The organism is Streptomyces sp. NPDC051963, assembly GCF_044593495.1.
Classification (GTDB): domain Bacteria; phylum Actinomycetota; class Actinomycetes; order Streptomycetales; family Streptomycetaceae; genus Streptomyces.
Genome location: NZ_JBIUCC010000002.1, coordinates 941,130 through 1,053,952 on the forward strand (window position 1 = coordinate 941,130; position 112,823 = coordinate 1,053,952).

At 70.2% G+C, this 112,823-nt stretch carries 104 protein-coding genes and 1 tRNA gene (2 of these 105 cut by a window edge); 63 read left to right on the forward strand and 42 right to left on the reverse strand.

What is annotated here, in order from left to right:
* The 4 genes from ACIHFB_RS10670 to ACIHFB_RS10685 all read right to left on the reverse strand — a co-directional run.
* Positions 1-534, reverse strand: the 5' portion of a protein-coding gene (locus ACIHFB_RS10670; RefSeq protein WP_400126377.1) for an alkaline phosphatase D family protein. It extends 1,128 nt beyond the left edge of the window; only the first 534 of its 1,662 coding nucleotides appear in the window; it begins with the start codon at positions 532-534; its stop codon lies beyond the left edge, outside the window.
* 100 nt (positions 535-634) lie between these two features.
* Complete coding sequence (locus ACIHFB_RS10675; RefSeq protein ID WP_400126379.1) at positions 635-1,444, reverse strand: thioredoxin domain-containing protein; 810 nt, start codon at positions 1,442-1,444, stop codon at positions 635-637.
* An 86-nt stretch (positions 1,445-1,530) separates the two neighbouring features.
* Positions 1,531-2,223 carry a hypothetical protein gene (locus ACIHFB_RS10680; protein WP_365277522.1) on the reverse strand — a complete coding sequence of 231 codons (693 nt, stop codon included), beginning with the start codon at positions 2,221-2,223 and terminating at the stop codon, positions 1,531-1,533.
* A gap of 68 nt (positions 2,224-2,291) precedes the next feature.
* Positions 2,292-3,641: a DUF2252 domain-containing protein gene (locus ACIHFB_RS10685; RefSeq protein ID WP_365277525.1), complete on the reverse strand. Its 1,350-nt coding sequence runs from the start codon at positions 3,639-3,641 to the stop codon at positions 2,292-2,294.
* A 193-nt stretch (positions 3,642-3,834) separates the two neighbouring features.
* Between ACIHFB_RS10685 and dnaE the strand changes: the two genes are divergently transcribed.
* Entirely contained in the window at positions 3,835-7,377 is a 3,543-nt protein-coding gene (gene dnaE / locus ACIHFB_RS10690) for a DNA polymerase III subunit alpha (protein WP_365277528.1), read from the forward strand.
* A gap of 84 nt (positions 7,378-7,461) precedes the next feature.
* Here the strand turns inward: dnaE and ACIHFB_RS10695 are convergent, their stop codons facing one another.
* Entirely contained in the window at positions 7,462-7,626 is a 165-nt protein-coding gene (locus ACIHFB_RS10695; RefSeq protein ID WP_210587404.1) for a hypothetical protein, read from the reverse strand.
* A 224-nt stretch (positions 7,627-7,850) separates the two neighbouring features.
* On the opposite strand from ACIHFB_RS10695, the gene ACIHFB_RS10700 reads away from it, so the two are divergent.
* The 4 genes from ACIHFB_RS10700 to ACIHFB_RS10715 all read left to right on the forward strand — a co-directional run bounded on the left by ACIHFB_RS10700 (position 7,851) and on the right by ACIHFB_RS10715 (position 11,799).
* Entirely contained in the window at positions 7,851-9,068 is a 1,218-nt protein-coding gene (locus tag ACIHFB_RS10700) for an NYN domain-containing protein (protein ID WP_365277531.1), read from the forward strand.
* 68 nt (positions 9,069-9,136) lie between these two features.
* Positions 9,137-10,147: an ABC transporter ATP-binding protein gene (locus ACIHFB_RS10705; RefSeq protein ID WP_400126762.1), complete on the forward strand. Its 1,011-nt coding sequence runs from the start codon at positions 9,137-9,139 to the stop codon at positions 10,145-10,147.
* 73 nt (positions 10,148-10,220) lie between these two features.
* Positions 10,221-11,042: an ABC transporter permease gene (locus tag ACIHFB_RS10710; protein WP_365277533.1), complete on the forward strand. Its 822-nt coding sequence runs from the start codon at positions 10,221-10,223 to the stop codon at positions 11,040-11,042.
* A 34-nt stretch (positions 11,043-11,076) separates the two neighbouring features.
* Entirely contained in the window at positions 11,077-11,799 is a 723-nt protein-coding gene (locus ACIHFB_RS10715) for an AAA family ATPase (protein ID WP_400126382.1), read from the forward strand.
* A 158-nt stretch (positions 11,800-11,957) separates the two neighbouring features.
* Here ACIHFB_RS10715 and ybaK read toward each other — a convergent pair whose 3' ends face one another.
* The 3 genes from ybaK to ACIHFB_RS10730 all read right to left on the reverse strand — a co-directional run bounded on the left by ybaK (position 11,958) and on the right by ACIHFB_RS10730 (position 14,869).
* Positions 11,958-12,461 carry a Cys-tRNA(Pro) deacylase gene (ybaK, locus tag ACIHFB_RS10720; RefSeq protein ID WP_400126384.1) on the reverse strand — a complete coding sequence of 168 codons (504 nt, stop codon included), beginning with the start codon at positions 12,459-12,461 and terminating at the stop codon, positions 11,958-11,960.
* A gap of 16 nt (positions 12,462-12,477) precedes the next feature.
* On the reverse strand, positions 12,478-13,218 hold the full coding sequence (locus ACIHFB_RS10725; RefSeq protein WP_365277541.1) for an LON peptidase substrate-binding domain-containing protein: 741 nt from the start codon (positions 13,216-13,218) through the stop codon (positions 12,478-12,480).
* Positions 13,219-13,291: 73 nt separating this feature from the next.
* The gene (locus ACIHFB_RS10730) at positions 13,292-14,869 is read right to left on the reverse strand and encodes an oxidoreductase (protein ID WP_365277543.1); all 1,578 of its coding nucleotides are present in this window, start codon (positions 14,867-14,869) and stop codon (positions 13,292-13,294) included.
* Positions 14,870-15,027: 158 nt separating this feature from the next.
* Between ACIHFB_RS10730 and hisD the strand changes: the two genes are divergently transcribed.
* From hisD to ACIHFB_RS10780, 10 genes are all read left to right on the forward strand, one after another.
* A complete protein-coding gene (hisD, locus tag ACIHFB_RS10735) occupies positions 15,028-16,353 on the forward strand; it encodes a histidinol dehydrogenase (RefSeq protein ID WP_400126387.1) in 1,326 nt (441 codons plus the stop codon).
* Positions 16,350-17,456, forward strand: a complete 1,107-nt coding sequence (locus ACIHFB_RS10740; RefSeq protein ID WP_365277549.1) for a histidinol-phosphate transaminase — start codon at positions 16,350-16,352, stop codon at positions 17,454-17,456. Before hisD ends, ACIHFB_RS10740 begins: the two co-directional genes overlap by 4 nt.
* A complete protein-coding gene (gene hisB, locus ACIHFB_RS10745) occupies positions 17,453-18,046 on the forward strand; it encodes an imidazoleglycerol-phosphate dehydratase HisB (protein ID WP_365277552.1) in 594 nt (197 codons plus the stop codon). The genes ACIHFB_RS10740 and hisB overlap by 4 nt, the downstream gene beginning before the upstream one ends.
* A gap of 4 nt (positions 18,047-18,050) precedes the next feature.
* Positions 18,051-18,215: a hypothetical protein gene (locus ACIHFB_RS10750; protein WP_365277555.1), complete on the forward strand. Its 165-nt coding sequence runs from the start codon at positions 18,051-18,053 to the stop codon at positions 18,213-18,215.
* On the forward strand, positions 18,212-18,853 hold the full coding sequence (gene hisH, locus ACIHFB_RS10755; protein ID WP_400126389.1) for an imidazole glycerol phosphate synthase subunit HisH: 642 nt from the start codon (positions 18,212-18,214) through the stop codon (positions 18,851-18,853). The genes ACIHFB_RS10750 and hisH overlap by 4 nt, the downstream gene beginning before the upstream one ends.
* Positions 18,850-19,575, forward strand: a complete 726-nt coding sequence (gene priA / locus ACIHFB_RS10760) for a bifunctional 1-(5-phosphoribosyl)-5-((5-phosphoribosylamino)methylideneamino)imidazole-4-carboxamide isomerase/phosphoribosylanthranilate isomerase PriA (protein ID WP_400126391.1) — start codon at positions 18,850-18,852, stop codon at positions 19,573-19,575. Before hisH ends, priA begins: the two co-directional genes overlap by 4 nt.
* The gene (locus tag ACIHFB_RS10765; protein WP_365277563.1) at positions 19,572-19,970 is read left to right on the forward strand and encodes a RidA family protein; all 399 of its coding nucleotides are present in this window, start codon (positions 19,572-19,574) and stop codon (positions 19,968-19,970) included. Before priA ends, ACIHFB_RS10765 begins: the two co-directional genes overlap by 4 nt.
* Positions 19,967-20,722, forward strand: coding sequence for an imidazole glycerol phosphate synthase subunit HisF (gene hisF, locus ACIHFB_RS10770; RefSeq protein ID WP_365277566.1), 756 nt, complete (start codon positions 19,967-19,969; stop codon positions 20,720-20,722). Before ACIHFB_RS10765 ends, hisF begins: the two co-directional genes overlap by 4 nt.
* Positions 20,723-20,795: 73 nt before the next feature.
* Positions 20,796-21,383, forward strand: a complete 588-nt coding sequence (locus ACIHFB_RS10775) for an ArsR/SmtB family transcription factor (RefSeq protein ID WP_400126393.1) — start codon at positions 20,796-20,798, stop codon at positions 21,381-21,383.
* 13 nt (positions 21,384-21,396) lie between these two features.
* Positions 21,397-22,647, forward strand: coding sequence for an MFS transporter (locus ACIHFB_RS10780; protein WP_400126396.1), 1,251 nt, complete (start codon positions 21,397-21,399; stop codon positions 22,645-22,647).
* Between the two features lie 4 nt (positions 22,648-22,651).
* Here ACIHFB_RS10780 and ACIHFB_RS10785 read toward each other — a convergent pair whose 3' ends face one another.
* Positions 22,652-23,287 carry a TIGR03085 family metal-binding protein gene (locus ACIHFB_RS10785; protein WP_365277574.1) on the reverse strand — a complete coding sequence of 212 codons (636 nt, stop codon included), beginning with the start codon at positions 23,285-23,287 and terminating at the stop codon, positions 22,652-22,654.
* 140 nt (positions 23,288-23,427) lie between these two features.
* Here ACIHFB_RS10785 and hisI point away from each other — a divergent pair, with 140 nt between their 5' ends.
* From hisI to lgt, 11 genes are all read left to right on the forward strand, one after another.
* A complete protein-coding gene (gene hisI / locus ACIHFB_RS10790) occupies positions 23,428-23,826 on the forward strand; it encodes a phosphoribosyl-AMP cyclohydrolase (protein ID WP_365277576.1) in 399 nt (132 codons plus the stop codon).
* A gap of 11 nt (positions 23,827-23,837) precedes the next feature.
* Positions 23,838-25,316, forward strand: a complete 1,479-nt coding sequence (locus tag ACIHFB_RS10795; protein WP_365277578.1) for an anthranilate synthase component I — start codon at positions 23,838-23,840, stop codon at positions 25,314-25,316.
* A 52-nt stretch (positions 25,317-25,368) separates the two neighbouring features.
* Positions 25,369-26,010 carry a TIGR02234 family membrane protein gene (locus ACIHFB_RS10800; protein WP_365277581.1) on the forward strand — a complete coding sequence of 214 codons (642 nt, stop codon included), beginning with the start codon at positions 25,369-25,371 and terminating at the stop codon, positions 26,008-26,010.
* Between the two features lie 207 nt (positions 26,011-26,217).
* Entirely contained in the window at positions 26,218-26,472 is a 255-nt protein-coding gene (locus ACIHFB_RS10805) for an HGxxPAAW family protein (protein ID WP_365277583.1), read from the forward strand.
* An 80-nt stretch (positions 26,473-26,552) separates the two neighbouring features.
* A complete protein-coding gene (locus ACIHFB_RS10810) occupies positions 26,553-27,002 on the forward strand; it encodes a DUF2752 domain-containing protein (RefSeq protein WP_365277586.1) in 450 nt (149 codons plus the stop codon).
* A 168-nt stretch (positions 27,003-27,170) separates the two neighbouring features.
* Complete coding sequence (gene trpC / locus ACIHFB_RS10815) at positions 27,171-27,980, forward strand: indole-3-glycerol phosphate synthase TrpC (RefSeq protein ID WP_365277588.1); 810 nt, start codon at positions 27,171-27,173, stop codon at positions 27,978-27,980.
* 22 nt (positions 27,981-28,002) lie between these two features.
* Positions 28,003-28,170 carry a tryptophan biosynthesis modulator TrpM gene (trpM, locus tag ACIHFB_RS10820; protein WP_400126400.1) on the forward strand — a complete coding sequence of 56 codons (168 nt, stop codon included), beginning with the start codon at positions 28,003-28,005 and terminating at the stop codon, positions 28,168-28,170.
* Between the two features lie 107 nt (positions 28,171-28,277).
* Positions 28,278-29,564 (forward strand): tryptophan synthase subunit beta, encoded by a 1,287-nt coding sequence (trpB, locus tag ACIHFB_RS10825; protein ID WP_365277591.1) that lies wholly within the window; start codon positions 28,278-28,280, stop codon positions 29,562-29,564.
* Positions 29,561-30,379 carry a tryptophan synthase subunit alpha gene (gene trpA / locus ACIHFB_RS10830; RefSeq protein ID WP_400126402.1) on the forward strand — a complete coding sequence of 273 codons (819 nt, stop codon included), beginning with the start codon at positions 29,561-29,563 and terminating at the stop codon, positions 30,377-30,379. The genes trpB and trpA overlap by 4 nt, the downstream gene beginning before the upstream one ends.
* 77 nt (positions 30,380-30,456) lie before the next feature.
* Positions 30,457-31,230, forward strand: a complete 774-nt coding sequence (locus ACIHFB_RS10835) for a thioredoxin domain-containing protein (protein WP_365277597.1) — start codon at positions 30,457-30,459, stop codon at positions 31,228-31,230.
* Between the two features lie 82 nt (positions 31,231-31,312).
* Positions 31,313-32,278, forward strand: coding sequence for a prolipoprotein diacylglyceryl transferase (lgt, locus tag ACIHFB_RS10840; protein ID WP_400126405.1), 966 nt, complete (start codon positions 31,313-31,315; stop codon positions 32,276-32,278).
* A gap of 73 nt (positions 32,279-32,351) precedes the next feature.
* On the opposite strand, the gene ACIHFB_RS10845 is transcribed toward lgt, so the two are convergent.
* The 7 genes from ACIHFB_RS10845 to ACIHFB_RS10875 are packed head-to-tail and all read right to left on the reverse strand — an operon-like array spanning position 32,352 to position 40,034.
* A complete protein-coding gene (locus ACIHFB_RS10845) occupies positions 32,352-33,164 on the reverse strand; it encodes an HpcH/HpaI aldolase/citrate lyase family protein (RefSeq protein ID WP_400126406.1) in 813 nt (270 codons plus the stop codon).
* Positions 33,161-34,354 (reverse strand): CaiB/BaiF CoA transferase family protein, encoded by a 1,194-nt coding sequence (locus ACIHFB_RS10850; RefSeq protein WP_400126408.1) that lies wholly within the window; start codon positions 34,352-34,354, stop codon positions 33,161-33,163. Before ACIHFB_RS10850 ends, ACIHFB_RS10845 begins: the two co-directional genes overlap by 4 nt.
* Entirely contained in the window at positions 34,351-35,280 is a 930-nt protein-coding gene (locus tag ACIHFB_RS10855; RefSeq protein WP_400126410.1) for a ribokinase, read from the reverse strand. Before ACIHFB_RS10855 ends, ACIHFB_RS10850 begins: the two co-directional genes overlap by 4 nt.
* A complete protein-coding gene (locus ACIHFB_RS10860) occupies positions 35,277-36,641 on the reverse strand; it encodes an ADP-ribosylglycohydrolase family protein (RefSeq protein WP_400126412.1) in 1,365 nt (454 codons plus the stop codon). Before ACIHFB_RS10860 ends, ACIHFB_RS10855 begins: the two co-directional genes overlap by 4 nt.
* Positions 36,629-37,804 carry an ADP-ribosylglycohydrolase family protein gene (locus ACIHFB_RS10865; RefSeq protein ID WP_400126414.1) on the reverse strand — a complete coding sequence of 392 codons (1,176 nt, stop codon included), beginning with the start codon at positions 37,802-37,804 and terminating at the stop codon, positions 36,629-36,631. The genes ACIHFB_RS10860 and ACIHFB_RS10865 overlap by 13 nt, the downstream gene beginning before the upstream one ends.
* An 8-nt stretch (positions 37,805-37,812) precedes the next feature.
* Positions 37,813-38,928, reverse strand: a complete 1,116-nt coding sequence (locus ACIHFB_RS10870) for an ADP-ribosylglycohydrolase family protein (protein WP_400126416.1) — start codon at positions 38,926-38,928, stop codon at positions 37,813-37,815.
* Complete coding sequence (locus tag ACIHFB_RS10875) at positions 38,925-40,034, reverse strand: ADP-ribosylglycohydrolase family protein (protein ID WP_400126418.1); 1,110 nt, start codon at positions 40,032-40,034, stop codon at positions 38,925-38,927. The genes ACIHFB_RS10870 and ACIHFB_RS10875 overlap by 4 nt, the downstream gene beginning before the upstream one ends.
* 270 nt (positions 40,035-40,304) lie before the next feature.
* Here ACIHFB_RS10875 and ACIHFB_RS10880 point away from each other — a divergent pair, with 270 nt between their 5' ends.
* The 3 genes from ACIHFB_RS10880 (at position 40,305) to ACIHFB_RS10890 (ending at position 47,494) form a co-directional block, all read left to right on the forward strand.
* The gene (locus tag ACIHFB_RS10880) at positions 40,305-41,036 is read left to right on the forward strand and encodes a VIT1/CCC1 transporter family protein (protein ID WP_400126420.1); all 732 of its coding nucleotides are present in this window, start codon (positions 40,305-40,307) and stop codon (positions 41,034-41,036) included.
* A gap of 367 nt (positions 41,037-41,403) precedes the next feature.
* A complete protein-coding gene (gene gltB / locus ACIHFB_RS10885) occupies positions 41,404-46,038 on the forward strand; it encodes a glutamate synthase large subunit (protein ID WP_400126421.1) in 4,635 nt (1,544 codons plus the stop codon).
* The gene (locus tag ACIHFB_RS10890; protein ID WP_365277624.1) at positions 46,031-47,494 is read left to right on the forward strand and encodes a glutamate synthase subunit beta; all 1,464 of its coding nucleotides are present in this window, start codon (positions 46,031-46,033) and stop codon (positions 47,492-47,494) included. Before gltB ends, ACIHFB_RS10890 begins: the two co-directional genes overlap by 8 nt.
* Before the next feature lie 112 nt (positions 47,495-47,606).
* Here the strand turns inward: ACIHFB_RS10890 and ACIHFB_RS10895 are convergent, their stop codons facing one another.
* The gene (locus ACIHFB_RS10895) at positions 47,607-48,515 is read right to left on the reverse strand and encodes a rhomboid family intramembrane serine protease (protein ID WP_400126423.1); all 909 of its coding nucleotides are present in this window, start codon (positions 48,513-48,515) and stop codon (positions 47,607-47,609) included.
* A gap of 166 nt (positions 48,516-48,681) precedes the next feature.
* Between ACIHFB_RS10895 and ACIHFB_RS10900 the strand changes: the two genes are divergently transcribed.
* Together ACIHFB_RS10900 and ACIHFB_RS10905 are read left to right on the forward strand one after the other, a co-directional pair.
* The gene (locus ACIHFB_RS10900; protein WP_400126425.1) at positions 48,682-49,404 is read left to right on the forward strand and encodes a vWA domain-containing protein; all 723 of its coding nucleotides are present in this window, start codon (positions 48,682-48,684) and stop codon (positions 49,402-49,404) included.
* A gap of 105 nt (positions 49,405-49,509) precedes the next feature.
* Entirely contained in the window at positions 49,510-51,150 is a 1,641-nt protein-coding gene (locus tag ACIHFB_RS10905) for a cytochrome bc complex cytochrome b subunit (protein WP_365277633.1), read from the forward strand.
* Here ACIHFB_RS10905 and ACIHFB_RS10910 read toward each other — a convergent pair.
* Genes ACIHFB_RS10910 through ACIHFB_RS10920 form a run of 3 tightly spaced genes read right to left on the reverse strand, consistent with a single transcriptional unit; the run spans position 51,125 to position 53,354 of the window.
* On the reverse strand, positions 51,125-52,075 hold the full coding sequence (locus ACIHFB_RS10910) for an acyl-CoA dehydrogenase family protein (protein WP_400126427.1): 951 nt from the start codon (positions 52,073-52,075) through the stop codon (positions 51,125-51,127). The genes ACIHFB_RS10905 and ACIHFB_RS10910 overlap by 26 nt on opposite strands.
* On the reverse strand, positions 52,075-52,215 hold the full coding sequence (locus ACIHFB_RS10915; protein WP_400126429.1) for a hypothetical protein: 141 nt from the start codon (positions 52,213-52,215) through the stop codon (positions 52,075-52,077). The genes ACIHFB_RS10910 and ACIHFB_RS10915 overlap by 1 nt, the downstream gene beginning before the upstream one ends.
* Entirely contained in the window at positions 52,215-53,354 is a 1,140-nt protein-coding gene (locus tag ACIHFB_RS10920) for an acyl-CoA dehydrogenase family protein (RefSeq protein WP_400126430.1), read from the reverse strand. Before ACIHFB_RS10920 ends, ACIHFB_RS10915 begins: the two co-directional genes overlap by 1 nt.
* 74 nt (positions 53,355-53,428) lie before the next feature.
* On the opposite strand from ACIHFB_RS10920, the gene ACIHFB_RS10925 reads away from it, so the two are divergent.
* The 3 genes from ACIHFB_RS10925 to ACIHFB_RS10935 are packed head-to-tail and all read left to right on the forward strand — an operon-like array spanning position 53,429 to position 56,039.
* Complete coding sequence (locus tag ACIHFB_RS10925; RefSeq protein ID WP_365277644.1) at positions 53,429-54,217, forward strand: SDR family oxidoreductase; 789 nt, start codon at positions 53,429-53,431, stop codon at positions 54,215-54,217.
* Positions 54,218-54,242: 25 nt separating this feature from the next.
* Positions 54,243-54,857 carry a TetR/AcrR family transcriptional regulator gene (locus tag ACIHFB_RS10930; RefSeq protein ID WP_365277647.1) on the forward strand — a complete coding sequence of 205 codons (615 nt, stop codon included), beginning with the start codon at positions 54,243-54,245 and terminating at the stop codon, positions 54,855-54,857.
* 24 nt (positions 54,858-54,881) lie between these two features.
* Positions 54,882-56,039 carry an acetyl-CoA C-acetyltransferase gene (locus tag ACIHFB_RS10935; RefSeq protein ID WP_400126433.1) on the forward strand — a complete coding sequence of 386 codons (1,158 nt, stop codon included), beginning with the start codon at positions 54,882-54,884 and terminating at the stop codon, positions 56,037-56,039.
* A gap of 192 nt (positions 56,040-56,231) precedes the next feature.
* Here ACIHFB_RS10935 and ACIHFB_RS10940 read toward each other — a convergent pair whose 3' ends face one another.
* Genes ACIHFB_RS10940 through ACIHFB_RS10960 form a run of 5 tightly spaced genes read right to left on the reverse strand, consistent with a single transcriptional unit; the run spans position 56,232 to position 60,233 of the window.
* Entirely contained in the window at positions 56,232-56,873 is a 642-nt protein-coding gene (locus ACIHFB_RS10940) for an SIMPL domain-containing protein (RefSeq protein ID WP_400126435.1), read from the reverse strand.
* A complete protein-coding gene (locus ACIHFB_RS10945) occupies positions 56,870-57,934 on the reverse strand; it encodes a nitronate monooxygenase (RefSeq protein ID WP_365277655.1) in 1,065 nt (354 codons plus the stop codon). Before ACIHFB_RS10945 ends, ACIHFB_RS10940 begins: the two co-directional genes overlap by 4 nt.
* Positions 57,934-58,662 (reverse strand): CoA-transferase subunit beta, encoded by a 729-nt coding sequence (locus tag ACIHFB_RS10950; protein WP_400126437.1) that lies wholly within the window; start codon positions 58,660-58,662, stop codon positions 57,934-57,936. The genes ACIHFB_RS10945 and ACIHFB_RS10950 overlap by 1 nt, the downstream gene beginning before the upstream one ends.
* Entirely contained in the window at positions 58,659-59,474 is an 816-nt protein-coding gene (locus ACIHFB_RS10955) for a CoA transferase subunit A (RefSeq protein ID WP_400126439.1), read from the reverse strand. Before ACIHFB_RS10955 ends, ACIHFB_RS10950 begins: the two co-directional genes overlap by 4 nt.
* A complete protein-coding gene (locus ACIHFB_RS10960) occupies positions 59,475-60,233 on the reverse strand; it encodes an enoyl-CoA hydratase family protein (protein ID WP_400126441.1) in 759 nt (252 codons plus the stop codon).
* Between the two features lie 125 nt (positions 60,234-60,358).
* Between ACIHFB_RS10960 and ACIHFB_RS10965 the strand changes: the two genes are divergently transcribed.
* Both ACIHFB_RS10965 and ACIHFB_RS10970 read left to right on the forward strand, forming a co-directional pair.
* Positions 60,359-61,147 carry an SDR family oxidoreductase gene (locus ACIHFB_RS10965; RefSeq protein ID WP_400126763.1) on the forward strand — a complete coding sequence of 263 codons (789 nt, stop codon included), beginning with the start codon at positions 60,359-60,361 and terminating at the stop codon, positions 61,145-61,147.
* 228 nt (positions 61,148-61,375) lie between these two features.
* Positions 61,376-62,281 carry an SDR family oxidoreductase gene (locus ACIHFB_RS10970; protein WP_400126443.1) on the forward strand — a complete coding sequence of 302 codons (906 nt, stop codon included), beginning with the start codon at positions 61,376-61,378 and terminating at the stop codon, positions 62,279-62,281.
* A gap of 43 nt (positions 62,282-62,324) precedes the next feature.
* Here the strand turns inward: ACIHFB_RS10970 and ACIHFB_RS10975 are convergent, their stop codons facing one another.
* Together ACIHFB_RS10975 and ACIHFB_RS10980 are read right to left on the reverse strand one after the other, a co-directional pair.
* Complete coding sequence (locus tag ACIHFB_RS10975; RefSeq protein ID WP_365277669.1) at positions 62,325-63,206, reverse strand: hypothetical protein; 882 nt, start codon at positions 63,204-63,206, stop codon at positions 62,325-62,327.
* Between the two features lie 37 nt (positions 63,207-63,243).
* Positions 63,244-65,010 carry a beta-galactosidase family protein gene (locus tag ACIHFB_RS10980; protein ID WP_400126445.1) on the reverse strand — a complete coding sequence of 589 codons (1,767 nt, stop codon included), beginning with the start codon at positions 65,008-65,010 and terminating at the stop codon, positions 63,244-63,246.
* A gap of 91 nt (positions 65,011-65,101) precedes the next feature.
* On the opposite strand from ACIHFB_RS10980, the gene ACIHFB_RS10985 reads away from it, so the two are divergent.
* The 12 genes from ACIHFB_RS10985 (at position 65,102) to ACIHFB_RS11040 (ending at position 78,608) form a co-directional block, all read left to right on the forward strand.
* Positions 65,102-65,992: an AraC family transcriptional regulator gene (locus ACIHFB_RS10985; protein WP_365277674.1), complete on the forward strand. Its 891-nt coding sequence runs from the start codon at positions 65,102-65,104 to the stop codon at positions 65,990-65,992.
* A 67-nt stretch (positions 65,993-66,059) separates the two neighbouring features.
* A complete protein-coding gene (locus ACIHFB_RS10990; protein ID WP_365277677.1) occupies positions 66,060-66,410 on the forward strand; it encodes a chorismate mutase in 351 nt (116 codons plus the stop codon).
* Positions 66,411-66,549: 139 nt separating this feature from the next.
* Complete coding sequence (locus ACIHFB_RS10995) at positions 66,550-67,083, forward strand: response regulator (protein ID WP_365277680.1); 534 nt, start codon at positions 66,550-66,552, stop codon at positions 67,081-67,083.
* An 88-nt stretch (positions 67,084-67,171) separates the two neighbouring features.
* Entirely contained in the window at positions 67,172-69,697 is a 2,526-nt protein-coding gene (gene pepN / locus ACIHFB_RS11000; RefSeq protein ID WP_365277683.1) for an aminopeptidase N, read from the forward strand.
* Positions 69,698-69,889: 192 nt separating this feature from the next.
* Positions 69,890-71,353 carry a pyridoxal phosphate-dependent decarboxylase family protein gene (locus ACIHFB_RS11005; RefSeq protein ID WP_400126448.1) on the forward strand — a complete coding sequence of 488 codons (1,464 nt, stop codon included), beginning with the start codon at positions 69,890-69,892 and terminating at the stop codon, positions 71,351-71,353.
* A complete protein-coding gene (locus tag ACIHFB_RS11010) occupies positions 71,350-72,768 on the forward strand; it encodes a SidA/IucD/PvdA family monooxygenase (RefSeq protein ID WP_365277689.1) in 1,419 nt (472 codons plus the stop codon). The genes ACIHFB_RS11005 and ACIHFB_RS11010 overlap by 4 nt, the downstream gene beginning before the upstream one ends.
* Positions 72,769-73,147: 379 nt before the next feature.
* On the forward strand, positions 73,148-74,278 hold the full coding sequence (locus ACIHFB_RS11015) for a protein phosphatase 2C domain-containing protein (RefSeq protein ID WP_365277692.1): 1,131 nt from the start codon (positions 73,148-73,150) through the stop codon (positions 74,276-74,278).
* Complete coding sequence (locus ACIHFB_RS11020; protein WP_365277695.1) at positions 74,275-75,393, forward strand: hypothetical protein; 1,119 nt, start codon at positions 74,275-74,277, stop codon at positions 75,391-75,393. Before ACIHFB_RS11015 ends, ACIHFB_RS11020 begins: the two co-directional genes overlap by 4 nt.
* Positions 75,394-75,460: 67 nt before the next feature.
* On the forward strand, positions 75,461-76,189 hold the full coding sequence (locus ACIHFB_RS11025; protein ID WP_365277697.1) for a VWA domain-containing protein: 729 nt from the start codon (positions 75,461-75,463) through the stop codon (positions 76,187-76,189).
* A gap of 5 nt (positions 76,190-76,194) precedes the next feature.
* Complete coding sequence (locus ACIHFB_RS11030; RefSeq protein ID WP_365277700.1) at positions 76,195-76,437, forward strand: hypothetical protein; 243 nt, start codon at positions 76,195-76,197, stop codon at positions 76,435-76,437.
* Positions 76,438-76,546: 109 nt separating this feature from the next.
* Positions 76,547-78,217, forward strand: coding sequence for a TFIIB-type zinc ribbon-containing protein (locus ACIHFB_RS11035; protein ID WP_365277703.1), 1,671 nt, complete (start codon positions 76,547-76,549; stop codon positions 78,215-78,217).
* A 4-nt stretch (positions 78,218-78,221) separates the two neighbouring features.
* Complete coding sequence (locus tag ACIHFB_RS11040; protein WP_365277706.1) at positions 78,222-78,608, forward strand: hypothetical protein; 387 nt, start codon at positions 78,222-78,224, stop codon at positions 78,606-78,608.
* 100 nt (positions 78,609-78,708) lie between these two features.
* Here the strand turns inward: ACIHFB_RS11040 and ACIHFB_RS11045 are convergent, their stop codons facing one another.
* On the reverse strand, positions 78,709-80,514 hold the full coding sequence (locus tag ACIHFB_RS11045) for a 5'-nucleotidase C-terminal domain-containing protein (protein ID WP_365277708.1): 1,806 nt from the start codon (positions 80,512-80,514) through the stop codon (positions 78,709-78,711).
* 179 nt (positions 80,515-80,693) lie between these two features.
* Here ACIHFB_RS11045 and ACIHFB_RS11050 point away from each other — a divergent pair, with 179 nt between their 5' ends.
* Together ACIHFB_RS11050 and pyk are read left to right on the forward strand one after the other, a co-directional pair.
* Positions 80,694-81,404 carry an SIMPL domain-containing protein gene (locus ACIHFB_RS11050; RefSeq protein WP_365277711.1) on the forward strand — a complete coding sequence of 237 codons (711 nt, stop codon included), beginning with the start codon at positions 80,694-80,696 and terminating at the stop codon, positions 81,402-81,404.
* Positions 81,405-81,571: 167 nt separating this feature from the next.
* Positions 81,572-83,002: a pyruvate kinase gene (gene pyk / locus ACIHFB_RS11055; RefSeq protein ID WP_365277714.1), complete on the forward strand. Its 1,431-nt coding sequence runs from the start codon at positions 81,572-81,574 to the stop codon at positions 83,000-83,002.
* Between the two features lie 7 nt (positions 83,003-83,009).
* Here pyk and ACIHFB_RS11060 read toward each other — a convergent pair whose 3' ends face one another.
* The gene (locus ACIHFB_RS11060; RefSeq protein ID WP_365277717.1) at positions 83,010-83,798 is read right to left on the reverse strand and encodes a helix-turn-helix domain-containing protein; all 789 of its coding nucleotides are present in this window, start codon (positions 83,796-83,798) and stop codon (positions 83,010-83,012) included.
* 87 nt (positions 83,799-83,885) lie between these two features.
* Positions 83,886-83,969: transfer RNA gene (locus ACIHFB_RS11065), tRNA-Leu, on the reverse strand.
* A 105-nt stretch (positions 83,970-84,074) separates the two neighbouring features.
* Between ACIHFB_RS11065 and ACIHFB_RS11070 the strand changes: the two genes are divergently transcribed.
* Positions 84,075-84,734 (forward strand): response regulator, encoded by a 660-nt coding sequence (locus ACIHFB_RS11070; RefSeq protein ID WP_365277720.1) that lies wholly within the window; start codon positions 84,075-84,077, stop codon positions 84,732-84,734.
* A gap of 78 nt (positions 84,735-84,812) precedes the next feature.
* Here ACIHFB_RS11070 and ACIHFB_RS11075 read toward each other — a convergent pair whose 3' ends face one another.
* The 8 genes from ACIHFB_RS11075 to ACIHFB_RS11110 all read right to left on the reverse strand — a co-directional run bounded on the left by ACIHFB_RS11075 (position 84,813) and on the right by ACIHFB_RS11110 (position 94,324).
* Positions 84,813-85,529 carry an ABC transporter ATP-binding protein gene (locus ACIHFB_RS11075; protein WP_365277723.1) on the reverse strand — a complete coding sequence of 239 codons (717 nt, stop codon included), beginning with the start codon at positions 85,527-85,529 and terminating at the stop codon, positions 84,813-84,815.
* Entirely contained in the window at positions 85,526-86,386 is an 861-nt protein-coding gene (locus ACIHFB_RS11080; protein ID WP_365277726.1) for an ABC transporter ATP-binding protein, read from the reverse strand. The genes ACIHFB_RS11075 and ACIHFB_RS11080 overlap by 4 nt, the downstream gene beginning before the upstream one ends.
* Before the next feature lie 5 nt (positions 86,387-86,391).
* Positions 86,392-88,176 (reverse strand): branched-chain amino acid ABC transporter permease, encoded by a 1,785-nt coding sequence (locus ACIHFB_RS11085; protein WP_365278277.1) that lies wholly within the window; start codon positions 88,174-88,176, stop codon positions 86,392-86,394.
* Positions 88,177-88,181: 5 nt separating this feature from the next.
* Positions 88,182-89,111 (reverse strand): branched-chain amino acid ABC transporter permease, encoded by a 930-nt coding sequence (locus ACIHFB_RS11090; protein ID WP_365277729.1) that lies wholly within the window; start codon positions 89,109-89,111, stop codon positions 88,182-88,184.
* A gap of 135 nt (positions 89,112-89,246) precedes the next feature.
* Entirely contained in the window at positions 89,247-90,476 is a 1,230-nt protein-coding gene (locus ACIHFB_RS11095; RefSeq protein ID WP_365278280.1) for a branched-chain amino acid ABC transporter substrate-binding protein, read from the reverse strand.
* Between the two features lie 224 nt (positions 90,477-90,700).
* Positions 90,701-91,366 (reverse strand): hypothetical protein, encoded by a 666-nt coding sequence (locus ACIHFB_RS11100; protein WP_365277732.1) that lies wholly within the window; start codon positions 91,364-91,366, stop codon positions 90,701-90,703.
* 137 nt (positions 91,367-91,503) lie between these two features.
* Complete coding sequence (locus ACIHFB_RS11105; RefSeq protein WP_365277735.1) at positions 91,504-91,983, reverse strand: hotdog fold thioesterase; 480 nt, start codon at positions 91,981-91,983, stop codon at positions 91,504-91,506.
* Positions 91,984-92,044: 61 nt separating this feature from the next.
* Positions 92,045-94,324: an FdhF/YdeP family oxidoreductase gene (locus ACIHFB_RS11110; protein WP_400126457.1), complete on the reverse strand. Its 2,280-nt coding sequence runs from the start codon at positions 94,322-94,324 to the stop codon at positions 92,045-92,047.
* 210 nt (positions 94,325-94,534) lie between these two features.
* Here ACIHFB_RS11110 and polA point away from each other — a divergent pair, with 210 nt between their 5' ends.
* Entirely contained in the window at positions 94,535-97,261 is a 2,727-nt protein-coding gene (gene polA / locus ACIHFB_RS11115) for a DNA polymerase I (protein ID WP_365277741.1), read from the forward strand.
* A gap of 283 nt (positions 97,262-97,544) precedes the next feature.
* Complete coding sequence (locus ACIHFB_RS11120) at positions 97,545-97,946, forward strand: hypothetical protein (RefSeq protein ID WP_365277744.1); 402 nt, start codon at positions 97,545-97,547, stop codon at positions 97,944-97,946.
* Here the strand turns inward: ACIHFB_RS11120 and ACIHFB_RS11125 are convergent.
* The gene (locus ACIHFB_RS11125; protein ID WP_365278283.1) at positions 97,888-98,721 is read right to left on the reverse strand and encodes a DUF4184 family protein; all 834 of its coding nucleotides are present in this window, start codon (positions 98,719-98,721) and stop codon (positions 97,888-97,890) included. The two genes, ACIHFB_RS11120 and ACIHFB_RS11125, sit on opposite strands and share 59 nt — an antisense overlap.
* Before the next feature lie 319 nt (positions 98,722-99,040).
* On the opposite strand from ACIHFB_RS11125, the gene ACIHFB_RS11130 reads away from it, so the two are divergent.
* From ACIHFB_RS11130 to ACIHFB_RS11140, 3 genes are all read left to right on the forward strand, one after another.
* Positions 99,041-100,762, forward strand: a complete 1,722-nt coding sequence (locus ACIHFB_RS11130; protein ID WP_365277746.1) for a lytic murein transglycosylase — start codon at positions 99,041-99,043, stop codon at positions 100,760-100,762.
* A gap of 139 nt (positions 100,763-100,901) precedes the next feature.
* Positions 100,902-101,036, forward strand: a complete 135-nt coding sequence (locus tag ACIHFB_RS11135; RefSeq protein ID WP_365277749.1) for an SPW_0924 family protein — start codon at positions 100,902-100,904, stop codon at positions 101,034-101,036.
* A gap of 21 nt (positions 101,037-101,057) precedes the next feature.
* Positions 101,058-102,050, forward strand: coding sequence for a DUF3068 domain-containing protein (locus ACIHFB_RS11140; protein WP_365277752.1), 993 nt, complete (start codon positions 101,058-101,060; stop codon positions 102,048-102,050).
* On the opposite strand, the gene hrpB is transcribed toward ACIHFB_RS11140, so the two are convergent.
* Positions 102,040-104,526 (reverse strand): ATP-dependent helicase HrpB, encoded by a 2,487-nt coding sequence (gene hrpB, locus ACIHFB_RS11145; RefSeq protein WP_400126461.1) that lies wholly within the window; start codon positions 104,524-104,526, stop codon positions 102,040-102,042. The two genes, ACIHFB_RS11140 and hrpB, sit on opposite strands and share 11 nt — an antisense overlap.
* Positions 104,527-104,575: 49 nt before the next feature.
* Complete coding sequence (locus ACIHFB_RS11150; protein WP_400126463.1) at positions 104,576-105,628, reverse strand: class I SAM-dependent methyltransferase; 1,053 nt, start codon at positions 105,626-105,628, stop codon at positions 104,576-104,578.
* Positions 105,629-105,773: 145 nt separating this feature from the next.
* On the opposite strand from ACIHFB_RS11150, the gene rpsA reads away from it, so the two are divergent.
* The 6 genes from rpsA to ACIHFB_RS11180 all read left to right on the forward strand — a co-directional run bounded on the left by rpsA (position 105,774) and on the right by ACIHFB_RS11180 (position 111,746).
* Positions 105,774-107,279: a 30S ribosomal protein S1 gene (rpsA, locus tag ACIHFB_RS11155; protein ID WP_365277760.1), complete on the forward strand. Its 1,506-nt coding sequence runs from the start codon at positions 105,774-105,776 to the stop codon at positions 107,277-107,279.
* 327 nt (positions 107,280-107,606) lie between these two features.
* Positions 107,607-109,133 carry a flavin monoamine oxidase family protein gene (locus tag ACIHFB_RS11160; protein ID WP_400126764.1) on the forward strand — a complete coding sequence of 509 codons (1,527 nt, stop codon included), beginning with the start codon at positions 107,607-107,609 and terminating at the stop codon, positions 109,131-109,133.
* A 148-nt stretch (positions 109,134-109,281) separates the two neighbouring features.
* The gene (locus ACIHFB_RS11165) at positions 109,282-110,220 is read left to right on the forward strand and encodes a PAC2 family protein (protein WP_365277765.1); all 939 of its coding nucleotides are present in this window, start codon (positions 109,282-109,284) and stop codon (positions 110,218-110,220) included.
* 39 nt (positions 110,221-110,259) lie between these two features.
* Positions 110,260-110,865: a dephospho-CoA kinase gene (coaE, locus tag ACIHFB_RS11170; protein WP_365277768.1), complete on the forward strand. Its 606-nt coding sequence runs from the start codon at positions 110,260-110,262 to the stop codon at positions 110,863-110,865.
* A gap of 2 nt (positions 110,866-110,867) precedes the next feature.
* Positions 110,868-111,269, forward strand: a complete 402-nt coding sequence (locus tag ACIHFB_RS11175) for a DUF3592 domain-containing protein (protein ID WP_400126466.1) — start codon at positions 110,868-110,870, stop codon at positions 111,267-111,269.
* A 96-nt stretch (positions 111,270-111,365) separates the two neighbouring features.
* Positions 111,366-111,746 carry a tetratricopeptide repeat protein gene (locus ACIHFB_RS11180; protein ID WP_365277773.1) on the forward strand — a complete coding sequence of 127 codons (381 nt, stop codon included), beginning with the start codon at positions 111,366-111,368 and terminating at the stop codon, positions 111,744-111,746.
* 18 nt (positions 111,747-111,764) lie between these two features.
* Here ACIHFB_RS11180 and ACIHFB_RS11185 read toward each other — a convergent pair whose 3' ends face one another.
* Complete coding sequence (locus ACIHFB_RS11185; protein ID WP_365277776.1) at positions 111,765-112,085, reverse strand: DUF6343 family protein; 321 nt, start codon at positions 112,083-112,085, stop codon at positions 111,765-111,767.
* Between the two features lie 112 nt (positions 112,086-112,197).
* On the opposite strand from ACIHFB_RS11185, the gene ACIHFB_RS11190 reads away from it, so the two are divergent.
* Positions 112,198-112,823, forward strand: partial view of an acyltransferase domain-containing protein gene (locus ACIHFB_RS11190; RefSeq protein ID WP_365277779.1) — the 5' portion only. Its footprint extends 313 nt past the window's final position; 626 of the gene's 939 nt are visible here — the first part of the coding sequence; the start codon lies at positions 112,198-112,200; its stop codon lies beyond the right edge, outside the window.

Below are 112,823 nucleotides of genomic sequence, written 5' to 3' on the forward strand. Positions count from 1 at the left end.
GCGGTACGAAGCGAAGTAGCCGGCCTCCCAGTTGGCGCAGGAGACCACACCGAAACGGAGGCCCGCGACGGACGCGTCCGCCGCCGGCGCGGTGCGGGTGCGCGCCGGCGGGGAGTCCGTGCCGCCCGCCGAGAAGCGGAACCAGTAGTCGGTCGCGGGCGCCAGGCCCCGGATGTCCGCCTTGACCGTGTGATCGGTGGCGGCGGTCGCCTTGGTGGAGCCCTTGGCGACGACGTTCGTGAACGCCTTGTCCGTGGCGACGGTCCAGCTCACCTCGGTGTCCGGGCCGAGCCCGGAGCCCGGCGTCGCCTCGGTGGTGGGCGTCACCCGGGTCCACAGCAGGACGCCGTCGGGAAGCGGGTCGCCGGAGGCGACGCCGTGCAGGAACGCGGGGACGTCGGCGGCGGCTCGCGCGGGCAGCGCGGCGGCGAGCGGGCCGGCCAGAACGGCAGTGGCAGCCGCGGCCTTGACGACCGTACGGCGGCGCGGTGCAAGCGGGTTGGCGCTCTGTGAAGTTCTGTATCGACTGGTCACGAGCGATCAGGTTACTGACCGGTATGAACGAGAGCGGGCGAACTCGTAAAAGTTCGCCCGCTCTTCGGCTGAAGGTCAACCGGAAACCGTGATCCGAGGGTCAGGCCTTGAGGGCCGCGTCGATCGCCGTGTTGAAGTCGGCCACCGTCATGGGCACATTGCCGTCGGAGGCGGTCAGCGTCTTGCCGTCCATCTTCAACGTCGGGGTGCCGGTCACGCCGCTGTCGTCGAAGGTGGACGACATCTCCAGCGCCCACTTGTCGTAGGTGCCGTTGTTCACGGCGTTCTGGAACTCCTTGTTGTTCTTCAGGGCGTCCACCGTGTTCGCGATCTCGATCAGGTAGGCGTCGTCCTTGAACTTGTCGTCCGTCTCCTCCGGGTGCCACTTCGCCGAGTACATCGCGGTCTTGTACTCGAGGAACGCCTCGGGGCTGACGTTCAGTGCGGCGCCCAGGGCGCTGAGGGCGTTCCTGGAGCCCTCGCCGGGCGAGCCGTTGTCGATGAAGGTGGCGCCGACGTACTGGACCTTGAACTTGCCGTCGTCGATGTCCTTGTCGACGGTCGTGCCCACCGTCTGCTCGAACTGGGCGCAGATCGGGCAGCGCGGGTCCTCGTACATGACCAGCGTCTTCTTGGCGGTGGACTTGCCGATGACGACGGTGGTGCCGTTCTTGCCGGTGGTGTTGGCCGGCTTGACGAGCTTGTCGTCCTTCGCGGCCTCCCAGTAGCCGGGCTTGTTGCCCTGGACGACGGCGTAGCTGATGCCGCCGGCTATCGCGAGGACGCCGACGATCGAACAGGCGACGATGACCTGGCGCTTGACCTTGTCGCGCTTGGCCTGCCGTTCGCGTTCCTGGCGCAGCCGCTCGCGGGCGGCGCTCTTCGCGGCCTGGCTGTTCCGCTTGCTCATGGGGTTCTCCATTGGGGACGCGCACCTGTCGTGCGCGGGATACGTATGGGGGACTGCCGGTGCTCAGTTGCTGTTCGCGTGAAGGCTTATGCGAAGGCGGTCGGGCACGGCGGTCCGCGGCGTCCCAGGGAGTGCACGAGGATCCGGTCGCGGGTGGTGGCCGGACGGTGGGCGGAGCGCGGCAGGCGGCGGGCCGACGCGGCCGGGCGTACCGTCACCGCGGCGGCCGCGAGGAGCAGCGGCCGGAAGGTGGTGGCCGCCACAGCGCGCAGCAGCTGGGCCAGGGCCCGCTCGCCGCGGCGCAGATAGGCGGCGGCCAGGAGCCCGACGCCGATGTGTGCGCCCAGCAGCAGCCAGGCCGTCGCCGGGTCGGCGTGGGCCAGCAGGGCGGCGGCGCGGTCGGGGCCCGCTCCGGTGACCCGGGCGAGCGGGGCGCCGATGCCGGTGCCGTCGCCGCACAGGACGTCGAAGCCGACGGAGCGCAGCGGGCCGGCGACCGGGCCGCCCGCGGCGCCGTAGCAGACATGCTGGCCGGTGGTGAAGACGGTGTCGGCGGCCAGCTCCAGCGGGATCAGCAGGGCGGCGATCCGCCCGAACCCGCGCTCACGGCCCGCCAGCGCGAAGGCGATGACGAACACGGCGGCAGCGACCGCGGCCACCGTGTTCAACGGGAGCGGGACCCCGGACAGCAGCACGTGCGACGCGGTGCTGAGCGTCACGACGAGTGCCGTGAACAGCGCCGCGCGTACGGCTCTGAGCTGGGTCCCGGATATGTCCATAGCGGAGGAGAGTCTGTCACGCGGGCCTGTAAGGGACCCCTAAAGGAGTCCTGTGAGTGGCCCTTCCGTCACAGACCCGGAATCCGGCCGTTGCGGAACAGGTCCACGAAGACCTGGTGGTCGGCACGCGCGCGTGCGCCGTACTCGTGCGCGAAGTCGACCAGCAGGTCCGCGAAGCCGTCCTCGTCGGCGGCGATCGCCGCGTCGATGGCCCGCTCGGTGGAGAAGGGCACCAGGGACTCGCCGGACTGGTCGTCCGCCGCCCCGTGCATGCTGGCCGTCGCCCGGCCGAGGTCGGCGACGACCGCCGCGATCTCCTCCGGGTCGTCGATGTCGCCCCAGTCGAGGTCGACGGCGTACGGCGACACCTCGGCGACCAGCTGACCGGTGCCGCCCAGCTCGGTCCAGCCCAGCCACGGGTCGGCGTGTGCCTGGAGGGCGCGCTGCGAGATCACCGTGCGGTGGCCCTCGTGCTGGAAGTAGTCACGGATCGCCTGGTCGGTGATGTGGCGGGAGACGGCCGGGGTCTGGGCCTGCTTGATGTAGATCACCACGTCGTTCTCCAGGGCGTCGCTGTGGCCCTCCAGAAGGATGTTGTACGACGGCAGACCGGCCGACCCGATGCCGATGCCGCGGCGGCCGACCACGTCCTTCACCCGGTACGAGTCCGGGCGGGCCAGCGAGGTCTCCGGCAGCGTCTCCAGGTAGCCGTCGAAGGCGGCGAGCACCTTGTAGCGCGTGGCCGCGTCCAGCTCGATGGAGCCGCCGCCCGGCGCGAAGCGGCGCTCGAAGTCGCGGATCTCGGTCATCGAGTCGAGCAGCCCGAAGCGGGTCAGCGAGCGGGCGTCACGCAGCGCGTCGAGCAGCGGGCCCTGGGCGGTGTCCAGGGTGAAGGGCGGCACCTCGTCGCTCTTGGCGCCGGTCGCCAGGGCGTGCACCCGATCGCGGTAGGCCGCCGCGTAGATCGACACCAGCTCGCTGATCTGCTCGTCGCTGAGCGCCTTCGCGTACCCGATGAGGGCGATGGAGGCGGAGAAGCGCTTGAGGTCCCAGGTGAAGGGGCCGACGTACGCCTCGTCGAAGTCGTTGACGTTGAAGATCAGCCGGCCGTTGGCGTCCATGTACGTGCCGAAGTTCTCGGCGTGCAGGTCGCCGTGGATCCACACGCGCGAGGTGCGCTCGTCCAGGTACGGTCCACTGAATCCCCTCCCACCACCCCGCCCGGCGTTCTCCGCGTCGAGGTCGTGGTAGAAGAGGCACGCCGTGCCCCGGTAGAACGCGAACGCCGAAGCCGCCATCTTCCGGAACTTCACCCGGAACGCGGCCGGGTCGGCGGCCAGGAGCTCGCCGAAGGCGGTGTCGAAGACGGTGAGGATCTCCTCGCCGCGGTGCTCGGCGCTGAGCTGCGGGACCGACATTGCCTGGTGCCTCCTGGTGCGGGGTGGTGCGTGACATGTGGGGCGGATGTGACGTCCGTATGGACAGGCCCGTCCGTCCTCTTCCAACGCACGAAGGTACGTGGGAGTGCCCGCCGAGTGTCAGTCCTCCGGCATAGACTTCGACGCTGCCCCCCCCAGACTGTCGCCGAGCGTTTTCCTTGGAGGCCACGCCGTGTCAAAGCCGCCGTTCACGCACCTGCACGTTCACACCCAGTACTCGCTGCTGGACGGTGCCGCGCGGCTGAAGGACATGTTCAACGCGTGCAACGAGATGGGCATGACCCATATCGCCATGTCCGACCACGGCAACCTGCACGGGGCGTACGACTTCTTCCATTCCGCGAAGGGGGCCGGGGTCACCCCGATCATCGGGATCGAGGCCTATGTCGCCCCGGAGTCCCGGCGCAACAAGCGCAAGATCCAGTGGGGTCAGCCGCACCAGAAGCGGGACGACGTCTCCGGTTCCGGTGGTTACACCCACAAGACGATCTGGGCGGCGAACAAGACGGGCCTGCACAACCTCTTCAAGCTGTCCTCGGACGCGTACGCCGAGGGCTGGCTGCAGAAGTGGCCGCGGATGGACAAGGAGACCATCTCGCAGTGGAGCGAGGGCCTCATCGCGTCCACCGGCTGCCCTTCCGGCGAGCTCCAGACACGCCTTCGTCTCGGCCAGTTCGACGAGGCCTTGAAGGCCGCCTCGGAGTACCAGGACATCTTCGGCAAGGACCGCTACTTCCTGGAGCTGATGGACCACGGCATCGAGATCGAGCGCCGGGTCCGCGACGGGCTCCTCGACATCGGCCGGAAGCTCGGCATCCCGCCGCTGGTCACCAATGACTCGCACTACACGTACGCGCACGAGGCGACCGCGCACGACGCGCTGCTGTGCATCCAGACCGGCAAGAACCTCTCCGACCCGGACCGCTTCAAGTTCGACGGCACCGGCTACTACCTGAAGTCCACGGACGAGATGTACGCGGTCGACTCCTCGGACGCCTGGCAGGAGGGCTGCGCCAACACCCTCCTGGTCGCGGAGCAGATCGACACCACCGGCATGTTCGAGAAGCGCGACCTCATGCCGCGGTTCGACATCCCGGAGGAGGGCTACACCAACACCACCTGGTTCAAGGAGGAAGTGCGGCGCGGCATGCTCCGCCGCTATCCGAACGGTGTCCCCGAGGACCGGCAGAAGCAGGCCGAGTACGAGATGGACATCATCATCCAGATGGGGTTCCCGGGGTACTTCCTCGTCGTCGCCGACTTCATCATGTGGGCCAAGAACAACGGCATCGCGGTGGGCCCGGGCCGAGGCTCCGCGGCCGGTTCGATCGTCGCGTACGCCATGGGCATCACCGACCTCGACCCGATCGAGCACGGGCTGATCTTCGAGCGGTTCCTCAACCCCGAGCGTGTCTCCATGCCCGACGTCGACATCGACTTCGACGAGCGCAGGCGCGTCGAGGTGATCAGGTATGTGACCGAGAAGTACGGCGCCGACAAGGTCGCCATGATCGGCACCTACGGAAAGATCAAGGCCAAGAACGCGATCAAGGACTCCGCGCGCGTGCTCGGCTACCCGTACGCGATGGGCGACCGCCTCACCAAGGCCATGCCCGCCGACGTCCTCGGCAAGGGCATCGATCTCAACGGCATCACCGACCCCACGCACCCGCGCTACAGCGAGGCGGGCGAGATCCGCGGGATGTACGAGAACGAGCCGGACGTCAAGAAGGTCATCGACACCGCCAAGGGCGTCGAGGGCCTGGTCCGGCAGATGGGCGTGCACGCCGCCGGCGTGATCATGTCCAGCGAGCCGATCATCGAGCACGCCCCGATCTGGGTGCGGCACACCGACGGCGTGACCATCACGCAGTGGGACTACCCGCAGTGCGAGTCGCTCGGCCTGATCAAGATGGACTTCCTGGGCCTCAGGAACCTCACGATCATGGACGACGCCGTGAAGATGGTGCGGTCCAACAAGGGCATCGATCTGGAGATGCTCTCGCTCCCGCTGGACGACCCGAAGACCTTCGAACTGCTCTGCCGCGGTGACACGCTCGGTGTGTTCCAGTTCGACGGCGGCCCGATGCGCTCGCTGCTGCGCCAGATGCAGCCCGACAACTTCGAGGACATTTCCGCCGTCTCGGCCCTGTACCGGCCGGGCCCGATGGGCATGAACTCGCACACGAACTACGCCGAGCGCAAGAACGGCCGGCAGGAGATCACGCCGATCCACCCGGAGCTCGAAGAGCCCCTGAAGGAGACGCTCGGTCTGACCTACGGCCTCATCGTGTACCAGGAGCAGGTGCAGAAGGCCGCCCAGATCGTCGCCGGCTACTCGCTCGGCGAGGCCGACATCCTGCGCCGCGTGATGGGCAAGAAGAAGCCCGAGGAACTGGCGAAGAACTTCACCATCTTCCAGGAGGGCGCCCGGAAGAACGGCTTCTCGGACGCGGCCATCCAGGCCCTGTGGGACGTCCTGGTCCCGTTCGCCGGATACGCCTTCAACAAGGCGCACTCCTCCGCGTACGGCCTGGTCACCTACTGGACCGCCTATCTCAAGGCCAACTACCCGGCCGAGTACATGGCGGCGCTGCTCACCTCGGTCAAGGACGACAAGGACAAGTCGGCCGTCTATCTCAACGAGTGCCGTCGCATGGGCATCAAGGTGCTGCCGCCGAACGTCAACGAGTCGATGCACAACTTCGCCGCCCAGGGCGACGACGTGATCCTCTTCGGCCTGGAGGCCGTGCGCAACGTCGGCACGAACGTGGTCGACTCGATCATCCGGTCCCGCCAGGCCAAGGGGAAGTACGCGTCCTTCCCCGACTACCTGGACAAGGTCGAGGCCGCCGCCTGCAACAAGCGCACCACCGAATCACTGATCAAGGCCGGTGCGTTCGACAGCATGGGGCACACCCGCAAGGGCCTCACCGCGCACTTCGAGCCGATGATCGACAACGTGGTCGCGGTCAAGCGCAAGGAGGCCGAGGGGCAGTTCGACCTCTTCGGCGGGATGGGCGAGGAGGACACCAGCGAGCCCGGCTTCGGTCTCGACGTGGAGTTCACGACCGACGAGTGGGACAAGACGTATCTGCTCGCCCAGGAGCGGGAGATGCTCGGTCTCTATGTCTCCGACCACCCGCTGTTCGGCCTGGAGCATGTGCTGTCCGACAAGGCCGACGCGGGCATCGCCCAGCTCACCGGAGGTGAGCACGCGGACGGCGCGGTCGTCACCATCGGCGGCATCATCTCGGGCCTCCAGCGCAAGATGACCAAGCAGGGCAACGCCTGGGCGATCGCCACCGTCGAGGATCTCGCCGGTTCCATCGAGTGCATGTTCTTCCCGGCGACCTACCAGCTGGTGTCGACCCAACTCGTCGAGGACGCGGTGGTGTTCGTCAAGGGCCGCCTCGACAAGCGTGAGGACGTGCCACGCCTGGTGGCGATGGAGCTCCAGGTCCCCGACCTGTCGAACGCGGGCACCAACGCGCCCGTGATCCTCACCATCCCGGCCACCCGGATCACTCCGCCCATGGTCAGCCGCCTCGGGGAGATCCTCAGCCATCACCGGGGTGACAGCGAGGTGCGGATCAAGCTCCAGGGGCCGACGAAGACGACCGTACTGCGCCTGGACCGGCACCGGGTGAAGCCGGATCCCGCATTGTTCGGCGATCTGAAGGTGCTGCTCGGGCCGTCCTGTCTGGCCGGCTGAGCCGCAGTCGTGGATGAGGGGCGCACCTGTGCCGGGTGCGCCCCTCATCATGTGCCCGGGCTGCAACAGCCCGTTATGAAGATGTCAGTTGTGGCCGAAGCGCTTCTGCTTGCCCTTGCGCGCGACGTCGCCGGGAGTCACCTGGGACATGCGCTGCTCGGCCTGCGCCTCCATCGAGGACTGCTGGGCCTGCTGCTGCCCGCGCTCGGACTGCGGCTGCTTTCGGTCCTTGTTCTTGTTCTTGGCCATGGTGATCTGCCTCCTGAGGGGGATCTAGGGGCCAGGGCCGCGACCAGATTCACATAGGCTGACAAAGAACGCATTTCGGATAATTACCGTGTGTGACAGGGCTTATCAGGGAGCGATGCCTCGAAACGCCACGCCGAAGATCGAGTTCGGGCCGTTAACCCACGCGTGGTCGGGCAGACTCGAAGGAAGCCCGAAGCAAACCTCCCGGAAAGAGGGTGGATCGCGTGGACCGCTGCATCGTCCTGGTGGACGCCGGGTATCTGCTGGGGGCCGCCGCCTCTCTTCTCGCCGGAGAGCCCTCCCGCTCCCGCATCACCGTCGATCACACCGCCCTCATCCAGGGCCTGCGCGAACGCGCCGAGTCCGATACGGAACGGCCGTTGCTGCGCATCTACTGGTTCGACGGCGCCCCCGACCGCGTCCCGCAGCCCGAGCACCGCAGGCTGCGCGTCATGCCCCGGGTCACCGTCCGGCTCGGCGCCCTGACCCGCAGCGACGGACGTTGGGCCCAGAAGGGCGTCGACGCCGCGATGCACGCCGAGCTCACGGAGCTGGCCCGCAACCGCGCCTGCTCGGACATCGTCCTCGTCACCGGCGACGGCGATCTGCTGCCGGGCATGATGGCCGCCAAGGAGCACGGGGTCGCCGTACACCTGTGGGCCGTGCAGGCCGCCGACGGGGACTACAACCAATCCGAGGACCTGGTCGCCGAGGCCGACGAGCGGCGGGTGCTCGACCGCACCTGGATCACCAAGGCGGTACGGGCCAAGGACCTCGGCGGGATCTGTGCGCCGCCGCCGGCGCCGCGGCCCGAGATCGCCGCCATCCTCTCCGCGCCGCTGCCGGAGTCCGCGCTCACCTCGCCCGAGCGGCCCACCGAGGAGCGGGAGCACCCCGCGGCGGCCACCGCCTCCGAGAACGGCACGCAGGAGCGGGTGCCCGCACCCAAGGGCGTGCCCACCCCCAAGGACCTGGCCGCGCTGCGCGCCCCCGGCGCCCAGCCCGACCGGCAGCCCGCGAGCGCGACGCTGCGGTGGTCCTCCGACAAAGGGTGGGTCGACCGGCCCGGCGGGGCGGCCGAGCCGCCCGAGGTCGCCTCGATGCCGACGCTGGCGCAGCTGACCACGGCGGAGCAGCGGTGGGCCGACCGGGAGGAGGACATCACCACGGTCGGCGGCGATCCGTACGAGGTGGGGCAGGTGTTCGCGCGGCGGTGGATGGAGCGGCTCGGGGACCAGAGCCACTTGCAGAAGCTGTCGGGGATGTATCCGCGGGTTCCGCACCGGATCGACGGCGAGTTGCTGCGGTACGCCGCGCGGTTCGGACTGCTCGCCCACAAGGACGATCAGATCGACGAGCACGACCGCTATGCGATCCGGGCCGGGTTCTGGCGGGAGATCGATGTGCGGACGGCGGCGGAACACGCTCCCGCGGGGGAGTGAAACGGCACATACGCCGCCCCCAAGGGCGAGCAGAGGTCGCCGACCCCGTACTCTCGTCCCTTGTGAGTATGCGCGCGGGACAGGCACTTCGGCACGGTGGTGATGTCGTATGTGCGGTGCGCGGACTGACCAAGACCTATCCGGCGGTGCGCGGCCGGCGCGGGGTTCCCGCGACGCCCGAGGTCAGGGCCACGGACGAGGTACGGCTGGACATCCGGCGGGGTGAGATCTTCGGGCTGCTCGGGCCCAACGGCGCCGGGAAGACCACCCTCGTACGACAGCTCACCGGCCTGATGCGGCCGGACAGCGGCAGCGTGGAGATCCTCGGGCACGACATCGTGCGACACCCGGAGCGGGCCGCACGTATCCTCGCCTACCTCGGACAGGAGTCCACCGCCCTCGACGAACTCACCGTGTCGCTCGCCGCCGAGACCACCGGCCGGCTGCGCGGACTCGAACTGCGGCAGGCACGGGCCGAGCGGGACGACGTACTCGACGAGTTGGGCCTCACGCCGCTCGCCGGGCGTCCGCTGCGGAAGCTGTCCGGCGGGCAGCGGCGGCTGGCCTGCTTCGCGGCGGCGCTGGTGGGGGAGCGGCCGCTGCTGGTGCTCGACGAGCCGACCACCGGCATGGACCCGGTGGCCCGGCGGGCCGTCTGGTCCGCCGTCGACCGGCGCCGGGCCGAACGCGGCACCACCGTCCTGCTGGTCACCCACAACGTCATCGAGGCCGAGACCGTGCTCGACCGGGTCGCCGTCCTCGACCAGGGACGAGTGATCGCCTGCGACAGCCCCGCCGGGCTCAAGGAACAGGTCGCCGGGGAGGTCCGGGTCGAGCTGGTGTGGCGGGACCGGGCGCCGCTGGAGGTGCCCGAGGTCGCCGCGCTGCGGGAACGGGCCGTGGAGTCCGGGCGCCGCTGGACGCTGCGGCTCGCGCCCGAGGAGGCCCGGGTGGCCGTCGCCACGGTCACCGGCGGGGCCGCCTTCACGGCCCTGGACGACTTCACGCTGGCCACGCCGAGCCTGGAGGACGTGTATCTGGCCCTGGGCGGCAATCCGAAAGGGCTGGTGAAGGCATGAGTGCGTGGACCGTCGTATCCGTATGGGACGGTACGGGAGCCGGAGTGGGCCGTACGAAGGGGAGCAGCTCGACGTGACTGTCGTATCCGCCGATGTTCTGCCGGGCGGTGCCCTGGGCGTGGAGGACGCCGCCGACGGGGCGGCCGAGCTCGGGCCGCGGGCGCGGCTGTGGCCCTCCCTCGCCGCCGTGTACCGGGCGCAGCTGTCCCGGGCGCGGGTCGCGCGGATCCCGCTGCTGTTCGTGGCGACCTTCCAGTCGATCGGGATCATGATCCTGATGCGCGGGGTCGTGGACGGCGGGGACGAGGCCTGGTCCGTGGTGGCCGGGTCGTCGGTGCTGGTCGTGGCGTTCGTCGCGCTGAACCTGCTCGCCCAGTACTTCGGGCAACTGCGCGCCAGCGGAGGGCTCGACCACTACGCCACGCTGCCCGTGCCGCCCGCGGCGGTGGTGCTGGGGGCGGCGGGCGCGTACGCGTCGTTCACCGTGCCGGGGACCGTCGTGACGGCGGTCTTCGGGTGTGTGCTGTTCGGGCTGCCGCTGTCGAATCTGTGGGTGCTGCTGGCGGTGATCCCGCTCGCCGGTGCCGCGCTCGCCGGGCTCGGCGCCGCCCTCGGGCTGCTTGCGCCGCGGCCTGAACTGGCCACGGTACTGGGGCAGTTGGGGATGTCGGCGGCGCTGCTGCTGGGTGTGCTGCCGGCCGACCGGATGCCGGGGTTCGTGCAGTTCGCCCGCGATCTGTTGCCGTCGACGTACGGCGTCGAGGCCTTCGCGCGTACGTTCGGACCGAATCCGGACTGGGCCTTCGTGCTGCGTGATCTCGCCGTCTGCGGAGTCGTGGGGGTGGTGTCGCTGGCCGTCGCCACCTGGGCGTACCGCCGGGCTGCCGTCCGATGACGCGCCGCACAGGCGGGACTGGCACGATGTCAGGGTGACCGCACCGCTGACGCCTCCTCCGCCGCCACATGAACAGCCGTCCCACGGGGGGTGGCCGCCATCGCCTGCGGGGCCTTCGCCGGCCGCGCCGGGATACGGGGCCCCTGTGCCGCGTGACGTCGGGTACGGACAGGACGGGCCCGGGATGAAGACGGAATTGCGGGAAGGCGCGATCGTCACCGTCGCGGTGGCGCTGAGTGGGCTGCTGCTCGGGGTGCTGTGGGCGTGGCTGGCGCCGCGTGTGCCGCTGGTCGGCGACGTCGTCGACGAGAGCTGGGTCGTCTACCTCAAGGACACCGAGGGCGAGCAGGCGATCGGGGTCGACGGAACGTTCGTTCTGCTGGCGTTGGCCTTCGGCGTGGTGAGTGCGTTCGTCGTGTTCCTCGTCCGGCGGCGCGGGGGCGTGCCGCTGGTGGTGGGCCTGGCCGTCGGAGGGCTGCTCGGGTCGCTGCTCGCCTGGCGGGTCGGCATCTGGCTCGGGCCCGAGCAGGACGTGGTCGCCCACGCCAAGGATGTGGGCAAGGGCGTTGCGTTCTCCGCGCCCTTGGAGCTGGGGGCGAAGGGCGCGCTGCTGGCGTGGTCGCTGGCCGGGGCCGTGGTGCACCTGGGGCTCACGGCGCTGTTCGGGCCCCGGGACCCGGACCCGTATCAGCAGGGTCCGCAGGGTCCGCAGGGGCAGCAGGGCCCGCAGGATCCGTACGGGGCGCCGCAGACGTAGCTTTCGGGACGCCTGCGGCACCCGTCGTCGTCGTTCAGCGTGTTACGCCGGTCGCCTCCCGTGATTCGCTCGGCCCTTCTTGACGCGCCACTTGCGTTTCCGGGTCTTCTTCGACATGTCCCCTCTGCTTAACCGAGGAAGGGACCGGCGTCGAGAGGTCAGGCGCGGGCGACCGGGGCCAGGGTGGCGTCCGTGAGGTCGGTCAGGACCTTCGGGGACAGTTCGACCTCCAGGCCCCGGCGGCCCGCCGAGACGCAGATCGTGTCCAGGCCCGATGCCGAGGCGTCCAGCACGGTGCGCAGCTTCTTGCGCTGGCCCAGCGGGGAGATGCCGCCCCGGACGTAGCCCGTCGTGCGCTCCGCCAGGGTCGGGTCCGCCATCGTCGCGCGTTTGCCGCCCACCGCCGTCGCCAGGGCCTTGAGGTCCAGGGAGCCCGAGACCGGGACCACCGCCACCGTCAGCGCGCCGTCGACGTCCGCGACGAGGGTTTTGAAGACACGGTCCGGGGAGACGCCCATCGCCTCGGCGGCCTCCTCGCCGTACGAGGGGTGCGCGGGGTCGTGGTCGTAGGCGTGGACCGTGAAGTCCACGCCCGCCGCGGTCAGGGCCACGGTCGCCGGCGTTCCGCCGGGCTGTTGCTGCTTCTTCGACTTCTTCGCCATCCGGCCTGTTCCAGGTTCAGTTCTGACTCGTCGGGCCGCGCGTCAGGTCCGACGCCGGCAACGACGGCAGATTACGGATGATGGCCGTCTCGGAGCGAAGGAGTTTCAGTTCGTCACGCAGCCGGGACGCGGTGTCCGGGGACTGGAGCAGGCGCTGCTTCGCCGGTGTGTCCAGCATCATCGCGGCCGCCACCAGGTACGACACGACCGACGGCTCGTCCGGTAGTTCCGCGCCGGTCGTCAGCGACCGCTCCCGGGCGCCCGCCAGCCGCTTCTGGTACTGGCGGAAGGACCGCAGCACGCCCTGGGCCAGCGGTCCCGCCTCGTCGCCCGGCTCCTCCGGCAGTTCCTCGAGCTCGGCCGTCAGGAACGGGCCGGACGCGTCGACCGACAGCAGCCGCACCCGGGTCGTCCCCGTCGCCAGTACCTCGAACGTGCCGTCGGCCCGCTCCCGGATCGTCGCCGCGTCGGCCACACAGCCCACGCCGTGGAAGGCCTTGACGGGGTCGGCGCCGAAGCCGGCCGCGGGCCCGCGGTCGGGCAGGGCTGTCGGGTCCGGCATGCCGGGCGCGCTGGCGGCCACCTCGTGGCCGTCGCGGATCGCCACGACGGCGAACCGGCGCGATTCGTCCTCGGGGGACTTGAGGAGTTCGCGCATCATGGCGCGATAGCGCTCCTCGAAGACGTTCAGCGGGAGCACGAGTCCCGGGAACAACACCGAGTTCAGGGGGAAGAGCGGAAGCCGGACGGTGGTCACGGCGCAAAAGCCTAATGGCCGCGGGGGAACGCGCGTGCCCACCGCCCACCTGGTGGGCGGTGGGCACACCTCCTCAGCTCCGCCGCAGCAGCCGTGTGGCCCCCGCCGCGACCGTGGTCGCGAGGATCCAGCCGACCAGAATCATCGCCGCGGCCAGCCATTGCCAGCCGCCGCGCAGCTGCCAGAAACCCACCTGACCAAGGTCGATGACCGGCAGGAGCAGATCGAGGGCGAAGAGGGCAGGGTTCCAGGGCGGGTGCTCACCGGACTTGATCGGCGGATGGTCGGCGTGGACGAAGGCCACCGAACTCGCCGCCCACAACAACGCCATCCAGACTGCCGCCCGCCCGGGCCGGTAGCCGTACGCCACCGTCAGGTCCTGCACATACCCCCACAGCTTGGCCGCCGGCGGCAGGGTCTCGCGGCGCCGGCGCTGCTTGGCCAGCAGCACCTCACGGGCGTCCTCGTCCTCGCCGCCGGCCCGCAGCACGGCGGCCAGCCGCTCGTACGGCTCCGGGTTGTACTCGGCGGTCGCGGCGGCCACCCACTCCAGCCGCTCGGCGAGCGGGAACGGGCCGCGCGGCACGATGTTCTCGTAGGCGAAGCCGCCCATGTGCAGCCGCCCGGGGCCGGGCCAGCTGTCCGTCCGGTCCATCAGGTTGACGATCTTCGCCCCGGAGAGCACGACACGCCCACGCGCCGGCCGCTCCCCGAGGAAGCGCAACTCCGGCGTCTGCACCCGGCGCAGCGACAGCTCCTGCTCGTCGGTGAAGGTGAACCGGGCCCGCTCGAAGTCGACGGAGTCCCCGAACCGCCCGTCGTCCAGCCGCACCCCGCCCTCGCACTCGACCCGCTGGACCCGGGTACCGCGCGCGGGCGTGGTCCCGCTCAGCAGCACGCTCCCGACACCGGCCGGGGTCAGATACAGCGTCCGTCCGACGGTCAGCTGCGGCGCGTTCAGCGCGAACCGGGTGTACGGGTTGGCCAGCCGGGCACCCCGCAGGCTCAGCGACACGCCGACGTTGGCCCCGCGCAGCCGCAGCTCGCCGTGCGATTCCAGCAGCTCGGCCTGGAGGTCCTGCCCTACGGTGATGCCGTCGCCGGAGACGGAGCGCCCGCTGCGGTCGCGGTAGACGATGGCCTGGTTGAGCAGCAGATCCGTACCGATGTGCGCGTCGGTCAGCCGTACCCCGTTGTGGAAGCGGCAGCGCGGCAGATGCAGATCGCCCTCCGTCGCCACCCGGGCCGCCTCCAGGCGCGGCACCGAGCAGTCCACCAGCCGTACGGTCGTGAAGCGGGCTTCCGGCAGCAGGATCTCCCGCTCGAAGCGGCAGCCGCGCAGCTCGACGTACGGCGTGACCGTGCCGCCCGCGAGGTCCAGGGTGCCGCTGATCTGGACTCCGGTGAGCTTCAGCGACGACACCCGGCCCATGAGCGGGGGCGGTCCGTCCAGCAGCAGCCAGCACACGATCCGCGCGCGCACGGTCCGCTCGGGACCCCACGGGTGTCCGCCGTGCGGATCGTCGACGATCGCGTCGCCGCTGCTCAAGTCGTACACGCTGCCGTTGCGGAAGGCCTGCCACATGCCGGCCTCGGCGGCGGTCAGATCGTCCGGCAGGTCCCCGGCGCGGATGCCGGCCCCCTCGGTCACAGTCGTCCCTTCCTCCTGTTACTGATGGGTTTCGTACAACCGTTCATGCCCGCTGAGTGACGCCCCGAACGCTAAACGTGAAGCCGATCTTCCGGGTCATGTATCAGCCATTGATACGCGCGAACGACCGCCGACCGCCGTCTGCGAGAATTGAGCCCGTGATCTCCCGAATCGATCTGCGCGGCGACGCCCTTCCCGAGGGCCCCGCCCTGCGCGACCTGCTGCCCCGAGCCGACTTCGACGTTGCGGCCGCCCTGGAGAAGGTGCGTCCGATCTGCGAGGCCGTGCATCATCGGGGCGACGCGGCGCTGATCGACTTCGCGGAGAAGTTCGACGGGGTCAGGCTCGACCAGGTGCGGGTGCCGGCCGAGGCGCTCGAAAAGGCGCTCGAAGAACTCGACCCGGCCGTCCGTGCGGCCCTGGAGGAGTCCATCCGGCGCGCCCGGCTCGTCCACCGCGAGCAGCGCCGTACGACGCACACGACCCAGGTCGTGCCCGGCGGCTCCGTCACCGAGAAGTGGCTGCCGGTGGAGCGCGTGGGCCTCTACGCCCCCGGCGGCCGGTCCGTCTACCCGTCCTCCGTGATCATGAACGTCGTGCCCGCGCAGGAGGCCGGCGTCGAGTCCGTCGCGCTCGCCTCCCCGGCCCAGGCCGAGTTCGACGGGCTGCCGCACCCGACGATCCTCGCCGCGTGCGCGCTGCTCGGCGTCGACGAGGTGTACGCGGCCGGGGGCGCCACCGCTGTCGCGATGTTCGCGTACGGCACCGAGTCCTGCCCGCCGGCCAACATGGTCACCGGCCCCGGCAACATCTGGGTCGCCGCCGCCAAGCGCTACTTCACCGGCAAGATCGGCATCGACGCCGAGGCGGGCCCGACGGAGATCGCGGTCCTCGCGGACGACACGGCGGATCCGGTGCACGTCGCCGCCGACCTGATCAGCCAGGCCGAGCACGACCCGCTGGCGGCAGCCGTGCTCGTCACGGACTCCGTCGAGTTGGCGGACGCGGTCGAGAAGGAGCTGGAGCCGCAGGTCGCGGCCACCAAGCACATCGAGGACCGGATCCGCCCGGCTCTCGCCGGCCGGCAGTCCGCGATCGTGCTCGTCGACGGCATCGACGAAGGTCTGCGGGTGGTCGACGCGTACGGCGCCGAGCACCTGGAGATCCAGACGGCCGACGCCTCCGCGGTGGCCGACCGGGTCCGCAACGCGGGCGCGATCTTCATCGGCCCCTGGGCGCCGGTCTCGCTCGGCGACTACGCCGCCGGGTCCAACCACGTCCTGCCCACCGGAGGCTGCGCCTGCCACTCCTCGGGCCTGTCGGTCCAGTCCTTCCTGCGCGGCATCCACATCGTCGACTACACGAAGGACGCGCTGGCCGACGTGGCGCATCACGTGGTGACGCTGGCGGAGGCGGAGGATCTGCCCGCGCACGGCGCGGCGATCAAGGCGAGGTTCGACTGGAAGGTTCCCGAGGGCAAGTGACCGGTATCGACGATCTCCCCGTACGGGACGAGCTGCGCGGCAAGTCCCCCTATGGCGCGCCCCAGTTGGACGTCCCCGTACGGCTGAACACCAATGAGAACCCCTACCCGCTGCCCGAGCCCTTGGTCGAACGGATCGCCGAGCGGGTGCGCGAGGCGGCCCGGAACCTCAACCGCTACCCGGACCGGGACGCGGTCGAGCTGCGCACACGGCTCGCCGAGTACCTGACCGACACATCCGGCCACGAGGTCGGCCTGGCGAACGTCTGGGCGGCCAACGGCTCCAACGAGGTCATCCAGCAGCTGCTCCAGACCTTCGGCGGCCCCGGCCGTACCGCGATCGGCTTCGAGCCGTCGTACTCGATGCACGCGCTCATCGCGCGCGGCACGGGAACGGGATGGATCTCGGGCCCGCGGAGGGACGACTTCACGATCGATGTCGAGGCCGCCGAGAAGGCGATCGCCGAGAACCGGCCGGACGTCGTCTTCATCACCACCCCCAACAACCCCACGGGCAACGCCGTTCCGCCCGGGACGGTCCACGCGCTGTACGAGGCCGCGCAGGCGGCCAAGCCGTCGATGGTCGTGGTCGACGAGGCGTACATCGAGTTCAGCCACGGCGACTCACTGCTGCCGCTGCTCGAAGGTCGGCCGAATCTCGTCGTTTCGCGGACCATGTCGAAGGCGTTCGGCGCGGCCGGACTCCGCCTCGGCTACCTCGCCGCGCACCCGGCGGTCGTCGACGCCGTCCAGCTCGTACGGCTGCCCTACCACCTCTCGGCGATCACCCAGGCGACCGCACTCGCGGCCCTGGAGCACACCGACACGCTGCTGAAGTACGTCGAGCAGCTGAAGGCCGAGCGGGACCGGCTGGTGAGCGAGTTGCGGGCGGCGGGCTACGAAGTCGTCGAGTCCGACGCGAACTTCGTGCAGTTCGGCCGGTTCGAGGACTCGCACACGGCCTGGCAGCGCATCCTCGACCAGGGCGTCCTGGTCCGGGACAACGGCATCGCGGGGTGGCTGCGGGTCAGCGCCGGAACCCCACAGGAGAACGACGCGTTCCTCGACGCGGTACGTGAACTCAAGAAGGAGCAGAGCGGATGAGCCGCGTAGGACGCGTGGAACGGGTCACCAAGGAGACCTCGGTCCTCGTCGAGATCGACCTCGACGGCACCGGGAAGACGGAGATCTCCACGGGTGTCGGCTTCTACGACCACATGCTCGACCAGCTCGGCCGGCACGGTCTGTTCGACCTGACCGTGAAGACCGAGGGCGATCTGCACATCGACTCGCACCACACCATCGAGGACTCCGCCCTCGCGCTGGGCGCCGCCTTCAAGCAGGCGCTCGGCGACAAGGTGGGGATCTACCGGTTCGGCAACTGCACCGTCCCCCTGGACGAGTCCCTTGCCCAGGTGACGGTGGATCTCAGCGGCCGCCCGTACCTCGTGCACACCGAGCCCGAGAAGATGGCGCCGATGATCGGCGAGTACGACACGACGATGACCCGGCACATCCTGGAGTCCTTCGTCGCCCAGGCCCAGATCGCGCTGCACGTGCACGTGCCGTACGGGCGCAACGCACACCACATCGTGGAGTGCCAGTTCAAGGCGCTGGCGCGGGCGCTGCGGTACGCGAGCGAGAAGGACCCGCGCGCCGCCGGCATCCTGCCGTCCACGAAGGGTGCGCTGTAAAGCCATGAACGGTCTCTCCACGGTCCTGATCGTCGTCGGTCTCTTCCTGGTCGGCGGCATCATCTCCTTCGCCAAGCAGCAGATGCCGAAGAGCCTCATCGTGCTGCTCTCCATCGGCGCCGCGATGTGTCTGCTCGCCGGTGTCGTGAGGCTGGAGGTGTGGAATTGAGCGCCCCCAGCAGAGTGGTCGTCTTCGACTACGGCTTCGGCAACGTGAGGTCGGCCGAGCGTGCCCTCGCGCGCGTGGGGGCCGACGTCGAGATCACCCGTGACTACGACAGGGCCATGAACGCCGACGGGCTGCTGGTGCCCGGCGTCGGGGCCTTCGCGGCCTGCATGAAGGGTCTGACCGAGGCCCGCGGCGACTGGATCATCGACCGTCGCCTCGCCGGCGGCCGTCCCGTCATGGGCATCTGCGTCGGCATGCAGATCCTGTTCGCGCGCGGCATCGAGCACGGCGTGGAGACCGAGGGCCTCGACGAGTGGCCCGGTTCGGTCGAGCCGCTCCAGGCCGAGATCGTGCCCCACATGGGCTGGAACACCGTGGACGTCGCGTCCGGCTCCGAGCTGTTCGCCGGTCTCGACACGGACGCGCGCTTCTACTTCGTGCACTCGTACGCCGTCCACGACTGGCTCCTTCAGGTGCACAACCCGGCGATGGCCGCGCCCAAGGTCACCTGGTCGACGCACGGCAAGCCCTTCGTGGCCGCCGTGGAGAACGGCGCGTTGTGGGCGACGCAGTTCCACCCCGAGAAGTCCGGCGACGCCGGAGCCCAGCTCCTCACCAACTGGATCGGAACACTGTGAGCAAGCTCGAACTCCTTCCCGCCGTCGACGTCCGCGACGGCCAGGCCGTCCGCCTCGTGCACGGCGAGTCCGGAACCGAGACCTCGTACGGCTCCCCCCTGGAGGCCGCCCTCGCCTGGCAGCGCGCGGGCGCCGAGTGGCTGCACCTGGTCGACCTGGACGCCGCGTTCGGCACGGGCGACAACCGTGATCTGATCGGCGAGGTCACCGAGGCCATGGACATCAAGGTGGAGCTGTCCGGCGGCATCCGGGACGACGCCTCCCTGGCCGCCGCGCTGGCCACGGGCTGCACGCGCGTGAACCTCGGCACGGCCGCCCTGGAGACCCCCGAGTGGGTCGCCAAGGTCATCGCCGAGCACGGCGACAAGATCGCGGTCGGTCTCGACGTACGCGGCACGACGCTGCGCGGCCGCGGCTGGACCCGCGACGGCGGCGACCTCTACGAGACGCTGGAGCGCCTCAACAAGGAGGGCTGCGCGCGGTACGTGGTCACCGACATCGCGAAGGACGGCACGCTTCAGGGCCCGAACCTGGAACTGCTGAGGAACGTCTGCGCGGCGACGGACCGCCCGGTCGTGGCCTCCGGCGGGGTGTCCTCGCTGGACGACCTGCGGGCCATCGCCGAGCTCGTGCCGCTCGGCGTCGAGGGTTCGATCGTCGGGAAGGCCCTGTACGCGAAGGCGTTCACCTTGGAAGAGGCCTTGGAGGCGGTAGCCCGGTGAGCGATCTGCGACGCGTCACGACCGGTGCGCCCTGGGAGGATGCCTTCGGCTACTCCCGCGCGGTGGAGCTGCCGAACGGTCTGGTGCTGGTGTCCGGTTGCACGTCGATAGTGGACGGCGAGATCGCCGGGGGCGGCCCGTACGAGCAGGCGATCAACTCCTTCAAGGTCGCGTTCGCGGCGCTGGAGCAGCTGGGCCTCGGCCGGGACGACGTCGTGCGTACGCGCATGTACATCACCCATGCCCGGGACGTGGACGACGTCGGACGCGCTCACAAGGAGCTCTTCGACTCCGTCCGGCCCGCCGCATCCATGATCATCGTCTCCGGCTTCGTGGACCCCAGTCTGGTCGTCGAGGTCGAGGTGGAGGCGTTCCGAGGAGATACCGCAGCATGACCCTGGCCGTACGAGTCATCCCCTGCCTGGACGTGGACAACGGCCGGGTCGTCAAGGGCGTCAACTTCCAGAACCTGCGCGACGCGGGCGACCCCGTCGAGATGGCCAAGGTGTACGACGCCGAGGGCGCCGACGAGCTGACCTTCCTGGACATCACCGCCTCCTCGGGCGACCGCGAGACGACGTACGACGTGGTGCGCCGCACCGCCGAGCAGGTGTTCATCCCGCTCACGGTCGGCGGTGGCGTCCGTACGGCCGAGGACGTGGACAAGCTGCTGCGGGCGGGCGCGGACAAGGTGGGCGTCAACACCGCGGCCATCGCCCGTCCCGACCTGATCCGCGAGATCGCCGAGCGTTTCGGGCGGCAGGTGCTGGTCCTGTCGGTGGACGCGCGGCGGACTCCGTCCGGGAGCTTCGAGGTCACGACCCACGGCGGCCGCAAGGGCACCGGCATCGACGCCGTCGAGTGGGCGCATCGGGCCGCCGAGCTGGGCGCGGGCGAGATCCTGCTCAACTCGATGGACGCGGACGGCACGAAGGACGGCTACGACATCGAGATGATCGAGGCCGTCCGGGGGCATGTGACGGTGCCGCTGATCGCCTCCGGCGGGGCGGGCAGTCTGGCTCACTTCCCCCCGGCCATCGCCGCCGGCGCGGACGCGGTGCTCGCCGCCTCCGTCTTCCACTTCGGCGATCTGCGGATCGGTGAGGTGAAGGAGACGTTGCGGGGGGCGGGGAACCCGGTTCGCTGAGCACACCGAGATGCGAAAGAGAAGTTGCGCAAATCTTATTGTGCAACTTTTCTTTCGCATCTAGGGTCGGGTCATGGCAAGCAAGGAGAACCGCCGGATCACCGACCTGGGCACGCTCAAGGCCCTCGCCCATCCGCTGCGCCTGAAGCTGTACCGGCTGATGTTCGTCGCCGAGGTGGCGACCGCCTCGCAGCTTGCCGAGCAGGTCGACGAGGCCGTCTCGCTGGTCAGCTACCACCTGCGCAAGCTCGCCGAGCACGGCCTGATCGAGGAGGCCGAGCCGCGCAGCGGGGACGCCAGGGAGCGCTGGTGGCAGCGCGCCTCGGAGGGCGTCTCGATCCGCGACGAGGACTTCCGGGACGCGCCGGAGAAGGCCTCCGCACATGTGGCCGCGATCCGGCTCTTCCAGGACCAGCGCTCCGAGATGTACCGCACCTACCTCGACGAGCGCGAGCAGTGGGGACGTGAGTGGAACAGGGCCTCCCACGACGCGGAGAGCCTGCTGCGGCTGACGGCACCCGAACTGACCGAGTTCAAGGAGGAGTTGCAGAACCTGATCAAGAGGTACGACGAGCAGGGGCGCGCCCGTGAGGCCGCCGGTGAGGCCGAGGGGCGCGAGCACGTGGCCCTGCACGTGTACGGCTTTCCGTTCCGCCCCTGAGAGGACGAACCCGGTGACCGCCACGCTCATACCGTCGCCCCCCGTCGACGACCGCCCCGCCCACCGCGACCCCAACGTCCTGCGCTGGCTCGGTGCCTACACCTCGTCGATGATCGGCGACAGCGTCTACTACATCGCCCTGTCCTGGGCGGCCGTACAGTCCGGCACGCCTTCGCAGGCCGGGCTGGTCATGGCGGTCAGTGCGCTGCCGCGAGCCCTGCTGATGCTGGGCGGCGGAGTGATCGCCGACCGGCTCGGGCCGCGCAGGGTCGTCATCGGCAGCGACGCGGTGCGCTGCGCGGCCGTGCTGGCGGTGGCGGCACTGCTCTTCTTCACCAGCCCCGGCCTGTGGCCGCTGGCCGCCCTCGCGCTGGTCTTCGGCACCGTCGACGCCGTGTTCCTGCCCGCTGTCGGCGCGCTCCCCGCGCGCATGACGACGCGCGGGCAGCTCGCGCGCGTGCAGGGCATGCGGGGCCTGGCGATCCGGTTCGCGATCGTCGTGGGCGCACCCCTCGGCGGCTTCAGCGTGGCGGCGGGCGGAGCGGCGACCGCGTTCGCGCTGGCCGGGCTGCTGATCGCCGTGTCGGTGCCGCTGCTCGTGTCGGTACGGATGCGGGAGCTGCCGTCGGACGAGGAGGCCGACGTCAGGGACTCCACGGCCTGGAGCGACCTCGTGGCCGGCCTGCGCTACATCCGCCGCCACCGCGTCCTCGCCCCACTGGTACTGGCCATCGCCCTGGGCGACCTCGGCTTCGTCGGCCCCCTGAACGTCGGTCTGACCCTGCTGGCCGACGAACGTGGCTGGGGCGCCTCCGGGGTCGGCTGGATCCTCGCCGGGCTGGGTGTCGGCGCGGGCGCCGCCGCTCTGCTGCTCGCGGTGCGGGGCCGCATCCCGTACGCCGGACACGTCGCCGGCTGCTCCCTCCTCCTGGGCGCGGTGGCGATCGGTGCCCTCGCCTACGCGCCCGGCGTCACCGTGGCCGTCGGCACGGCCCTGCTCGTGGGGCTGCTGGCAGGCCTGAGCGGCGCGCTGTGCGGCGCCCTGCTCCAGACCCAGTCCGACCCCGCCTACCTGGGCCGCGTGACCGCGGTGGCCGGCCTGGTCAGCCTCGGTCTGGCCCCGCTGAGCATGCCGGTGTCGGCGGCGGCCATCGGGGTGTGGGGCCCCGGCCCGGTCTTCGTCGTCAGCGCGGCGGTCTGCGGGCTCGGCGGGGTCGTCGCCCTGTGCGCACGCGACCTGCGCCGCGCCGAGCTGCCGCGCTGACCCCTCAGATCCCCAGCTGCTTCGCCGAGTTCAACTTGGTGATCGCGTCCTCTTCGCCCTCCAGCTCCACCTTGGCGGCGCTCTTCCTGCCGTAGGCGAACAGCAGCAGTTCCGACGGCTCGCCGGTCACCGTCACCACCGGGGTGCCGCGGTGGGCGACCGCAGTCTGGCCGTCCGGGCGGCGCAGGACCAGACCGGTCGGGACGCCGCGGCCCATCAGACGGGCGGAGCGCTCCAGACGGGACCAGAGGGCGTCCTGGAAGACCGGGTCGAGCTCGCGCGGCGCCCAGTCGGGCTGGGCGCGGCGGACGTCCTCGGTGTGGACGTAGTACTCGATCGTGTTGGACATCTCGTCGAGCTGCTTGAGCTGGAAGGGCGAGAAGCGGGGTGGACCGGTACGGATCAGCTGGATCAGCTCCTCGTACGGCTTGGCGGCGAACTCCGCCATGACCCGGTCCAGGCGCGGAGCGAGCTGCTTGATCAGGATGCCGCCGGCGGCGTCGGGGCGGCGCTCGCGCACCACCACGTGTGCGGCGAGGTCACGGGTCCGCCAGCCTTCGCACAGGGTCGGGGCCTCCGGGCCCTCGGCCTCCAGCAGGTCGGCGAGGAGAAGTCGTTCACGCTTGGCGAAAGTCGACATGCAGTCAGCGTACGGCGACAGAACGGTCCCGCCCACTCGTCACCCGACCACCACCCCCCAACGAGGCGCTTCGCGCCACTCCTGCCCATCCAATGGACAGGGCACCGAGGTTGTCGGTACCGCGCGGCACAATGGTCGGCATGACCAGCACGCCCCCGCAGTCCAGCCGCCTCGACCCGGAGATCGCCGCGCGCCTCAAGCGCAGCGCGGACGGGCTCCTGCCCGCCATCGCCCAGCAGTACGACACCGGTGAGGTGCTGATGCTCGGCTGGATGGACGACGAGGCGCTGCATCGCACCCTGACCACCGGCCGCTGCACGTACTGGTCGCGCAGCCGCCGCGAGTACTGGGTCAAGGGCGACACCTCCGGCCACTTCCAGCACGTCAGGTCCGTCGCTCTGGACTGCGACGCCGACACCGTGCTGGTCAAGGTCGACCAGGTCGGCGCCGCCTGTCACACCGGCGCGCGCACCTGCTTCGACGCCGATGTGCTGCTCAAGGACGGCGCCGACTCCGGCCCGTCCGCCGCGGATCAGTAGGGTCAGCCGCCATGGACCTCGAGACGTTCCGCAAGCTGGCCACCGACCGCCGCGTCATCCCCGTCACCCGCAAGCTCCTCGCGGACGGCGACACCCCGGTCGCGCTCTACCGCAAGCTCGCCGCCGAGCGCCCCGGCACCTTCCTTCTGGAGTCCGCGGAGAACGGCCGCTCCTGGTCCCGCTACTCCTTCGTCGGAGTGCGTTCGGCGGCGACGCTCACCGCGAAGGACGGGCAGACCCACTGGCTCGGCACCCCGCCCGTCGGCGTCCCCGTCGACGGCGACCCGCTGACGGCCCTGCGCGCCACCATCGAGGCCCTGCACACCCCGCACCAGGAGGGCATGCCGCCCTTCACCGGCGGCATGGTCGGCTACCTCGGTTACGACATCGTGCGCCGCCTGGAGAAGATCGGCCCCGGCGAGCGCGACGACCTGAAGCTCCCCGAGCTGACGATGCTCCTCACCAGCGACCTCGCCGTCATGGACCACTGGGAGGGCTCGGTCCTGCTGATCGCCAACGCGATCAACCACAACGACCTCGACACGGGCGTCGACGAGGCCCACGCCGACGCGATCGCCCGCCTCGACGCCATGGAGGCGGACCTCGCGCGCGCGGTCGCCCAGCCGCCCGCCGTGCTCCCGCCCTCCGAGCTCCCCGAGTACACCGCACTGTGGGGCGGCCCCGACTTCCAGGAGGCCGTGGAGGACATCAAGGAGCGCATCCGGGCCGGCGAGGCGTTCCAGGTGGTCCCCTCCCAGCGCTTCGAAACGCCGTGCACGGCAAGCGCGTTGGACGTCTACCGAGTGCTGAGGGCGACCAATCCGTCGCCGTACATGTACCTGTTCCGCTTCGATGGCTTCGACGTCGTCGGGTCGTCCCCCGAAGCGCTCGTCAAGGTCGAGGACGGACAGGCGATGGTCCACCCCATCGCCGGCACCCGGCACCGCGGGGCCACCCCGCAGGAGGACCAGGCCCTCGCCGACGAACTGCTCGCCGACCCCAAGGAGCGGGCGGAGCACCTGATGCTCGTCGACCTCGGGCGCAACGACCTGGGACGGGTCTGCGAGCCGGGTTCCGTGGAGGTCGTGGACTTCATGTCCATCGAGCGCTACTCGCACGTGATGCACATCGTCTCGACGGTCACCGGCCGGATCGCGCCGGGCCGTACGGCCTTCGACGTGCTCACCGCCTGCTTCCCGGCGGGCACCCTCTCCGGCGCCCCCAAGCCCCGCGCGATGCAGATCATCGACGAACTCGAGCCGTCCAGGCGGGGGTTGTACGGCGGCTGTGTCGGCTACCTCGACTTCGCGGGCGACTCCGACACCGCCATCGCCATCCGTACGGCACTGCTGCGCCACGGCACGGCGTACGTCCAGGCCGGCGCCGGCATCGTCGCCGACTCCGACCCGGTCGCCGAGGACACCGAGTGCCGCAACAAGGCGGCGGCGGTCCTGCGCGCGGTGCACACGGCGAACCGGCTCGGAAAGTAGGACGGGTCTCACGTGAACCCCGGGTGACGGTTCGCCCGGTGTTGGAGCGATAGTGGAGTACGTGACTGCTGTTCCTGACCCCCGTTCCGAAGCCGCCGGACCCGCCCGGGCCGGCCGGCTCAGCCTCGCCGTGGCCCTGTTCGCCGGCGCGCTCGGCGCGGCCGTGGCGCTGCTGGCCACCCGCCAGCAGTGGTCGGAGGGCACCGCGACCGTGGCCGGCGGTTCCTTCCCGCTGACCGCGAGCGGCAGCGACGTCACGGGCGTGCCCGCGGCCCTCGCCATAGTGGGCCTCGCCGCGCTCGTCGCCGTCTTCGCCGTCCGCAAGGCCGGACGCCTGCTGGTCGCCGCCCTGCTCGCGCTGTCCGGCGCCGGGATCGTCGCGGCGGCCGTGTTCGGCGCCTCCGACAGCTCCGCGCTCGACGAGCAGGCCGCCAAGGCCACCGGCGACACCGCCGCCACCGTCGACGCGCTCAGCCACACCGCGTGGCCGTATGTCGCGGCGGTGGGCGGCGTCCTGATCCTGCTCGCCGGACTGCTCGCCCTGCGCTACGGCCGGCTGTGGCCCGCGATGTCCGGCCGCTACGAGCGCTCCGGAGCGCCCCGGCCGCGCCGCAAGGCCCCCGTCGTCGACCCCGACCGGCCCGAGGACCTCTGGAAGGCCCTGGACCGCGGCGAGGACCCGACCAGCGCGTGACGCTCCGCTGAGGGGGCGTGATGGGTCGTCGTTCGTCCGCGGGCCCGGTGGGGGCTGGTCGCGCAGTTCCCCGCGCCCCTGACGGGGCGCTGGATTGAAGGGGCGATGCTCTGGCGGGTGTACCCCCGAGCACGGCGCGTGGGTGCGTGCGGGACAATGTTGGCGAGCGTTCGGCTCACACAGGCACACAGCAACGAGGAGCAAGCAATGGCGGGCAGCAGCCACGGTCACACCCCGGCCGCCTGGACCGGTGTCACTATCGCCTTCATCGGTTTCTGCGTCTCGGGCGCCTTCATGGTGCTGGCCGACCCGGTGGGCTTCTGGGCGGGCATGGGGGTCGTGGTCATCGGCGGCATCGTCGGCTGGATCATGAAGGGCATGGGCCTCGGCCAGCCGAAGGATGCCCACGCGTCCTACCAGGCGCTCTCGGAGAAGTACGAGCCTGCGGGCGTCAAGGGCTGAAGTCCCGTACAGCGCAAGCACCGTGTGAGGGGCGGACCGGCGTGGCGCCGGGGCCGCCCCTCACGCGTGCGCGGGGCACAATGCAAGACGTGAACCTCGACAGCCGGAACGCCGCACCGTCCCCCGCCGGGGCCGTGCTCGGGCGGCTGGCCGTGCCCGTGGGGGTGCTGGCGGCCGTCGCCGGGGCCTTCGCCTACGTCGGGACGGTGGACCCGAACGAGCCCGGTCACTACCCGGCCTGTCCGCTGCTTCAGTACACCGGCGTCTACTGTCCCGGCTGCGGCGGCCTGCGCAGCGCGCACGCCGTCGTCCACGGGGACTTCCTGGCGGCGCTCCAGGACAACGCGGTCGCGGTGGTCGGCTACGCGCTCTTCGCCGTCGTATGGACCGTCTGGGTGGTACGCGCGGCGCGTGGCCGACGGCCGCTGCGGATCGAACTCGGGTCGGCGCACCTGTGGGCCGTGGGGGCATTGCTGCTGGTCTTCACGGTTGTCCGGAACTTGCCGTTCGGTGGCTGGCTCCACCCTTGATCAATTGGCGAACGTCCAGGTAGTGGGACCGGCGTCAACCGGATGCGAGGCCTACGCCTTCCTCCGGATACCATCACAAGTGACCATCGGTTTCGCCTGGTGAGGCCGGATCGGTGGAGGAGAGCCCAACAGCTTGAACAGTCAACCGTCTGGAAGGGGGCCGCTCGCGTGAGTGTGCTCGACGAGATCATCGACGGAGTCCGTGCCGACCTCGCGGAGCGGCAGGCGCGCGTCAGCCTCGACGAGCTCAAGGAGCGCGCGGCCAAGGCTCCCGCGGCCAAGGACGGTCTGGCCGCCCTGCGCGGGGACGGCGTCAAGGTCATCTGCGAGGTCAAGCGCTCCAGCCCCTCCAAGGGCGCGCTGGCCGCGATCGCCGACCCGGCCGGACTCGCCGCGGACTACGAGGCGGGCGGCGCGGCCGTCATCTCCGTCCTCACCGAACAGCGCCGCTTCGGCGGCTCGCTCGCCGACCTGGAAGCGGTCCGCGCCCGCGTGGACATCCCGGTCCTCCGCAAGGACTTCATCGTCACCTCGTACCAGCTGTGGGAGGCCCGGGCCTACGGCGCCGACGTCGTGCTGCTGATCGTCGCGGCCCTCGACCAGCCCGCCCTGGAGTCGCTCATCGAGCGCGCCGAGTCCATCGGGCTCACCCCGCTCGTCGAGGTCCACGACGAGGACGAGGTCGACCGCGCGGTCGACGCGGGCGCCAAGGTCATCGGTGTGAACGCCCGCAACCTCAAGACCCTCGAGGTCGACCGCGGCACCTTCGAGCGAGTGGCGCCGGAGATCCCCGAAGGCATCATCAAGATCGCCGAATCCGGTGTCCGCGGCCCCCACGACCTCATCGCCTACGCCAACGCCGGCGCCGACGCGGTCCTGGTCGGCGAGTCCCTCGTCACCGGCCGCGACCCGAAGTCCGCGGTGGCCGACCTGGTGGCAGCGGGCGAACACCCCGCACTGCGGCACGGCCGGGGCTGATCACCCGATAGGGTTGGCTGCGATGACGCTCACGACGACACTCACGGACAGGTACGCCCGCCTCGCGCGCGGCTGCCGCCCCCGTGGCTGCCGCGCGCCCGCGCGAAGGGTGCACGGACGCAGGGTGCGTTACGTCATCGGAGACGAGCCCGGGCAGGTAAACGGCCGCCGATGGCAGCGCGCCCCATAGGGGCGCGGGGAACTGCGCGAGCAACCACAACGGGCCCGCAGCCAAGAGAAACACCCCGCCCCCACGGCGATTAGTGTCTTTCACCAAACTCACCGTGAGGTTTCCGCATGCCCAGCGACTTCTTCATCCCCGACCCGGAGGGTCAGATCCCCAGCCCCGAAGGCTACTTCGGGGCGTTCGGCGGCAAGTTCATCCCGGAGGCCCTCGTCGCCGCCGTGGACGAGGTGGCCGTCGAGTACGACAAGGCCAAGCACGACCCCGAGTTCGCCCGCGAGCTCGACGACCTGCTGGTCAACTACACGGGCCGCCCGTCGGCGCTCACCGAGGTTCCCCGTTTCGCCGCGGAAGCGGGCGGCGCCCGTGTCTTCCTCAAGCGCGAGGACCTGAACCACACCGGCTCGCACAAGATCAACAACGTGCTCGGCCAGGCCCTGCTCACCAAGCGCATGGGCAAGACCCGTGTCATCGCCGAGACCGGCGCCGGCCAGCACGGCGTGGCGACGGCGACGGCCTGCGCGCTGTTCGGCCTCGAATGCACCATCTACATGGGTGAGATCGACACCCGGCGCCAAGCCCTGAACGTGGCCCGGATGCGCATGCTCGGCGCCGAGGTCATCGCCGTCAAGTCGGGGTCGCGCACCCTCAAGGACGCGATCAACGAGGCGTTCCGCGACTGGGTCGCCAACGTCGACCGCACCCACTACCTGTTCGGCACCGTCGCCGGTCCCCACCCCTTCCCCGCCATGGTGCGCGACTTCCACCGCGTCATCGGCGTCGAGACCCGGCGCCAGCTCCTGGAGCGCGCCGGACGGCTGCCCGACGCGGCCGTCGCCTGTGTCGGCGGCGGCTCCAACGCCATCGGCCTCTTCCACGCCTTCATCCCGGACCCGGACGTACGCCTCATCGGCTGCGAGCCCGCCGGGCACGGCGTCGAGACGGGCGAGCACGCGGCCACGCTGACCGCGGGCGAGCCCGGCATCCTGCACGGTTCCCGGAGCTACGTCCTCCAGGACGAGGAGGGCCAGATCACGGAGCCGTACTCGATCTCGGCCGGTCTGGACTACCCGGGCATCGGGCCCGAGCACTCCTTCCTCAAGGACAGCGGCCGCGCCGAGTACCGGGCGGTCACCGACGACGCCGCCATGCAGGCCCTGCGCCTGCTGTCGCAGACCGAGGGCATCATCCCGGCGATCGAGAGCGCGCACGCGCTCGCCGGTGCGCTCGAAGTCGGCCGGGAGCTGGGCAAGGACGGGCTGATCGTGGTCAACCTCTCCGGCCGCGGCGACAAGGACATGGACACCGCCGCCCGCTACTTCGGGTTGTACGACACCGACGCCGAAGTCGCCGCCGACGCCGGCAGCGAGACCGCCGAGATCGAGGGGGACGCCAAGTGAGCGGCAACATCCAGCTGTTGACGGACACCCTCGCCGGCGCGAAGGCCGAGGGCCGGTCCGCCCTGATCGCCTACCTCCCGGCCGGATTCCCGACCGTCGACGGCGGCATCGAGGCGATCAAGGCCGTCTTCGACGGCGGCGCCGACGTCGTCGAGGTCGGCCTGCCGCACAGCGACCCGGTCCTCGACGGACCCGTCATCCAGACCGCCGACGACATCGCCCTGCGCGGCGGCGTCAAGATCGCCGACGTCATGCGCACGGTCAAGGAGGCGTACGAGGCGACCGGCAAGCCGGTGCTCGTGATGACGTACTGGAACCCGATCGACCGCTACGGCGTCGAGCTCTTCACCGCCGAGCTGGCCGAGGCGGGCGGAGCGGGCTGCATCCTGCCCGATCTCCCCGTCCAGGAGTCGGCGCTGTGGAGGGAGCACGCGGAGAAGCACGGACTCGCCACGGTCTTCGTGGTCGCGCCCAGCAGCAAGGACGAGCGGCTCGCGCGGATCACCGGGGTGGGCAGCGGCTTCGTCTACGCCGCCTCGCTCATGGGCGTCACCGGCACCCGTGCGTCGGTGGGTGCGCAGGCCCAGGACCTGGTCCAGCGCACCCGGGCCACCCGCACCGACCTGCCGGTCTGCGTCGGACTCGGCGTCTCCGACGCGGCCCAGGCCGCCGAGGTCGCCGGCTTCGCGGACGGAGTGATCGTCGGGTCGGCCTTCGTGAAGCGGATGCTGGACGCGGCGGACGAGGCGGCCGGTGTCGAGGCCGTCCGCGCACTCGCCGGCGAGCTGGCGAAGGGTGTGCGCGGCCAGGCATAACGGAATATTCGGTCACTCGAACGGGTGGACCTGGGACCGGGGAGGCGCGGTGCGCCTCCCCGGTTCGTTCTGTGGGTGTGAGCGAGAAGAACCGTGAGGGAAAGCGCACCGCCCGCGAGCGGCTGGCGGTCGAGCGTGAGAAGCAGAAGTCCGCGGACAAGCGGCGACGGACCCTGATCGTGGGCGCGAGCGTCGTCTGCGTCCTGGGTCTCGCGGCGGTGATCGGCGTCGTCGCGGCGAATGCGGGCAAGGACGACAGCGAGAGCGCAGGACCGCTCGTGGCGCCCTCGGGGGCGAACGGCGAGGAGAACCTCGCCATCCCGGTCGGCGAGAACAGCGCCAAGTCCACGCTCACGGTCTGGGAGGACTTCCGCTGCCCGGCCTGCAAGGCCTTCGAGACGGCGTACCGGCCGACGATCCACGAACTGACGGACGCCGGGCAGCTCAGAGTCGAGTACCGCCTCGCGACGATCATCGACGGCAACATGGGCGGCACCGGCTCCCGCAACGCGGCGAACGCCGCGGCCTGCGCCCAGGACGCCGGAAAGTTCACCGCGTACCACGACGTGCTGTACGACAACCAGCCGCAGGAAACCGACGACGCCTTCGGCAAGAACAGCAAGCTCATCGAGCTGGCCGCCAAGGTCGACGGTCTCGACACCCCCGCCTTCCGCACCTGTGTCGAGAAGGGCACGTACAACACCTGGGTCGAGAAGTCCGCGGACGCCTTCCAAAAGGGAGGATTCTCCGGCACACCGACCGTGCTGCTCGACGGCAAGAACATCTCGCAGGACCAGGCGATGACGCCGGCGAAGCTGAAGCAGCTGGTACAGCAGGCGAACCAGGGCTGAGCCGGGGGCGCCCGCCCGTTATGGACCCGTAGCCGGGCTGCCTGCCGTGGGTGCGGCCCGGCAGGGTAGCGTCGACCTTGCCATGGAACTTGCCTACATTCCCAGCCCGTCGCGCGGGGTGATCCACCTCGGCCCCATTCCGCTGCGCGGCTATGCGTTCTGCATCATCATCGGCGTCTTCGTCGCCGTCTGGCTCGGCGGCAGGCGCTGGGTCGCCCGGGGCGGGCGGGCCGGCACGGTGGCCGACATCGCCGTCTGGGCGGTGCCCTTCGGCCTCGTCGGCGGTCGGCTCTACCACGTGATCACGGACTACGAGCTGTACTTCAGCGAGGGCCGCGACTGGGTGGACGCCTTCAAGATCTGGGAGGGCGGCCTCGGTATCTGGGGCGCGATCGCGCTGGGTGCGCTGGGTGCGTGGATCGGCTGCCGCCGCCGCGGTATCCCGCTGCCCGCCTACGCCGACGCCGTCGCGCCCGGCATCGCCCTCGCGCAGGCGATCGGACGCTGGGGCAACTGGTTCAACCAGGAGCTGTACGGCCGGGAGACCGACCTCCCCTGGGCCCTGCACATCACGTCCTCGGCGGACGGCCGGGTGCCCGGGTACTACCACCCGACGTTCCTGTACGAGTCGCTGTGGTGCATCGGCGTCGCGGTCCTCGTCATCTGGGCCGACCGTCGCTTCAAGCTCGGGCACGGACGGGCCTTCGCGCTGTACGTCGCCTCGTACTGTGTCGGCCGGTTCTGGATCGAGTACATGCGGGTCGACGAGGCCCACCACATCCTGGGCCTCCGCCTCAACAACTGGACCGCGCTGCTCGTGTTCCTGCTCGCGGTGGTGTACATCGTGGTGTCGGCGAAGAAGCGGCCGGGACGGGAAGAGATCGTCGAACCGGAGGCCTCCGACGGACCGGCCGACGGTGACGGCGACGCCGATGCCGACAAGGCCGAGGCGAAGGACGCGAACGAAGAGAACGACGAGAAGGAACAGAAGGACGAGGCCGAGTCGTCCGAGTCCGGGTCCGGGTCCGGGTCCGCGAAGAAGACCTGAGGACCGGTCGTACGTTCATGAGGGCGCCCGCTTCGACGCGGGCGCCCTCATTCTGTGTGGGGGCGGATCACCGTCAGTTTCTGCGGGCCAGTGACAGGGTTCGCTGCGCTGCCGCCACCACCGCCGCGTCGATGAAGGTGCCGTCCGGGAGGCCCTGGGCGCCCTGGTCGGCCGTGGCCGCCTTGATGATCGTCTCCGCGTGTTCCAGTTCCTCCTCCGTGGGGAGGTAGGCGCGTTCGATGACGGGGAGTTGGCGGGGATGGATGGCGGCGCGGCCCAGGAAGCCGAGGGTCCGGCCGTGGGCGCAGGACCGGGTCAGGCCGTCCAGGTCCCGGGTGTCCGGGTGGACCGACTGGGGCGGCGGCGGGAGGCCGGCCGCACGGGCGGCGACGATCACGCGGGAGCGGGACCAGTCCAGGCCCGCGTCGTCCCGTACGCCCAGGTCGGCCCGGAGGTCCGCCTCGCCCAGGGCGATGCCGTGGAGTGCCGGGTGGGCGGTCGCGATCGCATGGGCGTGTTCGATGGCGAGGGCTGTTTCCAGAAGGGCGTACAGGGGTGGGCCGGTGCGGAGTTCCGCGATGCGGACGACCTGTTCGGGGCTTGCCACCTTGGGGAGGCGCAGGCCCGATACGCCCGGGAGGGGGGCCAGCGTCCTGAGGTCGGCCGTCACGAACGGGCCGTCCAGGGCGTTGACGCGGACGTGGACCGGGAGCGGCTGGGGGTCGCGGAGGAGTTCGGCCGTCGCCGCGCGGGCGTACTCCTTGCGGTCCGGGGCGACCGCGTCCTCCAGGTCGATCACCACCACGTCGGCGCCCGCGGCGAGGGCCTTGGTGACGATGTGCGGGCGGTCGCCGGGGACGTAGAGCCAGGTCAGAGGGAAGGTCACCGTACGGCTCCTTCTTCGCGCAGTGCTTCCAACTCGGCGGTCGTCAGGCCGAGTTCGGTGAGGACCGGGTCCGTGTCCGCGCCGTGCGGGCGGCCCGTCCAGCGGATCGCGCCGGGGGTTTCGGAGAGACGGAAGAGGACGTTCTGCATGCGCAGGGGACCCAGTTCCGGGTCGTCGACGGTGGTGATCGTGTCGAGGGCCTGGTACTGCGGGTCGGTCATCACATCCCGTACGTCCTGGATCGGGGCCACCGCCGCCTCGGCCTTCTCGAAGGCCGCGAGGACCTCGGTGCGGGGGCGTTCGGCGATCCAGGTGCCGACCGCCTCGTCGAGGACGTCGGCGTGGCGGGCCCGGTCGGCGCCCGTCGCGAACCACGGTTCGCCGATCAGGTCCGGGCGGCCGACGAGACGCATGACGCGTTCCGCGACCGACTGGGCCGAGGTCGAGACGGCGACCCAACTGCCGTCCGCGGTGCGGTAGGTGTTGCGCGGGGCGTTGTTGGCGGACCGGTTGCCGGTGCGTTCCTGGACGTATCCGAGCTGGTCGTACCAGGTCGGCTGTGGGCCGAGCACCGTCAGGATCGGTTCGATGAGGGCCATGTCGACGACCTGGCCCGTGCCGGTGCGGTCGCGGGCGGCGAGGGCTGTCAGCACCGCGTACGAGGTGGCCAGGCCGGCGATCGAGTCGGCGAGGCCGAAGGGCGGCAGGGTCGGGGGTGCGTCCGGTTCGCCGGTGATCGCGGCGAAGCCGCTCATCGCCTCGGCGAGGGTGCCGAAGCCGGGGCGGTGGGCGTAGGGGCCGAACTGGCCGAAGCCGGTGATCCGGGTGAGGACCAGACGGGGGTTGGCGGCCGACAGCTCCGGCCAGCCGAGGTCCCACTTCTCCAGCGTGCCGGGGCGGAAGTTCTCGATGACGACGTCGGCGGTGGCGGCGAGGCGCAGGAGGGTCGCGCGGCCGCCGGGTTTGGAGAGGTCCAGGGTGATCGTGCGCTTGTTGCGGCCGAGCAGCTTCCACCACAGGCCGACTCCGTCCTTGGCCGGGCCGTGGCCTCGGGCGGGGTCCGGTTTCCTCGGGTGCTCGACCTTGATGACCTCGGCGCCGAAGTCGCCCAGGAAGGTGGCGGCGAGGGGACCGGCGAAGAGGGTGGCCAGGTCGAGGACGCGGAGGCCGGTGAGAGGGGACGCGGTCATGACGCGAACTGCGCTTCGATCTCCTGGCGGGTCGGCATCGACGCCGACGCCCCCGCCCGCTGTACGGACAGCGCGGCCGCCGCGGCGGCCCACGCCAGTGCCTCCGGCACGGGGCGGGTCTCGGCGAGCGCCACCGCGAGGGCCCCGACGAAGGTGTCGCCCGCGCCGGTCGAGTCCACGGCGGTGACCTGCGGCGCCGGTACGGTGATCGGCTCCTGACCGCGGGCCGCGTACAGGCTGCCGGCCGAGCCCAGCGTGATGACCACTTCCGGCACCTGGTCGAGCAGGACGTACGCGGCCGCGTGGGGGTCGGGGACACCGGTCAGGGTGGCCGCCTCGTGCTCGTTCGGCACCAACAGGTCGGTGGCGGCGAGGAGTTCGGGGGGCAGCGGCTGGGCCGGGGCGGGGGTGAGGATCGTACGGACGCCGTGGGCCCGTGCCGCCTCGGCGCCGGCGATCACCGCGGCGAGCGGGATCTCCAGTTGGAGGAGGAGTGCGTCGGCGGAGGCGATCAGGCCCTCGTCGCCCGGGGAGAGGTGGTCGACGGTGCCGTTGGCGCCGGGGATCACGACGATCGCGTTGCCGCCCTCGTCGTCGACCACGATGTGGGCGGTGCCGGACGGGCCCTCCGTGGTGCGCAGATGGTCGGTGTCCACGCCGATGGGGGTCCCCCCGCTCGAGCGAATTCGAGAGTGGGGGAGTTCGAGGGTGGAACGGAGGCGGCTGCCGAAGCCGTCGTTGCCGACCGCGCCCATCATCGAGACGGTGGCGCCCGCGCGTGCGGCGGCGATCGCCTGGTTGGCGCCCTTGCCACCGGGGATCGTACGGAACTCCCGTCCCGTCACCGTCTCTCCGCGGGCCGGTGCCTTCTCGACGTAGGCGACGAGGTCCATGTTCGTGCTGCCGAGCACGGCGATATGGGTCATGGGCGAGACGCCTCCAGGTGGGTGAGGTGGGCGAGGGTGTCGAAACCGGCGCCGTCGAAGTCGCCGACGGAGGTGGAGAGACGGTTCTTGAGGGGGGCCGTCCAGCGGTCGGGGAGTTCGGCGGGGGAGCCGGCCAGGAGAGCGGCGATGCTGCCCGTTGTCGCGCCATTGGAGTCGGTGTCCCAGCCGCCGGAGACGGCACGGCAGACGGAGGCGGTGAAGTCGCCGTTCGCGTGGGTGAGGGCGGCGGTGATGAGGGCGGTGTTGGGGATGGCGTGGACCCAGTGGTGGTCGGCGTAGGTGGTGTGGAGTTCGTCCACGACGGCTTCGAAGTGCCGGTGTTTCTGCGCGAGTTGGATGCCGGTGCGAACGGCTGCCGCCAGGCGGGACCGCGGGGGGACGACGGTCAGGCCCGTGCGCAGGCAGGTATGGATGTCGTGTGTGCCGGTGGCGGCCGTGGCGATGACGGCCGCCGTGAACATCGCCGCGTAGACGCCGTTCGCCGTGTGGGTGAGCGTGGCGTCTCGGTGGGCCTGTTCCGCCGCCGCTGCCGGGTTGCCGGGGTTCGTCCAGCCGTGGACGTCCGCGCGGATCAGGGCGCCGATCCATTCGCGGAAGGGGTTGCGGTGGCGGGCCGTGCGTGGGGGGTTGATGCCGCTGAGGAGGTTGCGGTACGCGACGCGTTCGGCCGTGAAGGTGCGGCCCGCGGGGAGTTCGTCCAGCCAGAGGGTGGCTACGTCTTCGGTGGTGAAGGTCCTGCCGTGGCGTTGCAGCAGGAGGACGTTGAGGAGGGGGTAGTTGAGGTCGTCGTCCTCGGGCATGCCGTCGATGTTCTCGGCGAGGGAGGTTGCTGCCGAACGGCGGTTCCAGGGGTAGCGGTGGGCGAGGTCCGCTGGGAGGCCCCGGGCCGTGAACCAGGTGTTCAGGGGCCAGTTGCCCGTGGCCTTGGCGAGTTGGCGGATGCCTTCGAGGGGGAGCTTCTCCACCGGTTTGCCCAGCAGGCACCCGGCTGCGCGGCCGAGCCACGCGGCTTCCAGGCGGAGTGGGTCAGGCACCGAGACCTGTGCGGGCTGCGGCCTCGGCCAATCGGCGCAGCCGGCCTTGATCCTCTCCAGGTCCGTGGGTTCGTCGTCCCGCAACCTGCTGGGCAGGTCGGCCAGTTCGTCCAGCAGGTCCTCGGCCAGTTGCCTCAGGTACCGCGATGCCGGATCCGGTGACGCCCCCGCCCGTGGCGGAGCCTCCTGCGCACCCGCCGCTCGCCATCGCGCCGCGATCGCCGAGGGCTCGCGTCCGTCCAGTGCCGCCTGTCGCAGTTCGTGGCCGAGGAGGTCCTCCGGCTGGACCCAGGTCAGTCGAAGCATTCCGGGACCCCCAGCTCGGTGCGTGCCCGCTCGTGGGCCCGGTGTCGTCGTACGTCCCGTTCGAAGATCTCCCGGGTCACCCGGGCCAGTGTCGTCGCCGGTTCCCAGAGGTCGAGGCGGCTGGCCTCCGAGACCGTCTTCGACCAGTCCTCCGGGACGGGGGAACCCAGGGCGCCGGCCAGGGCACCCGACATCGTGGCGATGGAGTCGCAGTCGCGGCCGTAGTTCACGGAGCCCAGGACCGTATGCCGGTAGTCCCCGCCGGACACCACCAACATGCCCAGTGCAACGGGGAGTTCCTCGATCGAGTGCAGGCGGGACGGGCGGCGGGCCGCCAGGGAAGGGGAGCGGTAGTCCGGACCCACCGTGTCGTACGGGGCGACCGCCTCCCTCAACGGAGTCAGCGCCGACTCGAAGTCCGAGTAGCCGGACGCCACTTCGCAGACCCGCTCGATCGCCGCCCTGGTGCCGTCCTTCGCCAGGGACAGACAGGTCGTCACGACCGAGTCCGGCGTTGCGCCCGGTGTGCAGGCCGCGGCGACCGCCGCCGCGAAGACGCCCGCCGCCTCGCGGCCGTACGACGACTGGTGGGCGCCCGCGATGTCCAGGGCCTCGGTGTACGCGCCCCTCGGGTCGGCCGCGTTGACCAGGCCGACCGGGGCCATGTACATCGCCGCACCGCAGTTGACGATGTTGCCGACGCCTGCCTCCCTTGGGTCGACATGGCCGTAGTGCAATCGCGTCACCAGCCACTTCTCCGCCAGGAAGACCCGGTGCAGCGGCAGCGCCTCAGTCTCCAGCTCCGGGATCCAGCGCGGGTTCGTCATCAGGTCCGGCACCAGGTGCTCGGCGATCGCGTAGGCGTCCAGGTGATCGCGGACCTGCGCGTACACCCGGACCAGCGCGTGGGTCAGCAAGGTGTCGTCGGTGATGCGGCCGTCGCCCTTGTGGTACGGCGCGATGGGGCGGGCCGTGCGCCAGGCGTCGCCGTGCCAGGGGCCGACGATGCCGTGGACGCGTCCGCCGTGGCGTTCGAGGATCTGCGCGGGGGAGTAGCCCTCGACGGGGCCGCCGAGGGCGTCGCCGACCGCCGCTCCGACGAGGGCGCCGGTGATTCGTTCGTTCAGAGCGACCGCTGCGCTTTCTTCTCCTTTGGGCGTCATGCCCCGAATCATCCTCCCGGTGGGGCCGGTTGTGCGGCTTCCAGGAGTTCGGCGAGTTCCACCAGGTCGGTGCCGGTCAGCCGGGGGAGGACACAGCCGGAGAGGGTGCGGCAGGTGTCCCGCCAGGTCGCCGGGATGGACTCGCCGCCGCAGAGTGCGCCGGTCAGGGCGCCCGCGAGCGCCGGGGCCGAGTCGGCGACCCGGGACAGACAGGCCGCCGCGGGCACCGCCTCGGCGATCCTGCCGTGCGCCGCGGTCGCCAGGGCCAGGGCGACGGGGACCGTTTCGGCGGCGGCGATGCCGTAGCTGTAGACGTGGTCGACGATCTGGTGCTCAAGGAGCGGGATCAGGGCGAAGGCGCTCTCGGCGTCGGCCGCCAGCTTCAGCGCATGGCGGGCGTTGCGGCCGACCTCGGTGGACTCGGGGAGTTCGGCGAGGGCCGCCCGGACGCAACGCTCGACATCCGCTCCGACCAGCGCCAGCGACACACCGGCCGCCATCGCCCGGGCGCCGTGCACCCCGTCGCCGTCCTGGGTGTAGCGGGCGTCGAACTCGGCGAGCGAGGCGGCGAGTTCGGGGTCGCCGGGGTGGGCGACGGCGAGTACGCAGGACCGTACGCAGGCCGCGTCGTCGAAGTAGTGCGGGTTGTCGTGGCCGGTGGCGGGCGGGCGCAGTCCGGTGGCCAGGTTGCCGAGACCCGCCCGGACCGAGATACGGGCGCGCAGCGGGAGTACCGCGGACTCGATCTCGGGTGCGCGCTCGGCCGCCGCCGCTACTTCGCTCGCGACCGCGTTCCAGGTCAGATCGATGGCGGCCCGCGTACGGCGCTCCCGGCTCAGGTCGCCCAGCGCGCTGTCGTCCCCGGCCCGCAGCACGGCCTCCGCCGCGAACGCCGCCCACTCCGCGTCATCCGACGGGCCGAGACGGAGCGGCTCCGGGGGCTGGTTCAGCGCGATCGGCACGGGCAGCGTGGTCGTCGCGTTCTGCTCCGCGAACGTGTCCAGTTCGCGTGTCAGGCGCCGAGTCCACTCCGGCATCCGGGCCGCCCGATGCCGGGCGGCGGGCCACCCGGCGGCATCTCCCGCGGCCAGCCCGAGCAGCAGCCCTTCCACCCGCCGGGTCACGGCCGCACCTCGTCCTCGTCGGCGGCGAGGACATAGAGGGCCACCGGGTCCGGTGCCGGCGGCCCGTCGTCTCGTACGGGATCGTCCTGCCGTACGGCACTCTCTGTGTCCTCTTCTCCCGTCAGCAGGTCCGCCACGTCCAGCACGTGGTGGCCGGCCATGGACGGCAGACAGCTGCCGCGGGCCGGGCCGATGGCTGCCGCCCAGTCGGCCGGGATGGCGGACGCGCCCTGGGTCGCACCCGCCAGCGCGCCGGCGACCGCGGCCGTGGTGTCGGCGTCGCGGCCCATGTTCACGGCGGTCAGTACGGCCTGGACGAAGTCGCCGTCGGCGGCGGCGTACGCGCCGAAGGCGAGGGCTACGGCCTCGGGGGCGAGGTCGGTCCAGGGGTAGCCGCCGATGACGACCGAGGAGCGGACGGCGCGTTCGCCGCGGTGGGCGACGGCGACGGCGCGGCGCAGGGAGCGGGCCGTCCAGGAGTCGTCCGGGACGACGGCGAGGGCGGATGCCACCACCGCGATCGTCGGGGCGCCCGCCATCGCCGCCGCGACCCCGGCCGCCACCGCCTGACCGCCGTAGATGCCCTCGCCGTCATGGCTGACCGAGCCGTCGATCGCCACCAGACGGGCCGCTTCGGCGGGGCGTCCGGCCGCGAAGACGCCGAAGGGGGCCGCGCGCATCGCGAGACCGTCGCTCCAGGCGTGGCGGTGCTGGGCGGAGATGGGGGCGGCGAGCCCGCGGCGGAGGTTCTCCAGCGTGCCGCGTTCGCTGAAGCCGGCGCCGCGGAAGGGGCCCTCGTCGCGGTCGGCGATCCACTTGTGCCAGGCCGTCTCCACATGGGCGGGGGTGAGGGCGCTGCCGTGGCGGGCCAGCAGCAGGCCGGAGAAGATCGCGTACTCGGTGTCGTCCGTGCCCGCCGGCTGCTCGGCGACATAGCCGGTGATGCGGCCCCAGCGGGCGCGGATCTGGGAGGGCTTCATGTTCTCGGCCGGGGCCCCGAGGGCGTCTCCGACGGCGAGGCCGAGCAGCGCGCCGCGCGCCCGGTCGCGGAGTTCGGCGGCGCGCCCGGGTACCGGGACCGGGGGAACGCAGGCGATCGATGCCATAGGGGGCCTCTCCTCCGGGGGCTCCTCCCAGGGCGCGGAACCCTTTGCGGATGTGTCCCACCGGAGGGGTTCTCCAGAGCCGTAGGGGCCCCAGCGTCACCCGGTCGACATATGTGCAGGCTTTTGATCGAATGAGCGCTCGAAGGTAAAACCGCAGGTTAGCCGAGCCTTTCCTTGCTGGCGAGGGTGGAATGAGGGGCGTATGTTTGGCGTTGTCAAATAATGGATTCCATCCAAACTTAGTCTCACCTTAGCTCTGGGGGCGCCGGCATGGCCATCATCGAAACCGAAGCGACGCTCCATGAGGCGCACCGCGACAACCACACCCACCGGGAGGTGAACGGCGGCTGGCTGCGCCCCGCCGTCTTCGGTGCGATGGACGGTCTGGTCTCCAACCTCGCCCTGATGACCGGTGTCGCGGGCGGCGCGGCCGGTCAGCGGACCATCGTCGTCGCCGGGCTCGCGGGCCTTGCCGCCGGCGCCTTCTCCATGGCCGCCGGTGAGTACACCTCCGTCGCCTCGCAGCGCGAGCTTGTCGAGGCGGAACTGGACGTGGAGCGGCGGGAGCTGCGTAAGCACCCCCAGGACGAGGAGGCCGAACTCGCGGCGCTCTATGAGGCCCGCGGGGTCGAGCCCCGGCTGGCGCGGGAAGTGGCCGGGCAGCTCTCGCGCGACCCCGAGCAGGCCCTGGAGATACACGCCCGCGAGGAGCTCGGCATCGACCCCGGTGATCTGCCGTCGCCGCTGGTCGCCGCCGTCTCGTCGTTCGGTGCCTTCGCGCTGGGCGCCCTGCTTCCCGTGCTGCCGTATCTGCTCGGCGCCGGCGTGCTGTGGCCCTCCGTGCTGCTCGCGCTGGTCGGGCTGTTCGCCTGCGGTGCCGTGGTGGCCAAGGTGACGGCACGGACCTGGTGGTTCAGCGGGTTCCGGCAGCTCGCGCTCGGCGGTGCGGCGGCCGGTGTGACGTACGCCCTGGGCAGCCTCCTCGGAACGGCCGTAGGATAAATCGACTCGCTCTTATGCGTTGGGCCGCATAAGTAGCCGTTACTCGCTGGTTTCGATTGCTTAACCACGGGGCATGAGCCGTAAGCGCTGTGGGCAATGAGGCCTGCCGCGCACCCCCGGGGTCAGCGACGACGCCGCCCCGCCCCTCGGGCTGACGGACATCGATCTGTCCGCATCGGTCCCCATTGCTTCCGCCGCCGTGCGCGGTACCCCCGCCGCGACCGCGGCGTCCGCATGTTGGAACGCGGTATCCGGTTCCCGAGATCCGCCCCATCATGTAACCTGCACGAAATTTTGCACTCACGCAGAGGGCCAGCGTCGTCCCTCGGCAACTGCATATGCCAAGTTGACGACGACGGGAGAGCCGATGCGTACGCCGCGCCAGCCGTCCCAGCACTCCACGAATGGCCAGAACTGGTCGTTCATGGATGCTCGCCCTGCTGCGCAGGGTATGTACGACCCCCGCAATGAGCACGACGCCTGTGGCGTCGGCTTCGTGGCCACCCTCACCGGTGAGGCGAGCCATGCGCTGGTCGAACAGGCGCTCACGGTTCTGCGCAACCTGGAGCACCGCGGAGCCACCGGCTCCGAGCCGGATTCGGGTGACGGCGCCGGCATTCTCTCCCAGGTTCCCGACGCCTTCTTCCGTGAGGTGGCCGGTTTTGAACTGCCGCCGGCCGGTGGATACGCCGTCGGTATCGCCTTCCTGCCCAATGCGGGCGCGGACGAGGTCGTCTCACGGATCGAGACGATCGCGGACGACGAAGGGCTGACGGTCCTCGGCTGGCGCGAGGTGCCGGTCGCACCCGAACTCCTCGGCGCCACCGCCCGTTCGACAATGCCGGCCTTCCGCCAGATCTTCGTCACTGGGGGCACCTCCCAGACGGAGTCTGGGGGAGGCTCCGCTGTGCCTTCTACGGGTATCGACCTCGACCGCAAGGCCTTCGTGCTGCGCAAGCGCGCCGAGCGCGAGGCCGGCGTCTACTTCCCGTCGCTGTCCGCGCGGACCATCGTCTACAAGGGCATGCTGACCACCGGCCAGCTGGAGCCCTTCTTCCCGGACCTGTCCGACCGCCGCTTCGCCTCCGCGATCGCGCTCGTGCACTCCCGGTTCTCCACGAACACCTTCCCGTCGTGGCCGCTCGCCCACCCGTACCGCTTCGTCGCGCACAACGGCGAGATCAACACGGTCAAGGGCAACCGCAACTGGATGCGGGCGCGTGAGTCGCAGCTGGTCTCCGACCTGTTCGGCTCCTCCGACAAGGACCTGGAGCGCATCTTCCCGGTCTGTACGCCGGACGCCTCCGACTCGGCCTCCTTCGACGAGGTCCTCGAACTCCTGCACCTGGGCGGCCGTTCACTGCCGCACTCCGTGCTGATGATGATCCCGGAGGCGTGGGAGAACCACGACTCCATGGACCCGGCCCGGCGCGCCTTCTACCAGTTCCACGCCACGATGATGGAGCCCTGGGACGGCCCGGCCTGCGTCACCTTCACCGACGGCACCCAGGTCGGCGCCGTGCTCGACCGCAACGGCCTGCGCCCCGGCCGCTACTGGGTCACCGACGACGGCCTCGTCGTCCTCGGCTCCGAGGTCGGCGTCCTCGACATCGACCCCGCCAAGGTCGTCCGCAAGGGCCGCCTCCAGCCCGGCCGTATGTTCCTCGTCGACACCGCCGAGCACCGCATCATCGAGGACGACGAGATCAAGGCCGAGCTCGCCTCCGAGATGCCCTACGGGGACTGGCTGGAGGCCGGCGAGATCGAGCTGTCCGACCTGCCCGAGCGCGAGCACATCGTGCACACGCACGCCTCGGTCACCCGCCGCCAGCAGACCTTCGGCTACACCGAGGAAGAGCTGCGCGTCATCCTGGCGCCGATGGCCAAGGCGGCTGCCGAGCCGATCGGCTCGATGGGCACGGACTCGCCGATCGCCGCGCTCTCCTCGCGCCCGCGGCTGCTGTTCGACTACTTCACCCAGCTGTTCGCGCAGGTCACCAACCCGCCGCTGGACGCGATCCGCGAGGAGCTGGTCACCTCGCTGCGCTCCTCGCTGGGCCCGGCGAGCAACCTCCTGGAGCCGACCGCCGCCTCGTGCCGCTCGGTCACCCTGCCGTTCCCGGTGATCGACAACGACGAGCTGGCCAAGCTCATCCACATCAACGCCGACGGCGACATGCCCGGCATGAAGGCCGCGACCCTGTCCGGCCTGTACCGGGTCTCCGGCGGCGGCGACTCCCTCGCCGCGCGCATCGAGGAGATCTGCGCCGAGGCCGACGCCGCGATAGAGAACGGCGCCCGGCTGATCGTCCTGTCGGACCGCCACTCGGACGCCGAGCACGCGCCGATCCCGTCGCTGCTGCTCACCTCGGCCGTGCACCACCACCTCATCCGCACCAAGCAGCGCACCCAGGTGGGCCTGCTGGTCGAGGCCGGCGACGTCCGCGAGGTCCACCACGTCGCGCTGCTCATCGGCTTCGGCGCCGCCGCCGTGAACCCGTACCTGGCGATGGAGTCCGTCGAGGACCTGGTCCGCGCGGGCACGTTCCTCCCCGGTGTCGAGGCCGAGCAGGCCATCCGCAACCTGATCTACGCGCTCGGCAAGGGCGTCCTGAAGGTCATGTCCAAGATGGGCATCTCGACCGTCGCCTCCTACCGCGGCGCTCAGGTCTTCGAGGCCGTCGGTCTCGACCAGGCCTTCGTCGAGAAGTACTTCAACGGCACCGCCACCAAGATCGGCGGCGTCGGCATCGACGTCGTCGCCGAGGAGGTCGCCGCCCGGCACGCCAAGGCGTACCCCGTCTCCGGCATCGCTCCCGCGCACCGGGCGCTGGACATCGGCGGCGAGTACCAGTGGCGCCGCGAGGGCGAGCCGCACCTGTTCGACCCGGAGACGGTCTTCCGCCTCCAGCACTCGACCCGCACCGCGCGCTACGACATCTTCAAGAAGTACACGGACCGCGTGAACGAGCAGTCCGAGCGGCTGATGACGTTGCGTGGGCTCTTCGGCTTCAGGTCGGACCGCCCGGCCATCTCCGTGGACGAGGTCGAGCCGGTCTCCGAGATCGTCAAGCGCTTCTCGACGGGCGCCATGTCGTACGGCTCCATCTCCAAGGAGGCGCACGAGACCCTCGCCATCGCCATGAACCAGCTGGGCGGCAAGTCCAACACCGGTGAGGGCGGCGAGGACGCGGACCGGCTGTACGACCCGGCACGCCGTTCGTCGATCAAGCAGGTCGCCTCCGGCCGCTTCGGTGTCACCAGCGAGTACCTGGTCAACGCCGACGACATCCAGATCAAGATGGCCCAGGGCGCCAAGCCCGGCGAGGGCGGCCAGCTGCCCGGCCACAAGGTGTACCCGTGGGTGGCGAAGACCCGGCACTCGACGCCGGGCGTGGGGCTCATCTCCCCGCCGCCGCACCACGACATCTACTCCATCGAGGACCTGGCCCAGCTGATCCACGACCTGAAGAACGCGAACCCGCAGGCGCGGATCCACGTGAAGCTGGTCTCCGAGGTCGGCGTGGGCACGGTCGCCGCGGGCGTCTCCAAGGCCCACGCGGACGTCGTCCTCATCTCCGGCCACGACGGCGGTACGGGTGCCTCCCCGCTCACGTCGCTCAAGCACGCCGGTGGGCCTTGGGAGTTGGGCCTCGCCGAGACCCAGCAGACCCTGCTGCTCAACGGCCTGCGCGACCGCATCGTCGTACAGACCGACGGCCAGCTGAAGACCGGCCGTGACGTGGTCATCGCCGCGCTGCTCGGCGCCGAGGAGTTCGGTTTCGCGACCGCGCCGCTCGTCGTCTCCGGCTGCGTCATGATGCGCGTCTGCCACCTGGACACCTGCCCGGTCGGTATCGCCACCCAGAACCCGACCCTGCGGGAGCGGTTCGCGGGCAAGGCCGAGTACGTCGTGAACTACTTCCGGTTCATCGCCGAAGAGGTCCGCGAGATCCTCGCCGAGCTGGGCTTCCGCTCCATCGAGGAGGCCGTCGGCCACGCCGAGACGCTCGACGTCACCCGTGCCGTCGACCACTGGAAGGCACAGGGCCTGAACCTGGAGCCGCTGTTCCATGTGCCCGAGCTGCCCGAGGGCGCGGCGCGCCACCAGCTGATAGCGCAGGACCACGGCCTGGAGAAGGCGCTCGACAACGAGCTGATCAAGCTCGCCGCCGACGCCCTGGCCGCCGACTCGGCTACCGACGCCCAGCCGGTGCGCGCCCAGGTCGCGATCCGCAACATCAACCGCACGGTCGGCACCATGCTCGGCCACGAGGTGACGAAGAAGTTCGGTGGCGCGGGCCTGCCCGAGGACACCGTCGACATCACCTTCACCGGCAGCGCGGGCCAGTCCTTCGGCGCCTTCCTGCCGCGCGGTGTCACGCTGCGCCTGGAGGGCGACGCCAACGACTACGTCGGCAAGGGTCTCTCCGGCGGCCGTGTCATCGTCCGTCCGGACCGGGGCGCCGACCATCTCGCGGAGTTCTCGACGATCGCGGGCAACACGATCGCGTACGGCGCGACCGGCGGCGAGCTGTTCCTGCGCGGCCGCACCGGCGAGCGCTTCTGTGTCCGCAACTCCGGTGCGCTCGTGGTCTCGGAGGGCGTGGGCGACCACGGCTGCGAGTACATGACCGGCGGTCACGCGGTGGTGCTCGGCGAGACGGGCCGTAACTTCGCGGCCGGCATGTCCGGTGGTGTCGCGTACGTCATCGACCTGGACCGCGACAACGTCAACGTGGGCAACGTGGACGCGGTCGAGGCCCTCGACGACACCGACAAGCAGTGGTTGCACGACGTGGTGCGCCGCCACCAGGAGGAGACCGGCTCGACGGTCGCCGAGAAGCTCCTGGCGGAGTGGGACACGGCCGTGGACCGCTTCAGCAAGATCATCCCCAGCACGTACAAGGCAGTGCTCGCCGCCAAGGACGCCGCCGAGCGAGCCGGTCTCTCCGAGACCGAGATCACCGAGAAGATGATGGAGGCGGCGACCAATGGCTGATCCCAAGGGCTTTCTCAACCACGGCCGCGAGGTCGCCAGGTCCCGCCCCGTCGACGTACGCCTGAAGGACTGGAACGAGGTCTACGTCCCCGGCTCCCTGCTGCCGATCATCAGCAAGCAGGCCAGCCGCTGCATGGACTGCGGTATCCCCTTCTGTCACAACGGCTGTCCGCTGGGGAACCTGATCCCCGAGTGGAACGACTACGCCTACCGCGAGGACTGGGCCGCCGCGTCCGAGCGCCTGCACGCCACGAACAACTTCCCGGAGTTCACGGGCCGGTTGTGCCCGGCCCCGTGCGAGTCGGCCTGTGTGCTCGGCATCAACCAGCCCGCCGTCACCATCAAGAACGTCGAGGTCTCCATCATCGACAAGGCCTGGGAGACGGGCGATGTCGCCCCGCAGGCCCCGGAGCGGCTCTCCGGCAAGACGGTCGCGGTCATCGGCTCGGGCCCCGCGGGCCTGGCCGCCGCCCAGCAGCTGACCCGGGCGGGCCACACCGTCGCCGTCTACGAGCGCGCGGACCGCATCGGCGGCCTCCTCCGTTACGGCATCCCCGAGTTCAAGATGGAGAAGCGGCACATCAACCGCCGTATCGAGCAGATGCGCGCGGAGGGCACCCGCTTCCGCACCGGCATCGAGATCGGGCGCGACCTGAAGGCGACGGACCTGCGCAAGCGGTACGACGCCGTGGTCATCGCCGCCGGTGCCACCACCGCACGTGACCTCCCGGTCCCCGGCCGCGAGCTCAAGGGCGTCTACCAGGCCATGGAGTACCTGCCGCTGGCCAACAAGGTCCAGGAGGGCGACTTCGTGGCGCCCCCGATCTCGGCCGAGGGCAAGCACGTCGTGGTCATCGGCGGTGGCGACACCGGCGCCGACTGCGTGGGCACCGCCCACCGTCAGGGCGCGGCCTCGGTGACGCAGCTGGAGATCATGCCCCGCCCGGGCGACGAGCGGAACGCGGTCGCGCAGCCCTGGCCGACCTTCCCGATGCTCTACAAGGTCACGTCGGCGCACGAGGAGGGCGGCGAGCGGGTCTACTCCGTCTCCACCACCCACTTCGAGGGCGACGAGGACGGCAACGTCCAGTGGCTGCACCTCACCGAGGTCGAGTTCATCGACGGCAAGCTGACCCAGAAGCCGGGCACGGAGCGCAAGATCCCCGCCCAACTGGTGACGCTGGCGATGGGCTTCACCGGCACCGACCGTGAGAACGGCCTGGTCGACCAGTTCGGCCTGGCCCTCGACGAGCGCGGCAACGTCGCCCGCGACGCCGACTTCCAGACCAATGTGCCGGGCGTGTACGTCGCCGGCGACGCGGGTCGCGGTCAGTCGTTGATCGTGTGGGCGATCGCGGAGGGCCGTTCGGCCGCCCGCGGAGTCGACCGCTTCCTGACCGGCGCCAGCGACCTGCCGGCGCCGATCCGTCCGACGGACCGTGCGCTGATGGTCTGACGGTTCGGTAAGCGAAAACCCCAATAGACGTCCCGTACAAAGGCGTACGGAACACCGACGGCGCCTGCCCCTTGTCCCCGACCGGACGAATGGGCAGGCGCCGCCGCATTTCTCACGCCAGCGCGGTGACCTTCCAGACGGCCAGGACGACGAGCAGCGCGAGGAGCGCCAGGCAAGCCCCCGCCTGCACCGTCGTCCGACGGCGGTCGCGCGGTGCGTACGCGAGGGCGAGCGTCACCACCCCACCCGCGAGCAGCCCGCCCAAGTGCCCCTGCCAGGACGTGAGTCCCGCGGAGATCAGCAGCCACAGCAACAGGCCGGCCATGAAACGGTTGACGGCGTTCATGTCGGCGCCGAGCCTCCGGGCCATGACGTAGTAGGCGGCGCCGACCCCGAAGATCGCGCCGGACGCGCCGACCGTGGGCGTCTCGGGCGCGAGCAGCAGCACCAGCACCGAACCGCCGAGCGCCGACAGCAGATAGAGGGCGAGATAGCGGACGCGGCCGAGCTGTGTCTCCACCACCCGGCCCAGGTTCCACAGGGACGCCATGTTCATCACGATGTGCAGGATCCCGAACGTCCCCTCGGTGGGCGGGAGATGGAGGAAGGCGCCGGTCAGCAGCCGGTACCACTCCCCGTCCACGACCCCCTCCGGCTGGAACCCCGCGGGATACGTGGCCTGCCAGACGTAGTGCCCGCCGTCCGGCCCGGCCAGCCCGGCACCCAGCATCTCGAACCGGTCCACGATCGCCGGACGCACCAACTCGCCCACATACGCGAGCACATTGAGGGCGATGAGCACGTACGTCACGACGGGCGTCGCCGAGATCCGCCCGCCGACGACGGTCCGGGCCTGCCGTACCGATCGTGCCCCTTCCTGCACGCACTCGGGGCACTGGTGACCGACGGCCGCCTCCCGCATGCAGTCCGGGCAGATGTAGCGGTCGCAGCGGGTGCAGCGGACGTGGGACTCCACCTTGGGATGGCGGTAGCAGGTGGTGACGGTGGACTCGGGTTCCACGGAACCGGCTCCTCGTGTGGACTCAGGGGGACGCGGGGGGATGACGGACGGTGAGCCGGTGGGGACGGCGGCGAACAAAATAGCGAACGCCTGTGGACGGAGGGAGAGGCGGGGCCCAAGTGCCGTAGCCTCGGCGTCAGTCCTGGTGAGCGAAGGGGGAGCGCGCATGGCCGCGATCAGTCTCAGCAAGGTGGAGGAGACCGCGCCCGCGCTGGTCAGTCTCTACAAGAGCGCCGGGGTGTCCCTCACGAAGCACGGCCTGGACGGACAGCGGGCGGCGGTCTACCTGGTGGTCGACTACTCCGGGTCCATGAAGCCGTACTACGAGGACGGCACTGTGCAGGCGCTCGCCGACCGGGTACTCGGACTGTCCGCGCACTTCGACGACGACGGCACCGTGCCCGTGATCTTCTTCTCCACGGACGTCGACGCGGTCACCGACATCTCCCTCGCCGACCATCGCGGCCGCATCGACCGGATCGTGGCCGGACTCGGGCACATGGGAAAAACCAGCTACCACCTCGCCATGGACGAGGTCATCGACCACTACCTCGACAGCGGCTCCCAGGACCCGGCCCTGGTGGTCTTCCAGACCGACGGCGGCCCGATCAACAAGGTCGCCGCGGAGCGGTATCTGTGCAAAGCGGCCAAGTTGCCGCTGTTCTGGCAGTTCATCGGCTTCGGGGACCGCTCCAGCAAGCAGTTCGACTTCCTGCGCAGGCTCGACGACCTGGCCGTGCCCGACAGGCGGGTCGTCGACAACGCCGGCTTCTTCCACGCCGGTGCGGACCCGCGGACGGTGTCCGACGCCGAGTTGTACGACCGTGTGGTGGGCGAGTTCCCGAAGTGGCTGGTGGCCGCGCGGGCGCAGGGGATCGTACGGCCGTAATGATGATGATCGTACGGCCGTACCGGTGACGGGTCGTTCGGCACCGTTGGCTTGAGCGGGCCCTCGTGCCACCCTGAGGTTGATCCGACGGGGAGGCGACGACGCATGGACGGCGCACGATCGGGGAACACCGCGGCGCGCAGAGGCGATCCACCCAAGGGTGAGAAGCTCGCCGACTGGGCCGACGGGCGGCTCGGGCTGTATGCGCTGGCCAAGGCCAATATGCGCAAGGTCTTTCCGGACCACTGGTCGTTCATGCTGGGCGAGGTCTGCCTCTACAGCTTTCTCATCCTGATCCTCACCGGTGTCTATCTCACGCTGTTCTTCGAGCCGAGCGGTGTCGAGGTCGTCTACAACGGCTCGTACGAGCCGCTCAACGGCGTGGTGATGACCAGGGCGTTCGAGTCCACGCTCGACATCAGCTTCGATGTGCGCGGCGGGCTGCTGATAAGGCAGATCCATCACTGGGCGGCGCTGGTCTTCGTCGCCGGGATGCTCATCCACATGATGCGGGTGTTCTTCACCGGCGCGTTCCGCAAGCCGCGCGAGCTCAACTGGCTGTTCGGCTGGACCCTGCTGTTCCTCGGCATCATCACCGGTCTGACCGGCTACTCGCTCCCCGACGACCTGCTCTCCGGCACCGGCATCCGCTTCTCGCAGGGCGCGATCCTGTCCGTCCCGATCGTGGGGACGTATCTGTCGTTCTTCCTGTTCGGCGGGGAGTTCCCGGGGCACGACATCATCTCGCGGCTGTTCCCGATCCACGTCCTGCTGCTGCCCGGGATCATGCTGGGCCTGGTGGTCGTGCATCTGATCCTGATCTTCTACCACAAGCACACGCAGTACCCGGGGCCCGGACGCAACGAGAAGTCGGTCGTCGGCATGCCGTTCCTGCCCGTCTACATGGCCAAGGCGGGCGGCTTCTTCTTCCTCGTGTTCGGCGTGCTGACCATCCTGGGCGGCATCGCCAGCATCAACCCGGTCTGGGCCTTCGGCCCCTACCGGCCCGACCTGGTCACCACCGGCGCTCAACCCGACTGGTATCTGGGCTTCTCCGAGGGACTGATCCGGGTGATGCCGGGATGGGAGATCAACGCCTGGGGCCACACCCTGGTGCTGGGCGTGTTCATCCCCTTCTCGCTGTTCCCGCTGATCCTGCTCGCCATCGGCCTCTATCCCTTCATCGAGGCATGGATCACCGGCGACAGACGCGAGCACCACATCCTGGACCGCCCGCGCAACGTCCCCGTGCGCACCGGCCTCGGCGCGGCCTGGCTCAGCCTGTACGCGGTGCTGCTGATCGGCGGCGGCAACGACATCGTGGCCACCCATCTCCATCTGTCCATCAACGCGATCACGTGGTTCGTGCGGGTGGCGTTCTTCGTGGTGCCCGTGCTGACGTTCATGGTGACGAAGCGGATCTGTCTCGGCCTCCAGCACCGCGACCGGGACAAGGTGCTGCACGGCAGGGAGACGGGCACCATCAAACGCCTCCCGCAGGGCGAGTACGTCGAGATACACGAACCTCTCTCCCAGGACCAGTTGCACACCCTCACCCAGCACGAGCAGCATCCGGCGTACGAGGTCGGCCCGCTGGTCGATGCCAACGGTGTCCGGCGGCAGGTCAAGGTCTCGCAGCGGGTGCGGGCGCGGCTGGCGCGGGCCATGTTCGGGCCCGAGGCGAGCATCCCCAAGCCGACGGCCGAGGAGTACCGGCAGATCACGAGCGGCGACCACCACCACTGACGACCAGGGCCCGGCACTCGTCCGGCGTGCCCCAGGCGGTGCGCAGGGCGCGGGCCTTGGTCAGCCACAGCGACAGGTCGTGCTCCGCGGTGTAGCCGATCGCGCCGTGCAGCTGGAGCGCGGTGCGGGCCGTCGTGTACGCCGCCTCGCACGCCGTGACCTTGGCGGCCGCGCTGTCCGCGCTGTCCATGGTCAGCGCGGCTCCGAAGAGTAGGGGGCGGGCGAACTCCAGGGCGATCTTCGCGTCGGCGAGCCTGTGCTTGACGGCTTGGAACGAGCCGATGGGGGCGCCGAACTGGGTGCGCTGTCCTACGTAGGCAACGGTCCTGTCGAGGAGGGCGAGCCCGACACCGAGGGCCTGGGCCGCGACGGCCAGGCGGGCCCAGATGAGTGCCTGCTCGACGGGCGGGGTGGAGGTGAGGAGTTCGCCGCCCGGGGTGAGAGGGGTGAGCCGGCGGGCGGGGTCGAGGGACGGGCGCACGGGGCCGTGGCCAAAGGCCAGGTGCAGGCCGTCGGGGGTGAGGGCGAGGCGGGTCGTGGCCGCGTCGCCGTCGAGGGCGTACGGGCTGTCGTACGCCACCGTCGCCATGGTCTCGCCCGACGCCAGCCGGGGCAGCAGGCGTTCGGTCTTGTCGAGCAGTACCGCCGCTGTCACCGTCTCCACCAGGGGGCCGGGTACCGCATGCCGCCCCAACTCCACGAAGGCGAGCGCGAGTTCGACGGGCCGGGGGCCCATTCCGTCGTACTCCTCCGGTACCGCCAGTGCGAACACGCCCGCCTCCGCGATACGGCGCCACAGCGCGCGTCCGCTTCCGTGCTCGCCGCGACTCCAGTCCCGGATCACCGAGGGCGTGTCGGCGGACGTCAGCAGCGCGTCCAGCGAGGCGGCGAACGCGCGCTGTTCTCTGTCGAGGAGGAAGCGCATCAGCGGCGTCCCTTCGGCATCGAGGGCGTTTCTTCGGGCATCGACGCGGCCTCTTCGGGGTGCGTGGCGTTTGCTTCGGCGTCGGCGGAGCCCTCGCGCATCAGCGGCGTCCTTCCTGCGTCGGCGGAGCCCTCGCGCATCAGCGGCGTCCCTTCGGCAGGCCGAGCAGGCGTTCGGCGATGATGTCCCGCTGAATTTCGTTGGTTCCCGCGTAGATCGGGCCGGCGAGTGCGAAGACGTACCGCTCCGACCAGTCCGTGTCCGCCAACTCGCCGTCCGGGCCGAGGAGATCGAGGGCCGTCTCGTGCAGCGCGATGTCGTACTCGGACCAGAAGACCTTGTTCAGGCTGGACTCCGGGCCGAGTTCCTGGCCGTCGAGGAAGCGGGAGGCGGCGGCGTAGGTGAAGAGCTGGTAGGCGCGGGCGCCGATCAGGGCGTCGGCCACGCGGTTCCTCGCCGTCTCCGGACTGCCGTGCGCCTGCCAGAGGTTCAGCAGGCGGTCGGCGCTCGCGAGGAAGCGGCCGGGGGAGCGGAGGGTGAGCCCGCGTTCGTTGCCCGCTGTCGACATGGTGATCCGCCAGCCCCGGCCGGGTTCGCCGATCACGTCCTCGTCGGGGACGAACACCTCGTCCAGGAACAGCTCGGCGAAGGCCGGCTTTCCGTCGAGGCGGCCGATCGGGCGGACGGTGACGCCCTGTGCGCGCAGGTCGAACATCAGGTAGGTCAGGCCCTGGTGGGGCTTCGGGGTGTCCGGCTCGCTGCGGAACAGACCGAAGGCGCGGTCGGCGAAGGCGGCACGTGAGGACCAGGTCTTCTGGCCGGTGAGGAGCCAGCCGCCGTCCGTGCGGACGGCCTTCGAGCGGAGGGACGCCAGGTCGGATCCAGCCTCGGGCTCCGACCACGCCTGGGCCCAGATCACCTCGCCGGAGGCCATCGGGGGCAGCACGCGCGCGCGTTGTTCCTCCGTGCCGTGGACGAAGAGGGTGGGCGCGAGGAGGTTGATGCCGTTCTGGCCGACGCGGCCCGGTGCGCCTGCCGCGTAGTACTCCTCCTCGAAGATCAGCCAGCTGATCAGGCCCGCGTCCCGGCCGCCGTACGCGCTCGGCCAGTCCACCACCGACCAGCGGTCCGCGGCCAGTTCGGCCTCCCATGCGCGGTGCGCGGCGAAGCCCTCCCCGGTCTCCAGGGAAGGCAGCGGTCGGGACGGCACATGCGCGTGCAGCCAGGCACGGGCCTCGGCCCGGAAGGCGTCCTCGTCCTGAGTGAAGGCGAGATCCATCGGTGGCGTCCCCTTCGGCTGCGGTCTCCTCGACAGTCTTCCCTAACAAGTGTTTGGTAGGTTAGCGTGGCCCTATGACAGGCGTCGAGAGTCCGGCGTACGTGCCCGGACACGGGCTGCTGAAAGGCCGCACCGCCGTCATCACCGCGGCGGCCGGGGCGGGGATCGGCGGGGCGACCGCACGGCGCTTCCTGGAGGAGGGCGCGCGCGTGCTGATCAGCGACACCCATGTGCGGCGGCTCAAGGAGTACGAGGCGGAGCTGGCCGGGGAGTTCGGGGCGGCGGTCGCCGCGCTGCCGTGCGACGTCACCGACGAGGCGCAGGTGCACGCGCTGTTCGAGGCGGCACTCGCGCTGCACGGCCGCCTGGATGTCGTCGTCAACAACGCCGGGCTCGGCGGCACTTCGGACCTCGTCGACATGACCGACGAACAGTGGTCGAGAGTGCTGGACGTGACGTTGAACGGCACGTTCCGGTGCGTGCGGGCGGCCCTGCGGCTGTTTCTGGCGAGCGGGGCGGGCGGGGTGATCGTCAACAACGCCTCCGTCGTCGGCTGGCGCGCCCAGGCCGGGCAGGCGCACTACGCCGCCGCGAAGGCCGGAGTGATGGCGCTGACCCGCTGCGCGGCGCTGGAGGCCGCCGAGTTCGGAGTGCGGGTCAACGCCGTCTCGCCGAGCCTCGCCATGCATCCGCACCTGGTGAAGGTGACCAGCCCAGAGCTGCTGGCCGAGCTGATCGAGCGGGAGGCCTTCGGACGGTACGCGGAGCCCTGGGAGGTGGCCAACGTGATCGTGTTCCTGGCGTCCGGCTACTCCTCGTACATGACCGGAGAGGTCGTCTCCGTCAGCAGCCGGCATCCCTGACGACGGAGCAGACCACAATGTGTTCGTGCCTACGAAGAAGAAGCCCCAGGTGACCGCCGCGCCCGAGCGTCGGCGCGAGCTCCTCGAGACCGCCGCCGAGGTCTTCGCCGAGCAGGGTTACAACGCCACCACCGTGCGCAAGATCGCGGACCACGCGGGGATGCTGGCGGGCAGCCTCTACTACCACTTCGACTCCAAGGAATCGATGCTGGAGGAGATCCTGCGGACGTTCCTCGACGAACTCTGGGACGGGTACGACGCCGTGCTGGGCGCCGCCGAGCTGGGCCCGCGCGAGACGCTCGAGGCCCTGGTCACCGAGTCGTTCCGGGAGATCGACCGGCACCGTGCCGCGGTCGCGATCTACCAGAAGGAGTCCAAGCACCTCGTCGCGCAGGAGCGGTTCACGTTCCTCGCCGAATCACAGCGCAAGTTCGAGAAGGCGTGGCTGTCCACGCTGGAGCGCGGGGTCGCGGCCGAGGTCTTCCGGTCCGACCTCGACGTCCGGCTCACCTACCGCTTCGTGCGGGACACGGTGTGGGTCGCCGCGTCCTGGTACCGGCCCGGCGGACACCACAGCCCGGAGGAGATCGCCCGGCAGTACCTGTCGATGGTGCTGGACGGGATCGCCGTACGCGAATAGCCGTTCATCTGCGAGGGAGTTGCCATGGCCGAGGCCTACATCGTCGAAGCGGTCCGTACGCCCGTCGGGCGGCGCGGCGGAGGGCTGAGCGGGGTCCATCCGGCCGACCTGGGCGCGCAAGTGCTGAAGGAACTGGTCGCGCGCTCGGGTATCGATCCCGCCGCCGTCGAGGACGTCGTCTTCGGGTGCCTGGACGCGGTCGGGCCGCAGGCCGGCGACATCGCGCGCACCTGCTGGCTGGCCGCCGGGCTGCCCGAGGAGGTGCCGGGCGTGACGGTGGACCGGCAATGCGGCTCCTCGCAGCAGGCCGTGCACTTCGCCGCGCAGGGCGTGCTCTCCGGGACACAGGACCTGGTCGTCGCGGGCGGCGTGCAGAACATGTCGCAGATCCCGATCGCCTACGCGACCCGGCAGGCCGCCGAGCCGCTGGGCTTCACCCAGGGCCCCTTCGCGGGCAGCGAGGGCTGGCGCGCGCGGTACGGGGACCGGGCGGTGAACCAGTTCGTCGGCGCCGAGATGATCGCCGGCAAGTGGGGCATCAGCAGGCAGGACCAGGAGGAGTTCGCGCTGCGCTCGCACCGGCGGGCGCTGCGGGCGATCGACGAGGGGCGCTTCGAACGCGAGACCGTGGCCTACGGCCAGGTGACCGTCGACGAGGGGCCGCGCCGGGACACCTCCCTGGAGAAGATGGCCGGACTGAAGCCGGTCATCGACGGCGGCACGATCACGGCCGCCTGCTCCTCGCAGGTCTCCGACGGTGCGGCGGCGATGCTGCTGGCCTCGGAGCGGGCGGTGCGCGAGCACGGGCTGACGCCACGCGCCCGCGTCCACCATCTCTCGGTGCGCGGCGAGGACCCGATCCGGATGCTGACCGCTCCGATCCCCGCGACCGCCCACGCCCTGAAGAAGACCGGCCTGTCCATCGACGCCATCGACCTCGTCGAGATCAACGAGGCCTTCGCCCCCGTCGTCCTGGCCTGGCTGAAGGAGACGGGTGCCGACCCCGAGAAGGTCAACGTCAACGGCGGCGCGATAGCCCTGGGCCACCCACTCGGCGCCACCGGCGTCAAGCTGATGACGACCCTCCTGCACGAACTGGAGCGCACGGGCGGGCGGTTCGGGCTTCAGACGATGTGTGAGGGCGGGGGGCAGGCGAACGTGACGATTGTCGAGCGGGTCTGAGGAGAGCGGCGAGGGGACGGCCGCCCACCCCGCCGGACGGAGTCCGGCGCAGGCTCCCGAAGCCTGGGAGGCCCTCTGGGGCCGAGCAGTGCGAGGGGGCCGTCGGGGATGGTGCCGATGTGCGAGGGCGGGGGACAGGCGAACGTGACCATTGTCGAGCGGGTCTGAGGGACGTGCAGGGGCGTTCGTAGGTCAGCGTGCGAGGGAGAAGCCGAGGATCACCCCTGCGGACACCTCCACCATGCCGGGCGCCAGATCGCCCGCCGAGTTGCCGCCCCCGCCGCCGTGTCCGCGGTACTGGCGGAACTCGTACGACTCCGAGTCCACGTCCTGGATGTGCAGCACCGTGCCCAGCGGCACGCCCGCCGCCTCCGTGTAGACCTCGGCCTTGCGGCGGGCGGCGGCCACCGCCTTCCGTCGGGCCTCGTCGCGCAGCGCGGGCTTGTCGTGCACGTCGAACTCCACGCTGTCGATGCGGTGAGCGCCCGCATCGACCGCGTCCACGATCAGTTGCTGGAGACCGTCGAGCGCCTCGGTCTCCACTACGTACGAGGCCGTGCACCGGTAGCCGAGAAACTTCCGGTCGCTGCCGTAACCGTCGTACTCCGAGCTGAGCTTGAGCCGTGAGCCGGATACCGAGGTGTCCGGTATCCCATGGCGGCGCAGCACCTCACGCAGCCGCGCCACCGCCCCGCCCGCCTCCTGGAACGCCCGGTCCGGCGCCGGCTCCAGCACATCCACCGTCAACTTCACCCGCACCAACTGGGGCTCGACCCGCACGCTGCCCGCCCCGAACACACTCAGCCCCCAGGGCTCACTGATCGTCTCCGTCATGCGGGCATTGAATCACCGGACACCGACAACCCATCCACGATTTCCCGGGCCTCGGCCATCACCCGTTCCACCAGCTCCGCACATGACGGCAGGTCCTCGATCACCCCCGCGACCTGGCCCGCGGCCATCACCCCAAGGTCCGTGCGCCCGTCCACCATCGACGCCCTGAGCAGCATCGGAGTGTTGGCGGCGAGCAGGACCTGGCTCCAGGACAGGTCCTTGCCGTGTTTCAGGGCGAGTCCGTCCCGGATCATCGCCGGCCAGCTGAGGCCGGACAGCTTCCGGAAGCGGGCTGCGTGGCGCACGGCCCGCAGGAGAACCCTCGCCCGGCCGGAGTTCTCCAGGGAGTCGACCAGTTCCGTGCGGAGCATGCGGTGGGGCAGGCCGTCGACTGCCGTGGTGACCGTGACATCGCGGACGGTCGCCGTCAGATACCGCGCCTTCACCGCGTCCGGCACGGTCGAGTCCGAGGTGAGCAGGAAACGGGTGCCCATGGCGATGCCTGCCGCCCCGTACGCCAGTGCCGCGACCAGACCCCGCCCGTCATGGAAGCCGCCCGCCGCCACGACGGGTATCCGCACCGCGTCCACGACCTGCGGCAGGAGCACCGTCGTCGCGACCTCGCCGGTGTGCCCGCCGCCCTCCCCGCCCTGCACGATCACCGCGTCCGCGCCCCAGCCCTCGACCTTCTCGGCATGGCGTCTTGCGCCGACGGTCGGGATCACGACCACGCCCGCGTCCTTGAGCGTGCCGATCAGCTCGGGGGAGGGGGCCAGGGCGAAGGAGGCAACTCTGACGCCCTCCTCGACCAGGATCCGCACCCTGTCCCCGGCGTCCGAGGCGTCGGCGCGGAGATTGACCCCGAAAGGCGCCGTCGTACGGGACTTGACCTCGCGGATCGCCTCACGCAGCCGGTCCGTGGTCATCGTCGCCGAGGCCAGGATGCCCAGCGCCCCCGCGTTCGCCGTCGCCGAGACCAGACGTGGGCCCGCGACCCAGCCCATCCCCGTCTGCACGATCGGGTGGCGGACCCCGACCAGCCGGGTGAGCGCGGTGTCCATCAGGTCCTCGCCCCCTCGGGGACCTCACGCGCACGTGCGTCGGCCGGGTCGAGCTCCTCCCGGATCAGGCGCAGTTCCGCGGGCGTCGGCTCACGGGTGTACGGCACCTCGTCCGGGATCGTGAGGGTGAAGCCCGTCGCGTCCCTGACCTCCTCGACGGTCACTCCCGGATGCAGCGAGGCCAGCCGCATCGAGTGGTCCGGGGTCGCGAAGTCGAAGACGCCGAGGTCGGAGACGACACGGGGGATGCGGTGGTGACGGGCGCCGGCCGCGCGGTCGTACCCCACCCCGCACACCATGTCGACCTTCTCCACGAAGACCCGCCGGGAGTGCTTCGGAACCCAGTAACTGGTCGGATTGTTCAGCGTGTTGACCGGGGCGCCCCGCACGCCCAGCAGCTGTCGCTTCGGCTTCTCCCAGTCGCCGATGCACGAGATGTTCTGGTTGCCGAAGCGGTCGATCTGACTCGCGCCCATCATCACGTGCCGTCGGCCCGAGGTGACCAGGGTCAGATGCTGTCGGTACGGCAACCACCCCTCGACGGTGCCGTCCACGCCGACCAGCATCGCCTCTCCGTCGGTCAGCAACAGGTCCGGCGAGAAGGTGAGCCGGGCCAGGCGCGCGCCGATGGAGGGGATCAGGCCCATGGGGCTCGCCAGGATCTCACCGGCACCGCGCCAAGCCTCGGCGCAGGCGATCACGCAGGACTCACTCCGCGCACAGGTCATGTCTCCTCCGCATCGGGCCCGTTGAGGAACCGCTCGGCGAACTCCGCCCAGGGTGTGGTGGCGTACTCCTTCTGCATGGCCTCGTCGCGGCCGTAGTCGGGTGCGCAGGACGTGAAGTGGGCGCCGCCCGGCGCCTCGACCACGCCCGTCACCGTGTGGCGTTTGATCAGCAGGGTCTGGGGTGCGCCCTCCTTGGTCAGCTCGGGGGTGTCGACGATCCGCTCGCAGGAGACGAACGCCACGTCCGCCGCCTCGCAGAACAAGTCGTCGAAGTACGGGTCGGGACCCAGACACTGGCCGTTGCCCCGTCGGTCGGCGCGGTTGACGTGGACCAGGGCCGCGTCCAGGCGGAGGGCGGGCATGGCCACGAACGTCTCGCCGTCCTCGTACGGCGAAGTCACCGTCCGCAGGCCCGGGTTGACCCGCATCACATCCGATCCGATTCCGGCCCGCACGGGCAGGAAGGGCAGTCGGTTCGCCGCCGCGTGCAGCCCCCACATGAACATCGCCTCGTCGATCTCCATCAGCTCCAGCGCCCCGCGCTCGCGGGCCGCCCGGAAGTGCGGTTCGAGGGGGATCGAGTCGAGGGTGGCGAAGGGGGCGACCAGCTTGCGGATCCGTCCCGCGGCGGCGAGCATGCCGACGTCCGGGCCGCCGTACGACACCACCGTGAGATCGGTGATGCCGGACTTGAGCACTGCTCTCACCAGGGCCATCGGTTTGCGGCGCGAGCCCCAGCCGCCGATGCCGAGGGTCATGCCGCTGTCCAGTCGGGAGACGGCCTCGCCGGCCGTCATCGTCTTGTCGCCCACTCAGTCACCGTCCTTTCCAAAGGTGTCGCGGACCCGGTCGCCCACGCCGCTCACGCTCGCCTCGAAGGTGAAGCCCTGCTCGAAGCGGTAGCTGCGGCGTACGTCCACCGGGTCGATGCCGTTGATGGCGGCCTTGGCCAGCCGGAGCAACTCCCCGTCCTTGGCGGCTATCTCGCGGGCCAGGTCGAGGGCGGCGGCACGCAGGTCGGCACGGGGCACCACCCGCCACACCGAGCCGTGCGCGTGCAGCTCGGCCGCGCTTGCCGTGCGCGAGGTGTAGTACAGGGCGCGCATCAGGTGCTGCGGGACCAGCCGGGCCAGATGGGTGGCGGCGCCCAGCGCTCCACGATCCAGCTCGGGCAGCCCGAAGGAGGCGTCCTCGCTCGCCACGATCACATCCGCGTTCCCCGCCAGACCGATGCCGCCTCCCAGACAGAAGCCCTGCACCGCCGCGACCACCGGCACCTCGCACTCGTACACCGCCGAAAACGCCGCGAAACAGCCCCGGTTGGCGCCGACCAGCGCGCCCTGTCCGCGCGCCTGTATCTCCTTGATGTCCACGCCCGCGTTGAACCCCCGTCCCTCGGCGGCCAGCACCACGCACCGGACCTCCGGGGCGCGGCCGGCCGTGCGCACCGCGTCGGCCAGCGCGAACCAGCCGTCCACCGGCAGGGCGTTCACCGGTGGGAAGTCGACCGTGACCACGGCGATGCCGCTTTTTTCGAGCCCCATTTCCGGGGACGAGGTGGAGACACCCATGGACGCATCAGCTACCTTCGCACTCAGCTGCCTTTCCACCAAACATTTGTTAGGTGTGAGGCTTCGAAGCTAGCAGCAGGCGGATCTCGGCGGGAGGCCCTGTGGAAAACCGAGCGCCCGACCCTGTGGAAAACTCCGGCAGCGCCCGCGACCGGCGTCTCAGCCCTCGCGATCGGCCACTCAGCGGTCGAGTCGCCGTCGTCACCGGCGGCACTCGTGGGGTCGGTGCGGGGATCGCGAGGGCGTTCGTCGAGGCGGGCGCCGAGGTCGTCACCTGTGCGCGCCGGCCGCCCGAAGTCCCGGTCAAGGGAACCGAGTTCGTGCCCGTGGACCTGCGGGACCCGGACGCCGTACGTGCTTTCTTCGCCGGACTGCCCCGGCTCGACGTGCTCGTCAACAACGCGGGCGGCGGGCCCTACCGGCGGCTGGCCGACGCGGGCGCCGAGCGACATGCACGGGTCGTCGAGCTGAACCTGATCGCCCCGCTGACGGCCTCGCTCGCCGCGTACGAGCACCTCAGGCGGGCCCGTGGCGCCGTCGTCATGATCGGCAGCGTCGGCGGCGGCCGCCCCTCGCCCGGCTCGGCGGCGTACGGCGCGGCCAAGGCGGGCCTGGAGAGCCTCGCGCGTTCGATGGCGGTGGAGTGGGCGCCGGAGGTCCGGGTCAACACCCTCACCGTCGGCATGGTCCGCACGGAGCTGGCCCACCTGCACTACGGCGGCGAGGACGGCATCGAGGCGGTCGCCCGCACGGTCCCCCTCGGCCGCCTCGCCGAACCCGCCGACATCGGCGCCGCCGCGGTCTTCCTCGCCTCCGACGCGGCCGCCTACATCAGCGGGGCGAGCCTGCTCGTGCACGGGGGAGGGGAGCGCCCGGCGTTCCTGGATGCCGCAACTGCCAACAAGGAGACGTGAGATGAGCCCGGGGGACAGGGGTGTCGTGTGAGGCGGTCCGGCAATCAGGAGGGGCGGGGGAGGAAGACCGGCGATGAGGAGGGCTGGGGGAGGAGAACCGGCGATGAGGAGGGCTGGGAGAGGAGGACCGGCAGTGAGAAGGGCCGTGTGGCGAGGACCGGCATCGAGAAGGGCCCTGTGACGAGAACCGGCCTCGACAAGGGCGATGAGTCGACAAGGAGACGGGATATGACCGGAATCTGCGACGGACGGGTCGTGATCGTCACCGGCGCGGGCCGTGGCCTCGGCCGCGCCCACGCGCTCGCGTTCGCCGCCGAGGGCGCGCGAGTCGTCGTCAACGACCTCGGTGTCGGCCTGGACGGCACACCGGGCCCCGACAGCCCGGCCGTCCAGGTCGCGGACGAGATCCGGGCGGCGGGCGGTGAGGCGGTCGCACACGGCGGAGACATCGCCACGACCGACGGCGCCGCCTCCCTGATCCGCACCGCCCTGGAGACGTACGGCCGGCTCGACACCCTCGTCAACAACGCGGGCTTCCTGCGCGACCGGATGCTGGTCAACCTCGACGAGGACGACTGGGACGCGGTCGTACGCGTCCACCTCAAGGGCCACTTCCTGCCGCTGAAGCATGCCGCCGCGCACTGGCGTGCCGAGGCCAAGGCGGGCCGTATGCCGGACGCCCGTATCGTCAACACCAGCAGCGGAGCGGGGCTCCTCGGCTCGGTCGGGCAGGGCAACTACAGCGCGGCGAAGGCCGGGATCGTCGGGCTGACGCTGGTCGCCGCGGCTGAACTGGCGCGGTACGGCGTCCAGGTCAACGCGATCGCCCCGGCGGCCCGGACGCGGATGACGGAACGTACCTTCGCCGACACCATGGCGGCCCCCGACACCGGCTTCGACGCCATGGCCCCGGAGAACGTCTCCCCCCTTGTCGTCTGGCTCGGCTCCACCGCGAGCGCCGGCGTCACCGGGCGCGTCTTCGAGACCGAGGGCGGGCGGATCACGGTCATGGAGGGCTGGCGTGCGGGCCCGACCGCCGACAAGGGGGCGCGGTGGAGCGTGGGCGACGTGGGGGAGACGGTGCCGAAGCTGCTGGCGGAAGCGGAGCCGCCGGGAGCCGTGTACGGGACGTGACGCCGCCTTCGTGCTCCGGCGGCCCGGCGCCGAGGACGACCGCCTATGTATCGCACTCCAGCACCGTCCGGCACAAGGAACACCGCGCCCGCATCCGCCCCCGCACCGGCACCCTGATCCGCTGGTGGCAGGTCGGACAGGGGAACGTGACGCGGAGGTGGCCGCCGCCGTCGGGGCTGAAGGTATAGGGCACGCCGGGCTGGGGGCCGTGGACGTGGCGGCGGTCGCGGGCGTAGCGGCGGCGGCCCGCCCAGCCGGCCGCGGTCAGCGGCGGCTGCTGCTCGTCTTGGCGGGCCTGGACCATGCCCTTGGTGTACGCGGTGTAGGCCTGCGGGCTGGTGAACCACACGGACGGGTCCTCACCGAAGACCAGGGAGCGCTTGGCCAGGACGTAGCCGAACTCCTCCGGCGTCAGATAGCCCAGCTTCTGCGACGACGCCGCGTCCTCCCGGTAGGCGTCGAGAAGCAGCCAACCGGCACCCAGATACGTCGTCGCGGTGTCCGTGAGGATCTCGTTGTCGCGGGTGCCGGGGAAGGACAGGTCGAGACGGTGCAGATAGACATGCATGATCTCGTGGGCGAGGGCCGCGCCGATGTCCCGCCGATGGGTGCGGAAACGGTCGTTCAGCTCGACGAAGTACTCCGGGCCCGCGGTGAGTTCGACGTTCGCGGCGTGCTTCATCTCCCGGAAGCTGACGATCACCCGGGCGTCCGGGAGCCGGTAGTGCCGTACCAGCTCCCGGGCCACCCGCTGGGCGCCCAGATACAGGTCGTCGGTGTCGCAGAACGCCACGTCCACGGGGGGCACGCTGGTCGGGAACGTCTGGACGGTGTCGTACGACAGCCGTTTGTAGAGCGCGGTGATCGAGGCCCGCACCGTCTCCAGGTGTGGGTAGCCGTGCTCGACCGGACCGTCGTTCGCCACGCCTGTACCCCCAAGACGCCCTCAACCCGATTCCACTCTACGAGGGTATGAGCGGATTCCGCGGGTCGGTTCCCAGGCGAAGCCCGGCCTGCGTCGACGGCCCCTCGAACTCCAGTACCCACACGTCGTTGGCGCCCTCCCGCAGCACCGGGCCGGGCACGTACAACGACCGCTGCGGGCCCGCCGACCAGTAACGCCCCAGGTTGAAGCCGTTGATCCACACGAACCCGCGCGTCCAGCCCGGAAGCTCCAGACAGGCGTCCCCGGCGCCGCGGACCGTGACCGTACCCCGGTACAGGCCGGCGGCACCCTCCCCGGTCAGCGGCTCGAAAGGCACGTCCGACACACCCGCGTCGAAGGCGTCCAGACGCAGCCCACGCGCGCGTACCCCGTGCAGAAACTGCCGCTCGTGCATGATGCCCCCGGTGATGCCCTTGGGTTCGCCGCTGCGCGGGCCGTAATTGACCCTCCCCAGGGACTCCACCCACAGCTCCACGCGCGCGTGCCCGGCGACGGGCTCCTTCAGCCGCTCGTCGCCCTCGGTGAGCACGCCGGCCCGCTCCCCGTCGACGTACACCACCGCCACATCCCGCAGCCCGCGCGCGATCAGCGGATACGGCTGCCGCGGCCCCGGCACGGTGACCTCGTACCGTACGACACCCCGGTCGACGTCCAGCTCCTCGAAGGAGGGCGGGACGGGAGAGGTGGTCTCGGGGCCGCCGAGGGTTTGAAGTACGGCGCTCAGGGGGGCGAAGTCCGCGAGGTCCACGTCGGCGGGGGCGCCCAACGGCGTGGGTGCGGGCGGGGGTTCGGGCAGGGGACCGTCGGCGTACTCGGCGAGCACCTCGCGCAGGCGCCAGAACTTCTCGGTGGGACGGCCGTATTCGTCGATCGGGGCGTCGTAGTCGTACGAGGTCACGTCCGGCTCCAGCGGCCCGTCGTGCATGTCGCCGCCGCCCCGGTTGGAGCCGGCCCAGCCGGCGAAGCTGGTGCCGCCGTGCGCCATGTAGAGGTTGACCGAGGCGCCGCACGCCAGGATCTCCCGCAGGGTTTCGGCCGCGTCGTCGGCGTCGCGTACGGAGTGCTCCCCGCCCCAGTGGTCGAACCAGCCGCACCAGAACTCCATGCACATCAGCGGGCCCTGGGGACGGTGCCCACGGAGCGTCTCGAACGCCACGCGCGCGTGGGAGCCGAAATTCACCGTGGCGAGTACCCCGGGTACGGAACCGCCGGTGAGCATGTGGTCCTCCGGGCCGTCCGAGGTGAACAACGGCACCGTGACGCCCTCGCCCCGCAGCAGGTCGGCGAGGCGGCGCAGATACTCCGCGTCCGAGCCGTAGCTGCCGTACTCGTTCTCCACCTGAACCATGATCACCGGCCCGCCGCGGTCGATCTGCCGGGGCACGACCTCCGGCAGCAGCCGGCGGAACCAGTCCTCCACGGGACGTAGAAAACGCTCGTCACGCGTGCGTGGATGCCCCGGCACCCAGTGCGGCAGCCCGCCGTTCTCCCACTCGGCGCAGATGTACGGCCCCGGCCGCACGATCGCCCACAGGCCCGCCTCCCGGGCCGCGTCCAGGAACCGGCCGAGGGCGGCGACGTCCCGGAAGCTGCCGGGGGCGGGCTCGTGCAGATTCCACGGGACGTACGTCTCCACACAGTTCAGGCCCATCGCCCGCAGCATCGCCAGCCGATGCCCCCACTGCGCCTCGTGCACCCGGAAGTAGTGCAGCGCGCCGGACAGCAGCCGCACCGGCCGCCCGTCCAGCAGAAAATCCGTGTCCCCCACAGTGAACTCGCTCATGCCGCCACCCTCACCCCTGGCGGCGATCACGTCCATGGACAAAGATCGGCGCTGCTTGGACGGAAACGGCACGGAGCGGAGGCGACCGCCGATGTACCACACCTGGATGCGGTTCTTCACGCCCGGCCCCGCCCACCACCGGCTCGGGCTCGTCTGCCTCGGCGTCGGCCTCCAGTACGGCGCCCTGCCGACCGTGGGACCGCGCACCCTCGACAGCCACGTCGCCGTGGTGATCAGCACGGGCGGCGGCTGGTACACCGGCCCCGACGGCCGCCGTACGACCGTCACCGCGCCCGCCCTGCTGTGGCTCACGCCCGGCGTCCCGCACCACTACGGGCCCGACCCCGACACCGGCTGGGACGAGGGCTTCGTCGGCTTCGCCGGGCCCGCCACCGCCACGTACACCGAACTCGGCTACATCGAACCCGGCCGCCCCGTGGTGCCCCTCTCGGACGCCACCGGCCCGCGCGGCGTGATCGGCCGTATCGCGCGTGCCGCCCGCCGCGACAACCCGCTCCTCGAAGTGGAGACCGGCGCCGCCGTCCACGAACTCCTCGTTGCCCTGCGCCGCGCCCGCGCCGACCTGACCCCCGACGGCGACCAGGTCCTCAAGGCGCTCGCCCGCGATGCCTGTCTGCCGATGTCGGTCGCCGACCACGCCGCCCGCCACGGCATGACCACCGCCGAACTGCGCACCGCCGTCCGCCGCGGCGCCGGCTGCTCACCCAAGGACTACCTGCTCGGTATCCGCCTCGGCCGCGCCAAGGAACTCCTCGCCGCCACAGAACTGCCCGTCGCCGCCGTCGCCCGACGCGTCGGCTACGACGACCCCGCCTACTTCTCCCGCCTGTTCACCCGCCGCGTCGGCATGCCTCCGGTCCGCTTCCGCGCCCAGGAGGGCCGCACCGTCCCCGGCGGCTGGAGCGACCGCGTCCCCGACCCCGACGACCCGCCCGTCATCGAACGCACACACACGCCCTAGGGCGACGACCGGCTGCCTTTCGCCGCCGTGCTGAACGGCCGCCCGGGTGCCCCGTAGGGTTTCGACCATGACCACCAGCAACACCGGAACCGGTGACGTCGACCCCGCCGTCCGTGAGGAACTCGCCCGGCTGCGCGACAGCATCGACAACATCGACGCGGCCGTCGTCCACATGCTCGCCGAACGCTTCAAATGCACCCAGCAAGTCGGCCACCTCAAGGCCGCCCACCAGCTGCCGCCCGCCGACCCCGCCCGCGAGGCCCGGCAGATCGCCCGGCTGCGGGGGCTCGCGGAGAGCGCCAAGCTCGACCCGGCATTCGCTGAAAAGTTCCTGAATTTCATCATCGCCGAAGTGATCAGGCACCACGAGAGCATCGCCGAGGACAAAGTGAACGGCTCCACACCAGCGGCCAATTGACCTCCTCCGATGTGCCCCGGGGCGTGACATCAGGGCCCGCGCGCGGCATGCTGCGCGGTGCACTCCTTGTCAGCTGACGAGCACACCCCGTCAGCGTCCGGACATAAACTGGTTGTCCACGCGGGAGGGACGCCGGGCCATGCCGTCGGAATCCAAGATCCTCATCGTCGACGATCACAAGGACACGCTGTACGCGCTGGAGAGTGCCCTGGCACCGCTGGGCTATCTGCTGGCCCGCGCCACCAGCGGCGACGAGGCACTCAAGCACGTGCTCCGCGGCCAGGTGGGTCTGCTGCTGCTCGACGTGCGCATGCCCGGCGTCAGCGGCCTCGACGTGGTGCGCTACATGCGGCGCGTGGAACAGACCCAGCACATTCCCGTCATCCTGCTCACCGGCTTCGGCGCCGACCAGGAACTGACCTCCACCGCCTTCGGACTCGGCGTCGCCGACCTCGTCATGAAGCCCATCGACCCCTGGGCCCTGCGCACCAAGGTCCGCTATCTGTACGACACCCACCAACGCCACCTCGCCCTCGAACGCGAGGTCCGCGAACTGCGCGCCCTCCTCAAGGACCCGCCCACCCGCCCCGCCCTGCCCCACCCCGACGCCCGCGTACCGACCCAGCGTCCCCCGGGAACACAGACCGGAACACTCGAGCAGGGCCGGACCTGATCGGCGCACGAGCGCACACCACCCGGACATAGGCCGCGTACCGATCCGGCCCTGTGCGTTGTCAGTGGCATCAGGCAGCATGTCCTGCATGTCCGTACTGACGCGCGACGAAGCGCAGACCCGTGCCCAGCTCCTCGACGTCCACCGCTACACGATCGAACTCGACCTGACGACCGGGGACGAGACCTTCGACTCCCGTGTGGTCATCCGGTTCACCGTGCGCGGAGACCAAGCGGCCGCGGACACGTTCGTCGAGCTCAAGCCCGCGGAGCTGCGCTCCGCCACCCTGGACGGACAGCACCTCGACCCGCACACCCTCGACGAGAACCGGCTGCCGCTGAAGGGCCTCACCCCCGGCGAGCACGAACTGCACCTCGACGCCGTCATGCGCTACTCCCGCACCGGCGAGGGCATGCACCGCTTCACCGACCCCACCGACGGCGAGACCTACCTCTACACCCAGCTGTTCATGGAAGACGTCCAGCGCGTCTTCGCCGCCTTCGACCAGCCCGACCTCAAGGCCGTCTTCGACCTGACGGTCAAGGCCCCCGAAGGCTGGACCGTCCTGTCGAACGGCATCACCGAACACCTCGGCGAAGGCCGCTGGCAGGCCGCGCCCACCCCCCTGATCTCCACCTACCTCGTCGCCGTCGCCGCCGGCCCCTGGCACTCCGTACGCACCGAACACCGCGGCCTGCCCTTCGGCCTGCACTGCCGCCGCTCCCTCGCTCCCTACCTCGACGCCGACGCCGAGGAACTCCTCGAGATCACGCGCGCGTGCTACGACCGCTACCACGAGAAGTTCGACGAGCCCTACCCCTTCGACTCCTACGACCAGGCGTTCGTCCCCGAGTTCAACGCCGGAGCCATGGAGAACCCCGGACTGGTCACCTTCCGCGACGAGTTCGTCTACCGCTCCGCCGTCACCGACACCGAGCGGCAGACCCGCGCCATGGTCATCGCCCACGAAATGGCCCACATGTGGTTCGGCGACCTCGTCACCCTCCGCTGGTGGGACGACATCTGGCTGAACGAGTCCTTCGCCGAGTACATGGGCTACCAGACCCTCACCGAAGCCACCCGCTTCACCGACACCTGGGTGGACTTCGGCGTCGCCCGCAAGGCCTGGGGCTACGACGCCGACCAGCGCCCCTCCACCCACCCCGTGGCCCCCGAAGCCGTCGAGGACACCGCCTCCGCCCTGCTCAACTTCGACGGCATCTCCTACGCCAAGGGCGCCTCCGCGCTACGCCAACTGGTCGCCTGGCTCGGCGAGAAGGACTTCCTGGCCGGCATCAACACCCACTTCGCCCGCCACAAGTTCGCCAACGCCACCCTCGCCGACTTCATCGACTCCCTGGCCGGCGCCACCGAACGCGACGTCCACGCCTGGGCCGACTCCTGGCTGCGCACCACCGGCGTCGACACCCTCACCCCCCGCATCGCCCCCGCCGACGACGGCACCTGCACCCTCACCGTCGACCGTGCGGGCAGCCGCCCCCACCACATCGCCGTCGGTCTCTACGACCTCGCCGCCGCCGACGAGGGCCGCCTCACCCTGCGCACGCGCTTCGACCTCGACATCCCGCAGACCGCCGACCTGCCCATCGGCAAGCGCCCCGCACTGCTCCTGCTCAACGACGGCGACCTCAGCTACGCCAAGGTCCGCTTCGACACCGACTCCTTCCACGCCGTGCACGCCGGGCTGTCCCGCCTGCCCGACCCCCTCACCCGCGCCGTCGTGTGGAACGCCCTCCGAGACGCCGTACGCGACGGCGGCAGCAGCCATGAGGGCACGACCACCGAACCCCCGGTGCCCCCCACCGCCTACCTCGAGGCCGCCCGCACCCACCTCCCGCACGAGACCGACCTCGCCCTCGTCCAGGGCGTCCTCGCCTTCGCCTCCACCCACATCACCGACCGCTACCTCACCCCCGAGGAGCGCCCCGCAGCCCTGGCCACCCTCTCCGCCCTCTGCCGCGACCTGCTGCGCCGCACCGAGGACGGCGACAACCCCGGCCTGCGCCTGATCGCCGTACGCCACTTCATCGACGTCGCCGCCCACCCCGACACCATCGCCGCCTGGCTCGCCGACGGCACCGTGCCCGGCGGCCCCGAACTCGACCCCGAGCTGCGCTGGCGCGTCCTGGCCCGTCTCGCCGTCCTCGGCGCCACCGACGAGGCCGCCATCGCCGCCGAGTTGGAACGCGACCCCAGCGCCACCGGCCAGGAAGGCGCCGCGCGCTGCCGGGCCGCCCTGCCCGACCCGGAGGCCAAGAGCCGGGCCTGGGAAGCGATGTTCGCCACCGACGACCTCTCCAACTACCTGTTCATCGCCACCGCCCAGGGATTCTGGCAGCCCGAACAGGCCGATCTCGTCAGGGAGTACGTGCCGCGCTACTACGCGGACGCGGTCGCCGTGGCCGCTCGTCGCGGCCCCGCCATCGCCGACGCCGCCGGCCGCTGGGCCTTCCCCGCCCATGCCGTCGACGCCGACACCCTGCGCCTGGGCGAGGCCTGTCTGCGCGACGGCGACCCGATCCCCGCCCTGCGCCGCAAGCTCGTCGACCAACTCGACGATCTGGCAAGGGCGTTGCGGGTGCGAGAGGCATAACAGCCGCAGTCGCCTGCGCGGGCGCGCGTGTCCGGGGGCAACCCAACTCCCGGACACGCCCGCATAAACCCCGGCCCATGCCCCGCAGCGACACGTACCCCCTTTCGGGTTCCGATCGTTGGGCTTTTCGGGCGCCACCACGCAACCGCGTACAAGCTGGTACTCCCTCTGCCCGGCGCCCGGAGGACACCCATGAGCACGCTGCTGTTCCTCGCCTCAGAACCCGAAGGCCCCCACGCCCTGCGGCCGTTGCTCGACACCGTCCTCGACGCGCTCCGGGACGGCGGGCGGGCACGAGGCGGCCCGCTTCCCGCGGGAGGCCCGGAGGCGGTCGCCGCACGCGTGCGGGACGCGGTGGGCGACGTACTGCCCGACGAGGGTGACCCGGACGCCCTGCGCGCCCTCGTGCACGCCCTCGCCGAAGGCGCCGCCGACCCTGCGCACCCTCTGTGCGCCGCCCACCTCCACTGCCCACCCCTCGCCATCGCCACCGCCGCCGACCTCGCCGCGTCGGCCCTGAACCCGTCCATGGACTCCTGGGACCAGGCCCCGGCGGCATCGGAACTGGAGGCGCTGGTCACGCGGGAGCTGGCGGCGGAGATCTACCGGGGCTGGCTGGGCGGGGTGGGTGGAGCGGCCGGGGCGGGCAGGTTGAGCGGGCCGAGTCGGCCGACAGGGCCAGCCCCTGCCGATGCCGTCGCTTCCCTCACCCCCACCGCCCTCATCACCACCGGCGGCACCGAATCCAACCAACTCGCCCTCCTCCTCGCCCGCGAAGCACACGGCAGCAATGTGCGGCTGGTGATCGGTGCCAACGCTCACCACTCACTGCCCCGAGCCGCCTGGCTGCTCGGCCTGCCCGACCCCGTGGTCGTCCCCGCCCCCGCCGGGACCCTCGACCCCGCCGCCCTCGACGAAGCCCTCAGCACCCTCCCCGGCCCCCGACTCGTCGCAGCCACCGCAGGCACCACCGACGCCGGACTCATCGACCCGCTCCCCGAGATCGCGGCAGTCTGCCGAGCCCGCGGCGCGCGACTCCACATCGACGCGGCCTACGGCGGACCGCTCCTCTTCAGCCACCGGCACCGCGCCAAGCTCACGGGATTGGCGGCCGCCGACACCGTCACCCTCGACCTGCACAAACTCGGCTGGCAGCCGGTCGCCGCAGGGGTCCTCGCCGTCAAGGACGCCCGCGACCTCACGGCGTTGCACCACCGCGCCGACTACCTCAACGCCGACGACGACACCGAGGCCGGCCTCCCCGACCTGCTCGGCCGCTCCCTGCGCACCACGCGCCGCCCCGACGTCCTCAAGATCGCCGTCACCCTCAAGGCCCTCGGCCGGACAGGGCTGGGCACGCTCGTCGACCAAGTCTGTGATCACGCCCGCGAGTTCGCCGCACTGGTCCAGGAGCACCCCGGCTTCGAGCTCTACGACGCCCCCACCATCAGCACGGTCCTGTTCCGGCCCGCCGGAGCCGGCGACGCCGCCGTCGCCGCCGTACGCCGAAAACTGCTCCTCGACGGCCGTGCCGTTCTCGGCCGGGCACGACTCGGCGGCCGGCTCTGGCTCAAGGCGACTCTTCTCAACCCCGCTACCCGGCCAGGAGACCTCGCCGGGCTTCTGAAACTCGTGGAAGGAACCACCCCCCGATGACCAACCCCCCACACCACGAGCCCGACGCACCGCGCGACCTGGTCGGCATCGGCATCGGCCCCTTCAATCTCTCCCTCGCCGCCCTCGCCCACCCCCTGGCCGAACTCGACGCCGTCTTCTACGACCAGCGTCCCGCCTTCGACTGGCATCCCGGCCTGCTCATCGAGGGCGCCACCATCCAGGTCCCCTTCCTCGCCGACCTGGTGACCCTCGCCGACCCCGCGAGCCCCTGGTCATTCCTCAGCTACCTCAAGGCCCGCGAGAGGCTCTTCCCGTTCTACTTCGCCGAGCGCTTCCACATCCAGCGTGCCGAGTACGACGCCTACTGCCGCTGGGTGTCGGAGAACCTCCCCGGACTCCACTTCGGCCACCAGGTCGACGCCGTCCGCTTCAACCCCGAACGCGACGTCTTCGAGGTCGACTTCACCCAGCTCGACAGCGACGGTGAAGCCGAGTCCCTCGGCCGGACCTACACGCGGAACATCGTCCTCGGCATCGGCACCGAACCGTATGTCCCCGAACCGCTGAAGCCGCTGGTCGAGGCGGTCGCGGTGCCCGTCATCCACGCCGCCGACTACATCGACCACCGCGACAGCCTGCTGGCCGCCGGCCATGTCACGGTCGTCGGCTCAGGGCAGTCCGGCGCCGAGGTCTTCCTCGACCTGCTCCGCCACCGCCCCGCCGGCCGAGAGCAACTCCACTGGCTCGGCAGCACCGAGGCCTTCGCGCCCATGGAGTACTCCAAGCTCGGCCTGGAACACTTCACGCCCGACTACACCCGCTACTTCCACGCCCTCGCCGAACCCGTCCGCGACCGGCTCGGCACCTCGCAGTGGCAGCTCCACAAGGGCATCGACACCGACACCATCGCCGCCATCCACGAAGAGCTCTACCGCCGCACCCTGCACGGCGGCTGGCCCGACGCCGTGCTCACCCCCGGAGTCCGCGTCCGCACCGCGGGACGTGTCGCCACCACCAAGGTCGAACTCCACGTCGAACACATCCAGCAGAACACCCGCTCCCGCCTCACCACGGACGCCGTCGTCCTCGCCACCGGCTACCGCGAACGCCCCCTCGACCGCATCCTCGCCGGCCTCGACCCCTACCTGCGCCGCGACAACCGTGAACGCCCGCGCATCGACGGACAGTTCCGCCTGATGCTCGACCCGACCGTCACCGGCTCCGGCTGCCAGGTCCACGTCCAGAACGCCGAACGCCACACCCACGGCGTCGGCACCCCCGACCTCGGCCTCGCAGCCTGGCGCAGCGCCACCATCCTCAACTCCCTGACCGGCAAGGACGCCTACCCCCTCCCACGCCGCACCGCCTTCACCACCTTCGGCCTCGAACCGCAGCCCTACGTCCCGAACCCCCGCCAGGCACCGACGCTCACGCCCCTGGTCCAGGGACGGTAGGAAAACCGCACGCGACGAATCCGCGAGCCGTGAATCCGCGAGCCGTGAATCCGCGTGCGGTGAAAGAAACCGGGCGGCCCTCCTGTTTCAGCAACCGGAACGGGAAGGCCCCCTAAAGCCGCTTACGGCCTCTACGGTCATTCTCATCAGTAACTCCGGTAACAGCCTTAGCGGACAGCTGTGCGACCCTGGTGAAGAAGTACGGAAGGACGCGAAAAAAGGCCAGTCGAATATTCCATGTCTCTCCCTCGCAACCGGACGCGCTGATACCGTCCCGTCCATGTCGCTGATACGGGGGCGTCTGATCTGGGCGATAGTTCTTTTCGGGGGCATGCTCCTCGTGATCTATTTCCCGGCGGACGATCATTTCTTTCGCTTGGTGATCGACTTATTCGCACTGTCGGCCGCGGGAATCCTGTTCCTCGCGGTGCGGGCCATGACGCACCGGCCCGCAGCAACTCCGGCCGCAGGACAGCAGGAGTGGCCCCCCGCGCCGAACGGCGTGCACCGGCCTCCCCTCACCCGCCCTGCGCCCGCAACCGCTTCCGCCGCCTTGTCCCGAGCCGCCGCCGTCACGTCAGTGCCGCGCTTCGGAGCCGGATCGAAGGCCCAGCGTTTCCCCTGGGTGTTACCGGTACGGCCGGCAGCACCCTCCGGTGTCGCCGCCGACGAGGCATCGCTCGGCGACCTCGCCGTACGCGCCGCCTCACTCGTCGGCCCGGGACACCGCTGCCAGGAGCCCGCCACCGCCCGCCAGGACGCCTACCGCCTGGCACGGGACGCGACCGGCGACCACCTCCTGCTGGCCATCGCCGACGGAGTCTCCAGCAGCACCCACGCCGAACTCGGGGCCGCCGTGGCGGCGAGCACGGCCGTCACCCACCTCCGACGCCAACTGGACGAGCCCGGCGCGGCGGTACGGCTGTCGGCGGTGGAACTCTTCGCAGAGGCCGCCACAGCGATGCGGCGCGAGGCCGGGCGGCGCGGGCTGGACCCCGCCGACGTCTGCGCGGTCCTGTTCGTCGCCGTGATCCCCACCCGGCCTGCCGGCCCGTCAGGCGAGCGCACCATGTGGGCCGCCTGGCTCGGTGACGCCTCCCTGTGGCGGCTCGACGACAGGCGCTGGCGCCACGCCGCCGGCGACCGCAAGGAGACAACGCACGGCTACGACTCCAACGCCGTCGCCCACACCCTCCCCGCCGACCCGCAGGCCGCCCGCGAAACCCAACTCGCCCTGCACCCGGGCGACGTGGTGTCACTCGTGTCCGACGGAGTCGGCGACGGCCTCGCGGGCATCGGGGAGTTCAACACCTATCTGGCGGACCACTGGCGGCTGCCGCTGCCCATCGCCTCGTACCTCAACGACGTCGGCTTCGACGCCGAACGGTTCCTCGACGACCGTACGTCGGTGACCGTCTGGATCGACCCCGACGGCATCTCCGGGCCGCCCGGCAGCGCCGACGCACCGGCGGGTGCGCGGCTCGCCGGTCAGGACAGGTGGCCGTCATGACCACCGACTCCTCGGCGTGGGCCGTGCTCCCGGTCACCTCGCTGGCCGACCTGGGCGCCCTCGGTGAACAGATCGCCACGAACAACGGCCAGAGTTCAGAAGTGACCCGCGTCAGCCGCCACGGCACCGGGCCCGACCTCCTCTTCAAGCGCTACAAGGAACCACTGGGCGACGCCGACAGCGACCGGCTCGACGAGCTCGTCGCCTTCGGCCGCTCCGACGCGCCGGCCGGCCGCCCGTCCCGTGAGGTGTTGCTGAGCCGCACCTCATGGCCCGTCGCCCGCGTCACCGACGACACATCCGCCACCGTCGGCTGCCTCATCCCGATGGCCCCGGACCCCTTCCGCTCGGACGGCGGCCGATACCGCGAGATCGACACCCTGGCCCGCCCCGACACGCGACTGGCGAGAAACGGCGGCACCCCGCCGACCGCCGAACAGCGCATCACCGCCTGCCAAAGCCTCGTCGGCATCGCGGTCGCACTGGAGCAGCGCGGGCTCGTCTACTCCGACTGGAACTACGCCAACGCCTTCTGGAACCCGGCCGATTACTCCGTCTACCTCATCGACATGGACGGCTGCGCCAAGGGCACGGGCACCGACATCCACCAGCCCGGCTGGCAGGACCCGCGGGCCCGGACCGGCATACCCGCCGATCTGAGCACCGACCGCTACCGGGTCGCGCTGCTGACCGCCCGCTGCCTCACCGGCGAGCGCAACTTCGCCGAAATGCTCCACACGCTCGACGACCCGCCGAGCGGCGTTCCGCGCAAGGTGGCCCAGCTGCTCCTCGACATGCTCTGGGCCGAGAACCGCGAGGCCAGGCCGCCCAGTTCGGCCCTGCTGGCCGCGTTGCGCGACGGGCCCGAACTCAGGTTCTCCGTGGTGCGCGCCGAGTTGCCCGAGCGACCACCCGCCCGGCGCAGCGACACCGCGGAGCCGCTTCAGTCGGTCATCACCAAACCGGTCAGGTCCAGCGCCTCGTCCACCGCCTCGTCCGGCGCCGAGGGCCCGGACCAGTCGGCGGCGGACCGCCAGGCGGCCTGGGCCATCGCGGTCCTGTTCGTCGTCATCGCCATCGTGGTGATCGCCATCGGCGTGGCACAGGGCTCCTGACGTCGGGCCCGACAGGACGTACCCGGGATTCAGCAGAAGCACAAGCAGAAGCAGAAGAGGAACGCGGATGAACACCCAGGACGACGCGATGCCCGGCGAGGACACCAACGCCTACCGCATGCGGCAGAAATGCCTGCCGACCTATCTGGTGATCGACGCCTCGACTTCGATGCAGCCGCACCAGGACACCCTCAATCGGACCCTCGCCCAACTGCACGCCACCATCTCCGAAAGCCCCCGGGTCTCCGAATTCGCCCACATGTCGCTCATCGCATTCGCCAGCGACGCACACCTGATCATCGAAATGACCGACCTCGACCGCATTCAGGCGATGCCGGAAGTGGTATGCAACGGGCGCACGAATTACTCCGCGGCATTCGACCTCGTCCGCAGCCGCATCGAAACGGACGTCGACGATCTGCGCGGCATGGGCATGGCCGTCCTGCGCCCGGTCGTGTTCCTCCTCACCGACGGCCTTCCGACCGACGACGGCTGGCACGACGCGTTCCGGCGACTGGTCAACCGCTCCTGGTCCCGGTACCCGCACGTCATCACCTATGGCTTCGGCGCCGCCGACCCGGACGTGCTCGGCAAGGTCGCCACCAAGGCCGCCTTCCTCGCCGACGCGGACACCGACCAGGACCACGCCCTGCTGGAGGCACTCGGCAGCCTCCTCAACTCCCTCGTCGCCTCCTCACGCGCGGGAGAGATGCAGATACCCCGCTCCGCTCCCGGATTCACCGCGCAGCCGGTCAGCGAGGAGTACCTGACCGTCCCGGCCGAGTACATGGACTGACCGCCGTGTCCGCCCGCCGCACCACCCGGACGCCCGACCGGCTCCTGCTCACCGCCACGGCCCTCGTCGCGACGGCGGCCGTGCTGCGCCTGCTGTCCCCCGACAGCCCGGCCGACACGGGAACCGAGCCGTCACCCACCCGCTCCGTCTCCACACAGCAGGGGACGCCCGGACCACCCGTCCCACGGCCCCCCGCATGGACACCGCACAACCCGCAACAGCCCCCGGCCGACCTGCCCGGTTCCTGACCCGCTGACCGGCGACCGGCAGCCGACGCGACACCACGCCACGTGGCACCACCCCACGTGGCACCACCCCACGCACACTCCACCAACTGACGAGAGGAGGCAGCCGAACATGACCAGCCCGATCCTCCAGTGCCCACGCTGCGGAGCCGCCAACGACCGCAACTACACCACGTGCTCCGGCTGCGGCACCGTACGCGTCATCAACCCGACGGACGGAGCGCACCCGGCCAGACCCGCCGCACCGCCCCGACCCCGCACCGTCCCACCGCTCGCCGTCAAGACACACCCCACCGTCGCCGCACCCCAGACGCCCCCGGCGCCCCGCTTCGCCCGCGACATCACTCGCTACCTGTGCACGGCCGTCCACACGGACACCAGATTCGCCCGCCGTGCCGTCGAGCAGATCGTCGAGGAACCGCGCCGCGCCATCGCCTCCTCGCCGGGCGTCGACCTCGGCTGCGTACTCAGACACGCCCTGGCGGCCCGCCGTCGCCAGGTACGGCGGGACGTCGTACTCGCCCTGCTGCTCCTGGCCGTGGTGATCATGCTGCCGTTCCTCTCCATCGCGGCACTGGTCCTCGGCTACCTCGTGGCCTGGCTCATCGTCGCCGTCGAATCCCTCTCGGTGCACTACGGCGTCGTCGCCGGCCGGCTCAGCCGAGAGAACTTCAACCCCGACCAGGCGCCCCAGCCCCTCAGCGCCGAGAAGCGACGCCGCATCGAGGCGATCGAGACCCGCGACCGGGGCAACGTCGTCGTCTCCTCGCTCTACGCCCCCTTCATCGGCTACGGACAGGCCACCAGCACCTGGTCCTTCGCCCTCGACACGGCACGTGCCGAAGAGGGCAAACAGGTCATCCCCTTCACCGTCCACGAGATCAACGACCATCTCGCCGCCCGCGTCGGGGACCTGAAACTGCCCGGCGTCCACGTCGAGAACCTGCTGCTCGTCAACGGCAAGGACCTGCTGTACGGCGTGGACGACCGGACCCGGGCCGAACTGCTGCCCGACACCGCAGGACCGCCCAGCGCGAAGGTCTCACCGGACCTGATGCACGAACTGCGCGAGGACGGCAAGGGCCGCGCCCGCCCCTACCTCGCCATCCGGGTCACCGGCTGGAGCGGCGAACTGGCCACCACCTTCTTCCTGCGGTGCGCTCTGCTGTCCGACCGCAAAATGCTCTTCATCGAGGGCAGCAGCTCCCTCCTCGCCCCCGTCCGCGAGCGCTACCGCATCGCGGACCAACTGCTCGGCTCACCCACCTTCCGTCAGTGGTGGGCCCTCGTCAGCCAGGCCGGAATCCGCGCGCCGGCACTACTGATCGGGTCACCCTTCTCCGTCATCGCAGGCCTGTTCGCACCCCTCAACGAACAGAGCAAACAACAACGCCAGGCACGGGAGATCCGCCACCGCACCTTCAACTACGGCGCATCCTTCAGCCTCAGAGACGCCGCCAGCGACCGGCTCTACTACCGCTACTTCCAGGAACTGGACCGGGAGTTGTACGTCAAGACGGTCGAACACCGGGTGCTCGACGCGTTGGTGGAGTTCCTGGAAGAACACAACATCGACACCAACGAACTGATCCAGCGTCAGACCACCATCAACAACACCGGCCTGTACGCGGGCGGCAACGTGACCCTCAACAGCTCCGCCGTAGGCGTCGGCGGCAGCATCGCCGGAGTCTTCCGGCGCGGCCAGGCGACGCCCGGCGCCCCGGGTGGACACGGGCCCGCCGGTTCCCCCGCCGCCACCCCACCCGCGAACCAAGGAAGGTGACGACATGTCAGAATCGTGCACCGGCACCGGCAACAACAGCGGCATCAACGCCGGCGGCGACCTCCACATCGACCGCAGCGCGGTCGCCGTCAACCACTCGTCCGCAACCGTCGGCCCCCCGGACGCGCCCGACCGCGAAGCCGCGATCGACGAACTCCGCACCGCCGTAGGACTGCTCCTGGAACAGCTGCGCAGATACCAGGACCAGTACGAGGACGGCGAGGAACTCGTCCATGCCGCCGAGCGCGTCGAGGAGGAGCTGGCCCAGGAGGAACCGCGGCGCACCGCCCTCCTGCGCTGGCTCGGCTTCATCGCCCCCGGCGTCCAGGCCACCGCCGCGATCGCGGGCGACGTGGCCGCCATTCAGGACAGCGTGACCAGCCTGCTGTGACACCACGCGCGAAGGCCGGCGGCAGACACCGCCGGCCTTCGCGCGCTCCCAGCCCCGGAAAACAGGCCCACGGAAAACAGGCCCGAGGAAAACGGCCGTGCTAGAAGACAGGCGTGCCCGCACGCGTGAGCTTCCAGTCCACCGACGCGAAGTCCTTCGGATCCAGCACACCCTTCGCGGTCACCCACTCCGCGATCCGCGTCCGGATCTCCGTCGACTCCGACCACAGCTCCTGCGCAGAGGCGACGTGCGGAAACGCGCCGCCGCCGTTCGCCCGGTAGTTGTTCACCGCGAACACGAACTGCTGCGCATCGTCCAGCGCGGCACCGCCGTACGTCAGGTTCTTGATCCGCGAACCCGCCGCCTGCGCGATATCGATCTCGTACGACAGCCCCGACACGTAGTCGTAGTTGTAGTCCGGACGGTTGCCCGCGTTCGTCAGCTTCTCCACGTCGACCGGGGCGTCCGCCGCCGTCTGCACGAAATACTGCGCCGAATACTCCAGGTACGCCTTCACCTGAGCGCCCGTCAGCAACTTCGCGACCAGCGTGTTGTCGTACACGTACAGGCTCGACAGATCCCGGATCGTCACATCGCCGGCCGGGATCTGAGACGTCCGCGAGAACGGCGACGCCTGCGCGATGACCGGCAGCGACGCATGCTCCGTACTCGCCAGCGCCGCCTTGACCACGTCCTCCTGCACCTTCGTGATCAGGTCGATGATCGGGGCGTCCTTGTAGCGGGCGTCCACCGTCGTCAGCGTCTCGGTGGCCGTACCGACGACCTGGTTGACGTACTCCACGACGACATCGTGTTCGTCCTTGAGCAGCTTGGTGATCCGCGGATCGTCGGCGACCGTCTTCGAATCACGCAGCGTCGCCTTCACCGACTCGACCTTCCAGCAGCCCTTCTCCAGGACCAGCTCGAAGTCGAACAGCGACAGCCGCTCCGCGTAGCACAGCGGCTCCGACAGCACGACCTTCTTACCGGTCGCCTCGTTCGTGACCAGCAGCTCCGGGATCTCCACGTGCGCGTGCCCGACCAGGATCGCGTCGATCCCCGGAACCTGCTGCGCGACCAACGCCGCCGAGTTCTCGACGTACGGCAGCTGATCACCGTACGACGACGTACCGGACGAACCGGAGTGCGCCGACACGACCACCACATCCGCGCCCATCGACCGCAGCTTCGGCACCCACTTCGCGGCCTGCTCCTCCAGACCCGGGAACGTCAGCTTGCCCTCGACGTACGCCTTGTCCCAGATCGCGATACCCGGGTTGGTCAGACCGAGGACGGCGACCTTGACCGGCGGGGCGCCCTTCACATGGAACTTCTTGATGAAGTACGGCGGGAACGCGGGCCTGAGGGTCTTCGCGTCCAGCGCGTTCGCACCCAGCAGCGGGAAGTCGCACTGCTCCTCGAACTTCCGCAGCGTCTCGATGCCGTAGTTGAACTCGTGGTTGCCCAGCGCCACCGCGTCGTACCCGATCGCGTTCATGGCCTGCGCCATCGGGTGGACCGGACCCCCCTTCGCCGTGATCGGGTCCACCTTGGCGTAGTAGTACGTCAGCGGAGTGCCCTGAATCGTGTCGCCCGCGTCCAGCAGCAGCGTGTTACGGCGGCCCTTCTCCTCCCGGACCTGATTCACCAGCGTCGAGATCCGGGCCAGCCCCTGCGCATTGCCCTGGGCGTCGGTGTACTCCGCGTCCTTGAAGTAGTCCCAGTTGAAGACATGGCCGTGCAGGTCCGTCGTGCCCATCACCGTGAACGAGTACCGCTTCGCCGGCTTCGGCCCCTTCTTCGCCTCCGCGGCCTCGGCCGCCGGAGCCGCCGCCGCGCCGGCCAGCGCGACCCCCGCCCCCGTCACGGCTGACTTCTTCAGGAACTTCCGACGGTTCAACGGCATCTCTGGACACTCCTCGGGCCACGGTCGATGACGCGCGTAGACCGAACACGATCGACGACGCGCGTAGATTCTGACCCGTACACGCCGACCAGCAACAGGCCCCGCAGGTTTCGATCTGATGACCCCACCTGTGAACTGACCACCCCGACAAGCGAGTAAGCCATGCCAGAGTGGGACGTATGACCACACCGCCCGCAGACGATCCCCGCCCCGCCGTCCCCTACGGCACCCCGGACGCCCCCCGCATCGCCGTCCGCGGCGAAGCCCGCCTCGAAGTCGACCCCGAGATCGCCCGCATCGGCGTCACCGTCGCCTCCCGCGGCAAGGACCGCCGCACCGCCCTCGACGACCTCACCCGCCGCAACACCGCCGTCCTCGACCTCATCAAGACCTACGGCGACGCAGTCGAACACCTCGAAACCGGCTCCTTCTCCATCAGCCCCGAACTCAAGGAAAAGGGCCGCGGCGAACGCATCCACGCCTACCACGGCCGCGTCCACATCACCGCCGAACTCACCGACTTCACCGCCCTCGGCGAACTCACCACCCGCCTCGCCGACCAGGAACTCACCCGCGTCGACGGCCCCTGGTGGGCCCTGCGCCCCGACTCACCCGCCCACCGCGAAGCCCGCCGGCAGGCTGTGAAGGAAGCGGTCCAGCGGGCCAGGGAATACGCCGAAGCACTCGGCACCTCACTCGCGGCCCTCGTGGAACTCGCCGACATCGGAGCCGAGAACCCCGAGCCGTACCCCCTCGCAAAAGGCGCCCGCATGCGCTCCGCCGCCTACGCCGCCGAGGACGCAGCCGCCGCCCTCGACCTCGAACCCCAACGGCAGAGCGTCTACGCCCAGGTCAACGCCCGATTCACCATGACGCCGCCCCGCCTTTGACCGCGACGTCGAAAATCGGCCCGACCGAATGTGCGACGGACCGCAGAATGCTCATCAGAGCACCCCTCCGCGCAATTCAACAGTTGTCAACACCCCTTCACGCAAAGGTTGTTGAGTGGTCATGCTCAGCCAATTCCCTACCCGCAGGTAAGGTCTAGGCTCAAAACATGCGCCGAGCAAAGATCGTCTGCACCCTGGGCCCCGCCACCGACTCATACGACCAGATCAAGGCACTGGTCGAAGCCGGAATGGACGTCGCCCGCTTCAACCTCAGCCACGGCGACTACGCCGACCACGAGGAGCGCTACCAGCGCGTACGCAAGGCCTCCGACGAGACCGGCCACAGCGTCGGCATCCTCGCCGACCTTCAAGGCCCGAAGATCCGACTCGGCCGCTTCACCGAAGGACCCGTACTCCTTGAACGCGGCGACACCTTCATCATCACCGTCGAAGAAGGCGCCGAGGGCGACCAGCAGCAGTGCGGTACGACATACGCCGGCCTCGCCGCCGACGTCACCCCCGGTGAACGCGTCCTCGTCGACGACGGCAAGGTATGCCTCGAAGTCACCAAGGTCGACGGCCCCCGAGTCCACACCACCGTCATCGAAGGCGGCATGGTCTCCGACAACAAGGGCCTGAACCTCCCCGGCGTAGCCGTGTCGGTCCCCGCCCTCTCGGAAAAGGACGAGGCAGACCTGCGCTGGGCGCTGCGCACGGGCTGCGACGTGATCGCTCTCTCCTTCGTCCGCAGCGGCCGGGACATCGACGACGTCCACCGCATCATGGACGAGGAAGGCCGCCGCCTCCCCGTCATCGCCAAGGTGGAGAAGCCCCAGGCAGTCGAAGCCATCGACGACATCGTCGCCGCCTTCGACGGCATCATGGTCGCGCGAGGCGACCTCGGCGTGGAAATGCCGCTCGAGCAGGTCCCGATCGTCCAGAAACGCGCGATCAAACTCGCCAAGCGCAACGCCAAGCCGGTCATCGTGGCCACCCAGATGCTCGACTCGATGATCGAGAACTCCCGGCCGACCAGGGCAGAGGCCAGCGACGTCGCCAACGCGGTCATCGACGGCACGGACGCCGTGATGCTCTCCGGCGAGACCAGCGTCGGCAAGTACCCCATCGCTGTGGTCAGGACCATGTCGAAGATCGTCGAAGCCGCCGAGGAAGACATCCTGGCAAAGGGCCTCCCGCCCCTGACCGAACGCAACAAGCCCCGCACCCAGGGCGGCGCGGTCGCGCGTGCGGCCGCCGAAATGGGCGACTTCCTGGGCGCGAAGTTCCTGGTCGCCTTCACCCAGTCCGGAGACACCGCCCGCCGCCTCTCCCGCTACCGCTCACCGATTCCGTTGCTGGCCTTCACGCCGGAGCCGGCGACGCGATCGCAGTTGAACCTGACATGGGGCGTGGAGACCTTCCTCGGCCCCCACGTCGACTCCACCGACGCGATGGTCGACCAGGTCGACGAACTGCTCCTCAAGTACGGCCGCTGCCAAAAGGGCGACACCGTCGTCATCACCGCCGGCTCCCCGCCCGGAGTCTCCGGCTCCACCAATCTGGTGCGGGTGCATCACATCGGGGAGGACGACAAGTAGTCGGGGGTCAGTGTTTGGGGCCTACGTGGGTGTCCAGGAGAGCTACCGAGGCCTTCTTCGCGACGGAGATGTTGTACGGGTTGCCGTGCCGGGTGCAGTGCGTCCACTCGATGCCGAGCCTGTCGAGGGTGTCGGTATAGAGCCGGCGGATGTCGTCGGACACGTTGGTGAAGAAGTACCGGGGGTATTCGTAGCGCTTGCGCTCACCGGCGACGAGGCGCGTGGTCCAGTTGGTGATGCGGCAGCCGTCGGAGTGGATGAGGCCACGAACGAACTCCCAGGGGTGAGCATCGACGATCGCCTGTTGCCAGGGTTCGAGGGTGATGTGGCGCTCGTGCTTCCTGCCAGGGCCGTGCTGGGGGAACAGGCAGTGCAGGTGCTTCGAATACACCTTTACGTTGCTGCAGCCGGTCCTGCGAACGCGGCAGACGGAGTTGTCGGGGAAGACCGTGCGCATGGCCTGCTCGCAGTCGTCCATGAGGCCGGGCCATGACTCGCTGCAGGTGATCATGAGATTCGGCGCTCGATGCTCGGAGTAGTGGCTGATGTGGCCGTCGCCGAGGTAGAGGCCCAGTAGGTAGCTGTACGCCGGATCGTCGAGGGCTCGCCCATCGCACCGGGGGCACTTGGGTTCGTGGCGGCCGGGGCACTCGCCGCGTTTTGCTCGGTCCAGATGCTTCCAATAGCCGATCGTCCCCAGCGGAACATTGAGCCGTCGGGCCACGTCTGCGTTCTTTGCGCCGTTGCGCAGTAGTGTGACCGCTTTGTGTCGCACACCAGTGTCGTGGAAGTTCATGCGGACACTCTGTGTGACTGATCGCGACCCTGTGCATGAAAAAGCGGAGAACCACGCGAACGTGATCCTCCGCTTTCCGTTTCCAAGTGCCCGGTGTGGGATTCGAACCCACATGCCCAAAGGGCACGGCATTTTGAGTGCCGCGAGTCTGACCAGTTCCTCCAACCGGGCAGGCCAGGGGGACTGCCGAGAAGCATACCGGGTCACCGTAGCTCCCCGCCTCTAGGTAGGCTGCATAAGCAGCAGCACCTGCCCGGCCCGCAACAAGGAGCCCCCGTGACCGCCCCCGAGTCGCCCCAGCCCGTAGACGCGCCCGACGACGACAAGTCGCACGTGCCTCCGCTGACGACCCGTGTCGTCATTGCCGAGGACGAGGCACTGATCCGGCTCGATCTGAAAGAGATGCTGGAGGAGGAGGGGTACTCCGTCGTCGGTGAGGCCGGCGATGGGGAGCAGGCCGTGGAGCTTGCCCGTGAGCACAAGCCGGACCTTGTGATCCTCGACGTGAAGATGCCGAAGCTGGATGGCATTTCCGCCGCCGAGAAGATCGCCGAGGAGCGGATCGCCCCCGTCCTGATGCTCACCGCGTTCTCGCAGCGTGACCTCGTCGAGCGGGCCCGGGATGCCGGTGCGATGGCGTATCTCGTGAAGCCGTTCAGCAAGAGCGATGTCGTTCCGGCGATCGAGATGGCTGTTTCGCGGTTCACGGAGTTGAAGGAGCTGGAGAAGGAGGTCGCGGACCTCAGTCTGCGGCTTGAGACCCGGAAGCTCGTGGACCGGGCGAAGTCGATTCTTCAGACGCAGTACGGGCTGACCGAGCCGGCCGCGTTCCGGTGGATTCAGAAGACGTCGATGGATCGCCGGATGTCGATGCAGCAGGTTGCCGAGGCGGTTATTCAGGACGCTGATGAGAAGAAGGGCAACGGCAAGGGCTGAGCCCGCGCCGCTGTGCCCAACGACGATGCCCGCGCCCCTGCAACAGGGGCGCGGGCATCGTCGTAGAAGCGCTGGACCTCAGTCCTCGCCGAGGTATGCCTTCCGTACCGACTCGTCGTGCAGCAGGTCCTGCCCGCTGCCCGAGAGGACGATGTTGCCGACCTCCATGACGTGCCCCTGGTCGGCCAGGGACAGCGCGGCCTGGGCGTTCTGCTCGACCAGCAGGATGGTCGTGCCCTGGGACTTGAGCTCGGCGATCGTCGACATGATCTTCTGCATCATGATCGGCGAGAGGCCCATGGACGGTTCGTCGAGCATGAGCAGCTTGGGCTGGGACATGAGCGCGCGGCCCATGGCGAGCATTTGCTGCTCGCCGCCGGACAAGGTGCCCGCCGCCTGGTTACGGCGTTCTCCGAGGATGGGGAACAGGTCGTAGGCCCGTTGGATGTCCCGTTCGATGCCTTCCTTGTCGTTGCGGAGGAAGGCGCCGAGCTGGAGGTTTTCGAAAATGGTGAGGCGGGGGAAGATGCGCCGGCCTTCGGGGGAGTGGGCGAGGCCGAAGGAGACGATCTTGTGGGCGGCGATGCCGGTGAGGGGCTTGCCGTCGAACAGGATCTTTCCGCTGGTCGGCTTCAGGAGGCCCGACAGGGTGCGCAGGGTTGTTGTCTTGCCGGCGCCGTTCGTGCCGATGAGGGTGACGACCTCGCCGGCCTCGACGCTGAAGGAGATGCCCTTGACGGCTTCGATCTTGCCGTAGGAGACGCGGAGGTCTTCGACCTCGAGGAGTGCGGTCACTGGGCGTCTCCCTTGGTGCTGGTGGTGCTGTGTGCGTCGGCCACGGCTTCGGCGGCCGCGACTTCGGCCGCTTCCGCTTCGCCGGGGGCGCCTTCGAACGGCTCGCCCAGGTAGGCGGCGATGACTCGCTCGTCGGCCTGGACGACTTCGGAGGTTCCTTCGACGAGCTTCTCGCCCTGGACGAGGACGGCGACGCGGTCGCACAGGTTGAAGACGAAGCGCATGTCGTGCTCGATGAGGAGGACGGCGATGCCCTTGTCGCGGATGGCGAAGACCAGTTCCTCGGTGGCCCGCGTTTCCTGGGGGTTCATGCCGGCGGTCGGCTCGTCGAGGAGCAGCAGGCCCGGTTCGGACGCGAGTGCTCGTGCGATCTCAAGCTTGCGCTGTTCGCCGTAGGGGAGGTTGCGTGCCAGGTGGTCGCGCTTGTGGGCGAGGCCGATGAACTCGAGGAGTTCCATTGCGCGTTCTTCGCTGGCCTTTTCCGCCTTCTTGAAACCGGGGCCGCGCAGGAGGGCGGACCAGAGGCCTTCCTTGGTGCGGGTGTGGCGGCCGACGAGGACGTTCTCGAGGACCGTCATGTTGGCGAAGAGGCGGATGTTCTGGAAGGTGCGGGCCATGCCGGCCTGTGTCACCAGGTGTGGCTTCGGTGGCAGGACCGTGCCCTTGTACGAGACGGTGCCTTCCGTCGGGATGTACAGGCCCGTCAGGCAGTTGAAGAAGGTTGTCTTGCCGGCGCCGTTGGGGCCGATGAGGCCTACGATTTCGCCGGAGTTGACGGTGAAGTCGACCGAGCGGACGGCGGTGAGGCCGCCGAAGCGCATGGTGACGCCGCGGGCTTCGAGTACAGGTGTCGTCATGATGCTCACGCCCCCGTCTTGGTGACGGCGGCCGGTTCGCCGGTCAGTGTTGTTGTTTCTGGTACGTCGAGTTGGCCGGTCTCGTGGAATTCGAGCTGGCGGCGGCGGTTGGCGATGATGCCTTCGGGGCGGAACCGCATCAGGAGGATGAGGGCGATGCCGAACGCGAGCAGCGACTTGTCCTGGAGGAAGACCAATTTCTCCGGGAGGAGGTAGAGCAGGGCCGCGCCGAGGATCGGGCCGGCCACCGTGCCCATGCCGCCGAGGACGACGGCGGCGAGGAGGAAGGCCGAGTTCGGGGGCGTGGAGCCGGCGAACTGGTACGGCGTCGGTACGACGCTGTAGGTGACGTGGGCGCTGACGGTGCCGGCGAGGCCGGCGAGGGCGGCGCCGAGGGCGAAGGCGATGAGTTTGACGCGGAAGCCGTTGATGCCCATGGCGGTGGCGGCGGTTTCGTCTTCGCGGATGGCGATCCAGGAGCGGCCGATGCGGGAGTCGGCGGCGCGGGTGTAGACCAGGACCACGATGGCCATGATCAGCACCATGAGCAGGTAGTAGTTGGCGAAGCGGCCGAGGGTGAAGCTGCCGAGGTCGTGGGATTCGCCGAGGTTGAACCCGAAGAGCTTGAGGTCCGGGATGGCCGGGATGCCGTTAGGTCCGTTGGTGATGTCGGGGCCGGAGTCGCCGTCCATGTTGTTGACGGCGATGCGGAAGATCTCTCCGAACCCGAGGGTGACGATGGCGAGGTAGTCGCCGCGCAGTCGCAGAGTGGGGGCGCCGATGAGGACGCCGAAGATCAGCGATGCGGCGGCGCCGGTGAGGGCGGCGGCCCAGAAGGGGAACTGGACGCCGGAGAAGGTGGAGAACTCGGAGCCGGATACGAGGGCGGCGGTGTAGGCGCCGACGCCGAGGAAGGCGACGTATCCGAGGTCGAGGAGGCCGGCGAGGCCGACGACGATGTTCAGGCCCAGGGCGACGGTTCCGAAGATCAGGATGTTGACGCCGATGTTGGCGTAGTGGTCGTCGGTCTGGGTGAAGGGGAACGCGATCGCGGCGGCGAAGCCCATGGCGAGCGTGAAGCTGCGATTGTTCGCGATGATCCGGGAGAAGCGGTCGATGAGGCCCGCGGTGTGCAGGGCCCAGGCGGCGAAGATGACGACGATGAGGTAGCCGATGAAGAGTTCGCCGTATTCGGTGTCGATGCCGTAGGTGAAGACGAAGAGACCGATGATCGTGACGACGGTGACGACCGCGCGCTCCAGCCAGGGGCTCAGGGGCTGGGGGGCGGGGATGCCGTCGGGCTTGGCGAGGTACGCCTTGAGGTTCTCCTTGGCGTCGTCGGAGCGCTTCTCGGGGAGGGCGAAGGCGCCGATGACGGGCAGGAGGGAGGCCACGGCGGCGATGTAGCCGCCGGGTTCGAGGTTGACGACGCCGCCGAGTTCGACGCAGATGGAGATGACGGCGTACCAGGTGACGCCGAGGCCGCCGAGGGCGTTGAGGGCGAGTGGTGCGTTGTTGCCGGCGGGCAGGAGCCAGCCGAGGCCGCGGATGCCGTACGACGCCAGGGCGAAGAGGGCGGTGAGGACGCCGGCGGTGAAGGTCAGCCACTGCAGGCCGCCGGGGTAGCCGGTGATGGTGAGGTCGCCGGGGAACTCTGAGGTCCAGGTCCAGGCGAGGAAGGCGGAGGCGGCGGTGGCGATGCCTCCGGCGAGGAGGAGCGCGCGGGCTGCCGCGAGGGGCAGCGGTATGAGGCCGCGGGTGGTGGGGGTGGTCTTGGTGAGGTCGGTCATCGTGATCACGCCCTGTCCGCGACGCGTTCGCCGAGTAGGCCTTGTGGCCTGACAAGGAGGACGATGATGAGGAGGGCGAAGGCCCAGACGTTGGCCCAGCTCTGGCCGCCGAGCTTGTCCATGCCGGGGATGCCGTCGATGTAGGCGGAGGCGAGGGTCTCGGCGACGCCGAGGACGAGGCCGCCGAGCATGGCGCCGTAGATGTTGCCGATGCCGCCGAGGACTGCCGCGGTGAAGGCCTTGAGGCCCATCAGGAAGCCCATGCGGTAGTCGATGTTGCCGTATTTGAGGCCGTAGGCGACGGCGGCGACGGCGGCGAAGAAGCCGCCGATGGCGAAGGCGATGACGATGATGCGGTTGGTGTCGATGCCCATGAGCTGCGCGGTGTCCGGGTCTTGCGCGGTGGCCTGCATGGCGCGGCCGGTGCGGGACTTGCGGACGAAGAAGGCGAGCGCGGACATGCAGACGACGGCGGCCACGATGAGGAAGATGTCGGCGTCCTTGATGGTGACGGAGCCGATTTCGTGGGTGGCGTCGAGGCCGGGGAAGGCGATGGCGCGGTCTGCGCCGGGGTAGAAGTTGCGGACGACTTCCTGGAGGGCCAGGGAGAGACCGATTGCGGTGATGAGCGGTGCCAGTCGTGGTGCTCCGCGCAGTGGTCGGTAGGCGAACCGTTCGGCTCCGACGGCGATGAGGATGGCGACGATGCCGCCGCCGATCAGCATCAGGGGCACCGCGATGGCCATCGCTGTGCCGTCGGGGAGGATGTAGAAGTAGACCGTGAAGGCGCCGAAGGCGCCGGTCATGAAGATCTCGCCGTGCGCGAAGTTGATGAGCTGGACGATGCCGTACACCATCGTGTAGCCGATGGCGATCAGCCCGTACATCGAGCCTAGAAGCAGCCCGTTGGCCAGCTGCTGCGGCAGGGTGTTCACCGCATGGCCTCCATGTCGCTGGTGGTCGTGTGCACTGGTCGCGTGCAGGGATGGGGTGTGGCAAGGGCCGCGCGGTCGGGGTCCCCTTCCGCGCGGCCCGTGGTGTGGTTGTGCTTCGTGCTGCTGTGGCCTGGGCTAGCCGAGGTTGGCGGTGCCGGTCTTCACAGCCTTCCACGCACCCTTTTCGACCTCGTAAACGGTCAGCTGCTTGTTGGTGGTGTCGCCGAACTCGTCGAAGGCGACCTTGCCGGTGAGGCCTTCGAAGTCGGACTTCTGGACGCCTTCCACGACCGTGGAGCGCAGCTCGTTCATGTCGCTGGGGACCTTGCCGTCGTTGGCGTCGACGGCTGCCTTGACGGCGTTGATGATGGCGGTGGCGGCGTCGTAGGCGTAGGTGCCGTAGGCGCCGTAGTCACCCTTGTAGCCCTTGGCCTTGTAGGTCTCGATGAACGTCTTGGCGGCGGGCAGGGTGTCGGCGGGGACACCGATGGCGGTGACGAGGTCGCCCTCGGTGGCGGCGCCGCCGGCCTCGATGTAGGTGGAGGCGAACATGCCGTCGCCGCCGAATAGCGGGATCTTGACCCCGCCGTCCTTCATCTGCTTGGTGATCAGCGCGGACTCGTCGTACTGGCCGCCGTAGTACAGCATGTCGGCTTTCGAGGTCTTGATCTTGGTGACGAGGGAGCCGAAGTCCTTGTCGCCGGTGTTGACGTGGTCGGTCCCGATCACGGTGCCGCCGAGCTTCTTGAACTGCTCGGCGAAGATCTTCGCGAGGCCGGCGCCGTAGGTCTGCTTGTCGTCGACGACGAAGACGCTCTTCTTCTTGAGCGTGTTGTACGCGTAGTCGGCGGCGAAGCTGCCCTGCAGCTCGTCGGTGGTGGAGGTGCGGAAGTACGTCTTGTACGGCCGCTTCTTGTCCGTCTGCCAGTTCTTGCCCTGGGTCAGCTCGGGGTTGGTGTTCGCGGGGGAGATCTGGACCATGTCGGCCGCGGCGAACACCTGGGTCATCGACTGGGCGACGCCCGAGTTGAGCGGGCCGACGGCGCCGACGGCGGTCTTGTCGCCGGTGATGGCGGTGGCGTTGGACTGGCCTGTGGCGGGCTGGGCCTTGTCGTCATAGGCCTTCAGCTTGAAGGTGACACCGGGGACGGTCTTGTTCTTGTTGGCGTCGTCGATAGCTATCTGGGCGCCGTACTGGATGCCGAGGCCGGTGGTGGAGTTCTCACCGGACAGTGGGGCGTCCACACCGATCGTCAGGGTGGTGCCGCTGTCGCCGCCGCTGCCGTCGCTGCCGTTGTCGTCTCGGGAGCCGCAGGCGGTGAGGGACAGCGCTCCAGTCGCGAGGACGGAGGTAAGTATCACCAAGGAACGTCGCACAATCAGTCCTTTCCGCGGTCACGTCCACCCGGGTGGGGCGGAGGTGCCGCGCTGGTACCGAACTCCCGATGGAGCGGTGACTGGGCGTGACTCTAAGCCCGATATGCGGACATCGGCATCGCCGCGAGCTTGCTTGTGACGTTCTTGTTATGACGTGATGGTGAGCGGGCCTGGGGGGAGGCCGCTCTCGGCGGGTTTGGCGGAATATCCGCTCAGTCCGCATGTTGAGAATTCGCACTTCCGGTTGGCTGTGGGCCCGGTCCGGCGATGGCCTGGTCACACGTGCTGCGCAGGAGCCGCGTAAGGTCTCGCGAGAAGCCGCCGCCGAAGATGAAGCTGTGGTGTTGTATTGCGCGCGTGTTACGCAGCGTTACGTCGAGAAAGGGAAGGTCCGCATTAAGGGGCACTCCCGAACAGTCGGATACGGATATCTCGACGGCGATCCGGAGCGTTGTTCCGCCGGGCACGAGGAAGGATGTCCAGGGCACGGCGTGTGCGGTGAGCCCGTCGAAGGCGGTGCCGGAGACCTGGAGGGTGACGGGCGGCCCGTGTTCGACGGTGACGGCGAACAGGAAACGGTCGCTGGTGGCGCCGGGTTTGTGGGGGGTGGCCAGTCCGAGGTAGCGCCAGGTTGTGACGTTGGCGGGCCAGGGGACGGGGCTGGACGGGGCGGAGTTGAGGCTTCGCGGAACCAGCAAGGCCGCGGCGACCGTGACGACGGCCGCCGCGGCGAGCACGGCCTTGCGGGCCCGGGGTGACAGGCGGTTCCACTGGTGTGTGAGGCGGTGGGTGAGACCGGTTGGGGCGGTGTCGAGGGCGTCGTAACTCTCGTCGTTCTCCGATGAGTTGACGGGTTCAACGGGCCCGATGCCGCTCATGACGGCAGCTTAGGCGCTCCGCTGCAAGTCCGGGGGCATCTGCGGGTCCGTCGTGGCTGATTGCGCCCACGCTGGGCGGAGCCGCACACAAATGCAGCCCCGCGCCCCTCAGTTGTCCCATCCAGTCGCACTGGAATTCACCGGACCCGCTCCACGTCGCCGGGGTTCACGTCCCGCAGCATGCAGGTCAGCCGTGCGCTGCACACACGCTTGCCGGCCTCGTCGCTGATGACGATCTCGTACGTCGCCGTGGAGCGCCCGCGGTGCACGGGGGTGGCCACGCCGGTCACGAGACCGGAGCGGGCGCCCCGGTGGTGGGTGCAGTTGAGGTCGACCCCTACGGCGATCTTGGAGCTGCCGGCGTGGAGCATGGAGCCGACGGAGCCGAGGGTCTCGGCGAGGACCGCGGAGGCGCCGCCGTGCAGCAGTCCGTACGGCTGGGTGTTGCCCTCGACGGGCATGGTGCCGACGACGCGGTCCGCCGAGGCCTCGACGATCTGCACTCCCATGCGGGTGCCCAGGTCTCCGGCCGAGAACATGGCGATGAGGTCGATGCCGAGCGCGGCGTACTCGTCGATGACCTCTTGCGGGAACTTCACGTGCTGCTGCTCGCCCATGGGGCCCGGCTCCGTTTCGTCGGCGGTCGCGTGTGTCGGTCGCGGTCCACTGAGCAAACGCTCAGTCGGTTGCCGATTGTTCCAGACGTACGACGACGGACTTGCTGGCCGGGGTGTTGCTGGTGTCGGCGGTGGCGTCCAGCGGGACCAGGACGTTCGTCTCGGGGTAGTAGGCGGCCGCGCAGCCCCGTGCGGTCGGGTAGTGCACCACGCGGAAGCCGGGCGCGCGGCGCTCGACGCCGTCCTGCCACTCGCTGACGAGATCGACGTACGAGCCGTCCGCGAGCATGAGATCGCGGGCGTCCTCGGGGTGCACGAGGACGACCCGGCGGCCGTTCTTGATGCCGCGGTAGCGGTCGTCGAGGCCGTAGATCGTGGTGTTGTACTGGTCGTGCGAGCGCAGCGTCTGGAGCAGCAGCCGACCCTCGGGCAGCGCCGGGTACTCGACGGGCGCGGCGGTGAAGTTGGCCTTGCCGGTGGCCGTCGGGAAGCGGCGCTCGTCGCGCGGGGCGTGCGGCAGCGCGAAGCCTCCGGGGTGCGCCACGCGGGCGTTGAAGTCCTCGAAGCCGGGGACCACGCGCGCGATGCGGTCGCGGATCGTCGCGTAGTCCTTCTCGAACTCCTCCCAGGGCGTGCGGGATTCGTGGCCGAGGACGCGACGGGCCAGACGGGACACGATCGCCGGCTCGGACAGCAGCTGCGGGCTCGCGGGCTCCAGGCGGCCGCGGGAGGCGTGCACCATGCCCATGGAGTCCTCGACGGTGACGACCTGCTCGCCGCTGCCCTGAAGGTCGCGCTCGGTGCGGCCGAGGGTGGGCAGGATCAGCGCACGCGCGCCCGTGACGGCGTGTGAGCGGTTGAGCTTCGTCGACACGTGCACGGTGAGACGGGCCCGCCGCATCGCCGCTTCGGTGACCTCCGTGTCGGGGGAGGCGGAGACGAAGTTGCCGCCCATCGCGAAGAAGACCTTCGCCTTGTCGTCACGCATCGCGCGGATGGCCCGTACGACGTCGTAGCCGTGCTCGCGCGGCGGTGCGAAGCCGAACTCCCTCTCCAGGGCGTCCAGGAAGGCGGGGGAGGGGCGCTCGAAGATGCCCATGGTGCGGTCGCCCTGTACGTTCGAATGGCCGCGCACCGGGCACACGCCCGCGCCCGGGCGGCCGATGTTGCCGCGCAGGAGAAGGAAGTTGACCACCTCGCGGATGGTCGGCACGGCGTGCTTGTGCTGGGTGAGGCCCATCGCCCAGCAGACGATCGTCCGCTCGGAGGCGAGGATCATGCCGAGGGCTTCCTCGATCTGCGCGCGGGTGAGGCCCGTCGCCGTCAGGGTCTCGTCCCAGTCGGCGGCGCGGGCGGCCTCGGCGAACTCCTCGTAGCCGTGCGTGTGTTCGCGGACGAAGGTCTCGTCGACCGCGCCCTCGGTCTGAAGGATCAGCTTGTTGAGGAGGCGGAAGAGGGCCTGGTCGCCGCCGATGCGGATCTGGAGGAACAGATCGGTGAGCGCGGCACCCTTGAGCATGCCCTGCGGGGTCTGCGGGTTCTTGAAGCGCTCCAGGCCCGCCTCGGGCAGCGGGTTCACGCTGATGATGCTCGCGCCGTTGGCCTTGGCCTTCTCCAGGGCGGAGAGCATGCGCGGATGGTTGGTGCCCGGGTTCTGGCCGGCGACGATGATCAGGTCGGCCTTGTACAGGTCCTCCAGCAGGACGCTGCCCTTGCCGACGCCGATCGTCTCGGACAGCGCCGAGCCGGACGACTCGTGGCACATGTTGGAGCAGTCCGGCAGGTTGTTCGTGCCGAACTCGCGGGCGAACAGCTGGTAGAGGAACGCGGCCTCGTTGCTCGTGCGCCCGGAGGTGTAGAAGAGGGCCTCGTCCGGGGAGCCGAGCGCGGTGAGCTCCTCGGCGACGATGTCGAAGGCACGCTCCCAGCTGACCGGCTCGTAGCGCTCGCCCCCTTCGGGGAGATACATGGGGTGCGTGAGCCGGCCCTGCTGGCCGAGCCAGTAGCCGGAGCGGGTGGCGAGGTCGGCGACCGTGTGCGCGGCGAAGAACTCCGGGGTGACCCGGCGCAGGGTGGCCTCCTCGGCGACCGCCTTCGCGCCGTTCTCACAGAACTCCGCCTTGTGCCGGTGGTCCGGCTCCGGCCAGGCGCAGCCCGGGCAGTCGAACCCGTCCTTCTGATTGACGCGCAGGAGGGTCAGCGCGGTCCGCTTCACACCCATCTGCTGCTGCGCGATACGCAGGGTGTGCCCGATGGCCGGGAGCCCCGCCGCCGCGTGCTGCGGCTCGGCGACCTGCGGCGCGTCCTGAACCGGATCGCCCTGGGGCGGCTTCGTTGCCATCGCACGCTCTCCTAATACGACTGCTGCGACTGCGTGTGTGAGATACATCGACTGCGTGTGTGAGGTATATCTACGATCCTCCCACGCTCCGCCGACAACGATCGAGGTCGGGCTCGGCGCCGGGCGCAGGCACCGTATGCGGAACCGGTCGGGCACCGCCGATCCGGCGGTGGGTCCCGACTGTCAGTGCCACGTGGCAGGATCGGGGACGTGGCAGAAACAGCATCGAAGAAGACCGACAGCGCCCCCGGTGGCGACCGCCCGCGGCTGATGCTCATGGACGGGCACTCGCTGGCCTACCGCGCGTTCTTCGCGCTGCCCGCGGAGAACTTCACGACCGCGACGGGCCAGCCGACGAACGCGATCTACGGCTTCGCGTCGATGCTGGCCAACACGCTGCGCGACGAGGCGCCCACCCACTTCGCGGTGGCCTTCGACGTGTCCCGCAAGACCTGGCGCTCCGAGGAGTTCACGGAGTACAAGGCGAACCGCTCGAAGACCCCGGACGAGTTCAAGGGCCAGGTCGAGCTGATCGGCGAACTGCTGGACACCATGCACGCACCGCGCTTCGCGGTGGACGGCTTCGAGGCCGACGACGTCATCGCCACCCTCGCGACCCAGGCCGAGGCCCATGGCTTCGAGGTGCTGATCGTCACCGGCGACCGGGACTCCTTCCAGCTGGTCTCCGAGCACACCACGGTGCTGTATCCGACGAAGGGCGTCTCCGAGCTGACCCGCTTCACCCCGGAGAAGGTCTTCGAGAAGTACGGATTGACGCCGGCGCAGTACCCCGACTTCGCGGCCCTGCGCGGCGACCCGTCCGACAACCTGCCGGGCATCCCGGGCGTCGGCGAGAAGACCGCCGCGAAGTGGATCAACCAGTTCGGCTCCTTCGCCGAGCTGGTCGAGCGCGTCGACGAGGTCAAGGGCAAGGCCGGGCAGAACCTGCGCGATCACCTGGATGCGGTCAAGCTCAACCGCCGGCTCACCGAGCTGGAGCGGCAGGTCGAGCTGCCGAAGACCGTCACCGACCTCGAGCGCGCACCGTACGACCGCAAGGCGGTCGCGATGGTGCTGGACACCCTGGAGATCCGCAACCCCTCGCTGCGCGAGCGCCTCTTCGCCGTCGACCCCGGCGCCGAGGAGGCCGAGTCCACCCCGGTCTCCACGGAGGGCGTGGAGCTGGACGGCAAGGTGCTCACCACCGGCGAGCTCGCGCCCTGGCTCACCGAGCACGGCACCGACACCCTCGGTATCGCCACCGTCGACACCTGGGCGCTCGGCGCGGGCTCGGTCGCCGAGGTCGCGCTGGCCGCGCCCGGGGGAGCCGCCGCCTGGTTCGACCCCGCCCAGCTGGACGAGGCCGACGAGACGGCGTTCACCGCCTGGCTGGCCGACGCGGGCCGCCCCAAGGTCTTCCACAACGCCAAGGGCGCCATGCGCGTCTTCGCCGAGCACGGCTGGACCGTCGACGGCGTGACCATGGACACCGCGCTCGCCGCCTACCTCGTCAAGCCGGGCCGCCGCTCCTTCGACCTGGACGCGCTGTCCCTGGAGTACCTCCACCGCGAGCTCGCCCCCGCCGCCACGGCCGACGGCCAGCTCGCCTTCGGCACGGACGACGGCGCCGAGGCCGACGCCCTGATGATCCAGGCCCGCGCCATCCTCGACCTGGGCGAGGCCTTCGGCGAGCGGCTCCAGGAGGTGGGCGCCGCGGACCTCCTGCGGGACGTGGAGCTGCCGACCTCAGTGCTGCTGGCCCGGATGGAGCGGCATGGCATCGCCGCCGACAGGGCCCACCTGGAGGCCATGGAGCAGATGTTCGCCGGCGCCGTGCAGCAGGCGGTGAAGGAGGCGCACGCGGCGGCGGGGCACGAGTTCAACCTGGGCTCGCCCAAGCAGCTCCAGGAAGTCCTCTTCGGCGAGCTGGCCCTGCCCAAGACCAAGCGCACCAAGACCGGCTACACCACCGACGCCGACGCGCTGGCATGGCTCGCCGGCCAGACGGACAACGAACTGCCGGTGATCATGCTCCGCCACCGTGAGCAGGCCAAGCTGCGCGTCACGGTGGAGGGCCTGATCAAGACGGTCGCGGCGGACGGCCGTATCCACACCACCTTCAACCAGACCGTCGCGGCGACGGGCCGCCTGTCGTCGACCGACCCCAACCTCCAGAACATCCCCGTCCGCACCGACGAGGGCAGGGCGATCCGCCGCGGGTTCATCGTCGGCGAGGGCTTCGAGTCCCTGATGACGGCGGACTACAGCCAGATCGAACTGCGCGTGATGGCCCACCTCTCCGAGGACGAGGGTCTGATCGAGGCGTTCACCTCGGGGGAGGACCTGCACACCACGGCGGCCTCGCAGGTGTTCGCGGTCGAGCCCGGCGCGGTGGACGCGGAGATGCGCCGCAAGATCAAGGCGATGTCGTACGGCCTGGCGTACGGGCTGTCGGCCTTCGGCCTCTCCCAGCAGCTGAACATCGAGGCGGCCGAGGCGCGTGCCCTGATGGACGCGTACTTCGAGCGTTTCGGCGGTGTACGGGACTATCTGCGCCGGGCCGTCGACGAGGCAAGGGCGACCGGTTACACGGCGACGCTGTTCGGACGCCGCCGCTACCTCCCCGACCTCAACAGCGACAACCGCCAGCGCCGCGAGGCGGCCGAGCGCATGGCTCTGAACGCCCCGATCCAGGGCACGGCGGCCGACATCGTCAAGATCGCCATGCTCAAGGTCGACCGGGCCCTGCGCGAGGCCGACCTCACCTCCCGCATGCTGCTCCAGGTGCACGATGAAATCGTCCTGGAGATCGCCCCCGGAGAGCGTGCCGCGACGGAGGAACTCATCCGCCGTGAAATGGCCGACGCCGTCCACCTCCGCGTCCCCCTGGGCGTCTCGGTGGGCGCGGGCCCGGACTGGGAGTCGGCAGCGCACTAGCCGCCCGCGGTTGGGCCGAGTGGGTGGGCTGAGCGCCGGGCAGGTCATTGCTCACTCGGCGCTCAGCGTGGCTGACGGCGGGCCGCCCTGTGCTGTTTCGCAGGCGGGACTGCACGCCCCAAGGGGCGCGGGGAACTGCGCGACCAGCCACACACCACCCGCAGCCCCGACACAACCGCTACCCAGCAGACGCTTCGGCACCCGGCTCCACCGCCGGAGGCCCCGTCACCCACGTGGCCCCCGCGAGGACGCCCCCACCCCCGCCGCCCGCAAAGATGCCCGCATGGGTATACGCATGCTCAACCGCCGGACGGCATGGGCACAGGCGCAGGCGCACACCGCCGCGACCCCGTCCACGCCGCCCTCACCGGTCCCGGTCTTCTCGGCCGCCGCAAGCACCGCCCGCATCCCCACCGACCTGCCGGCGGCCCTCCGCCGGGCGACCGCAGGGCTACGGCACCGTGGCACCCGCCGCGAGCAGGTCGCCGTACACCTCCCGGGAAAGAAACAGGACTGGCGCCTGTGGACCGACCTGGCCCGCAGCTACGTGGCCCTCGCCCTCTCCCGGCTGCCCCGCTCCCGTCCCGTGCAGACCGTCACCGTCTTCATCGCCACCGGTTCCACCGTCAGCGGGCGGTCGAACGGCTCCGCTCCGGAACCGCCGGGGACCCGCGCCGCGCCCTGACGGCGAGGGCGTAGAGGAGCAGTCCCGGGACCAGGCCGGCGCCTGCTCCGAAGCAGAGGGTCGGGATCAGTTCCCAGGGTTTCGCGGTGGAGCCCCAGTAGTCCCACCAGCGTGCCGCCCGCTGCGCCGCGCCCACCACCGCACACCCGCCGATCACTGCAGCGGCGGTCCACCGGTCCCGTACCGACAGGGAAGGCACCCCGACCGGCTCGACCGACGGCGCCTGTCGCAGCGCGTATGCGACGAACGCGGCGATCACGACCGCGGCGATCGCGGAGCCGCCGTACTGGAGGTACCAGTACAACGGAGAGCCCGCCACCTCCTCGCCGAGGACGGGGAACAGCCGCATGCCCCAGCGGTCGAGATGCGTGAACGCATCCCATACGACATGGGTGAGCGCGCCAAGCACGGCGGAGACGTACCACCGCGCCACCAGCGAAGGCCGTACACGCGCGCGTGGCGCCCCGCAGCGGAGCAAGGAGGCCACCCGGCCCTGCCGCTCCCGTGGCAGCAGCGCCACCAGAGGCTCACGCACCAGGAGCCACAGGCCGACTAGTGCCCAGGCGATGACCACATCGATGGTGAAGACGCCGGCGAACGAGTGTGTGACATCTCCGAACTCCATGCCCCCGGACAGGACACTCGCCGCGTAGTAGGTCATGTCGGGCGCAAAGGAACCGGCCACGAGGACGGCCGGTACGAGCGGGCCGCGGCCGGTTCCGTCGGGACGCAGGGCGGGCAGCACGGCCGCCGCATGGCTCAGCGTGAACGGCAACTGCATCTCCCGCGACGGTCGTTGGCGGACCTGTCGGCCCCGATGATCATCGGCGTCAAGTATGCGGGATGACCGGGGGCGCCGCGGCGGCACAACGACATATGGCCAACCGGTTAAGACCCGGCTCGAACGGGTGCCCGTGCAAAGCAAGTTGTCGTAGGGTCACGTGAGTCGGCATGCCGAGGAGCGTGACCGGCCACTCGAAACAGAACACCGTAGGCGCCGCGAGGGCAACCCCCGCGGCGGGTCGATCGTCACTACAGGGCGAACAGAGCAGTTGGAGAGGGGCGCGGAGCGCCCCGCGGGAGGGGTTCACTTTATGGCGGCGCAATTCGGCAGGAGGCTGCGCTCGGGTGCGGCAACGACGGCCGTGGCCGCGTTGGCGGTCGCAGCGCTGTCCGCGTCCCAGGCTCCGGGGGTCACGGTCGACGACTCCGGCAGACGGACCGCCGGCGACGCCCAGTCCGCCCCCGACGTCGACCCCACGGGCACCCCGGAGAGCGCGACCGGCAACTCGCCGTACTACACGGACCTGCCGCCGCTCAACACCCCCAGCCCCGCACCGACCGTCGGCACCCCCGTCTCCACCGGGGCGGCGGAAGCGGGCATACCCGCGACCGTCCTCGACGCCTACAAGAAGGCCGCGTCGGCGCTCCAGGAGTCCAAGCCCGGCTGCAACCTTCCCTGGGAACTCCTCGCCGCCATCGGCAAGGTCGAGTCGGGCCAGGCCCGCGGCGGCCGCGTCGACGCCGCCGGCAACACCATCGGTGCGATCCTCGGCCCGCAGCTCAACGGCAACGGCTTCGCCAGCATCAGCGACACCGACGGTGGCGTGTTCGACGGCGACAGCACCTACGACCGAGCCGTCGGGCCCATGCAGTTCATCCCGTCCACCTGGTCGTGGGCGGGCCGCGACGGCAACGGCGACGGCGAGAAGGACCCCAACAACGTCTACGACGCCGCGCTCGCCGCCGGTCACTACCTGTGCCGGTACGGCTGGGACCTCTCCACCCAGTCCGACCTCGACAGCGCGATCCTCAGCTACAACAACTCGCAGGACTACCTGAACCTCGTCCTGTCGTGGCTGGAGTACTACCGCAAGGGCACGCACGAGATCCCGGACGGCACGGGCACGCTGCCGAACGACCGCAGCGACGACAGCAACAGCGGCGCGAGCCCCAACCCCTCGCCCAAGCCGCCCGGCACGGTGTCGCCGAGCCCGAAGCCCCCCGCGAACGAGGGTGGCGGCTCAGCGAGCCCGAGCCCGAATCCGCCGTCGGGCTCGCCGAGCCCGAGCCCCACTCCCACCCCGACCGACACGGTGGACCACCTGGAAGACGCGGGCACCGCCAACCTCACCGCGATGGCGGGCGACGCGTTCACCCAGAAGATCAGCGCCCGTGCCGAGACCGAGGACGGCGAGGCGGTCGGCAAGGTCAGGATCCGCTTCACGATCACCGGCGGCTCCGACGCCACGTTCACCGGCGGCGAGAGCGTGGCCACGATCGTCACGAACGCCTCCGGAGTCGCCGTCGCGCCCGCGCTCAAGGCGGGCGAGAAGACGGGCGACTTCACCGTCCGCGCCACCGTCGTCGGCCGCACGGTCAGCGCCCTGGACTACACGGCCACCGTCACCGAGCGCGTCGCCAGTGTCCTCACCCGCACCAGCAGCACCGCGCTGACCTGCCCCGTGGGCGGCGAGTTCGCCGAGCAGGTCGAGGTGAAGGCGACATACCGGGGCGAGGTCGCCGGCAAGGTCGCCGCCACCGCCACGCTGATCAAGTCGGTGCTCGACGCGTCCGAGAACGACAAGGGCCCCTACTTCAAGGACGCGGACGGCAAGCCCGTACGCTCCCTGAAGAGCCTGAAGACGGACGAGAACGGCCTGCTCAAGCTGCCCAAGCTGTACGCGGACGACACCACCGGTGCGTTCCTGCTCCGCATCGACACCGCCGGCGGGGCGACGCTCACGATCACGCTGACGGTGGAGAAGGCCGCGGAGACGGGCTCGCCGAGCCCGTCCGCGAGCCCCAGCGCGTAACTCTTCGTACGACCACGACGGCGCCCCCTCACCGAGGGGGCGCCGTCGTTGTGTGTGCAACGTGTTCTCATCTCACCCGCCCGTTGCTACGGTGCCGGACCTGACGATGTATCAGTTCCGCCCGTCGGGAGGCGTCCTTATGCGCGCCCTGATCGCCGCCGCGACCGGCCTCGCCGTCGCGTTCGCCCTTGTGCTCACCCTCACGGCGCTGGGCTCACCCACGGGCGAGACCTCCCCCAAGCCGCTCCTGACAACGGTGCCCACACACCCCTGACCACCCGGGAGGGAGGCCGAGATGCGCCGCAAAGCCAGCCTGATCCTGCTCGCCCTCGCCGTGCTCTTCGCGGCGCTGTCCCCACTGCTGCGCTGGTACGCCTTCCCACGCCTGGCCAAGATCCCGCCGAACCAGTACCAGGACATGGTCCTCGAGGCGAAGGACGCGACCCTCCTCGACTACGGCACCATGCAGGCGCGCAAGGTACCCAAGGTCACCATCGTGCAGACCCTCAAGGGCAACGTGGAGGAGTCCGAGAAGATCGAGAAGACGGCGGGCAAGGACGTCGTCGTCTGGGACGGGCTGTCGTACGTCGTCGGCCCCGACGGCAAGATGGTCTCCAAGATCCCCGAGCGCTACATCTTCGACGCCCACAGCCAGGAACCCGTCCACGCCACGGGCGAGATGGTCGACGGCGACCCGGTGCGCCGGGACGGCCTCGAGTTCAAGTGGCCGTTCATGACGGAGAAACGGGACTACGAGTACTTCGACGCGCAGGCACGCGTGACGGCTCCGATCCACTACAAGGGCACGCAGGACTTCCGCGGCGTCGAGGTCTACTACTTCGAGCAGACCATCCCGTGGACGAAGGTGCCGATGCCCCGGACGATGCCGGTCGAGGGCATCACACCGGAATCGATCGCCAAGACCGGCACCACCCGCTGGTACACCACGGTCCGCAAGTTCTGGGTCGAACCCCTCACCGGCGCCCCCGTCTACGGCGAGGAGATCCACAAGGAGGAGCTCCGCGGCGGCACCCTGCTCGGCGACCGCGACAAGGTCACGGCGTTCGCCGGGCACGTGAAGATGCGCGAGGACTACATCGTCTCCACCGTCGACCTGGTCAAGTCGAACCGCACCCTCGTCCTGCTGATGACGTCGTACCTGCCATGGGGATTCCTGCTCCTCGGCGCCGCCCTGCTGTCCCTCTCGCTCTATCTGGAGGCACGCAGCCGCCGCCCGGCCGACCCCGTGGGCGTGCAGACGACGGAACCGGAGCCGGTCAGCGCCTGAGCCGGGCGTTGGTGTGCCGGGTCGGCTCGGCGGTCGCGGGATCCTCGGGCCACGGGTGCTTCGGATAGCGGCCGCGCAGCTCCGCCCGTACTCCCTTGTAGCCGTCCTTCCAGAAGGAGGCGAGGTCGGCCGTGACGGCGGCGGGCCGGCCGGCGGGGGAGAGCAGATGCACCAGGACCGGCACGCCGGCCACGAGCGGCGACTCCTGGAGCCCGAACATCTCCTGCAACTTCACCGCGAGGACGGGCTGTTCGGGGTTGGCGTAGTCGATCCGGATCCTGGACCCACTGGGTACGGTGATCCGCTCGGGGGCGAGCACGTCGAGCCGTGCGGCGTCACCCGACGCCCAGGGCAGCAACCGGGTGAGACCCGCCCCGGCGTCGATCCGGGCCAGCTCCCCCCGCCGTCGCGCCCGACTCAACTCGGGCTCCAGCCACTCCTCCACGCGCGCGTGCAGCGCGTCGTCGGAGACGTCGGGCCACGGCTCCCCCAGGTGCAGATGCAAAAAGGCGAGCCGCTGCCGCAGTACGTCCGCATCGGGCGTCCAGCGCAGCAGGGCGAGCCCTTCCTGTTGCAGCCCTTCAAGAAGGGCATCGCGTACGACGACGGGGTCGGGGTTCTTGAGCGGCCGCACCGCCAACTCGATGGCCCCCAGCCGCTCCACCAGCCGTGCGACGACGTCCCCGTCGGCCCAGTGCACCTCCTGGTCCTCGGAGTACAGTGACGCCGCCGCCGACCTGGCCATGTCCTCGTCCACATCAGCGGCGAGCTGCACACGCGCGTGCCCCTTGCCGATGGGCCGGTCCGCCGCGGCCACGGCGATCCAGGGAGCCCCGCTCAGCCTGCTGCCCGCACCGAGTTCGGCGCGGGTCCCGGAGGCCATCAGATAGGAACCGCCGTCCTTCTTCGCGACGCGCTCGGGAAACGCCAGGGCGGTGACGAGCCCGGCAAGACGGTCGTCGGAGCCGCGGCCGGGTGGAGGGGAGGCCCCTTCCGAGGCCGCACGCAGTCGCCGCACCTCCGTCCGCCAACGCCCCGCATAGGAGTCACCGCCCCGCCGGGCAGTGCGCAGAGCAGCCGCCAGGTCGTCCCCGTAGTCCCGAGGCACCTCTTCGGAGAGCAGCGCCACGACGTCGGCACCCGCACCAGGGCTGTCCAGCAGGGCCCGCCCCAGCCGCGGATGCAACCCCAGCCGGGCCAACCGCATCCCACGGTCCGTGGCCCGCCCGACGGAGTCCACCGCACCGATCGCCGACAGCACGGCCCGGGCCGCCGCCATCGCCCCACCCGGCGGCGGATCCAGCAGAGCCAGACCGGTGGCCTCGGGATCCCCCCAGCACGCCGCCTGGAGGGCGAACGCCGTCAGGTCGGCGACCTTTATCTCCGGCGACGGGAAACGCGGCAGCCGCGCGTCCTCGGCCTCCGCCCAGCACCGGTACACCGCCCCCGGCGCCTCCCGCCCGGCCCGCCCCGCCCGCTGCCGCCCCGCCGCCTGCGAGGCCCGTACCGTCGTCAGCGCGCTCAGCCCGCGCGCATGATCCACCCGCGGCTCCCGCGCCAGCCCCGAGTCGACGACCACCCGCACTCCGGGAACCGTCAACGACGACTCGGCGACGGACGTCGCCAGCACCACCCGGCGCCGCGCGGCGGCCGACAGCACCGCATCCTGCACCGCGGCCGGCGCCCGCCCGTGCACCTGAAGCACATCGACATCCCCCAGGCCGTCCAACTGCCCGGCCACACGGGCGATCTCCCCGACCCCCGGCAGAAAACACAGCACGTCCCCCGACCGTTCGGCCAGCGCCCGCCGCACCACCGACGCCACATGCGCGAGCAGCGCCGGATCGACGCGCATCCCGTGCGGCGGCCGTACCGGACGCGGCGGCGGCGACCACACCACTTCCACCGGATACGAGACCCCCTCGGCCTCGACCACGGGCGCCCCGCCCAGCAGTCGCGCCCACCCCTGCGCGTCGGTCGTCGCGGACGCGGCCACCAGCCGCAGCTCCGGCCGCAGGGTCTGTCGTACGTCCCACAGGAACGCCGCCACCGTGTCCGCGTCCAGATGCCGCTCATGGCACTCGTCGAGCACCACCGCGTCCACGCCGGCCAGCTCCTGGTCCCGCTGAAGTCGCTGCAACAGCACACCGGTCGTGACGACCTCCACGCGTGCGTGCCGCCCTACGACCCGCTCCCCGCGCACGGTGTAGCCGACGCTCTCACCGACCTTCTCGCCCAGCAGCCACGCCATCCGCCGGGCCGCCGCCCGCGCCGCGATCCGCCGCGGTTCGGCGACGATCACACGGCGTGCGGGGCCGTCCCCGAGCAGTCCGGCCAGGGCGAGCGGCACAAGGGTCGTCTTGCCCGTGCCGGGCGGTGCCACGAGGACCGCGGTGCCGTGCGCGTCCAGCGCCTCGTCCAGGCCCGGCAGGGCACCACGTACCGGCAGCACATCCAGGGCGTCGTAACGGATCACGCCCCTAGTGTCGTACGCCCTCCCGACGACCCCTCACGCGCGCGTGCCTTCAATCGCGCTCGCACACGAAGATCGCCGTCCCCGGGAGCAGCTGCCCGCGCAGCGGTGACCAGCCGCCCCACTCCGATGTGTTCCAGGCCGGCCACTCCGGCTCGACCAGGTCCACCAGCCGGAACCCCGCCGCGACGACGTCCCGGACGCGGTCGCCGAGCGTCCGGTGGTGTTCGACGTACACCGCGTGCCCGACCCCGTCCTCGATGTGCTGCTCGACGTACGGCGTGCGATCGAAGTAGGAGGCCGACACGCTCAGCCCCTCGGGGCCTGGCTCGTCCGGGAACGCCCAGCGGATCGGGTGCGTGACGGAGAAGACGAAGCGGCCGCCCGGGCGGAGGACCCGGTGGACGTCGCGCAGGACCAGGACCGGGTCGGCGACGAAGGGCAGCGCGCCGTAGGCCGAGCACGCCAGGTCGAAGGAGGCGTCGGCGAAGGGCAGGGCGCCCGCGTCCGCCTGCACCAGCGGGAACGCGGCGCCGATGCGCAGCGCGTGCTGGAGCTGGCGGTGGGAGAGGTCCAGGGCCACCGGGCGGGCGCCCTGCGCGGCCAGCCAGCGGGCGCACTGGGCCGCACCGGCGCCGATCTCCAGGACGTCCTTGCCCTTGAGGTCCTCCGGCGGGCCGAGCAGCTCCGCCTCCACCTCGTCGAGGCCCTCGGGGCACCACACGAATCGCTCGTCCCCGAGGAACGTGCCGTGCTCGGTCTGGTACTCGTCCGCGTTGCGGTCCCACCAACCCCGGTTGGCCCGGGCGCTCTCCGTGACGTCCGCGTCACGTCGGGTGGCTTCCGGCTCGAACGCTTCGGGCTCTTGGATGATCGGCTCCCTCGTATTAGTCTGCGGGCTCTTCCGTCCGACCCGTGGCGCGGTGGTGTCACGCGCGGGGCTTCTTGGGCCATGCGTGGCCTCAAGGGACACGTATTGTGCCGGGATTGCGGCGATCCGCCCCGGGTGTGCGCCTTCGCGCATTGACCCTGTCCGGCTGCCCCCGTATGCTACAAGTTGCGCTGCGGGCCTGCGCTCCTCAGACGTAGCAGGCTGCGCTCGCATCTGTTGTATGTCCCCTCGGTTGTCGAGGCGCCACCAGCTGTTTTGGGTGGCGCTTCCTAGGCTGTCCGGCTTCTTCAGAGCGAAACGGGCTCCCGGCGTAAGCAGTACCTACGACTTCAATGTCCGTACCGGAGCCCTTTCCCACATGACGAGCAGCACCGAGACCACCGCCACCACCCCGCAGGTTGCGGTCAACGACATCGGTAACGAGGAAGCCTTCCTCGCCGCTATCGACGAGACGATCAAGTACTTCAACGATGGTGACATCGTCGACGGCGTCATCGTCAAGGTTGACCGGGACGAGGTTCTCCTCGACATCGGTTACAAGACCGAAGGTGTCATCCCGAGCCGTGAGCTCTCGATCAAGCACGACGTCGACCCGAACGAGGTCGTCGCCGTCGGTGACGAGATCGAAGCCCTTGTTCTCCAGAAGGAGGACAAGGAAGGCCGCCTGATCCTCTCGAAGAAGCGCGCCCAGTACGAACGGGCGTGGGGCACCATCGAGAAGATCAAGGAAGAGGACGGCATCGTCACCGGTACCGTCATCGAGGTCGTCAAGGGTGGTCTCATCCTCGACATCGGCCTCCGTGGCTTCCTCCCGGCCTCCCTGGTCGAGATGCGCCGCGTTCGCGACCTCCAGCCCTACGTGGGCAAGGAGCTCGAGGCCAAGATCATCGAGCTGGACAAGAACCGCAACAACGTGGTCCTGTCCCGCCGTGCCTGGCTGGAGCAGACCCAGTCCGAGGTCCGCCAGACGTTCCTCACGACCCTCCAGAAGGGTCAGGTCCGTTCCGGTGTGGTCTCCTCGATCGTCAACTTCGGTGCCTTCGTGGACCTGGGTGGCGTCGACGGTCTGGTCCACGTCTCCGAGCTCTCCTGGAAGCACATCGACCACCCCTCCGAGGTTGTCGAGGTCGGCCAGGAAGTCACCGTCGAGGTCCTCGACGTCGACATGGACCGCGAGCGTGTCTCCCTGTCGCTGAAGGCGACCCAGGAAGACCCGTGGCAGCAGTTCGCCCGCACCCACCAGATCGGCCAGGTCGTGCCCGGCAAGGTCACGAAGCTGGTTCCGTTCGGTGCGTTCGTCCGCGTGGACGAGGGCATCGAGGGTCTGGTCCACATCTCCGAGCTGGCCGAGCGCCACGTGGAGATCCCGGAGCAGGTCGTCCAGGTCAACGACGAGATCTTCGTCAAGGTCATCGACATCGACCTCGAGCGCCGTCGCATCAGCCTCTCGCTGAAGCAGGCCAACGAGTCCTTCGGTGCCGACCCGGCCTCGGTGGAGTTCGACCCGACGCTGTACGGCATGGCCGCGTCGTACGACGACCAGGGCAACTACATCTACCCGGAGGGCTTCGACCCCGAGACCAACGACTGGCTCGAGGGCTACGAGACCCAGCGCGAGGCCTGGGAGCACCAGTACGCCGAGGCGCAGCAGCGCTTCGAGCAGCACCAGCAGCAGGTCATCAAGTCCCGCGAGGCGGACGCTGCGGCTGCCGCCGAGGGCGGCGACGCGGCGGGTGCGGCTCCGGCCGCGTCCGGCGGTGGCGGCGGCTCGTACTCCTCCGAGGGCCCGGACAACTCCGGTGCGCTGGCCTCGGACGAGGCGCTTGCCGCGCTTCGCGAGAAGCTCGCGGGTGGCCAGAGCTGACGCTCACTGAGCCGTAGGTCCTGACTGAGGGGCCGTACCTTTCGAGGTGCGGTCCCTCAGTGTTGTGTGCATGCGGTTGTGGGTTGGCTGCGGGCCGGCTGTGGCTGGTCGCGCAGTTCCCCGCGCCCCTGAGGGCGCTGTCCCCGCCCTTGCAGAAACGTGCGGGATACACGAGTAACTGATGGGCCGTAACCGGCCATTGGGAGGCTTCCCCGGTCGATCAAGACCGGAATAGGGGAGCGACCGATGCCACACACTCAGCCCGCGTCCGGAACCAGCCGCCGCACCTTCCTGCGCGACGTCGGTCTCACCGGCGGCGCCGGCGCCATGTTCGCCACCATGGGAGCCCTCGGGCTCGCCCCCACCGCGCAGGCCGCCCAGCGTGACCAGCCCTTCCGTGCGCTCAGCGCGGGCGACTTCACGCTCACCGGACGCGGCGCCGCGAAGGTCGTCATCGTCGGCGGCGGCATCGCGGGACTCGCCACCGCGTACGAACTCGGCAAGGCCGGCTACGACTGTACGGTTCTGGAGGCCAGGGACCGCACGGGTGGCCGTAACTTCACCGTCCGCGGCGGGGACACGACCGTAGACATCAACGGCAACAAGCAGACCGCGCGCTTCGGCGACGGCGGTTACATGAACGCCGGTCCCGCGCGCATACCGCAGTGGATGGTCACCCTCGACTACTGCCGGGAACTCGGCGTTCCCATCGAGGTGTTCACCAACGTCAACGCCGACGCGTACATCTACAACGAGTCCGCCGGCATGACCAAGCCGATGCGCTACCGCACGGCCAAGGCCGATGTCTACGGCTATGTCTCCGAGTTGCTCGCCAAGGCCACCAACAAGGGGGCGCTCGACAAGGAGTTGACGGCCACCGACCAGGAGCGGCTGGTGGAGTTCCTCAAGGACTGGGGCGAACTCGGCGACAAACTGACGTACGAGGGCGGCGACCGCCGCGGGTACACCACCGTCCCCGCCGCCGCGGGGACCCCCGGCGTGCTGCTCGGGGACGTCCCCACCGCCTCCGAGGTCCTCGCCAGTGGCGCCGGGCGCTACTTCTCCTTCGAGTTCGGCTTCGACCAGGCCATGCTGATGTTCCAGCCGGTCGGCGGCATGGACCGGATACCCAGGGCGCTGACCAAGGCGATCGGCGCGCATCGGGTGCGTACGGGGGCGGTCGTTTCGAAGATCACCGACACGGGACGAGGGGTGTCCGTCGCGTATGCGCAGGGCGGGCGCACGAAGGTCGTCGAGGCCGACTTCTGCGTCGCCGCCCTGCCGCCCAACATCCTTGCCAAGGTGCCGCACAACCTGGGCTCCGGGGTGCAGTCCGCGCTGGAGGCGATCACACCGTCGTCCGCGGCCAAGATCGGGCTGGAGTACAGGTCCCGCTGGTGGGAACTGGACCACCGAATCTACGGCGGCATCACCGAGACCGACCAGGACGTCACCCACATCTGGCATCCGTCGTACGGCTTCCACGGCGAACGCGGCATCGTCATCGGCTACTACAACTACGACGACGACGCGGACGCGTACGCGAAGCTCAGCCCCAAGCAGCGCGAGGCGCGCGCGGTGGCCGCGGGAGTGAAGATCTACGGCGAGAAGTACCGCACCGAGCTTGCCTCCTCCTTCTCGCACCACTGGCGTCAGACGCCCCACCTGGAGGCCGCCTGGCACGACACCCCCGGTGGTCCCGACGACGTCCGCTACAAGCCGCTGAACGAGCCGGCCGGCCGTGTCTACTTCGCCGGCGACTGGCTCAGCTACACCGACGCCTGGCAGCACGGCGCGTTCACGTCCGCCCGGAAGGCGGTGACAGCCCTCCACGCGCGCGTGCTGTCCTCGTGAGCCGCTGGGGCGGCGGTCGACTCCACACCACAGCGCCGCAAGATGCCGTATGAAAAGGCGGTAAGGGACGCCTGATCAGGGACACGGGTGGGAATGCCCGTGTCCTGGGCTGTGTTGTGCAGTACGAACACGAGGAGGAGCGGTCACAGTGCTTGATCCGCAGGGTTTGTACGCATGGGAGCCGAAGGGCCTGGCGGTCGTCGACATGGCGCTCGCCCAGGAGTCGGCCGGCCTTGTCATGCTCTACCACTTCGACGGCTACATCGACGCGGGCGAGACCGGCGACCAGATCGTCGACCGGATCCTCGACTCTCTGCCGCACCAGGTCGTGGCGCGCTTCGACCACGACCGGCTCGTGGACTACCGCGCCCGTCGCCCGTTGCTGACGTTCCGGCGCGACCGGTGGACGGAGTACGAGGACCCCACCATCGAGGTGCGGCTGGTCCAGGACGCCACCGGAGCGCCCTTCCTGCTGCTGTCCGGCCCCGAGCCGGACGTGGAGTGGGAGCGCTTCGCCGCGGCCGTCCAGCAGGTCGTGGAGCGGCTCGGCGTGCGGCTGTCCGTGAACTTCCACGGCATCCCGATGGGCGTCCCGCACACCCGCCCCGTCGGCCTCACCCCGCACGGCAACCGCACCGACCTGGTGCCCGGCCACCGCAGCCCGTTCGACGAGGCGCAGGTTCCGGGCAGCGCCGAGGCACTGGTCGAGTACCGCCTCATGGAGGCCGGTCACGAGGTCCTGGGCGTCGCCGCGCACGTGCCGCACTACATCGCGCGGTCCCCGTACCCGGACGCCGCGCTGACCGTCCTGGAGTCCATCACCGGCGCGACCGGACTGGTCCTCCCGGGCATCGCGCACGCCCTGCGCACGGACGCCCACCGCACGCAGACGGAGATCGACCGGCAGATCCAGGAAGGCGACGAGGAACTCGTCTCCCTCGTCCAGGGCCTGGAGCACCAGTACGACGCCGCCGCGGGCGCCGAAACGCGGGGCAACATGCTCGCCGAACCCGTGGACATTCCGTCGGCGGACGAGATCGGGCAGGAGTTCGAGCGCTTCCTGGCGGAGCGCGAGGGAGACACCTGACCGGGTGCCCTGTCAGTGCCAGGGCCTAAGCTGCCGGTCATGCTGAAAGTGGGTCTGACCGGTGGCATCGGCGCCGGCAAGAGCGAGGTGTCACGGCTGCTCGTCGAGCAGGGTGCCGTCCTCATCGACGCGGACCGCATCGCACGCGAGGTCGTCGCGCCGGGAACTCCCGGTCTCGCGGCGGTCGTCGACGCCTTCGGTGCCGAGGTGCTCGGCGTGGACGGCGGCCTGGACCGCCCCAAACTGGGCTCGATCGTCTTCGCCGACCCCGACAGACTGGCTGTGCTGAACGCGATCGTGCACCCCCTGGTGGGAGCGCGCTCGCGTGAGCTCGAAGGCGCCGCCACCGAGGACGCCGTCGTCATCCACGACGTCCCGCTCCTCGCGGAGAACAGCCTCGCGCCGCTCTACGACGTCGTGGTCGTCGTCGACGCGAGCCCCGAGACCCAGCTCGACCGGCTCGTGCGGCTGCGCGGCATGACCGAGGAGGACGCACGCGCGCGTATGGCCGCACAGGCCACCCGCGAGAAGCGCCTGGAGATCGCGGACATCGTCATCGACAACGACGTACCGTTGGAGGAGCTTCGGGCACGCGTGCGTGAGGTCTGGGCGGACCTCGTCAGACGGGCGCACGCGTCGCGGTAGTCGTGGCGAAGGGGGCGGGACCGATCGTCGTCGTGGCGTACTTGATGCTGGGTGGTCTGGTGGCGCTGCTGGCCGGCGCGTACGGTCTGCGGCGGACGCGGCGCATCACCGGGGCGGGACAGATCACCGAGGCGCTGGTGAAGCCTCCGCCGCCCGGCTCGGAGCGCCCGCTGCTCCAGTTCGAGACCCCCGACGGACGGGTCGTCGAGATCGCCTCGCCGGTCCCGCGCAGCCGGCGCCTGCCGCTCGCCGCCGGCGGTGGGGTGCGACTGGCGTACGACGCCGCCGACCCCCGCGAGACGGTGCTGCTCGGCGGCGAGCGCACGGGCCTGGACCGGGGGTTCGTGGTGGTCGGAGCGGCATTGGTGGTGCTGGGGATTGTGCTCGCGGCCCTGATGCTGTGACCGTGATCCCGGACGGGCGGCGCCGAGAGATGCCGGCTGTGGAATCGCCGCCCTGTTGCGGGCGTTGAACCTGTTGAGCCAGGGAAGGACTGTGCCGTGCCCGAGACCAGCGGATCGACCGGACGTACTCCGGAGACGCATGTCATCGACTTCCGTGCCGCCGAGCATCTGCTCGCCGCACGGGACCCGCGGGGCGCGGTGAAACTGCTCGACGGAGTGATCGCGGCGCACCCGGAGAACACCGCCGCACGGCTGCTGAGAGCGCGGGCGTTCTTCGCGGCCGCGCAACTGCGACCTGCCGAGCTGGAGTTCACCATCGTCCTGGAGCGCGAGCCGGACAACGCGTTCGCGCACTTCGCCCTTGCCCGCACCTACGAGCGCCAGGCGCGGCCCGACGAGGCCAAACGCCACTTCCGGCTGGCGGCCGCGCTGGATCCGAACCCGGAGTACCTGAAGGCCGCACGCTTCGATTCGTGAGCGTCCGCCGGCGGCGCGCTAAGGGTGCCGCTGCCCCGGAGGCCGGTACGGAGGTCGCTGATCAGGCGGCCGGTACGGAGATCGCTGGTCCGGCGGCAGGTACGGCGGGATGTCGGGGCCCGGCTGGTAGTGCGGGCCCTGGCGGATGTGCCGAAGGATCAGCGTCATGTCGACGGCGATCACCAGCCACAGCACCCCGCAGGCGACGGCCCACCCGGGACGTCCGGCGAGCGCGAACGCGACCGTGCCGAAGATCGCCCAGACCAGCCCCCACACGCTCAGCCAGAAGCGCGCCCGCAGAGCACTGCGCGCAGTCGCCGGTTCACTGCCCGTACGCATCAGGATCACTACTCCTGTCTGCAACGTACTCCTCGGCTCGGACGTTCACCAAGGAGCTCAGTAGCCGCCAGAGGAGAGCTCAGTAGCCGCCCGAGGAGGGGGAGACCACGCCGTGCTGCCCGACACCGACGCGTTGCCCGAGATCCTGCTCGACCTTGCCGTACCCCACGAGGACATCAACGAACTGGTGGCACTGCGGCGGACACTGACCGCAGACGCCGGAGCAATGCGGCTCCTGGAGGAGTGTGTCCAGGTGCTGGTGAGCGACATCGGAGAAGTGGAGAAGGGACCACAGCTGAGTGAGCTCGTCGCCGGCGCCCCGGCGGCGCTGGGCCGCTACTTCGCCGTGTACGTGTTCCTCGCGGCGCTGCCGCACACACGCGCGTACCACCGCGCACGCGGCATCCCCGCGGACGTGTCCCGGCGCACCCTCGCCGACCTCGGCCGGAACATGGCGGTGCACCGGCGGCGGAACGGCCGGGGCGGGCTGCACGTGGTGAACTGGCTCAGCTACCACTTCCGCGGGGAGCTGTACCAGCTGGGGCGGCTTCAGTTCGAGCGGGCACGACTCGGGGAGCGTACGGCGTCCGCCCTCGCCGCGGCCGGGCTGGACGTGGCTCCGGGCGCGGCCTGTCTGAACCTGCACATCTGCGATTTCCACGGTCCGCTGTCGCCCGCGGCCTGTGACCGTTCACTGGCGCTGGCCCGGGAGTTCTTCGCCCGGCACTACCCCGAGGA

What these genes read in the sequence shown, in the direction of transcription:
- ACIHFB_RS10675 (WP_400126379.1), bottom strand. Translation starts at nt 1,444, where the DNA reads ATGAGCAAGCGGAACAGCCAGGCCGCGAAGAGCGCCGCCCGCGAGCGG.
- ACIHFB_RS10680 (WP_365277522.1), bottom strand. Translation starts at nt 2,223, where the DNA reads ATGGACATATCCGGGACCCAGCTCAGAGCCGTACGCGCGGCGCTGTTC.
- ACIHFB_RS10685 (WP_365277525.1), bottom strand. Translation starts at nt 3,641, where the DNA reads ATGTCGGTCCCGCAGCTCAGCGCCGAGCACCGCGGCGAGGAGATCCTC.
- ACIHFB_RS10695 (WP_210587404.1), bottom strand. Translation starts at nt 7,626, where the DNA reads ATGGCCAAGAACAAGAACAAGGACCGAAAGCAGCCGCAGTCCGAGCGC.
- ACIHFB_RS10705 (WP_400126762.1), top strand. Translation starts at nt 9,137, where the DNA reads ATGCGCGCGGGACAGGCACTTCGGCACGGTGGTGATGTCGTATGTGCG.
- ybaK (WP_400126384.1), bottom strand. Translation starts at nt 12,461, where the DNA reads ATGGCGAAGAAGTCGAAGAAGCAGCAACAGCCCGGCGGAACGCCGGCG.
- hisB (WP_365277552.1), top strand. Translation starts at nt 17,453, where the DNA reads ATGAGCCGCGTAGGACGCGTGGAACGGGTCACCAAGGAGACCTCGGTC.
- ACIHFB_RS10750 (WP_365277555.1), top strand. Translation starts at nt 18,051, where the DNA reads ATGAACGGTCTCTCCACGGTCCTGATCGTCGTCGGTCTCTTCCTGGTC.
- hisF (WP_365277566.1), top strand. Translation starts at nt 19,967, where the DNA reads ATGACCCTGGCCGTACGAGTCATCCCCTGCCTGGACGTGGACAACGGC.
- ACIHFB_RS10775 (WP_400126393.1), top strand. Translation starts at nt 20,796, where the DNA reads ATGGCAAGCAAGGAGAACCGCCGGATCACCGACCTGGGCACGCTCAAG.
- ACIHFB_RS10785 (WP_365277574.1), bottom strand. Translation starts at nt 23,287, where the DNA reads ATGTCGACTTTCGCCAAGCGTGAACGACTTCTCCTCGCCGACCTGCTG.
- hisI (WP_365277576.1), top strand. Translation starts at nt 23,428, where the DNA reads ATGACCAGCACGCCCCCGCAGTCCAGCCGCCTCGACCCGGAGATCGCC.
- ACIHFB_RS10795 (WP_365277578.1), top strand. Translation starts at nt 23,838, where the DNA reads ATGGACCTCGAGACGTTCCGCAAGCTGGCCACCGACCGCCGCGTCATC.
- ACIHFB_RS10805 (WP_365277583.1), top strand. Translation starts at nt 26,218, where the DNA reads ATGGCGGGCAGCAGCCACGGTCACACCCCGGCCGCCTGGACCGGTGTC.
- ACIHFB_RS10810 (WP_365277586.1), top strand. Translation starts at nt 26,553, where the DNA reads ATGCAAGACGTGAACCTCGACAGCCGGAACGCCGCACCGTCCCCCGCC.
- trpM (WP_400126400.1), top strand. Translation starts at nt 28,003, where the DNA reads ATGACGCTCACGACGACACTCACGGACAGGTACGCCCGCCTCGCGCGC.
- trpB (WP_365277591.1), top strand. Translation starts at nt 28,278, where the DNA reads ATGCCCAGCGACTTCTTCATCCCCGACCCGGAGGGTCAGATCCCCAGC.
- lgt (WP_400126405.1), top strand. Translation starts at nt 31,313, where the DNA reads ATGGAACTTGCCTACATTCCCAGCCCGTCGCGCGGGGTGATCCACCTC.
- ACIHFB_RS10850 (WP_400126408.1), bottom strand. Translation starts at nt 34,354, where the DNA reads ATGACCGCGTCCCCTCTCACCGGCCTCCGCGTCCTCGACCTGGCCACC.
- ACIHFB_RS10855 (WP_400126410.1), bottom strand. Translation starts at nt 35,280, where the DNA reads ATGACCCATATCGCCGTGCTCGGCAGCACGAACATGGACCTCGTCGCC.
- ACIHFB_RS10860 (WP_400126412.1), bottom strand. Translation starts at nt 36,641, where the DNA reads ATGCTTCGACTGACCTGGGTCCAGCCGGAGGACCTCCTCGGCCACGAA.
- ACIHFB_RS10865 (WP_400126414.1), bottom strand. Translation starts at nt 37,804, where the DNA reads ATGACGCCCAAAGGAGAAGAAAGCGCAGCGGTCGCTCTGAACGAACGA.
- ACIHFB_RS10875 (WP_400126418.1), bottom strand. Translation starts at nt 40,034, where the DNA reads ATGGCATCGATCGCCTGCGTTCCCCCGGTCCCGGTACCCGGGCGCGCC.
- ACIHFB_RS10880 (WP_400126420.1), top strand. Translation starts at nt 40,305, where the DNA reads ATGGCCATCATCGAAACCGAAGCGACGCTCCATGAGGCGCACCGCGAC.
- gltB (WP_400126421.1), top strand. Translation starts at nt 41,404, where the DNA reads ATGCGTACGCCGCGCCAGCCGTCCCAGCACTCCACGAATGGCCAGAAC.
- ACIHFB_RS10890 (WP_365277624.1), top strand. Translation starts at nt 46,031, where the DNA reads ATGGCTGATCCCAAGGGCTTTCTCAACCACGGCCGCGAGGTCGCCAGG.
- ACIHFB_RS10900 (WP_400126425.1), top strand. Translation starts at nt 48,682, where the DNA reads ATGGCCGCGATCAGTCTCAGCAAGGTGGAGGAGACCGCGCCCGCGCTG.
- ACIHFB_RS10905 (WP_365277633.1), top strand. Translation starts at nt 49,510, where the DNA reads ATGGACGGCGCACGATCGGGGAACACCGCGGCGCGCAGAGGCGATCCA.
- ACIHFB_RS10910 (WP_400126427.1), bottom strand. Translation starts at nt 52,075, where the DNA reads ATGCGCTTCCTCCTCGACAGAGAACAGCGCGCGTTCGCCGCCTCGCTG.
- ACIHFB_RS10915 (WP_400126429.1), bottom strand. Translation starts at nt 52,215, where the DNA reads ATGCGCGAGGGCTCCGCCGACGCAGGAAGGACGCCGCTGATGCGCGAG.
- ACIHFB_RS10920 (WP_400126430.1), bottom strand. Translation starts at nt 53,354, where the DNA reads ATGGATCTCGCCTTCACTCAGGACGAGGACGCCTTCCGGGCCGAGGCC.
- ACIHFB_RS10925 (WP_365277644.1), top strand. Translation starts at nt 53,429, where the DNA reads ATGACAGGCGTCGAGAGTCCGGCGTACGTGCCCGGACACGGGCTGCTG.
- ACIHFB_RS10935 (WP_400126433.1), top strand. Translation starts at nt 54,882, where the DNA reads ATGGCCGAGGCCTACATCGTCGAAGCGGTCCGTACGCCCGTCGGGCGG.
- ACIHFB_RS10940 (WP_400126435.1), bottom strand. Translation starts at nt 56,873, where the DNA reads ATGACGGAGACGATCAGTGAGCCCTGGGGGCTGAGTGTGTTCGGGGCG.
- ACIHFB_RS10945 (WP_365277655.1), bottom strand. Translation starts at nt 57,934, where the DNA reads ATGGACACCGCGCTCACCCGGCTGGTCGGGGTCCGCCACCCGATCGTG.
- ACIHFB_RS10950 (WP_400126437.1), bottom strand. Translation starts at nt 58,662, where the DNA reads ATGACCTGTGCGCGGAGTGAGTCCTGCGTGATCGCCTGCGCCGAGGCT.
- ACIHFB_RS10960 (WP_400126441.1), bottom strand. Translation starts at nt 60,233, where the DNA reads ATGGGTGTCTCCACCTCGTCCCCGGAAATGGGGCTCGAAAAAAGCGGC.
- ACIHFB_RS10970 (WP_400126443.1), top strand. Translation starts at nt 61,376, where the DNA reads ATGACCGGAATCTGCGACGGACGGGTCGTGATCGTCACCGGCGCGGGC.
- ACIHFB_RS10980 (WP_400126445.1), bottom strand. Translation starts at nt 65,010, where the DNA reads ATGAGCGAGTTCACTGTGGGGGACACGGATTTTCTGCTGGACGGGCGG.
- ACIHFB_RS10985 (WP_365277674.1), top strand. Translation starts at nt 65,102, where the DNA reads ATGTACCACACCTGGATGCGGTTCTTCACGCCCGGCCCCGCCCACCAC.
- ACIHFB_RS10990 (WP_365277677.1), top strand. Translation starts at nt 66,060, where the DNA reads ATGACCACCAGCAACACCGGAACCGGTGACGTCGACCCCGCCGTCCGT.
- ACIHFB_RS10995 (WP_365277680.1), top strand. Translation starts at nt 66,550, where the DNA reads ATGCCGTCGGAATCCAAGATCCTCATCGTCGACGATCACAAGGACACG.
- pepN (WP_365277683.1), top strand. Translation starts at nt 67,172, where the DNA reads ATGTCCGTACTGACGCGCGACGAAGCGCAGACCCGTGCCCAGCTCCTC.
- ACIHFB_RS11005 (WP_400126448.1), top strand. Translation starts at nt 69,890, where the DNA reads ATGAGCACGCTGCTGTTCCTCGCCTCAGAACCCGAAGGCCCCCACGCC.
- ACIHFB_RS11010 (WP_365277689.1), top strand. Translation starts at nt 71,350, where the DNA reads ATGACCAACCCCCCACACCACGAGCCCGACGCACCGCGCGACCTGGTC.
- ACIHFB_RS11020 (WP_365277695.1), top strand. Translation starts at nt 74,275, where the DNA reads ATGACCACCGACTCCTCGGCGTGGGCCGTGCTCCCGGTCACCTCGCTG.
- ACIHFB_RS11025 (WP_365277697.1), top strand. Translation starts at nt 75,461, where the DNA reads ATGAACACCCAGGACGACGCGATGCCCGGCGAGGACACCAACGCCTAC.
- ACIHFB_RS11035 (WP_365277703.1), top strand. Translation starts at nt 76,547, where the DNA reads ATGACCAGCCCGATCCTCCAGTGCCCACGCTGCGGAGCCGCCAACGAC.
- ACIHFB_RS11040 (WP_365277706.1), top strand. Translation starts at nt 78,222, where the DNA reads ATGTCAGAATCGTGCACCGGCACCGGCAACAACAGCGGCATCAACGCC.
- ACIHFB_RS11045 (WP_365277708.1), bottom strand. Translation starts at nt 80,514, where the DNA reads ATGCCGTTGAACCGTCGGAAGTTCCTGAAGAAGTCAGCCGTGACGGGG.
- ACIHFB_RS11050 (WP_365277711.1), top strand. Translation starts at nt 80,694, where the DNA reads ATGACCACACCGCCCGCAGACGATCCCCGCCCCGCCGTCCCCTACGGC.
- pyk (WP_365277714.1), top strand. Translation starts at nt 81,572, where the DNA reads ATGCGCCGAGCAAAGATCGTCTGCACCCTGGGCCCCGCCACCGACTCA.
- ACIHFB_RS11060 (WP_365277717.1), bottom strand. Translation starts at nt 83,798, where the DNA reads ATGAACTTCCACGACACTGGTGTGCGACACAAAGCGGTCACACTACTG.
- ACIHFB_RS11080 (WP_365277726.1), bottom strand. Translation starts at nt 86,386, where the DNA reads ATGACGACACCTGTACTCGAAGCCCGCGGCGTCACCATGCGCTTCGGC.
- ACIHFB_RS11085 (WP_365278277.1), bottom strand. Translation starts at nt 88,176, where the DNA reads ATGACCGACCTCACCAAGACCACCCCCACCACCCGCGGCCTCATACCG.
- ACIHFB_RS11100 (WP_365277732.1), bottom strand. Translation starts at nt 91,366, where the DNA reads ATGAGCGGCATCGGGCCCGTTGAACCCGTCAACTCATCGGAGAACGAC.
- ACIHFB_RS11105 (WP_365277735.1), bottom strand. Translation starts at nt 91,983, where the DNA reads ATGGGCGAGCAGCAGCACGTGAAGTTCCCGCAAGAGGTCATCGACGAG.
- ACIHFB_RS11110 (WP_400126457.1), bottom strand. Translation starts at nt 94,324, where the DNA reads ATGGCAACGAAGCCGCCCCAGGGCGATCCGGTTCAGGACGCGCCGCAG.
- ACIHFB_RS11120 (WP_365277744.1), top strand. Translation starts at nt 97,545, where the DNA reads ATGGGTATACGCATGCTCAACCGCCGGACGGCATGGGCACAGGCGCAG.
- ACIHFB_RS11130 (WP_365277746.1), top strand. Translation starts at nt 99,041, where the DNA reads ATGGCGGCGCAATTCGGCAGGAGGCTGCGCTCGGGTGCGGCAACGACG.
- ACIHFB_RS11135 (WP_365277749.1), top strand. Translation starts at nt 100,902, where the DNA reads ATGCGCGCCCTGATCGCCGCCGCGACCGGCCTCGCCGTCGCGTTCGCC.
- ACIHFB_RS11140 (WP_365277752.1), top strand. Translation starts at nt 101,058, where the DNA reads ATGCGCCGCAAAGCCAGCCTGATCCTGCTCGCCCTCGCCGTGCTCTTC.
- ACIHFB_RS11150 (WP_400126463.1), bottom strand. Translation starts at nt 105,628, where the DNA reads ATGCGAGCGCAGCCTGCTACGTCTGAGGAGCGCAGGCCCGCAGCGCAA.
- rpsA (WP_365277760.1), top strand. Translation starts at nt 105,774, where the DNA reads ATGACGAGCAGCACCGAGACCACCGCCACCACCCCGCAGGTTGCGGTC.
- ACIHFB_RS11160 (WP_400126764.1), top strand. Translation starts at nt 107,607, where the DNA reads ATGTTCGCCACCATGGGAGCCCTCGGGCTCGCCCCCACCGCGCAGGCC.
- coaE (WP_365277768.1), top strand. Translation starts at nt 110,260, where the DNA reads ATGCTGAAAGTGGGTCTGACCGGTGGCATCGGCGCCGGCAAGAGCGAG.
- ACIHFB_RS11185 (WP_365277776.1), bottom strand. Translation starts at nt 112,085, where the DNA reads ATGCGTACGGGCAGTGAACCGGCGACTGCGCGCAGTGCTCTGCGGGCG.